General features: G+C 39.5%; 103 protein-coding genes, 1 pseudogene and 2 riboswitches (2 of these 106 running past the window's edge). Of the genes and pseudogenes, 84 read left to right on the plus strand and 20 right to left on the minus strand.

What is annotated here, in order from left to right; genetic code table 11:
- The 3 genes from SJY16_RS03245 to galU all read right to left on the minus strand — a co-directional run.
- Positions 1 to 289, minus strand: partial view of a histidine phosphatase family protein gene (locus SJY16_RS03245; RefSeq protein WP_377887645.1) — the 5' portion only. The gene continues 293 nt to the left of window position 1, outside the view; the window shows 289 of its 582 coding nt (coding positions 1-289); its start codon is at positions 287 to 289; its stop codon lies beyond the left edge, outside the window.
- A 1-nt stretch (position 290) separates the two neighbouring features.
- Positions 291 to 2219, minus strand: coding sequence for a LuxR C-terminal-related transcriptional regulator (locus SJY16_RS03250; protein ID WP_377887647.1), 1929 nt, complete (start codon positions 2217 to 2219; stop codon positions 291 to 293).
- Positions 2220 to 2367: 148 nt separating this feature from the next.
- Positions 2368 to 3258, minus strand: coding sequence for a UTP--glucose-1-phosphate uridylyltransferase GalU (gene galU / locus SJY16_RS03255; protein ID WP_377887648.1), 891 nt, complete (start codon positions 3256 to 3258; stop codon positions 2368 to 2370).
- 307 nt (positions 3259 to 3565) lie between these two features.
- On the opposite strand from galU, the gene galE reads away from it, so the two are divergent.
- Together galE and pcp are read left to right on the plus strand one after the other, a co-directional pair.
- Complete coding sequence (gene galE, locus SJY16_RS03260) at positions 3566 to 4573, plus strand: UDP-glucose 4-epimerase GalE (protein WP_377887649.1); 1008 nt, start codon at positions 3566 to 3568, stop codon at positions 4571 to 4573.
- A 338-nt stretch (positions 4574 to 4911) separates the two neighbouring features.
- Positions 4912 to 5526, plus strand: a complete 615-nt coding sequence (gene pcp / locus SJY16_RS03265; protein ID WP_377887650.1) for a pyroglutamyl-peptidase I — start codon at positions 4912 to 4914, stop codon at positions 5524 to 5526.
- A 49-nt stretch (positions 5527 to 5575) separates the two neighbouring features.
- On the opposite strand, the gene SJY16_RS03270 is transcribed toward pcp, so the two are convergent.
- Both SJY16_RS03270 and SJY16_RS03275 read right to left on the minus strand, forming a co-directional pair.
- Positions 5576 to 7414: a bifunctional diguanylate cyclase/phosphohydrolase gene (locus tag SJY16_RS03270; RefSeq protein WP_377887651.1), complete on the minus strand. Its 1839-nt coding sequence runs from the start codon at positions 7412 to 7414 to the stop codon at positions 5576 to 5578.
- Between the two features lie 182 nt (positions 7415 to 7596).
- A complete protein-coding gene (locus SJY16_RS03275; protein WP_377887652.1) occupies positions 7597 to 8184 on the minus strand; it encodes a DUF5317 domain-containing protein in 588 nt (195 codons plus the stop codon).
- A 250-nt stretch (positions 8185 to 8434) separates the two neighbouring features.
- Here SJY16_RS03275 and SJY16_RS03280 point away from each other — a divergent pair, with 250 nt between their 5' ends.
- The 4 genes from SJY16_RS03280 (at position 8435) to SJY16_RS03295 (ending at position 16099) form a co-directional block, all read left to right on the plus strand.
- Positions 8435 to 8779 carry an ROK family protein gene (locus SJY16_RS03280; protein WP_377887653.1) on the plus strand — a complete coding sequence of 115 codons (345 nt, stop codon included), beginning with the start codon at positions 8435 to 8437 and terminating at the stop codon, positions 8777 to 8779.
- Between the two features lie 165 nt (positions 8780 to 8944).
- Positions 8945 to 10675, plus strand: coding sequence for an ABC transporter ATP-binding protein (locus tag SJY16_RS03285; protein WP_377887654.1), 1731 nt, complete (start codon positions 8945 to 8947; stop codon positions 10673 to 10675).
- Complete coding sequence (locus tag SJY16_RS03290; protein ID WP_377887655.1) at positions 10656 to 12425, plus strand: ABC transporter ATP-binding protein; 1770 nt, start codon at positions 10656 to 10658, stop codon at positions 12423 to 12425. The genes SJY16_RS03285 and SJY16_RS03290 overlap by 20 nt, the downstream gene beginning before the upstream one ends.
- A gap of 302 nt (positions 12426 to 12727) precedes the next feature.
- Positions 12728 to 16099, plus strand: a complete 3372-nt coding sequence (locus SJY16_RS03295; RefSeq protein WP_377887656.1) for a hypothetical protein — start codon at positions 12728 to 12730, stop codon at positions 16097 to 16099.
- A 37-nt stretch (positions 16100 to 16136) separates the two neighbouring features.
- Here SJY16_RS03295 and SJY16_RS03300 read toward each other — a convergent pair whose 3' ends face one another.
- On the minus strand, positions 16137 to 16733 hold the full coding sequence (locus SJY16_RS03300; RefSeq protein WP_377887657.1) for a YdcF family protein: 597 nt from the start codon (positions 16731 to 16733) through the stop codon (positions 16137 to 16139).
- A gap of 256 nt (positions 16734 to 16989) precedes the next feature.
- On the opposite strand from SJY16_RS03300, the gene SJY16_RS03305 reads away from it, so the two are divergent.
- From SJY16_RS03305 to SJY16_RS03325, 5 genes are all read left to right on the plus strand, one after another.
- Positions 16990 to 18435, plus strand: coding sequence for a circularly permuted type 2 ATP-grasp protein (locus SJY16_RS03305; protein ID WP_377887658.1), 1446 nt, complete (start codon positions 16990 to 16992; stop codon positions 18433 to 18435).
- 20 nt (positions 18436 to 18455) lie between these two features.
- Positions 18456 to 19421 carry an alpha-E domain-containing protein gene (locus SJY16_RS03310; protein WP_377887659.1) on the plus strand — a complete coding sequence of 322 codons (966 nt, stop codon included), beginning with the start codon at positions 18456 to 18458 and terminating at the stop codon, positions 19419 to 19421.
- Positions 19418 to 20284 (plus strand): transglutaminase family protein, encoded by an 867-nt coding sequence (locus SJY16_RS03315; protein WP_377887660.1) that lies wholly within the window; start codon positions 19418 to 19420, stop codon positions 20282 to 20284. Before SJY16_RS03310 ends, SJY16_RS03315 begins: the two co-directional genes overlap by 4 nt.
- Positions 20285 to 20482: 198 nt before the next feature.
- Complete coding sequence (gene fdhF, locus SJY16_RS03320; protein ID WP_377887661.1) at positions 20483 to 23449, plus strand: formate dehydrogenase subunit alpha; 2967 nt, start codon at positions 20483 to 20485, stop codon at positions 23447 to 23449.
- Positions 23433 to 23912: a helical membrane plugin domain-containing protein gene (locus SJY16_RS03325; protein ID WP_377887662.1), complete on the plus strand. Its 480-nt coding sequence runs from the start codon at positions 23433 to 23435 to the stop codon at positions 23910 to 23912. Before fdhF ends, SJY16_RS03325 begins: the two co-directional genes overlap by 17 nt.
- 35 nt (positions 23913 to 23947) lie before the next feature.
- Here SJY16_RS03325 and SJY16_RS03330 read toward each other — a convergent pair whose 3' ends face one another.
- Complete coding sequence (locus tag SJY16_RS03330) at positions 23948 to 24445, minus strand: VanZ family protein (protein ID WP_377887663.1); 498 nt, start codon at positions 24443 to 24445, stop codon at positions 23948 to 23950.
- Between the two features lie 171 nt (positions 24446 to 24616).
- Between SJY16_RS03330 and SJY16_RS03335 the strand changes: the two genes are divergently transcribed.
- From SJY16_RS03335 to SJY16_RS03345, 3 genes are all read left to right on the plus strand, one after another.
- Positions 24617 to 25930, plus strand: a complete 1314-nt coding sequence (locus tag SJY16_RS03335; RefSeq protein ID WP_377887664.1) for a UDP-glucose dehydrogenase family protein — start codon at positions 24617 to 24619, stop codon at positions 25928 to 25930.
- 171 nt (positions 25931 to 26101) lie between these two features.
- On the plus strand, positions 26102 to 26239 hold the full coding sequence (locus SJY16_RS03340) for a hypothetical protein (protein ID WP_377887665.1): 138 nt from the start codon (positions 26102 to 26104) through the stop codon (positions 26237 to 26239).
- Between the two features lie 75 nt (positions 26240 to 26314).
- A complete protein-coding gene (locus tag SJY16_RS03345) occupies positions 26315 to 26728 on the plus strand; it encodes a hypothetical protein (RefSeq protein WP_377887666.1) in 414 nt (137 codons plus the stop codon).
- A gap of 106 nt (positions 26729 to 26834) precedes the next feature.
- Here SJY16_RS03345 and SJY16_RS03350 read toward each other — a convergent pair whose 3' ends face one another.
- Positions 26835 to 26972 (minus strand): hypothetical protein, encoded by a 138-nt coding sequence (locus SJY16_RS03350; RefSeq protein WP_377887667.1) that lies wholly within the window; start codon positions 26970 to 26972, stop codon positions 26835 to 26837.
- Between the two features lie 43 nt (positions 26973 to 27015).
- Positions 27016 to 27106, minus strand: a riboswitch (cyclic di-GMP riboswitch).
- 189 nt (positions 27107 to 27295) lie between these two features.
- Here SJY16_RS03350 and SJY16_RS03355 point away from each other — a divergent pair.
- The gene (locus SJY16_RS03355) at positions 27296 to 28234 is read left to right on the plus strand and encodes an arginase family protein (RefSeq protein ID WP_377887668.1); all 939 of its coding nucleotides are present in this window, start codon (positions 27296 to 27298) and stop codon (positions 28232 to 28234) included.
- Here SJY16_RS03355 and SJY16_RS03360 read toward each other — a convergent pair.
- Positions 28231 to 28389 (minus strand): hypothetical protein, encoded by a 159-nt coding sequence (locus SJY16_RS03360; RefSeq protein ID WP_377887669.1) that lies wholly within the window; start codon positions 28387 to 28389, stop codon positions 28231 to 28233. The two genes, SJY16_RS03355 and SJY16_RS03360, sit on opposite strands and share 4 nt — an antisense overlap.
- 353 nt (positions 28390 to 28742) lie before the next feature.
- Here SJY16_RS03360 and SJY16_RS03365 point away from each other — a divergent pair, with 353 nt between their 5' ends.
- The 5 genes from SJY16_RS03365 (at position 28743) to SJY16_RS03385 (ending at position 33848) form a co-directional block, all read left to right on the plus strand.
- On the plus strand, positions 28743 to 29195 hold the full coding sequence (locus SJY16_RS03365) for an SRPBCC family protein (RefSeq protein ID WP_377887670.1): 453 nt from the start codon (positions 28743 to 28745) through the stop codon (positions 29193 to 29195).
- 56 nt (positions 29196 to 29251) lie between these two features.
- Positions 29252 to 29746, plus strand: a complete 495-nt coding sequence (locus SJY16_RS03370; protein WP_377887671.1) for a VanZ family protein — start codon at positions 29252 to 29254, stop codon at positions 29744 to 29746.
- Positions 29747 to 29912: 166 nt separating this feature from the next.
- Positions 29913 to 32186, plus strand: a complete 2274-nt coding sequence (locus SJY16_RS03375) for a cell wall-binding repeat-containing protein (protein WP_377887672.1) — start codon at positions 29913 to 29915, stop codon at positions 32184 to 32186.
- Between the two features lie 168 nt (positions 32187 to 32354).
- Positions 32355 to 32642 (plus strand): hypothetical protein, encoded by a 288-nt coding sequence (locus SJY16_RS03380; protein ID WP_377887673.1) that lies wholly within the window; start codon positions 32355 to 32357, stop codon positions 32640 to 32642.
- Between the two features lie 213 nt (positions 32643 to 32855).
- Complete coding sequence (locus tag SJY16_RS03385; protein WP_377887674.1) at positions 32856 to 33848, plus strand: Gfo/Idh/MocA family protein; 993 nt, start codon at positions 32856 to 32858, stop codon at positions 33846 to 33848.
- 22 nt (positions 33849 to 33870) lie between these two features.
- Here SJY16_RS03385 and SJY16_RS03390 read toward each other — a convergent pair whose 3' ends face one another.
- From SJY16_RS03390 to SJY16_RS03400, 3 genes are all read right to left on the minus strand, one after another.
- Positions 33871 to 34656, minus strand: a complete 786-nt coding sequence (locus SJY16_RS03390; RefSeq protein ID WP_377887675.1) for an HAD-IIB family hydrolase — start codon at positions 34654 to 34656, stop codon at positions 33871 to 33873.
- Positions 34657 to 34758: 102 nt separating this feature from the next.
- A complete protein-coding gene (locus tag SJY16_RS03395; RefSeq protein ID WP_377887677.1) occupies positions 34759 to 34887 on the minus strand; it encodes a hypothetical protein in 129 nt (42 codons plus the stop codon).
- Between the two features lie 17 nt (positions 34888 to 34904).
- Positions 34905 to 36164 carry a tetratricopeptide repeat protein gene (locus SJY16_RS03400; protein WP_377887678.1) on the minus strand — a complete coding sequence of 420 codons (1260 nt, stop codon included), beginning with the start codon at positions 36162 to 36164 and terminating at the stop codon, positions 34905 to 34907.
- A gap of 203 nt (positions 36165 to 36367) precedes the next feature.
- Here SJY16_RS03400 and SJY16_RS03405 point away from each other — a divergent pair, with 203 nt between their 5' ends.
- The 16 genes from SJY16_RS03405 (at position 36368) to SJY16_RS03480 (ending at position 58031) form a co-directional block, all read left to right on the plus strand.
- The gene (locus tag SJY16_RS03405) at positions 36368 to 36583 is read left to right on the plus strand and encodes a hypothetical protein (protein ID WP_377887679.1); all 216 of its coding nucleotides are present in this window, start codon (positions 36368 to 36370) and stop codon (positions 36581 to 36583) included.
- Positions 36584 to 36660: 77 nt separating this feature from the next.
- On the plus strand, positions 36661 to 38718 hold the full coding sequence (locus SJY16_RS03410) for a cell wall-binding repeat-containing protein (RefSeq protein ID WP_377887680.1): 2058 nt from the start codon (positions 36661 to 36663) through the stop codon (positions 38716 to 38718).
- Between the two features lie 221 nt (positions 38719 to 38939).
- A complete protein-coding gene (locus SJY16_RS03415; RefSeq protein ID WP_377887681.1) occupies positions 38940 to 43088 on the plus strand; it encodes a cell wall-binding repeat-containing protein in 4149 nt (1382 codons plus the stop codon).
- 193 nt (positions 43089 to 43281) lie between these two features.
- A complete protein-coding gene (locus SJY16_RS03420; protein WP_377887682.1) occupies positions 43282 to 44052 on the plus strand; it encodes an SGNH/GDSL hydrolase family protein in 771 nt (256 codons plus the stop codon).
- A 250-nt stretch (positions 44053 to 44302) separates the two neighbouring features.
- Complete coding sequence (locus SJY16_RS03425; protein ID WP_377887683.1) at positions 44303 to 45319, plus strand: Gfo/Idh/MocA family protein; 1017 nt, start codon at positions 44303 to 44305, stop codon at positions 45317 to 45319.
- Between the two features lie 23 nt (positions 45320 to 45342).
- The gene (locus SJY16_RS03430; RefSeq protein ID WP_377887684.1) at positions 45343 to 46674 is read left to right on the plus strand and encodes a nucleotide sugar dehydrogenase; all 1332 of its coding nucleotides are present in this window, start codon (positions 45343 to 45345) and stop codon (positions 46672 to 46674) included.
- 82 nt (positions 46675 to 46756) lie between these two features.
- Positions 46757 to 47809, plus strand: coding sequence for a non-hydrolyzing UDP-N-acetylglucosamine 2-epimerase (wecB, locus tag SJY16_RS03435; RefSeq protein ID WP_377887685.1), 1053 nt, complete (start codon positions 46757 to 46759; stop codon positions 47807 to 47809).
- Between the two features lie 17 nt (positions 47810 to 47826).
- Positions 47827 to 49041, plus strand: a complete 1215-nt coding sequence (locus SJY16_RS03440) for a glycosyltransferase family 4 protein (RefSeq protein ID WP_377887686.1) — start codon at positions 47827 to 47829, stop codon at positions 49039 to 49041.
- 13 nt (positions 49042 to 49054) lie between these two features.
- A complete protein-coding gene (locus SJY16_RS03445; protein ID WP_377887687.1) occupies positions 49055 to 50224 on the plus strand; it encodes a glycosyltransferase in 1170 nt (389 codons plus the stop codon).
- Positions 50225 to 50228: 4 nt separating this feature from the next.
- Entirely contained in the window at positions 50229 to 51356 is a 1128-nt protein-coding gene (locus SJY16_RS03450; protein WP_377887688.1) for a glycosyltransferase family 4 protein, read from the plus strand.
- A gap of 28 nt (positions 51357 to 51384) precedes the next feature.
- Entirely contained in the window at positions 51385 to 52497 is a 1113-nt protein-coding gene (locus SJY16_RS03455) for a DegT/DnrJ/EryC1/StrS family aminotransferase (RefSeq protein ID WP_377887689.1), read from the plus strand.
- 24 nt (positions 52498 to 52521) lie between these two features.
- Entirely contained in the window at positions 52522 to 53232 is a 711-nt protein-coding gene (locus SJY16_RS03460) for an acyltransferase (RefSeq protein ID WP_377887690.1), read from the plus strand.
- A 296-nt stretch (positions 53233 to 53528) separates the two neighbouring features.
- Positions 53529 to 54512 carry an LCP family protein gene (locus SJY16_RS03465; protein ID WP_377887692.1) on the plus strand — a complete coding sequence of 328 codons (984 nt, stop codon included), beginning with the start codon at positions 53529 to 53531 and terminating at the stop codon, positions 54510 to 54512.
- A 61-nt stretch (positions 54513 to 54573) separates the two neighbouring features.
- On the plus strand, positions 54574 to 56058 hold the full coding sequence (locus SJY16_RS03470; RefSeq protein ID WP_377887693.1) for a flippase: 1485 nt from the start codon (positions 54574 to 54576) through the stop codon (positions 56056 to 56058).
- A complete protein-coding gene (locus SJY16_RS03475; protein WP_377887694.1) occupies positions 56058 to 57086 on the plus strand; it encodes a GNAT family N-acetyltransferase in 1029 nt (342 codons plus the stop codon). Before SJY16_RS03470 ends, SJY16_RS03475 begins: the two co-directional genes overlap by 1 nt.
- Positions 57087 to 57107: 21 nt before the next feature.
- Positions 57108 to 58031 carry a PIG-L deacetylase family protein gene (locus tag SJY16_RS03480; protein ID WP_377887695.1) on the plus strand — a complete coding sequence of 308 codons (924 nt, stop codon included), beginning with the start codon at positions 57108 to 57110 and terminating at the stop codon, positions 58029 to 58031.
- 29 nt (positions 58032 to 58060) lie between these two features.
- Here SJY16_RS03480 and SJY16_RS03485 read toward each other — a convergent pair whose 3' ends face one another.
- A complete protein-coding gene (locus SJY16_RS03485; RefSeq protein ID WP_377887696.1) occupies positions 58061 to 59143 on the minus strand; it encodes a glycosyltransferase family 4 protein in 1083 nt (360 codons plus the stop codon).
- A gap of 219 nt (positions 59144 to 59362) precedes the next feature.
- On the opposite strand from SJY16_RS03485, the gene SJY16_RS03490 reads away from it, so the two are divergent.
- Positions 59363 to 60832, plus strand: coding sequence for an O-antigen ligase family protein (locus tag SJY16_RS03490; RefSeq protein ID WP_377892037.1), 1470 nt, complete (start codon positions 59363 to 59365; stop codon positions 60830 to 60832).
- On the plus strand, positions 60833 to 61504 hold the full coding sequence (locus SJY16_RS03495; RefSeq protein WP_377887697.1) for a hypothetical protein: 672 nt from the start codon (positions 60833 to 60835) through the stop codon (positions 61502 to 61504). It begins immediately after the preceding gene.
- Positions 61505 to 61533: 29 nt separating this feature from the next.
- On the opposite strand, the gene SJY16_RS03500 is transcribed toward SJY16_RS03495, so the two are convergent.
- A complete protein-coding gene (locus SJY16_RS03500; RefSeq protein WP_377887698.1) occupies positions 61534 to 62601 on the minus strand; it encodes a glycosyltransferase family 4 protein in 1068 nt (355 codons plus the stop codon).
- Positions 62602 to 62791: 190 nt separating this feature from the next.
- The gene (locus tag SJY16_RS03505; RefSeq protein WP_377887699.1) at positions 62792 to 63430 is read right to left on the minus strand and encodes a YigZ family protein; all 639 of its coding nucleotides are present in this window, start codon (positions 63428 to 63430) and stop codon (positions 62792 to 62794) included.
- 261 nt (positions 63431 to 63691) lie between these two features.
- Between SJY16_RS03505 and SJY16_RS03510 the strand changes: the two genes are divergently transcribed.
- Together SJY16_RS03510 and SJY16_RS03515 are read left to right on the plus strand one after the other, a co-directional pair.
- Positions 63692 to 64843: a sensor histidine kinase gene (locus tag SJY16_RS03510; protein ID WP_377887700.1), complete on the plus strand. Its 1152-nt coding sequence runs from the start codon at positions 63692 to 63694 to the stop codon at positions 64841 to 64843.
- Between the two features lie 3 nt (positions 64844 to 64846).
- On the plus strand, positions 64847 to 65551 hold the full coding sequence (locus tag SJY16_RS03515; protein WP_270180112.1) for a response regulator: 705 nt from the start codon (positions 64847 to 64849) through the stop codon (positions 65549 to 65551).
- 192 nt (positions 65552 to 65743) lie between these two features.
- Here the strand turns inward: SJY16_RS03515 and SJY16_RS03520 are convergent, their stop codons facing one another.
- Both SJY16_RS03520 and SJY16_RS03525 read right to left on the minus strand, forming a co-directional pair.
- Positions 65744 to 67096 carry an IS1182 family transposase gene (locus SJY16_RS03520; protein WP_377887701.1) on the minus strand — a complete coding sequence of 451 codons (1353 nt, stop codon included), beginning with the start codon at positions 67094 to 67096 and terminating at the stop codon, positions 65744 to 65746.
- A gap of 139 nt (positions 67097 to 67235) precedes the next feature.
- On the minus strand, positions 67236 to 68162 hold the full coding sequence (locus tag SJY16_RS03525) for a C40 family peptidase (RefSeq protein WP_377887702.1): 927 nt from the start codon (positions 68160 to 68162) through the stop codon (positions 67236 to 67238).
- Positions 68163 to 68454: 292 nt separating this feature from the next.
- Between SJY16_RS03525 and SJY16_RS03530 the strand changes: the two genes are divergently transcribed.
- The 16 genes and pseudogenes from SJY16_RS03530 (at position 68455) to SJY16_RS03605 (ending at position 84561) form a co-directional block, all read left to right on the plus strand.
- Entirely contained in the window at positions 68455 to 69303 is an 849-nt protein-coding gene (locus tag SJY16_RS03530; protein WP_377887703.1) for a DegV family protein, read from the plus strand.
- Between the two features lie 28 nt (positions 69304 to 69331).
- A complete protein-coding gene (locus tag SJY16_RS03535; protein ID WP_377887704.1) occupies positions 69332 to 70828 on the plus strand; it encodes an ATP-dependent helicase ComFA in 1497 nt (498 codons plus the stop codon).
- Positions 70825 to 71016: pseudogene (locus SJY16_RS03540) on the plus strand (double zinc ribbon domain-containing protein); the annotation flags it as partial. The gene SJY16_RS03535 and the pseudogene SJY16_RS03540, both read left to right, overlap by 4 nt.
- Positions 71017 to 71037: 21 nt before the next feature.
- The gene (locus SJY16_RS03545) at positions 71038 to 71535 is read left to right on the plus strand and encodes a ComF family protein (protein WP_377892357.1); all 498 of its coding nucleotides are present in this window, start codon (positions 71038 to 71040) and stop codon (positions 71533 to 71535) included.
- A gap of 143 nt (positions 71536 to 71678) precedes the next feature.
- A complete protein-coding gene (cspD, locus tag SJY16_RS03550) occupies positions 71679 to 71879 on the plus strand; it encodes a cold-shock protein CspD (protein WP_136947176.1) in 201 nt (66 codons plus the stop codon).
- Between the two features lie 216 nt (positions 71880 to 72095).
- A complete protein-coding gene (hpf, locus tag SJY16_RS03555) occupies positions 72096 to 72656 on the plus strand; it encodes a ribosome hibernation-promoting factor, HPF/YfiA family (protein WP_377892040.1) in 561 nt (186 codons plus the stop codon).
- Positions 72657 to 72825: 169 nt separating this feature from the next.
- Positions 72826 to 75336 (plus strand): preprotein translocase subunit SecA, encoded by a 2511-nt coding sequence (gene secA, locus SJY16_RS03560; RefSeq protein ID WP_377887705.1) that lies wholly within the window; start codon positions 72826 to 72828, stop codon positions 75334 to 75336.
- Positions 75337 to 75407: 71 nt separating this feature from the next.
- Positions 75408 to 76518 (plus strand): peptide chain release factor 2 gene (prfB, locus tag SJY16_RS03565; protein WP_377887706.1). Its coding sequence is split into 2 segments (ribosomal slippage): positions 75408 to 75479 and positions 75481 to 76518, totalling 1110 coding nucleotides; the frame shifts between segments, so codons are not numbered across the junction.
- Positions 76519 to 76721: 203 nt separating this feature from the next.
- Positions 76722 to 77594, plus strand: a complete 873-nt coding sequence (locus tag SJY16_RS03570; protein ID WP_377887707.1) for a YitT family protein — start codon at positions 76722 to 76724, stop codon at positions 77592 to 77594.
- 53 nt (positions 77595 to 77647) lie between these two features.
- Entirely contained in the window at positions 77648 to 78016 is a 369-nt protein-coding gene (cccB, locus tag SJY16_RS03575; protein ID WP_377887708.1) for a cytochrome c551, read from the plus strand.
- A 306-nt stretch (positions 78017 to 78322) separates the two neighbouring features.
- Positions 78323 to 79009, plus strand: coding sequence for a cell division ATP-binding protein FtsE (ftsE, locus tag SJY16_RS03580; RefSeq protein ID WP_377887709.1), 687 nt, complete (start codon positions 78323 to 78325; stop codon positions 79007 to 79009).
- Positions 78999 to 79892, plus strand: a complete 894-nt coding sequence (ftsX, locus tag SJY16_RS03585) for a permease-like cell division protein FtsX (RefSeq protein ID WP_377887710.1) — start codon at positions 78999 to 79001, stop codon at positions 79890 to 79892. The genes ftsE and ftsX overlap by 11 nt, the downstream gene beginning before the upstream one ends.
- Before the next feature lie 52 nt (positions 79893 to 79944).
- Positions 79945 to 81255, plus strand: a complete 1311-nt coding sequence (locus tag SJY16_RS03590) for a murein hydrolase activator EnvC family protein (protein WP_377887711.1) — start codon at positions 79945 to 79947, stop codon at positions 81253 to 81255.
- 156 nt (positions 81256 to 81411) lie between these two features.
- Positions 81412 to 82854: a S41 family peptidase gene (locus tag SJY16_RS03595; protein ID WP_377892042.1), complete on the plus strand. Its 1443-nt coding sequence runs from the start codon at positions 81412 to 81414 to the stop codon at positions 82852 to 82854.
- Positions 82855 to 82952: 98 nt separating this feature from the next.
- A complete protein-coding gene (locus SJY16_RS03600; protein ID WP_377887712.1) occupies positions 82953 to 84155 on the plus strand; it encodes a PDZ domain-containing protein in 1203 nt (400 codons plus the stop codon).
- A gap of 175 nt (positions 84156 to 84330) precedes the next feature.
- Positions 84331 to 84561, plus strand: a complete 231-nt coding sequence (locus SJY16_RS03605) for a DUF2198 family protein (protein ID WP_377887713.1) — start codon at positions 84331 to 84333, stop codon at positions 84559 to 84561.
- Positions 84562 to 84564: 3 nt separating this feature from the next.
- Here SJY16_RS03605 and SJY16_RS03610 read toward each other — a convergent pair whose 3' ends face one another.
- Positions 84565 to 85431, minus strand: a complete 867-nt coding sequence (locus SJY16_RS03610) for a sulfite exporter TauE/SafE family protein (protein WP_377887714.1) — start codon at positions 85429 to 85431, stop codon at positions 84565 to 84567.
- 173 nt (positions 85432 to 85604) lie between these two features.
- Between SJY16_RS03610 and uvrB the strand changes: the two genes are divergently transcribed.
- From uvrB to SJY16_RS03735, 25 genes are all read left to right on the plus strand, one after another.
- Positions 85605 to 87584 carry an excinuclease ABC subunit UvrB gene (uvrB, locus tag SJY16_RS03615; protein ID WP_377887715.1) on the plus strand — a complete coding sequence of 660 codons (1980 nt, stop codon included), beginning with the start codon at positions 85605 to 85607 and terminating at the stop codon, positions 87582 to 87584.
- 7 nt (positions 87585 to 87591) lie between these two features.
- Positions 87592 to 90459: an excinuclease ABC subunit UvrA gene (gene uvrA, locus SJY16_RS03620; RefSeq protein WP_377887716.1), complete on the plus strand. Its 2868-nt coding sequence runs from the start codon at positions 87592 to 87594 to the stop codon at positions 90457 to 90459.
- Between the two features lie 111 nt (positions 90460 to 90570).
- Complete coding sequence (locus tag SJY16_RS03625; protein ID WP_377887717.1) at positions 90571 to 90864, plus strand: magnetosome magnetite crystal formation protein family; 294 nt, start codon at positions 90571 to 90573, stop codon at positions 90862 to 90864.
- Positions 90865 to 90914: 50 nt separating this feature from the next.
- Positions 90915 to 91967, plus strand: coding sequence for a DUF4097 family beta strand repeat-containing protein (locus SJY16_RS03630; protein WP_377887718.1), 1053 nt, complete (start codon positions 90915 to 90917; stop codon positions 91965 to 91967).
- A 30-nt stretch (positions 91968 to 91997) separates the two neighbouring features.
- A complete protein-coding gene (locus tag SJY16_RS03635; RefSeq protein ID WP_377887719.1) occupies positions 91998 to 92354 on the plus strand; it encodes a phage holin family protein in 357 nt (118 codons plus the stop codon).
- Between the two features lie 77 nt (positions 92355 to 92431).
- A complete protein-coding gene (locus SJY16_RS03640) occupies positions 92432 to 93001 on the plus strand; it encodes a glycerol-3-phosphate responsive antiterminator (RefSeq protein WP_377887720.1) in 570 nt (189 codons plus the stop codon).
- 207 nt (positions 93002 to 93208) lie between these two features.
- Complete coding sequence (locus SJY16_RS03645; RefSeq protein WP_377887721.1) at positions 93209 to 94036, plus strand: MIP/aquaporin family protein; 828 nt, start codon at positions 93209 to 93211, stop codon at positions 94034 to 94036.
- A 40-nt stretch (positions 94037 to 94076) separates the two neighbouring features.
- On the plus strand, positions 94077 to 95579 hold the full coding sequence (gene glpK, locus SJY16_RS03650) for a glycerol kinase GlpK (RefSeq protein WP_377887722.1): 1503 nt from the start codon (positions 94077 to 94079) through the stop codon (positions 95577 to 95579).
- A 252-nt stretch (positions 95580 to 95831) separates the two neighbouring features.
- Complete coding sequence (locus tag SJY16_RS03655) at positions 95832 to 97538, plus strand: glycerol-3-phosphate dehydrogenase/oxidase (RefSeq protein ID WP_377887723.1); 1707 nt, start codon at positions 95832 to 95834, stop codon at positions 97536 to 97538.
- Between the two features lie 141 nt (positions 97539 to 97679).
- Positions 97680 to 98618 carry an HPr(Ser) kinase/phosphatase gene (gene hprK / locus SJY16_RS03660; RefSeq protein ID WP_377887724.1) on the plus strand — a complete coding sequence of 313 codons (939 nt, stop codon included), beginning with the start codon at positions 97680 to 97682 and terminating at the stop codon, positions 98616 to 98618.
- 29 nt (positions 98619 to 98647) lie between these two features.
- Positions 98648 to 99460 carry a prolipoprotein diacylglyceryl transferase gene (gene lgt, locus SJY16_RS03665; RefSeq protein WP_377887725.1) on the plus strand — a complete coding sequence of 271 codons (813 nt, stop codon included), beginning with the start codon at positions 98648 to 98650 and terminating at the stop codon, positions 99458 to 99460.
- A 13-nt stretch (positions 99461 to 99473) separates the two neighbouring features.
- Complete coding sequence (locus tag SJY16_RS03670) at positions 99474 to 100421, plus strand: nucleoside recognition domain-containing protein (RefSeq protein WP_377887726.1); 948 nt, start codon at positions 99474 to 99476, stop codon at positions 100419 to 100421.
- Entirely contained in the window at positions 100411 to 101055 is a 645-nt protein-coding gene (gene ppaX / locus SJY16_RS03675; RefSeq protein ID WP_377887727.1) for a pyrophosphatase PpaX, read from the plus strand. Before SJY16_RS03670 ends, ppaX begins: the two co-directional genes overlap by 11 nt.
- Entirely contained in the window at positions 101052 to 101561 is a 510-nt protein-coding gene (locus SJY16_RS03680; protein WP_377887728.1) for an acyltransferase, read from the plus strand. The genes ppaX and SJY16_RS03680 overlap by 4 nt, the downstream gene beginning before the upstream one ends.
- 92 nt (positions 101562 to 101653) lie before the next feature.
- Positions 101654 to 101838, plus strand: a riboswitch (cobalamin riboswitch).
- Between the two features lie 167 nt (positions 101839 to 102005).
- Positions 102006 to 102980 carry an ABC transporter substrate-binding protein gene (locus SJY16_RS03685; RefSeq protein WP_377887729.1) on the plus strand — a complete coding sequence of 325 codons (975 nt, stop codon included), beginning with the start codon at positions 102006 to 102008 and terminating at the stop codon, positions 102978 to 102980.
- Positions 102964 to 104004, plus strand: a complete 1041-nt coding sequence (locus SJY16_RS03690; RefSeq protein WP_377892045.1) for a FecCD family ABC transporter permease — start codon at positions 102964 to 102966, stop codon at positions 104002 to 104004. Before SJY16_RS03685 ends, SJY16_RS03690 begins: the two co-directional genes overlap by 17 nt.
- A gap of 2 nt (positions 104005 to 104006) precedes the next feature.
- Complete coding sequence (locus SJY16_RS03695; RefSeq protein WP_377887730.1) at positions 104007 to 105476, plus strand: adenosylcobinamide amidohydrolase; 1470 nt, start codon at positions 104007 to 104009, stop codon at positions 105474 to 105476.
- Between the two features lie 212 nt (positions 105477 to 105688).
- Positions 105689 to 106255, plus strand: coding sequence for a bifunctional adenosylcobinamide kinase/adenosylcobinamide-phosphate guanylyltransferase (locus tag SJY16_RS03700; RefSeq protein WP_377887731.1), 567 nt, complete (start codon positions 105689 to 105691; stop codon positions 106253 to 106255).
- The gene (locus SJY16_RS03705; RefSeq protein ID WP_377887732.1) at positions 106252 to 107745 is read left to right on the plus strand and encodes a cobyric acid synthase; all 1494 of its coding nucleotides are present in this window, start codon (positions 106252 to 106254) and stop codon (positions 107743 to 107745) included. Before SJY16_RS03700 ends, SJY16_RS03705 begins: the two co-directional genes overlap by 4 nt.
- On the plus strand, positions 107742 to 108533 hold the full coding sequence (cobS, locus tag SJY16_RS03710; protein WP_377887733.1) for an adenosylcobinamide-GDP ribazoletransferase: 792 nt from the start codon (positions 107742 to 107744) through the stop codon (positions 108531 to 108533). Before SJY16_RS03705 ends, cobS begins: the two co-directional genes overlap by 4 nt.
- Entirely contained in the window at positions 108491 to 109099 is a 609-nt protein-coding gene (locus tag SJY16_RS03715) for a histidine phosphatase family protein (RefSeq protein WP_377887734.1), read from the plus strand. Before cobS ends, SJY16_RS03715 begins: the two co-directional genes overlap by 43 nt.
- Positions 109051 to 109476 carry a bifunctional adenosylcobinamide kinase/adenosylcobinamide-phosphate guanylyltransferase gene (locus SJY16_RS03720; protein ID WP_377887735.1) on the plus strand — a complete coding sequence of 142 codons (426 nt, stop codon included), beginning with the start codon at positions 109051 to 109053 and terminating at the stop codon, positions 109474 to 109476. The genes SJY16_RS03715 and SJY16_RS03720 overlap by 49 nt, the downstream gene beginning before the upstream one ends.
- 12 nt (positions 109477 to 109488) lie before the next feature.
- The gene (locus SJY16_RS03725; protein WP_377887736.1) at positions 109489 to 110079 is read left to right on the plus strand and encodes a cob(I)yrinic acid a,c-diamide adenosyltransferase; all 591 of its coding nucleotides are present in this window, start codon (positions 109489 to 109491) and stop codon (positions 110077 to 110079) included.
- A gap of 3 nt (positions 110080 to 110082) precedes the next feature.
- On the plus strand, positions 110083 to 110568 hold the full coding sequence (locus tag SJY16_RS03730) for an ECF transporter S component (RefSeq protein ID WP_377887737.1): 486 nt from the start codon (positions 110083 to 110085) through the stop codon (positions 110566 to 110568).
- On the plus strand, positions 110565 to 111275 hold the full coding sequence (locus SJY16_RS03735) for an ATP-binding protein (protein WP_377887738.1): 711 nt from the start codon (positions 110565 to 110567) through the stop codon (positions 111273 to 111275). The genes SJY16_RS03730 and SJY16_RS03735 overlap by 4 nt, the downstream gene beginning before the upstream one ends.
- A 100-nt stretch (positions 111276 to 111375) precedes the next feature.
- Here SJY16_RS03735 and map read toward each other — a convergent pair whose 3' ends face one another.
- Entirely contained in the window at positions 111376 to 112131 is a 756-nt protein-coding gene (gene map / locus SJY16_RS03740) for a type I methionyl aminopeptidase (protein ID WP_377887739.1), read from the minus strand.
- 91 nt (positions 112132 to 112222) lie between these two features.
- Positions 112223 to 113281, minus strand: coding sequence for a calcium/proton exchanger (gene cax, locus SJY16_RS03745; protein ID WP_377887740.1), 1059 nt, complete (start codon positions 113279 to 113281; stop codon positions 112223 to 112225).
- A gap of 228 nt (positions 113282 to 113509) precedes the next feature.
- On the opposite strand from cax, the gene SJY16_RS03750 reads away from it, so the two are divergent.
- The 3 genes in view from SJY16_RS03750 to hisD are tightly spaced (each overlapping or abutting the next) and all read left to right on the plus strand, a layout consistent with a single transcriptional unit that may run on beyond the window.
- Complete coding sequence (locus tag SJY16_RS03750) at positions 113510 to 114691, plus strand: ATP phosphoribosyltransferase regulatory subunit (RefSeq protein WP_377887741.1); 1182 nt, start codon at positions 113510 to 113512, stop codon at positions 114689 to 114691.
- Positions 114691 to 115332: an ATP phosphoribosyltransferase gene (gene hisG / locus SJY16_RS03755; protein WP_377887742.1), complete on the plus strand. Its 642-nt coding sequence runs from the start codon at positions 114691 to 114693 to the stop codon at positions 115330 to 115332. Before SJY16_RS03750 ends, hisG begins: the two co-directional genes overlap by 1 nt.
- A protein-coding gene (gene hisD, locus SJY16_RS03760; protein WP_377887743.1) for a histidinol dehydrogenase crosses the window boundary here: on the plus strand, positions 115319 to 115343 show its start. It continues 1247 nt past the right edge of the window; only the first 25 of its 1272 coding nucleotides appear in the window; the start codon lies at positions 115319 to 115321; its stop codon lies off the right edge, out of view. Before hisG ends, hisD begins: the two co-directional genes overlap by 14 nt.

Here is a 115343-nt window from a genome sequence, read left to right on the forward strand (position 1 = left end):
CTCTTTCGATTGCAGCGTCAAAATCGTCTACAGGTTTTTCGGCGAGTATGCGCTCTTTTAAGTCTTCGATCACGCTTACCTGTTGATCGATGTTTTTTGCTATTCCCTCAACTGTAGCGACAGCTCTACGATAGGGACTCGAAAGAACAACGTCCACGTGGTGATTTTTCATTAAGTCCGTCACATTTTTAGCATCATTTCTCCCTTTTTGCGAAAGTTCTCGTCCATATTCATCGGGAGTGTAGGTGGAATGTGCATGACGCACGAGATAAATCGTTGTGTGTTTCATTCTACGTAATCCTTCTTCCTAAAATCATTTTAGTTAATTCAGTTCGGTTTTTAACTTCGAGTTTGGCATACATTCGAGTTAAATGTTTTTTTACTGTGATTTCTGTTAATGATAGCTCCTTCGCGATAGCAGCATTTGGCTTTCCTTGGATAACGAGTTTAGCTACTTCTTTTTCGCGAGGAGTGAACTGGAAACGATCCAAAGGTGTTGTTGAGTTCAAGGATACACCGATTGCGTTTGCGAATGTATCCAAGTAATGTGGTAAGCGGTTATTTTTCAAGTCTAGCTCGTACGTTTTCGATCTTACATGAATGCCGTAGTCGTTATGAGACGCTTCAGGGATTTCTTTGAAGCGAAACTGTTCGAGAAGGTTCTGATAGTAGACTACCGGGGTTGAAGCAACGAGAATTCCTTCAGTTAATACGAGTGGAAGAAGATGATATAGCAAGGCGTACAGCTCTTCATTATTGTTTTTATCCATTATATTTAGGGAACGAATCACCCAGCCACAAGGGTGGGCAGCATTCCTAACTCGTTTCTCTTCCATAGATGATAGTCTGGAGAAGTAACTATGTGTGACAGGATTGCTTGTTAACAAATCGAGGGTTGAGGATTGAATAGGTATCATAACAACCATACCTCTTACCTTATCTGCCTCGTTCCTCAAAAGTTTGACGTAGCGAAGGCCGATTTTTTCGAGTGATTCACGTGATAAGTAAGAGGCTTCCTCTTCCGTGAAGTATTTCTCGTCTTTCATAAGAAAAGATTGAATATCAGTCCAGTCATCAGGGCGCGCTGATGATAGTGAATACATCGAGATGTTTTCATGATTGAATGGAGATGTATGCAACATGCGCTCTTTTAGAAGGTAGAAAAAATCATTGATGTCTTTGGTTTTTATAACATGGTCATGTTGCTCAATATATGTGCGGCAATACATGATCGCTTTTTTCCACAACTCATGATAGTATGTGGGTTTTCTCTTGATTAAGTCCATTTTCAGAGCATGATGGAATAGCGGGTGGAGTTTCCAACCTGTTCCTGTTTCTTCAACAAAAGAATAGGAAATAAGTTGCTCGAATTCTTTTCTTGATAGGGTGGTTGTAAGGATTGTCTCTATTTTTTCCTGGTGGATCTGGATCCCGAATGAAGCTGCTTCAATGTAGGGTAACATCCGGTCGTTTGTGACTTCTCTAAGCCATTCACGGACAATGTTCTGGTAGGTTGCTTGTAAGAGCGTTTCATCTAATTTTCCTTCTTTATTTAAGGAGTAGATAAGGTGAGCGATAGCATAAGGATTTCCTTTCGAGCATTGCCATATCTTCTGAAGGTGCGCTTCTGTTGAACTCTTGATCGTAGCTTTATATTGTTCAAATGTAAGCGCCTGAAGCTCAATCGTCTTAATGAACGGATGCCAAATAGAAGATTTCCAGTAGGTGTTCAATAGGTTTCTTCCACAAAAAATGACTATGATGGATGAAGGTAGAGAAGGTAGAAATGACTGTCTGAACCATTCATCTAGCTTCTCATAATGTTCGTAGGAGTCGATTGCGATCACAAAACGGATTCCCTTTTTCTCAAGATGTTGAATATGCATACAAATCGCTTCAAGAGGAGAAACAGAAGGAGAAGGTGGACCCATTTGCTCGAGTAATGCCTCCAAAAAAGAACTTGGGTCAGCTTTTGTGAATTGTGCATTCACAAGATAAAAGGGTACTCCTTTTTCTCTTGCTTTTAGACGATAGTGCATAAGTAATTCACTTTTACCTGTACCGGAATGCCCGTGGATCGATAGTATTCCGCTACTTTCTCCACTTAACAAGCTATGAAAAATATCTATTTCATTTTCCCTTGATATAGCGATAGGACTGAATGTAGAGTAAGTCTTCTCTTTTGGTATATTCGGTAGATCTTCCAGCATCGGTGTCATCACGCCCCGTTGAATAATTTTGCATACAAAAGTATAAATACTATACTTTCGTATAAGTCACCGATATTCCTGCAAACCAAGTTTAACTTGTTGCAAAAATTGTTGGGCAATCTAAAAAACAGCATCCCGGTTGGGGATGCTGTTTTGGTTATTTCTTCGTGGCTAGCTCCTGTTCAACTACTTGTTTCAAGTAATTCATCACATCTTCTTTGAGTTCAGGGCGATATAATGCGAAGTCGATGGTAGCTTTAATGAAACCAAATTTATCTCCAACATCGTATCGTTTGCCGTCAAATTCATGAGCGAAAACGGCCTGTTGTTCGTTCAATCGCTTGATCGCATCAGTTAACTGAATTTCCCCGCCTGCACCAGTTTCTTGCGTATCAAGAATAGAAAAGATCTCAGGCGTTAGAATATAGCGTCCTAGGATTGCATAATTAGAAGGAGCTTCTTCTAGAGATGGTTTTTCTACTAATGATTGAATTGGGATGATTCCGTTATCGATTTGTTCGCCCTTAGGTGCGATGACTCCGTATTTAGAGACATCCTCATCTGGAACCTGCTGAACGCCAACGATTGACGTTCGATATCTGTTGTAGCTTTCCATTAATTGTCCGATACATGGCTTTTCAGATCGAACGATGTCATCACCAAGAAGAACTGCGAAAGGTTCATTTCCAATAAACCGGCTTGCGCAATTAATCGCATGTCCGAGTCCTTTTGGTTCTTTTTGTCGTATGTAATGAATGTTAGCTAAGTTGGAAATTTCTTTTACTTCATTCAGCATCTTTGTTTTTTGTTTCTTCGTAAGCGTCTCTTCTAGTTCATAAGACTTATCAAAATGATCCTCGATCGCACGCTTCCCACGTCCACTTACAATAATAATGTCTTCAATGCCAGCCGCTACTGCTTCTTCCACAATATATTGAATCGTAGGCTTATCAACGATTGGTAACATTTCTTTAGGTTGTGCTTTAGTAGCTGGTAAAAATCTTGTCCCAAGACCAGCTGCAGGTATAATTGCTTTTCTCACTCTCATGTTGGAATTCCTCCCAAAATCTACATAAATTATGTTTCTAATTCCCTATAAATCCTTTTCCATATTAACATAAATTAGTGTTAATTTCCTGTTTTTTCTTGTTAAAGTCTCTAAATACTATGTAACAAAATTTCCAGTACAAACTAATTTCGACGCTATTCGTTGTGTTCCTTTCTGTTTCAGGTGAAAATAAAGACTGTTTATAGGGAAGGGATCGAAATTTGATTCTACAATTATTGTATTTTCCGGGAAATAACGGGTAGATTCGACACTTAAGAACAGGTACTATTAGGTTGGAGGGGATAAAATGGCAATATTAGTAACTGGCGGAGCAGGATACATAGGAAGTCATACTGTTATGTATTTGAAAGAGCAAGGGGAAGAAGTGGTTGTATTAGACAACTTGTCAAAGGGCCACGAAAGGGCGGTTGATGGTGTTCCTTTTTATCAAGCGGATTTAACGGATGGTAAAGTATTGGATCATATTTTTACAGATCGTGATATTGATTCAGTTATTCATTTTGCTGCGAGCTCACTTGTGGGGGAGAGCGTAACAAATCCACTAGAGTACTATCGGAATAATGTAACTGGGTCTCATGCTCTTGTTTCTAAACTTGTTGAGTATGAAGTGAAGTATATAGTTTTCTCTTCGACTGCAGCAACTTACGGAAACCCAGAGAGAACACCTATCGTAGAAAGCGATCCAACGATTCCAACGAACCCATATGGTGAAACAAAGCTCGCTATCGAAAAAATGCTTCGTTGGTGTGATGAAGCTTATGGCTTAAAGTCTACATCGCTTAGGTACTTTAATGCTGCAGGTGCTGATCCAGAAGGTCGAATCGGTGAAGATCATGATCCAGAGTCACATTTGATTCCGATTGTTCTCCAGGCTGCTCTTGGACAAAGAGAGAAAGTTTCTATATTTGGGAATGACTATCCTACAAAAGACGGCACATGCGTGCGAGACTATATTCATGTTTTAGATCTGGCTCAGGCGCATTATCTAGCATTGAAACGTATGAAAGAAAGTAATGAAAGTAATATCTTTAATCTTGGGAATGGAAAAGGTTTTACTGTGAAAGAAGTTATCGATACTTGCAGAATTGTGACAGAAAAAGAAATTGTAGTAGAGGATGCATCGCGTCGTGCTGGTGACCCGGCTGTTTTAATTGCATCTTCTCAGAAAGCTATAAAGGAACTCGGATGGAAACCAGTTTATCCTGAACTTCAACAAATTGTTGAACATGCTTGGAATTGGCATCAAAACCATCCACAGGGCTACAAAGCAGGAACGGTTTCTTTAGAAAGATAAGCAAATTAAACGTGGTAATTAAGTAACACATGAAGGTCATGTAGGGAATCCTGCATGACCTTCATGTGTTTCTATGCCTGGTTAGAAATTTCTTAATAGGGAAGAGGTAATAGTAGTATGCTCGAAACGGTGGTGTAATTGTTGGGGTATTTATTGCTTCTAATTCTTTCATTAGCAATATTGATCTTTCTTATCCGAGTTCCTATGACGGAACGTTTTCCTCCAGCTATTCGTAAGATGGGAATCGTGTTTCTTGTAAGCCTTTCACTAGTATTTCTAATTTTATTAATAGGGGGTCAGGTACGTTCCTGATCCTCCAGATGAGAGGAGCGAGTCAAATGGACAGGTTATTACTAACGGGATTTGAACCTTTTCTTGAGCACCGACATAATCCTACTGAATCAATTGTTAGAGAGATGGATGAGGAGTTTGTAGGAGGATATGAAGTCATTGGACGTGTGTTGCCGGTTGACTATAAGTATGCTTCTGAAAGATTGCTAACTTATGTGGAAGAATGCAAACCAAGTGCGATTATTATGCTAGGTCTAGCTGCCAATCGCACAAAAATCACTCCCGAACGCATCGCCATCAATGTGAATGATAGTATTGAAGATAACACTGGCAATGCTCCAGAAGACGAACCAATTGTAGAAGGTGGACCTGCTGCCTACTTTTCAACTCTTCCTATTAAAAGAATGACGGATGCGCTCTTGCAAAATGGTATTCCTGCCGAGATATCCAACACAGCAGGTACCTATTTATGTAACAACGTGATGTATAGCGTTCTACATGTTCTTGAACAGAATAACATTGATACGCCAGCGGGATTTGTTCACGTTCCACCAACATTTGAAATGACGTTGCATCATTCTGCTCATACAGGATTTCCATTCAATAGTATTCGAGATTCTATTCGAATTATGATCAACACGATCGCTGAAGCAAAAGTATAAGATGCATATATTCAAGAAAGGCAGAGCTAGAATTTAGCTCTGCCTTTCTTTATGGGCTCATAGGTACCGTTTTGTTATGATCAATTTTCTCCATATCTAATGTTGGAGACTCTTCAATAACCTCGATGAAAGCATTGACAAGCTGTGGGTCAAATTGCGAACCTGAACAACTCTTGAGTTCAGTGATCGCTTCTGTGAAAGATTTTGTTTCCTGATAAGGGCGTTCTGTCGTCATTGCATCGAATGAATCGATGACAGTGAGCATACGTACGAGTCTTGGAATTTCATATCCACTCATCCCATATGGATAACCATTCCCATCGAAGCGTTCATGGTGGAGTTCGACTAGCGGAAGAAGGTCGTGAAGTTCTCGGTCAGTTGATACGATTTCTCTTCCCCAAATCACGTGTTTTTGCACCATTTCCCACTCTTCTTTTGTAAGTTTTCCTTTTTTGTTAATAACATCTCTAGGGATTTCTAACTTTCCTATGTCATGTATAAGGGCTCCCATAATAAGCGTTTTACGGTCTGCTATATTAAGATTTAGTTTTTTACTAAATTGGATGGCATACTCATAAACTCTTCTACTATGACGGTACGTGTAGACATCTTTGTATAAGAAGATGCGGAGCTGCTGTTCAAGTAAGTCCATTTCTTTTTGATATTGAAATGTATCTACTGATAGATTTTCGGTATCAAAAAGAGAAACGTTATTTTTTCCTTTTGTTTTTGCAAAGTACATCGCTTGATCGGCTTTTTCAATCATTTCTGTTGAATTATAGATTTCAAGGTTGTATTCGATTACACCTGCCGAAAAAGAAAGACAGCCATGGGGCAGTACTTCGACCCCTTCGAAATACGTATCGTTAACTTGTTTTCTCAGCTGATTAATAAAACGATATGCTTCTAGCTGAGTTAGGCCTGGCATCAATACAGCAAATTCTTCCCCGCCATATCTTGCGACAGTAAAGCTCGACATCGCCATTCTTTTCATTTCAGCCCCGAAATGTTTGAGCAATCGATCACCTTGCAAGTGACCATGAAGATCATTGTACTTCTTAAAATCATCGAGATCTAATAATCCAAGCGAAAGAGGTTCCTCTGCTTTTTTTGCTTTATTAATTTCTTTTTCTAATAAGTTTTTGAAGTAACCATGGTTATACAATTCTGTTAAATGGTCAATATCAGCTTTCTCTGATACTTCCTGATAAAGCTGAAAGTACTGTCTAAACGAAACTGATAAAAGGATTGCGACAGATGAAAATAGGATGATACCAAGAAAAACTTGTTGTTTCATTAACAGAACAAGGATTAGTGATAGAACAAGAGTAATCAAATAACTTGATATCGTTTCTTTTAACATTCCTTTGATGAGCATCAATAAGCTTTCAGTTTGTGTTAAAAGAAAAAATAGTCCTATAAAGGCTACATTCAACAAAAAGTACACACTAAAGGACGCAAGGTAAGAAGAAATATTCAATACCGTTATGGAACTTAGTTTTCCCCCTGTTAATAGAAAAGCTTGATACGTACATACGATCATAATGACGTAGATTGAAAAATTGAATAGGTGTTTCCACCAAACGACTTGTTTTTGATACACAGCGTAGATTAGTGAAGTGAAAAGCAAGATCGTTAGCGTCATATCCAATCCGAAGACGAAAAGAATAGCTAGGTAAATAGCGGAATCCATGGATAAGGAATTTCCGCTCGGAGGTAATAAAATTGTGTAGTGGTTTAAAAGGAGAATTGCAGTAATAAACGTGAAGGCCAGACTCCATTTCAGTGGTGTCATGGAATAGCTTGAGATATACACTAATATCCCAGCAACAGTTACTGCGCTGAGGTACATGTTTACTAGGTTTTTGCTTTGAAATATGCCCTTCATGTTTCCACCACTCTCATTTAAATTTAGTTTGAGGGGAGAGGAGCATATTATGCTCCTCCTTCGTCAATTAAACTAATTTAAATCCAGAAGTTAATGCGATTAAGGCGGTAGAAATAATAGCAATATTAACAATGATACCAGTTAGCTTAATGCCTTCTTTTCTTTCCATGCTGTCACCTCCTTTAAGTAGACAGCTTCTTAGTCGCGGAAGATGAACCTTCTGGATGTTGATTCTTTACCATGACTCGCTGTATAAAGATAAAAATACCTATATTCATGACGATATCTCCTATGCTGATCACCTGATCTTTTGGATAGGGATCGGTAATTGGAATAACATCACCAAGAAATCCTAATACCGTTGACTCCGTAAGTACAGCATGCTTACCATACAAGCCGTCTTGGATAGCGTTTGCATAAGCCGGGTCTAAAATAGTAGCAGCTTCTAATGATACAGGCATTCGACCACCGTTCAAGGCCATAACGATAAAGTTAAGAAACACGCCCAGCAAGAGAATTGGAATACCTACGTTCATTTTTCGGTTTAACCATAGGAACATCATGCCGACAGCGTAGATCAGCATAAACACTAACCCGCTATATTCTCCAATCCATGCATAGGAAGATTGGTAGGTGAAAATACCTATTTCAATTAATAGTAAAAGTGGGAATATCCACCCAGCTCGAAACGATAAATAAGCAAAGCCTTTTAAGCTCCCTTTTCTTAGGAATCCAATAAGAATTGCTAGTATAATACCGTCAAATACCATGTCTGTCACCTAATTTGTTAGTTTAATAATAGTTTAGCAGAGCACCACTAGTAGTCAACGAATTTCCTATAAATTTTTCAAAATTTAGCAATTTAAGACGAATTATGTTGATTATTGCTACTATTAGAATTGTCTCATACTTGATTTTGTAATTCATGGTAGCATATAAAAATAGGAAATTGCAGGAGGGGATATTTTGGCAAAGTACGATATGGGTATCGATTTAGGTGGAACGAACTTACGTGTATGAGTGACTGATGAAAGTAGGCATCTACTAAAGGTAAGGCAAGTTCCAACAGAAGCTAACTCTGGCTATACATCAATTATCGGCAGAATCGTAGAATTGATAAAGGAATTGAATGAAACTTATAAAGTGGAGACGATGGTCATCGGATCTCCTGGACCGTTAAATCCCTTTGAAGGTGTCTTTCTTTCGTCTCCCAATCTGCCAAGCTGGAATGACGTTCATGTTACTGAGATTGTTGAGAGTGAAGTCGACATTCCAACGTTTCTCTTAAAAGATACGGATGCTCTCGGAGAAGCGATGTATGGTGCAGGAAAGGGGAAACATGATTATAAGATCAAGCGGTCCTAACCATGCGAATTTGAATCCACTGATGGTCCCAAAAAGTAATAAATAACACGATTTAAATCGGCTTTAAAGCCGATTTCTTTTTTTATTTGTCATATTTTTCGTAGTCCTAAATATTCTGAAAAATATGGTAAAGTGTATGTAATGTCGGAGCTTTCTGGAGGGGTCATGCGTAAAATTTTTTCGTTCATTTATCCTTATCGTAAGGCTGCAATCATTGCTGCAATCTTGATGCTTGTTGAGCTTGCAGTTGAACTATGGTTGCCAATCCTAATGGCGGATATTATTGATAACGGCATTATAGTGAGAAACAGTTCTGTTATTACTTCCGTTGGACTGTTCATGCTTGGATTAACTATTTTTTCTTTTGTTACATCAATCGTGAATACATACCTTGCTTCTTATGTCAGTCAACAGTTCGCGTTTGATTTAAGAGAAGCGTTGTTCGAAAAGGTTCAATCCTTCTCTTTTATTGATTTTAATCGATTTCCAACTTCTTCTTTGATTACGCGACTTACCAATGATGTGAATCAAGTTCAGCTTGTTATCTTTATGGGACTTAGAATCATGGTAAGAGCACCCCTTCTCGTTATTGGGGGCGTTGTGATGGCTCTTTTTGTAGATTGGCAGATTGCCCTTTTATTAACAGTAGCGATCCCACTCGTGATCGTCTTTCTTTATTTTGTTATGAAAAAAGGTATAGCATTGTTCGCTCTTGTGCAGGAAAAGCTTGATCGAGTGAACGGCGTTATGAGAGAGAATTTAGTAGGCATTCGATTGATTAAAGCACTAAGACGTAGCAAATATGAACAAGATCGGTTCAGGGTAGTAAATAACGACCTCTTTGAACGAAACGTTGCTTCTTTACGTTTGATTGAGCTTGCAACGCCTGTTTTGCTCATTATTATGAACGTAGCACTCGTATCCGTTATATGGTTTGGGGGAACAAGAATCATTGGAGGGGATACGAAAGTTGGCGATGTAGCAGCCATCATCACTTATGGAACACGGATTACAGTTGCGCTTTCGATGTTTTCTTTCATACTAATGATTCTCTCTCGTGCTAGAGCATCGGTTCACCGCATGGAAGAAGTGTTTGAAACTGAGACAGTTGGTCGAAAGTCGAGTCGGTCGTTGCCTCTTCCCCTACGTACCTTAGCGTTTGATGATATTAGTTTTTCATATACCGAAGCGAAGGTGTTGAAGAATATTTCCTTCTCGTTGGAATGCGGCCAATTTATTGGCATCTTAGGTTCCACAGGTACAGGGAAGACGTCGCTCATACAATTGATCCCTCGCCTCTATGAACCGGATTCTGGAGAAATAAAATGGAATGACGTCAATGTAAATGAGGTGCCGGTAGAAGAGCTAAGGAGAGCAATCGGTGTTGTTCCTCAAGAAGTGATGCTTTTCAGTGATACGATCGGTGAAAATATTCGCTGGGGGAAAGAGGACGCATCGATGGATGAAATTGTTGACGCCGCAAAAACGGCCCAGATTCATGAGTTCATTATGACGCTTCCCAATCAATATGAAACAGAGCTTGGACAAAAAGGTGTCAACCTATCTGGCGGTCAAAAGCAACGGCTTTCTATTGCTAGAGCCCTCATTCGAAAGCCTGAAATCTTAATACTTGATGATAGTACCAGTGCCCTTGACTTAAAAACAGAGGCGAAATTACAGCAAGCACTAAGGGATAGTGATTTTCAGGGCCTCATCTTACTGATTGCTCAGAAAATAAGTTCTGTGAAGGAAGCGGATCAAATCTTTGTCCTTGATGATGGAGAAGTGGTTGGAAAAGGGTCACACTTGACGTTATTGAGTGAAAATGAAGCTTACCAGGACATTTATTCATCACAGTACGGAGAGGGGGCTGACCATGCCGAGAAGACATCTTAATAAGAAAAGACCGGATGATATTAAAGAAACTGTGAAAAGAATTTGGAGTTATCTATCTGTGCAGAAGGGACTCCTAACCGTCGTATTCTTATTAGTCTTGATGAGCTCGATTTTTGGTTTGCTCGGCCCGTACTTAACGAGTGTGGCAATTGACGATTATTTAGTAAAAGGAGATCTAACCGGACTAATTCCATTACTTTTGATGCTGGTCGGCATCTATTTGTCACAGTCAATCGTTACATTTTTACAGAATTTCTGGATGATCGGTATCGCGCAAAAAACGGTCATGTCTATGAGAAAAGATCTCTTTCATCATTTTCAACGTCTTCCGATCCCTTACTTTGATAAAAAGACACACGGGGAGCTGATGAGTCGACTTACAAATGATATTGAGAATGTAAGCAAGACATTGAACAGCTCAGTGATTCAGATCATCTCGAGCATTCTGACTTTAATCGGAACAGTGGCGATCATGATTTGGTTAAGTCCTCTTTTGACATTGATTACGTTTACGATTATTCCAATTATGTATGCGGGGATGAAATGGATTACAAAACGAACAGGTTATTATTTTAAGGAACAGCAGCGTAATTTAGGGAAATTAAATGGCGTTATTGAAGAAACGATTTCCGGACAGCAAATTGTAAAGACATTTTCACAAGAAGAAAGAGTGATGAAGCAATTTGAAAAGGAAAGTGAGGAGCTTAGAAAATCAGGGTTTTGGGCTTTAACATATTCAGGGTTTATTCCAAAACTGATGAATGTGCTAAACAATTTAAGCTTTGTTCTAATCGCTGCAGCAGGAGGGTGGCTTGCTTTAAAAGGGCTAGTCACTATTGGGATCATCGTTGCTTTTATCCAGTATTCCAGGCAGTTCACTCGCCCTTTAAACGACTTAGCAAATCAATTTAATACAATTCTTTCCGCCGTTGCTGGCGCAGAACGAGTTTTTGTAGTCCTTGATGAAAAGCAAGAGCAGGAGGATCGGGCTGATGCTACAGCATTAACAAATGTAACAGGAAATGTATCGTTTCAAGAAGTCTCATTCGGCTATGAGAAAGATCAGGATACGTTGCAAGGTTTAAGCTTTACGGCGCAACCTGGTGAAACCGTTGCAATCGTCGGCCCTACTGGAGCTGGAAAAACAACAATCGTTAATTTACTCATGAGGTTTTATGAGATAGACGAAGGAACGATTAAAATAGATGGGAAAGATATTACCTCTTTAACGAGAGATAGCTTACGAGAGAATATGGGGTTTGTCTTACAAGATACTCTTTTATTTGAAGCAACCATTCTAGAGAACATTCGTTATGGTAGATTGGATGCAACTGACGACGAAGTCAGGAACGCAGCAGAGGTTGCTAATGCTCACTCGTTTATTAAGAGGCTACCCAATGGATACCAGACGGTCTTAAAGCAAGATGGAGGAGGAATTAGCCACGGACAAAGGCAGTTACTTTCAATCGCAAGAGCTGTGCTTGCTGATCCTACTATCTTGATATTAGATGAAGCAACAAGCAGTATCGATACAAGAACAGAAGTGCAGATTCAACGAGCGCTGTGGACATTGATGGAGGGGAGAACGAGCTTTGTGATCGCCCATCGGTTAAATACCATTCAGCGTGCTGATCAAATTCTTGTCTTAGATCAAGGGAAAATTATTGAAAAAGGAACGCATGACGAATTGATTGAGAAAGATGGATTTTATAAAGAAATGGTGATCTCTGGCATTAAAGAAAATGCATGATGTACAGATGAAAAATATCGTATCAAGGCTAGGCTCTCAAGAAGTTCTTGGGAGTCTTTTTGGCTCGTTGCTTTTGAAAGAATTCGTGTATAAAGAATCACACTTAACTGATTGGAGCATAGCAACAATATTTACGAAAAAACGAGAAAGTTGAATCTTATGTTGGTAAATGGAAAAGCGCTTCATAGGAGATCTAGAAGCTAGCTTGATTTCGTTTTTTTGAGTATTGCGAAATAAAAAAAGGTGTGAGTAAATAGAATTATTACATAGGAAAAATATGTTAAGTGATTTGGGGGGAGAAAATGAATGAAAAGGGGAAGCAAGCTACTTTTCGAGAAGAATTAACTAGACTTGAACAAAAGGATTTCATTTCTAAAAGCACTTACGAGGAAGTATCAGCTGCTTATTCACATCTTCTTGAATCAGAAGTTGAACAGCGAATGGGAATGACGAAAAATAATGAGAGAATTAGAGAAGAAAAGAAAGCAACGAAACCGAGAGGAAAGGTAAAAGAGAAAAAGGTAAGATCGGCTCAAGAACTTCGTGATCGAAACCTTACTTGGATTCTTATTGTTGGCGTCGTCCTTCTTCTATTAGGCGGTCTTGTACTAGCGACTAGTACCTGGGATGTTCTTACTTCTACACTGAAAACGGCTTTGATAGCAGGAGTATCATTCCTTTTCTTTGGAATTAGCTGGCTTGGTGGACATAAGCTTAGAATTGGAAAAACAGCGTTTGCCTTCTTAGTTCTAGGAAGCTTATTTCTGCCGATCGTCATTTTATCAGCTGGATATTTTCAGTTATTTGGACCATGGCTGTCAATGAGTGGAGGGGGTAAATACGTTCTAGGTTTACTTGGAACTATCGTATGTTTACCGTTGTACAGTTACCATGCATTAAAGCAAAACTCAAGATTATTCGTATGGTTTTCTTTCGTCGTGCTTACAATCGGAGCCTCATTTTTCATTCAGCTATTTAATCCGAGTATCGATGCTTTCTATTTTGGAATCGTTTTGTTTAATGGGCTATTAATCGTCACATATGTAAGATTGAGAAGAATAGCTGGAGACCACTTATTCATTAAAGAATTACCACTTTATGTGCAGGGGAATCTGGTGTTATCTACGCTATTGCTGCTTTTTTTCTACGATCACGCCGTTTTTTATAGTTTTAACGTTATCATAACTGCTTCTCTTTATTTAGCAATGGTGTATGTGGGGAAGCAAAAAGAGTATCATTTTGTATTTACACTTCTTTTCATTTATGGGATGTATCAGTTAATCGAGAATTCCATTCTCGGATCAATAGATGTATTCCTCTACTCGCTTCTCGGCTTTGTTTTTATAGGGCTTCAATTGCTAGAGAAATTTGAGAATCTATATATGAAACGAGCGTTTCAGTTTACGAGCGGAGTTATTTCTATATGTGCTTTTCTGTTTATTAGTTATAAAGGATTAATGCTACGGTTTGATGATCCATCCTGGCTACTTGTAGCAAGTTACCTTTTGATTAGTATCAACTATATTTATCTTGGAAATCTATCTAAAATGAAGCTCTTTGGTTTTCTAGCTCCTGTCTTTCTACTAGCGGCTGGTCTTTATCCATTGAACTTAGTTTATGACGATGTGAACGTAACAATCGTGATGCTTCACTTCTTCCTAACAGGGTTTGTTTTATACTTTTTGGGATTCTATTGGAACAAGTGGAGACATACAACGATTATCAGATCTGGATCAATGTTTTTATCTTTTGGTCCAATGGCTCTAGCTATTTTAATTGGAGTTATAGCCGAAAAATGGATTTTAGTTAGTGTTATGTTAGTAACCATCGGAATTGTCTTTTTGACAATTGCTTCTAAGGGTGAAAAGGAATGGATTAGAGGAGTTGCTAGTTTAGGGGTCCCTGTAACATGGGGAATAGCATGCCTTGTTTTATATCCATCTTTCGCTGAAGCTAGCTTTTATCAAGATGAGCTAGGTGCACCGTTCCATTTGGGAGCAACTGCTTTCCTACTCATTGGGATTTCATACTTTTGGAAGAAGTTGGACATTAGAGGCGCATTTTTTTGGACGGCTCAGGTTGCTTATACAATCGGCCTTCTGCTACTTCTTGTTTATCCAGTTAACGGATTATATACGAGAACTGGCCTTCTTGTAGGAGCAATACTCTTTTTGGTTTTGCTAATTAAACACACAACGGAGGAAACGCTTTGGTTCCTTGTTAGTTTATTCACCCTGGGAGCTTATCTGTCTGTTGCTGAAGCATTTCCAGTTCAGGGATTTTTCCAATGGATTCTTGGTAGTGTTGTTTTGATTGTGATAGGAGACCTCATTACTAGAAAAAGTGAAATTGTGCAAAAGTCATATTTTTATATGGCACATAGTTACCTGCCATTCGCTTTATTTTATACAGTAGGAGAATATCCGGATGTACCGATACTCTTTGTGACGACCCTACTTATCTACTTATATAGTATTATCACTCGAACAAAGGAATGGGAAGTTCGTACATTCCTTTATGCTGGCTTTTCTATTTTGCCCTTTCTATATGTTTCTCTCGTAGACTTTTATCACGTTGATCATGTCTACCTTTATACGGGTTTCGCATCAAGTGCTGTGATGGTCGTTCTTTGGTTTTTGTTGAATGCGAAATGGAAAGATCGGATCAAATGGTATGTGGTACCATTTTCGGTATTCGGATTAATGCCATTTGCGTTTCAGAACATGTTGACTGCTTTGTCCTTTAGCGTCGCGATCTGCTATGTAGGCGTTCTTCTATATATCATGCATAAGTCTAGGTGGCAGTTAGTTACTATCATACCTTTATTGTTTGTACTCTTATTTGTTCAACTTCTACCTTTTGAAACCATTGAAAAAACAGTTGTAATAAATGTATTAGTAGGAACGGTGCTGCTTTGTACAGGTCTTTTCGTTCATAACCAGCTATACGCTTTCCAATCAAAAGAGATGTTGAACAATCATATCGATTGGTATACATTTGCTGCATTGATAGTAGTCTTGCCCTTAAATCACTATTTTGTTGACGCATCACTGTGGGCTGAAGAAATGCCTGCTCTGTTTATCGTTATTTTATTAGCATTACAGATTAATAGGGTGCCAACTGGTACACCGAAGCGAATTGTAAAAAGCTTGACCGCTGTCAGCATGTTAATTCCTTACTATACGCTACTTCATCACTTGGAGATCAATCAGTATTTTGTAGCGGAGGTTTATGTTCTCCCGTGGATAGGTGTGACGATCTACCTGGCAAAAGGTACATGGAAGCATGAAGAACGAATTGTGAAATGGATTGAGTTAGGTGTAGTCGCGATCGTTGCTGCCATTCTCGTTACTGATGCCATCATGAGTAATACAATCTATGATGCTCTTATAGCAGGAGGATTGTCTCTGGCTTCTGTCTTGTGTGGTTTCTATTTCAGAATTAAGTCTTATTTCTTAATCGGAATAAGCGTGCTTATTTTAAACCTCTTTATCCAATCTCGTCCTTATTGGGGGAATATGCCATGGTGGGCTTACTTGTTGATCGCAGGATTTACTCTCATCGGTGTCGCAAGCTTTTACGAATGGCAGAAGCAAAGAAAGGATGACAAAGGGAGTACCTTGCTACAAGTGAAGAAAGAGCAATTATTAAACAAATGGAACGAATGGAAATGATGAAAGAGGGGTCAGGCACGTGCCTGACCCCCTCTTTTCACATTTCTTCATCTAGCAGTATTCCCAATTTTGCATACTTGTTGATTGACGTGACTTCTTTCAATACATAAGCTTTTTCATCTGGGTCAGTCCACCAATTTGTGCGCTGCCCAACTTTTCGATTATCGGCACAAAGCGTATACTCGATTCCATCAGGCATATATGTCTTAAGCGAGAGCAGACATCTTTTCATATGGAAGGGAGAGCTAACGATCAATAATCTTTTGATTGCATGTAGTCCAAATTTCTGCTGAAGAACCATCATGGAAGCTATGACGTTTTCGGTAGTGTTTTCAGCCTTAAGCTCCAACAAAATATCGTCAGCAGGAATTCCGCGCTCAATCAATTGATCTCTCATCCAGATAGCCTCAGGTATCTCTTCATTTCCCCATCTTGCCCCTGATCCTGAAACGAGAATGGTTGGTGCTCGTTTCGCACTGTACAATTCAGAAGCTTTCTCTACACGTAGTAAGCTTCTTGCTCCAAATACTAGAATACAATCACCATTCTTACCATCGTCATCTAAACCATCGAATAAAAGTGACGTAATTTGGTCTCTTGAAAGAAGTTCAGGCTTCATCTCTGATAAACGCACGTTCATCCACCCCACTGTTGTATCGCTAATCACAGTCTTCTTCTTTAAATAAAGAATCCCTTTTCTTAGCCTGTACTAGTCTATGTATGAAACGATTCAGAAGTGAATTATAGCTACCATTATTGTGGGTTTTGAAAAAACCATTTCTTTTCTACTATCCAATTAAAGGATATAGGGTATCCGATAACGAAATTTGTTAGAAAAGTAAGAATTATGGGTAAATTACTGATCATACATATAAGGAGGAAGAGGTATCGTGTTTAATTCATACAAACTTGGTGAATTTTTTGATGAAATGCTTCAAAAGGACCGCCTCCCTAGAGATTATTGCAGGCCTTTTCATGAAAGGTTGAACGAAGTTGATCCGAACGATTTACAGGAGAGGTATGAACTTGCTCAGAGTGATTTTCTAAGACAGGGAATTACCTTTACAGTTTATAGCGAAAATGAAGGTACGGAACGAACGATGCCCTTTGATTTTGTTCCGAAAATTATCCCTCCAGATGAGTGGGCTGAGCTTGAACGTGGGCTAATGCAGCGTTTTGATGCTCTCAATGCATTTCTCGATGACGTGTATCATGAGCAACAAATTTTAAAAGATGGCGTTATTCCACGAGACCTTATTGTGAATTGCCAACATTTCTTTGAGCAGGTTGCAGGAATCGATTTACCAAGACGGCAGCATATCTTTATGGCAGGAATAGATTTAATTCGCGATGATAAGGGTGAATATCGCGTTTTGGAAGATAATCTCCGAAATCCATCGGGATTATCTTATGTCTTCCAAAATCGCTACGTGATGCGGAAGGTATACCCTGAATTCTTTAACCAATATTCCGTTCAGTCCCTTGAACAACAGTTCTCTTACCTTCATTCGTCTATGGCATCTCTTGCACCTCAGAATAAAAGTAACCCTACTATTGTCCTGTTAACACCAGGTGTCTATAATTCAGCCTATTATGACCATAGCTATATTGCTCAAAGATCAGGCGTTGAGCTCGTGGAAGGACGAGACCTCGTTGTTCGTGATCGCGAAGTATTTATGAAAACAGCAAGAGGTCTGAAACAAGTAGATGTTATTTACAGAAGAATTGATGATGAATTCCTCGACCCACTAGAATTTAGAGAGGACTCTCTTCTTGGTGTGCCAGGTCTTGTTGATGCTTATCGAGCTGGAAATGTATCGATTATCAACGGTATTGGGAATGGTGTAGCTGATGATAAGGCGATTTATCATTTTGTGCCAGATATGATTCGATATTATCTTAACGAAGAACCCCTTGTGAAAAACGTGGAAACGTATTTGTTACGGTACGAAGATCAATTGGAATATGTTCTCGACCACCTGTCTGAGCTAGTTGTGAAGCACACGAATGCCTCTGGTGGTTACAATATGTTGATTGGACCTCATGCCTCTGAAGAAGAAATAGAAGCGTATAGAAAACAAATATTGAAAAATCCATCAGAATTCATCGCACAGCCAACGATTAAGTTATCAAGACTTCCGGCATTCAAGGGTGAACGCTTTGCAGCATGTCATGTGGATCTCAGAGTATTCATCTTTGGGGGAGAGAAGACGCATGTTTTCCCAGGCGGGTTAACTCGAGTTGCTCTAAAAGAAGGATCGCTAGTTGTGAACTCCTCACAGGGTGGGGGAGCGAAAGACACATGGGTGCTTGAGGAGTCTCCTGTTAACGTATAAAAAGGGAAGGAGTGATAACGATGTTAAGCAGAGTTGCTGATTCATTATACTGGTTGTCTCGTAACGTGGAACGAGCTGAAAACAATGCAAGATTGATAGCCGTTAAGTTAACGAGCCGTCTAGAAAATGCTAATCCGACAGAAGAAAATAATCAAAACTGGTATGAACTCATTGAAATTGGTGGTTATGAGGAGATTTTTGATGAAAATTATGATCGTTGTGATGATAGAAGCGTCGTAGATTTTTTAATGTTTTCTCTGAAAAACCCGAACTCTATCTTAAATGCGATCACAGTTGCAAGAGAAAATGCCAGGGCTGTTCGTGAGATTATTCCTAACGAATTATGGGAATGCATCAACTCGTTTTACTTAAAGCTTAAGAGTTATAGTAAATCCAGTTGGGCGATGGATGAAGTAAATGATTTCTGTGAAACAGTAAAAAAAGAATCGCTGTTTTTCCAGGGGATTGTGGAAGCAACGATGCCTCGAGGTGATGCGTACTTATTTATGGAGATGGGAAAACATTTAGAAAGGGCAGAGAAAACAGCTCGTATTCTTGATGTCTTCTATCATAAAGATCTAGATCAGTACCAAAACAAGGAAATTGTCGAGTATCATCACTGGTGGTCTGTCCTACAGTCTGTAAGTGGGCATGAAGCTTATATAAAAATGTACAGGCCACTAATCAAAGCGAAGGATGTAGCAGAGTTCTTCATTCTTAATATCGATTTCCCACGCTCTATGATTTATTGCATTCAAAAAGTACGAAATGCTTTTGTCGCTCTTGAAGAAGGCGAAGTGGAGCATTACTCAGAGGCACTTGCAAATGAACTCGAGTATTTAGCGAACGATTTGATTGATTTTACAATAGAAGAAGTCCTGTATCAGGATGCACAAGCATTTCTTCAAAGTTTTCAGCGTAGATGTAGTACGGTGGGCCATTATATTACGAGAACATACTATCTAGGGGAAGTAGCGATACCATGAAATTTGAAGTTACACAAACCAACAGCTATGAGTATGAGCGTCCAGTAAGGCAAAGCATCAATCAGTACAGGTTACGCCCGCTTCATGATGAGATGCAATCTCTTGAAGCGTATTCAGCGATTATTAACCCATCTAGTCCAACGTATGGTCATTTCGATTACTGGGGAAATTACGTTGAAACCTTCTATCTATGGGAAGAGCATCGAAATTTATCGATCGAAACGATCTCGAAAGTGGAGACGTGTCCAAGAGAAATTGATTTAGCTATGTCATTAACATACGAACAAAAGCAGGAGCTCACATCGCATGCTTTTAAACAAGCACATGCAGAGTATCTGATCGATCGAAATTATACAATCGTTTCAGAGAGTGTGATGAAGCAGGAAACAAATGAGCTATGGACGCAGTCTCGGGATGAATTGGATTTTGTGGTTCAATTGAATGAGCATATCTACAATACGATGACATATGTATCTGGCGCGACCAATGTTCTGACGACTGCTGAAGAAGTATTGCATCACAGAACTGGAGTTTGTCAGGATTTCACGCACTTAATGCTTGCACTGTGTCGCTATCGTGGGATACCAGCTCGGTATGTCAGTGGGTATATCTATATAGGAGAAAATTCAGCCTATCGAGGTGATGCAGCTACGCACGCTTGGCTTGAGGTGAAACTTCCTGGTTTAGAATGGATTGGTCTAGATCCTACAAACAATGTGATTGCTAGTGAACAGCATATACGAATCGCTGTAGGTCGTGATTACAGTGATATTTCTCCATTAAAAGGTGTATATATCGGTGGGACACATACGCTAGATGTTAGTGTTAGTGTGAAAAATTTAGAAGAGCGGGTAAGCGGATAGTTTCGCTGCCCGTTTTTTCTCGTAGGTTGAGTTTAGTCGATTTACTGAAGAAAAGAATAGAAGGATTTTTGTGTGCAATCAAGAATGGTGATAATGATGTAAAACTTATACAATAAGTTTCTAAAAAATAGTCTATCATTGCTACTGAAAGGGTATAGAGGAATAGGTTTCCAATGAACTAAACAGGGGTGAAGAATATTGTCCGAAACCATTCAGGTTACGATTAATGGCGAGAGTAAAGTTGTAGAAAAGAGTAAAAGTGTTTTAGAAGTATTACATAACAATGAACTAGATTTACCAAGCGTTTGCTATCATCCAAGTTTAGGTGCGATTGAAACGTGTGATACATGTATGGTGGAAGTGAACGGGGAAATTGTAAGAGGGTGCTCTACTAATCTCTCGAATGGAGATAATATAAACTCCACAGCTTCTCATGTAAAACAAGCGCAGGATATTGCGATGGATCGAATTCTTTATAATCACGAGCTCTATTGTACCGTTTGTGACTACAACAATGGTACATGTGAGATTCATAATACTGTAAAACAAATGAAGAAGGACCATCAAGCCGTACCTTTTGATGCAAAACCTGAACCAGTGGACGATTCAAATTCATTTTATAGATATGATCCAGATCAATGTATTTTGTGTGGGCGTTGTGTAGAGGCGTGTCAGGATGTTCAGGTAACTGAAACTTTGACGATTGATTGGGAGAGAGAGAGACCAAGAGTGATTTGGGACAACGATGTTCCAATCAATGAATCTTCTTGCGTTTCTTGTGGTCATTGTTCTACGGTGTGCCCTTGTAATGCGATGATGGAAAAAGGAATGGAAGGGGAAGCTGGTTTCTTAACAGGAATGCCTGATGGTACTCTTCGTCCGATGATCGAATTAACAAAGAACGTCGAGACAGGATATAACTCGATTCTTGCAATCTCTGATATGGAGTCAGCGATGCGAGAAAACAATATTAAGAAAAGTAAAACCGTTTGTACATACTGTGGTGTGGGCTGTAGTTTTGATGTGTGGACAAAAGGAAGAGATATCCTGAAAATTGAACCACAAGCTGAAGCTCCTGCAAATGGTATATCAACATGCGTCAAAGGGAAATTCGGATGGGATTATGTGAATAGCGATGAAAGGTTAACAAAACCTTTAATTCGAGATGGTGATTCATTCCGTGAGGCAGAATGGGATGAAGCATTGAAATTGATTGCAAGTAAGTTTAGTAGCATAAAAGAAATCCACGGCCCTGATGCCCTTTCATTTATCAGTTCTTCAAAATGTACAAACGAAGAATCATATTTGATGCAGAAGTTAGGTAGAAGCGTAATCGGTACGAATAACATTGATAATTGCTCACGTTACTGCCAAACGCCTGCGACGAAAGGGTTATTCCGAACTGTTGGCTACGGTGGCGACTCAGGTTCGATCACAGATATAGAGATGTCTGAGCTAGTGATCGTTATTGGTTCTAATACCTCAGAGTCACACCCGGTGCTTTCCACCCGTGTGAAGAGATCAAACAAACTACATGGACAAAAGCTTATCGTCTCTGATTTGAGAAAGCACGAAATGGCAGAGCGTTCTGATCTCTTCATTCGTCCGTCTTCTGGATCAGATCTTGTATGGCTTTCAGCAGTTACGAAATATATTATCGATCAAGGCTGGGCGGATGAAGCGTTTTTGAAAGATCGAGTAAATGGTCTTGATGAATACATTAAAAGTCTAGAGAGATACACGTTGCAATACGCTGAGAAAGTGACTGGAATTGCAGAAGAAGAACTAATCAAGATTGCCACGATGATTCATGAAGCGAACAGTACCGTTGCGCTTTGGGCAATGGGCGTTACACAGCATAGCGGTGGTTCTGATACAAGTACAGCTATTTCGAATCTACTACTTGTCACTGGGAATTATGGCAGACCAGGAACGGGTGCCTATCCGCTTAGGGGTCATAACAATGTTCAAGGAGCCAGTGATTTCGGAAGTATGCCGAATATGATGCCAGGGTATGAAGAAGTAACGGATGAAAATGTTCGAATGAAATACGAAAAAGCATGGGGAAGTCCTTTACCTGAAGAGATCGGGCTTAACAATCATGAAATGGTCAAAAGTATTCACGATGGCAACCTTAAGTGCATGTACTTAAAAGGAGAAGACATGGGGATTGTAGATTCTAATCTGAACTATGTCCACGATGCCTTCGAAAAACTGGATTTCTTTGTCGTACAAGATCTTTTCCTAACAAAAACTGCGGAATTTGCAGATGTGGTACTTCCAGCAAGCCCAAGTCTCGAGAAAGAAGGAACATTCACGAATACAGAACGACGAATTCAACGACTTTATCAGGCGCTAGATGAGCTTGGAGATTCTAAGCCAGACTGGAAAATTATAATGATGATCGCAAATGAACTCGGAGCTGAATGGAATTACTCACACCCGAGGGATATTATGGCTGAAGCTGTGCAGTTAGCTGATCTGTTTGCAGGTGTCTCATATGATCGTTTGGAAGGCTATGATAGCCAGCAATGGCCTGTTACAGCTGATGGAAAAGATTCACCACTCCTTTTCCAAGAAGACTTTCCTTTTCCAGATGGAAGAGCTCGCCTTTTCCCACTACAATGGACTGAACCAATCCAGTTTGATGATGAGTATGACCTTCATGTGAATAATGGACGTCTTCTAGAGCATTTCCATGAAGGAAATATGACTTACAAAAACGAAGGCATTAGAGCCAAAACTCCTGAATCGTTCATAGAAGTTTCTCCAGAGCTAGCAGATGAGCGAGGTTTAACTGACGGCACGTTAGTTAGGCTTTCTTCACCATATGGTGCGATAAAGCTGAAATGCCTTGTAACAGACAGAGTACAAGGAAAAGAAATTTACGTGCCGTTGAATGACTCCGGTGAAGGAGCGATCAACATGTTAACGAGTAGCTATGCAGATAAAGATACTGATACGCCTGTCTATAAGGAATTGAAAGCGAAAATGGAGATTCTGAAAGACAAAGGATCTTCTCCGCTTCCGAAAATAAATCATCGATTCGGTAACCCTCAGCCGCAAATAGGTGTACAGGTAGAACGAAAGTGGGCAAGAAAAGACTACCTCTTCCCTGGAGATATGGTAAAGAAGGAGGCGGACCGTTTTGGCAAAGGCCATTAAGTCGATTAAGAAAATAGAACTGACAGAAGAAGAGAAAAGAGCACAGGACTTAAAAGAAATCGAAGATGCGCTGATCGATAACAAAGAAGCTTTGCTTGAAACGCTAGATGTTGTAGGCCATATGAAAGAAAGAGGAGTCATTTCCCTTCTTAATGGGATGTTTGGCGAAGGTGATCGGGTGCTTAAAGTTCTCGTTGATCTCCTTAGTACTCCAGAAAATACGATGGCTATCAAAAATCTAATGCTATTGGTTGGAGCGCTTGGAAGAATTAACGTTAAAGAACTAGAACCTCTAATTGAACGCCTGAACAACGGGATTGAGAATGTTTCAGAAAATGAGGAGATCGAGCATAAAACAGGTTATCTTGATTTGATCAAAGCTTTGAAAGATCCTGAGATTAATCGGTCGCTTTCGATTCTACTACTCTTTTTAAAAGGGATGGGGAGCGAGAAAAATCAATAAAAGTAGCTAGAAAAGAAAAGAGCCGGAGAATCCTTTTAGGAGGATTTTTCGGCTCTTACTTTTTTGATGCTCCAAGTCACGATAAGAAAAGTAAAGGAAGCTATTACGATTCCGAGAGTATCCGGTATGAGAACATCGATTAGGTGGCCGGTTCGATTTGGAATCATGCTTTGATGAAATTCATCAAATAAAGCGTACAGAAAGGCCAGCACAATCCCACCAAGTAGTGACACTCTGGTAGAATACTTTCGTTTGAAGAACATCATCCAGAAAAAAGCAAGTAAGCCAAATGAAACAACGTGTGCACTTTTCCTTATGAAAAACTCAACATAGTTATATGGCTCTGATGGGGTAACATGAGCGCCATCATAACTAAACTCAATTTGAGGTAGGTCATCTTGACTGATTGTAATCCAGTCTCTAAAAAGAGGTTTAACATCTTGATTTTGGTAAGGTGTGTTAGAAGAGAAGTAAAGAATAGTCATCATTAGCAATGCTAATAGAAGCCAAAGCCACTTTTGTAAGAATATCATTGGTTTCACACTTTCTTGTTTGATCCGTTATTTACCATCATAACGAAAAACGTGCATAATAGGGAGGTGTTATTTCACTATTAATATTTTGTATAGATAAAACGAAATTGCTACATAATCTCAAAGATATTCTAATAATAGATACAAGTACATAGTAGAGGAGGACCCCATGTGAATATTGCAGTGATCGGTACTGGATATGTTGGTCTTGTTACTGGAGTGAGCCTTGCAGAAATCGGACATCACGTTATCTGTATTGATATGGATGACGAAAAAGTGATGGTGATGTCTAAAGGGGAATCGCCTATATATGAACCAAACCTAGAAGAACTTATGAAAAAGAATATAGATGAGAACCGCCTAATGTTTACAACGTCCCATCATTCTGGAATCAAAAATGCTGAAGTTATTTACATAGCGGTCGGTACTCCTCAACAGTCAGATGGTACAGCAGATCTTAGATTTATCGATAAAGCTGCCTTAGATATAGCTCATTCATTAACTAGCAATGCAATTATTGTCACGAAAAGTACTGTGCCGGTGGGGACAAATGATCGAATAAAGGAGATTATGCACGACCATTCTTCTTCTGAAATTGATGTTCATATCGTTTCCAATCCAGAATTCTTGAGGGAAGGGTCAGCGGTTTATGACACGTTTAACGGTGATCGTATCGTTATCGGAGCAGATCACCAAGAAGCGGGAGAAATTGTAGAGTCGATCAACCTTCCCTTCGGCATTCCTATTTACCGAACGGATATAAAGAGTGCAGAAATGATTAAATATGCTTCTAATGCCTTTTTAGCCACCAAAATCAGTTTCATCAATGAGATTTCAAACATATGTGAAAAAGTGGGGGCAAATATACAAGATGTCGCAGCCGGAATGGGGAAAGACCATCGGATTGGCAATGAATTTCTGAACGCTGGAATCGGTTACGGGGGCTCATGTTTCTCGAAAGATACAAATGCGCTTGTCCAGATTGCGGGAAACAATCGTCATGACTTTACGTTACTTAAGTCGGTCATTGAAGTAAATAATGCTCAACAAATGAAGCTTGTCGAAAAAGCAAAAGACGTGATGGGCCAGTTGAGAAATAAGAAAATAGCACTTCTCGGTCTAGCATTTAAACCGAACACCAACGATATGCGTGAGGCAGCTTCTATTCCTATCGCTCAGACTCTTATAAAAGAAGGTGCGGAGGTTTATGCATATGATCCGGTTGCAATCGCTCATGCTCGATCATTCTTGCCCGAAGAGGTTGTGTTTTGTGAAACGATAGAAGATACGATTTCTAATGCAGATGCAGCTTTTATTATAACGGAGTGGGAAGAAGTGAAATCACTTGATTTGGCTACTTACGAACGTTTAATGAATGTCCCTCTCGTTTTCGATGGAAGGAATTGCTATAGTCTTGAGAAAGCGTCTGAATACGAGCTCACCTATATTTCAATTGGAAGACCAATGGTAAGTCATTCATTATAACCAATTACAAACAAGTGAGTAGAAAGCAGGTGTAAACCTGCTTTTTTATATATTTTTGTAATATAATGTCATAAGGTTGCCCTTGAAATATTACCGTATTTTGGTAAAATTATTGTGAGTATATGGAATCGTTTAAATTGTTATAATGACATGGCGGAGTGAGGTGATAAGGTGGTAGAAAAAATATGTATCCACTGTGATAAACCTTCTTATAGTAGTAACCAGCATGGTGAGTGGATTTGTCCTTATTGTGGAGAGGATATGACAAATATTCCAGTTAATGAACAAGAACTTAACTCACAGACATAGCAAAAAAAACGCTTGTTTTTCTAGTCGCCTTCTCTCTAGAATAAAGTGAATTACACATGAAAAGGAACGTGACTAATGGAGGGGCTAATAAAATTAATCGTTGCCATAGTAAATGAGCTTCACGATCTTCTTATTGAAGTTGTCTACGGTTTAGGGTTTGTAGCGAGTGATAAAGATTTACATTTCTGGGTGATCGGAATACTAGGGATGATTGGATTTATCTTCGTTCAACTTGCTTTTAGGCTGCTTTCTAAATGGAGTATTACGTCTATCTCATTTATTTATACGTTTACAGTACTGTTAGTCGTCGTATTTGCAATTGAGATCCAACAGAAGATCACGGGTAGAGGAAACATGGAGTTCGAAGATGCCGTTATTGGGTTGAAAGGATTTGTTGTTTTGTTTGGCGTCTATCTTATTTTGCGAGGTGCGATGAAGGGCATTAAATACCTTTTTAAAACCTTACAAAAAGATTCTGTTCCAAAGTGAAATCGTGAAGCTGATGAAATCAGCTTCTTTTTTATGTGTTTATAGTTGTACTTAGTTATCACATACATAATATAAATAGAGCCCGTCAAAGGAAGGCTCAGTGGTGTTAATACGTTAATTGTGTTAGCAATGCAATCAAAGCACCAATACAAATAGCTGAGATTGGTATGAGGATATAAATAAGTTTTTCTTTCCGTTCTTTCTTATATTTAATTTCTTCCGGTGTCGACCAGGTTCCCTTCATATCTTTCTCCCCCTATGTTGCCATAAATCGACTGGAGAACGTGTTCGGCAGCTGGCTGACTTTCGGAATGCTAATACCGAGAAGTCCCTCTAGCTTTGCGTCACCACTTTTCAATGGTTTTGCCTTTCTCGTACGAATATATGACAGTTGCTGTGAAGACTTTTTAAAAAAATCTTGTCGAAATTTGACCTCATCAATAGTATAACCTAATCCAATAGACCTGTATATTGGGAAAATTGTTTTATTTAATCATTCATAAAACTCCTGCATCATAAAAAGTTTCCCAACCTTAAAACGCAATAATTAAAGGAGGGTCGTTCGTTATGGTTCGTTATCCTTATCCAATGCTTGAAAGACCTATGGTCTTCTCTGTAACTAAAAATAAGGTTAGAACCTCTCTTGTAAGTGAATGGGTACAAACTTTACCTTGTACGAGAGCGATTGATTGGGGAAAGATCGATGTTGCATTTCTTGGCATTCCTGTAGTTAGCTTGCACAACATGTTCACTTCCTCGTATAACCTTATATGTAACTATCGAAAAGCATGGCGGGATGTCAAGACGTACCATCTTGAGAAAGATATCTTTTTGGAAGACCTTCGCTTTGCTGATTTAGGTAATGTAAGACAGCCAAACGGAAATCAAGTGAGTAAGATTATAGAGAAAGTCATGTATGAAATGAGAAGTCATCATTCTCATATTCTACCGGTGTGTGTGGGAGTCGAGAAAAGTGTCGATGGATCATTACTTGAGGGGTTAAAGAGATCTGATTCGGAGAAAAAAATAGGTGTTTTACAATATAGTAATAACCTAGATAAAGAACTGATTAAATCTCTAGCATGTTCAGAGGGCATAGAGAGCATGCATGTTATTGGTATACATGGATTTACAAATTGCAAATCGACTATGGAAGAAGCTCTTCAGGCTGGTATGACATATACCCCTTTACCAGAGATGCGTAAAAAAGGGGTTATACGAACAACAAAAGAAGTCATTGAGGTGATGAGTAATCAAGTTGATATGATCTACGTCACAGTAAATATGAACGTCTTCGACGTGTTATCTCAGTCAATGGGCTCAATGATGTTTACCGAACTGATCGAATCAGTCTATCTTGCTGGACTTGCCTCAAAAACAGTATGTTTCACAATTGTTTATGATGAAGAGACATTGGAAATAGAAGAGGCGGTTAACCAAGGTGTGTACGTCATGCTGAATTTTTTATCTGGATTATGTGAGCGCAAAAGAAAGGATGACTATTAAAGCATATGTTCTGATATTTGACGTTCTACTAAATACTCAATGAAATCTCTTTCACTTTCGGAGAGATCGCGGTCAAGTTTTTCTTCAAATTCAAGTACTAATTCTTTGTATCTTCTTTCAGAAAGTGATGCAAGCATGATAAATGAATCCTTCATGACCCTTCCCCCTTTAATTAAATAAATAATGGCAAAAAGCCCCTTATAATATACTTTCGAAATGTGAAAATAGTTTTGTGGGTATGTTTGCTGAATATTATAAAAATTTAATTTTGTACATGAAAACGTCTCATGAGCTTAAACTAAAATCAACCAAAAGGAGGTAACGAGAAAAGAAAAGCGCAAGTAACAGCACCAAACTTAGAAGAGTAGAAAGGTATTCTTTTCATTTTCTAAATTATTCTCCATAATCTATTCGGCAGGGCTTTGAACAATGGCTGTATAGAAATGGATAGAATTAAAGAGAAGCTTACTTATTGGATCACTAGAGAAAAAATAATGGAGGATGCGCAATGCCTGTCATTTATCTGGAAACATTTATTGAAGCTCCAATTGAAACGTGTTTTGATCTTGCTAGAGATATCGATATTCATATGAAAAGTACAAAAGAAACAAACGAAAAAGCGATCGGTGGAGTTACAAGCGGGTTATTAGAGGTTGGAGATTTTGTAACTTGGGAGGCTACACATTTAGGAGTGAAGCAAACGTTGACTGCTCAAGTGACTGCGATGAATAGACCAGATTGGTTTATTGATGAAATGGTAGCAGGAGCTTTTCATTCATTTGTACATACTCATAGGTTTGAAGAAATGGACGGAGTAACCTTGATGATTGACCAATTTATTTATAAAGCTCCTTTTGGAATTGCCGGTACAATTGCGAATGTAATCTTTTTAAAGCGATATATGCATCGTTTTCTTCATAAGAGGGCTACTACATTAAAGGCTATCGCTGAAGAAAATTGAATAGCACTTGCTCCTCCCGGCAATACTCTTAACGTTTAATGGGGAGGACGATAACGATGAAAATATTGAGTAGTTTAGGCTTACTGTTGTTTTTAACTTACATAGGTCTTGGAATGACAATCATAACTGCTGCTGTCCTCCATTATCCTCTAGGGGAGCTACTCCCCAATTATAATAGGTATTTACCTGTGGTTATTCATTACGGACATATAGAGATAAGCATAGAGAGAAATGGAGAAGAAGGTGTGCTGTACTTTCTGATAAGGAAATTAGGACATTTCTTCATGTATAGTTTTGCATCATTCCTCTTAATGGCGCTCATACGTATGAGATCACGTATGTTCAAAGTCGTCGTGGTAGTAGCCAGTATCTATGCACTTGCTGTAATTGACGAAATGGTACAAGCCTTCATTCCGGAAAGAAGTTCACTGCTAATGGATGTCTTTGTTGATGGAGCTGGAGGGTTTTTTGGAGTTGCTTTATATCTTTTTCTATCATTCGTATTTAATAAAAACAACATCTTAACTATGAAAGGAAAAGTAGTGGGCTGAAGAAACTTTTATAGTAAAAAAGAACCTATAAGGATGCTTCTTATAGGTATTTTTGTGTTATTTATGTAAGATTTGTCATTTTTGCCATTCTAAATGTCGAAATTATGCTAAAGTGTTGTAAAAGGAAAAACTATTTTCCGACAAATTACTTAGGGGGAAAAGGGATTTGAAATTTTTCACTTCACTTTTAGTTGGTATTTTAGCACTGTCTTTGTCGGTCCAACATGTTCAGGCAGCAGAGGACCAAGTTTCTGTGAGACTAGTAAACTTTATCAAGAACAAAACAGAAGTTTCTTTTAACGTGAATGGTAGCTACCACGTAGATGGTAGTGATATCGACATTCAAAGTAAAGATGATCATCAGTTCAAAGTAAAAGCTGAATCTGGCGATGTCGTTCTTTACAAAGAAAACTCAAAGATTGGAAATTTCGGCGATAGCATGAAGTTGGTTCCTACCATTACAGGTGCGAAAGATAGTTACATAGAATTAGGGGATAAAAGCTATCTAGGTGCAATTGAGATGACGGTAGAAGGAAACTACATCCGACCAATTAACACATTGCCTATGGAGGACTATCTTAAGGGTGTCGTTCCAAGTGAGATGTTGCCTTATTGGGGAGATCATGGTGGTCAAGAAGCATTGAAAGCACAGGCGGTTGCAGCACGAACTTTTGCTAAGGTAGATATGATTAATCAAGAAAAAGATTCAGAAAAATACCCTTTTACTGATAGTACAATGAGTCAAGTATATAAAGGGATGGATTGGTATTCTACAACGAACCGTGCAGTTGATGAGACTACTGGAAAAGTTTTGAAATCCTCTAATGGCAATGGAAATTATATCGGAGCCTATTATTCTTCCACAAATGGAGGAAGAGTCTTATCTAATAAAAATGCATGGGGTAGTGACTTGGTTTCTTATCTTCAAGGAAAAGCAGATCCATATGATGAGAGAATTGACACTCCTTACGATAATTGGAAATATACATTAGGTAAAGAGCAGATCGATACATCTAAATTGGATTTAACAAAGCCAGAATCTTGGTGGAATAATATCTCTGAATTAGATACGGATGCTAAAGAAATCCAAAACATCAAAAATAGACTCGTTAGCAAATATGGCTTCGATTCTAAAGATGAGATTAAAATCACAAAAATAAAAGACATAGCATTTACTCTACCACCATTTGAATCTGATGATGTTTTAAAAGGAAGTCTATCATTTAGTTATTTCGTTAAAAAACCTAACGGATTTGTGATGGAGAATGGAGAAATAAAAGAACATAACGAGGAAATTAAGGATACCTCTTACAACATACGTTTTATGATTGGTACTTCTATTATGAGAGGGCCTTATGTTAAGAAGGTCGATGAAAAAGCCGATTCTTTCACGGTGCACGGTAGCGGATTTGGTCATGGCATCGGAATGAGTCAATACGGTGCATATCAGCAGTCGAAAGAAGGTCGTAGTTACGATCAAATTCTTGATTTCTACTACTCAGGTACAGGGCTAGTTCAAGAGGGCACTGTGGTATCAAGTAAAAGACTGTCTGGTTTGGATCGCTATGGGACGAGTGTTGCTGTTTCTCAATTCGGTTGGGCAAACCAATCAGATATTGCAGTTATCGGTCGTGGAGATGTAGCAATCGATGCACTTACAGGAAGTGTATTAGCGAAAAAATACAATGCACCTTTACTATTAACACCATCTACTAACATGGATGAACGTGTAGAAGAAGAGCTAAACCGTTTAAAGCCTCAAAAGGTTTATATTCTTGGCGGAACTGGTGCTGTTTCTTCAAGTATTGAAGAAGCTTTGAAGAAGAAATCTTATGTGCAGGATGTTGAACGAGTTAGCGGAAAAGATCGCTACGAAACAGCCGTTGAAGTTGCAGAGGAAGTAGGAAACTATAATCAAGCTATTCTAGCTTCTGGAAGTGATTCTTCACCTGATGCACTTTCAATTGCTTCATACGCAGCAGCTTCACAGATTCCAATCTTATTAACACCTGAGAATAAGTTAAGTGATTCAACTGAAAACTACCTTCATACAGTCAATGTGAAAAAAGCGACATTGATCGGAGGAAAGGGTGTTATTTCAAACGCGATTGAAGAAAATATGAATCAGAGTGGTCTAACTGTTAGCCGCGTATCTGGAAAAGATCGTTATGAAACAAGTGTTGAAATCGCTAAAACATATGATTTCGCAGCATCAAACGTGTTCTTTGCTAACGGTGATGTATTTATCGATGCGTTACCAGGTTCATCATTAGCTGCAGCAATGCAAGCTCCTGTTCTTCTAACACAGAATGAAAAATTACCAAAATCAGTAGAAGAATATTTAAGGAAGGATAGCCATTCAACAAATGTCTATCTTCTGGGTGGAAAAGGCGCTATCTCTAATCAATCAGTTGAAACGATACAAAAAAGCTTAAATTAATGTGCAACCCACTTTCCTAAAAGGAAGTGGGTTTTCACTAGAAAACAAAAGTGTAAAACTTTTATTTCTGTGTTATGCTTTTTAGAAGGTATTTGTTAACAATCTTGCTAATCTACAGTAATCAGGGAAACTAATACATTATAGTCTCACCTCTAAGGATGTGATTCAATGCACGATAAACAGGAAATAGAAATTCTATGTGATGCGTTAAGAACCTATTGGAGACAGCATCCTGAAAAAAAGCTAGGTCAGTTGTTATCAGATTTATATGATGAGCATAGCAAAGACAAGTCTTTTCATGATACTGGTGATGATGAGTGGTTGCATTGGATGCTCGAGAACAGCAAACACCAGCATCGTATCGAAAAGAAGTATCGGTATGAAGCTCAGATCAGCGATCTTGAGAAGCACATTCGTCCTGAATTAATCGAAGTGATCAGACGTTTTTCTAAATAAGAAGATAATCAAAGAGCCGCTCTCCAAATGGAGAGCGGCTCTTAATTTCCTTATAATCAAAAGGGGGGATTAAAGGGATTACTTAATGTTTCGGGATTACGGCAATCTAGATGGGGGTAGTCGAAAGGAAAATTTTACAGGCATATTGAATTGAGCGAATGATAACTTATGCTAAGCTAAACGTGTAATACATAGAGAAAAGGAGAGGATAGTATGACGATTAGATTTGGTATCATGGGTACTGCTAATATTGCTCGGAAAGCGTTGATTCCCGCAATGAGAAGATCGAAAAACGTTCAAGTAGTGAGCGTTGCTAGCGGAAGTGGTAAAGCAAAAGCATTTTCCGAAGAAATGGAAATCGGAAGCTATCATGATAGCTATGAAGCGATGCTTGAAGATGAGACGATCGACGCAGTTTATATTCCTCTTCCCAATACTCTTCATAAAAAGTGGACAATAGAAGCAGCAAGAAAAGGTAAGCATGTGTTATGTGAAAAGCCTGCGGCAATCACTGTTGAAGATGCTGAGGAAATGGTGCAAGTCTGTGAAGAAAATGGCGTTTGTTTTATGGAAGCATTTATGTACCAGTTTCATCCTCAGCACAATAAAGTAAGAGATGTTATCGCTTCTGGAGAAATTGGCGAAGTTAAGCATATGCGCTCGACGTTTTCTTTTTACCTCGGTGATCGACCTGAAAATATTAGGCTGAATAAAGAGCTTGGTGGAGGAAGTATATGGGATGTTGGCTGTTACTGTATACATTCATCTCGCCTTATTCTTGGAAGTGAGCCGATGAGAGTATTTGCTGAAGGGAATGTTCCTGCAAACCTTGGGGTGGATTTGTCTGCAAATGGTATCTTAACATTTCCAAATGGTGTTACCGCATCATTTGATTGTAGCTTTGAGCGCCAAATGAACAACGTCTATGAAGTATTTGGTACAAAAGGAAGCATTAAAGTTCCATTCGCTTATCGTCCTGATGCACCAAATGCTGAAGGGTTGATTGAAGTTATGGATAGCTCTGGAGAAATAAGACATGAAAGAATCGATGGGGACCAGTACACGTTGATGGTGGAGCACTTCGCAGATAGCGTAAAGAATTGTAAATCCCCTTCATATTCAGGTGAGTTGACCGTAAATAATTTGAAGGTTATTGAGGCATCATACGCTTCACTTGAAAAAAGAAGTCCAGTTGCAATCAGCTAAATGGAAAAGCACACATGGTCCATTATGACCTAGTGTGCTTTTCTAATAGTTCTTTCGTTCCGCTTGAAAATGATGCTGAACTTGATACGCTCTTGATCCTGTCCTCTTCAGGTGCAGATCCTTCACCGACCCAATGAAATGTGATGTCTTGTAATTTCTTCTCACGTGCTGTTACTGCCATGATCATGTCTCCACTGCTGTCTCCAAAAACGAACACTTCATTAATCTCTTCATCTGAGATTTCTTGGATTATCCACTCAGCACCAATTTTCTTCGAAAGATCTGGATGAATGACATCAACTCCGTAAGTAGATACGACGGTTTTGTTCCCGGATTCTTCAGAAATCGCTTCGATGTTAGAGGCATACTCTTTTAGCGCCTTCCTTGTATTTTGTAAGTGTTCTCGATCACCAGGTTCCCCGTGAACTGCTTCAACCGTCCCCATGGACTCTTTAGTGTGATCCCACTCGATAAGGTCATTAAATTCCGGTTGCTTGCTTACATCATACAACGATGCCTTCACATCATCAGCAACAACAAAATTATCGTCCAGTTTCCACGTCGAGATGTCTGTACCTCGTCCTTTGATTGCACCATGCTCTGCTACACAATAGAGTGAAGACCAGTCGAGTTCCTTATTGAAGAGTGGAAACAAATTTTCTGAAAGCCATTCCCGAGACCGGCCAGTAATGAATGAAAGGATATGACCGTCTTTTGCTACATCCTCGACTAGCTTAACTGCATCATGGTCTGGTCTTGCATTTTCATCGGTCAAAACCCCATCAACGTCGAACATATAAAATGCCATTTTTAGCACGCTCCTTGTCTCAAATATACTCTTTAGTATAGCTTCAATCCTAAAAGTAGAGCAAATAAATAACCTGACGCAATGAGCGTCAGGTTACGTGTGTTATGCGATTACTTCAGTTTTTGCTTCCGGTGTGTGGTCTTGAGAATCAGGTACTCTATCGTGATCACTCATTAGAACGATACCACCTACACTAGCGACTAACAGCATGTTAATGATAAACTTTTTCATAATAATTTTCTTCCCTTCTAATTCATAATTTTTTTTCTAGCATCATTGGCTAGTCTAAAGTAAAAGCTGGCGCTTTTATATTGACCACTATTAAAATAGTAATCTGCCAGCATTTCTCCATAATCTGATACGTGAATCCAATAGTTCTTTTCTTCAAAGTAACTAACAGCGTCCTTAAGCAATTCTTCGTGGTTGTTACTATCATCACCAAGCTTTAATCTTAGTAGCTGAAAATGATAGATGTACTCAAGGTATTCTGTTTTTGTTACTAACTTCATTCCTTCATCAATCCAATGACGTGCTAAGTCAAAATCATTTATCTTATAATACTCTGAAGCAATTAAAAACATCGTTTTAGAGGAATCTTCAATCTCATGCTCTTCGTTGTTCTGAAGTCCAGACTGATAGTACCGTAATGCTTTTTCAGAATCATTCTGAAAAGAAAATACATAGCCGAGATCATGATAAATAATACTTTTAAGCCTCTTATCATTAAATGATTCGGCATATTTTAACGCATTTTGGAAATGATGCTCAGCTTCTCCATAATTTAGTATAACGCGATTGTTTACACCGAGTAAAATCTCAGTGTCAGCAGCTCGCTTGAAGTTATACTCTTTATTAAAGAGGTCGAGACATCTAGTAGCCAGATTATTCGATAGTGTAATTTGGCTAATTCTGTTGTGAACAAGTGCTTGCTGATAGTAAAACTCAGCTAATTCAGCATTATTCGTCTTCATGGAAATAAGGAGCTTGTGAGCCTTAGTGTACTGTTCATTCGCTTCTTTAAATTTGCCATTTTGATAATAATATAGTCCAAGGAAATAGTAGTAGAAGTACTCAAGATTTTCAGACAGTCTTTCTTGAACATGATAGAGCCTCTCTAAAATATCGTTCGCCTTATCAGCTTCTTTGAAGAGGATGTGATACCTAAAGGTGAGAAGGAGGTATTTTGTTAACATGTCTGGATCTTCTACTCCATCAATCTCTTCTTCGATGCGCTTTTTAATTAATGTTACTTCATCAAAATTACGAAGGCGCATCTCCTTGTACCAGGTATCTAGATCTTCGTGCAGCCTATTGATCTTATCTTCATCGTCTACCTGTTCCAAAGAGACTCCCAATTCCTTACATAAATGCTCGACTAATTCCTCACTCGGCTGAGCTAGACCATGTTCAATCTTGCTTAGGTAAGGGATCGAACAGATTCCCGAGGCAAGCTGTTCTTGTGTGATTCCTTTCATTTGCCTGAAATACCGGATTTTTGCCCCAATCATGAGATGCTTCCTTTCTCCTAGAACTATTCTATTACAGTTTACTAAATATTTTAATAAATGAAAATAGATTTAAGGTTGGGAAATATAGAAAGAAAAACGGTGATAAATGTCTCATTTTGCAATCATGTTTCCCAATGTTTTATTGTGCAAAGATTTTGATAGTATGCTATATATAAACTATAACATAGAAAAGGAGGTTAAATATGGAAGACAGATTAAAGAACATGGAAACTCTTGTCGCAAGTTTGATTCAAATCATTGGCTCGTTAAGAAAAGAACAAAGTTTATTAGAAGCTAGATACTCTCAACTTCAATCCTCTTATGACGCTCTTCTTTGCGAAATTTCATCCTACAATCCTTCTATTGATTCGCCCCTCACTCCTCATCATTCAGAACAAACTCCATTATGTGACATTTAAACTATTTATCGTAAAACTCTTTCAATTCTATCTCAATTTCCTTATTCTAGTACTACTATACATTAGGGGGAAAAGAATTGAAGGCAGTTTGCAAATTAACCATTACGTTTTTCATTTTCAGTTTTTTTATCATATTTATTCCTCATGTAAATGCTGAAGAAACTGTGAAAATAATTGTGAAGTACAACGAATCAGACGAAGTGGTAAGAACTCAATCTAGCAATATAAGCAACTTTGATGTGATTGAAACAACTATGTCAGATAAGAACAGTGTTATTAAAGAGCTTGAAAACTCTCCTAATGTTGAATATGTAGAAGAAGATGCCCCTGTATATTTAATGAGTTCGGGTACTACGAATGATCCTGAATTCAAAAAGCAAGAAGGTTATTTATCTGAGTTATCAACAACCGATGGGTGGAATACATACGAACCGGCCGATGAGATAGTGGTAGCCGTTCTTGATACTGGTGTCGATCTCGACCATCCAGACTTAAAAGAAAATCTCGTTAAAGGCATTAACCTCCATTCTAAAGGCACTAGCCCTCAAGACACCGATGGCCATGGTACTCATGTTGCGGGGCTCATAGGTGCAGCTACCGATAATAATATAGGAATCGCTTCTATTTCTAGAGGTCTAAAGATAATGCCCATAAAGGTAATGAATGGAAACGTAGGGCAAATGTCTACGGTCGTTGAGGGGATTGAATACGCGATTAATCATGGTGTAGATATTATCAACTTAAGTCTTGGATCATATAACAATTTAAAGTCTATGAGTGATGTGATCGATAAAGCTTCGGAAAATGGAGTCTTAGTGGTGGCAGCTGCCGGCAATGATAATCTAAATAAAGTGATTTATCCTGCAGCGTATGAATCTACTATTGCAGTAGGATCTACTAAGACAGGTACTGATGAGAAAGGTGATTTCTCAAATTTCAGTAAGGATGTTGATATCAATACGCCCGGTACAGACATCTATAGTACATGGGTGGATGGTTACAATTATTCTACCGGTACAAGTATGTCTTCAGCTATCGTAAGTTCTGCAGCAGGAATGGTCATGCAACATGCGCGTTTCTTGGAGGCAGAACAGGTAGCTGATATTCTTATTTCAAGTGCGAATCCAATTGAAGATTTGAACGAACTCGGAGCCGGAAGACTTAATGTATTAGGAGCAGTTAATAGTATTAAAAAGAGAAACCGATTGTATGGTGAAAATTCTGTAGAAACAGCAATCGCTGTCTCACAGAAAGGATGGCCAGAGCTAATTGAAAAAGAAGTTGTTTTGGATGGCGATAAGATTAAAGGCAAGTTTGCTATTATGGCGAGTGGATTAACGTTCCCGGACAGTCTGGCAGCTTCACCATTGTCCACCTATCTTGATGCACCGATTCTTTTACAACAAAGGAATACTCTTTCTGATGCAAATACGGCAGAGTTAGAACGTCTCGGTGTCACACATGTTGTGATTGTTGGAGGAAATGGAGCAGTTTCAAATAGAATTGAAGAACAATTAGTAGAGAAAGAAATAAACACAATCCGATTATCAGGGAAAGATCGTTATGAAACCTCCGTTGCAATTAATGATGCAATCCCTTTTGCAACTAATAAAGCAATGATTGCATCTGGGGAGAATTTCCCAGATGCCCTCTCAATTGCTCCTTATGCAGGTAAGATGCACACACCGGTCTTATTTGTACAAAAAAACAAAGTTCCAACTGGAGTGGCTTCTTATTTGAGAGATAACAATATCGCTGAATCGTATATAATCGGTGGTGAAGGTGTTATTAAAGATAGTACGGTTCAATCTTTAGGTATTCCTTCTTCTAGGATCAGTGGCAAAGATCGGTATGAAACAAATTACCGGGTAATTAAAAGGTTTAGTGACTCTAATTTAGAACACATCTACATTGCGACTGGAACTAATTTTCCAGATGCTCTTGTAGGAGGGGCACTTGCTGCAAAAAAACACAGTCCGATAATGCTAACTCATCCAAACAAAATACTTCCGGGAGTAGCAGAAGAACTAACTTATTTAAAGAATAGAGGAGCACGACAATACAACATCTTAGGAGGTTATGGCGCGATTTCTGTTGAATTAGCATGGGGATTAGATCATAAGTTTCTTTACTAGCTTCGATTTATTTCGAGGCTTTTTTTATTGATAAAAAATTGTTTTATAGAAACTATTAAACAAATTGTTATATTATTTAAAATTCTTGTAATTTTATACAGTTTTTTGTTGACGGTTTGTAACCTAAGCAGTAAACTGAAAATACAGAAATTTTGTAAATTTTCGGCGAGGAGGGTCGGATGAAGAGGGATTTATAAATTAACTTAGGGGGAAATTTATACATGACATTCAAGAACAAAGTTCTTTCCGTCGTTGCAGGGGCATCCTTGATTGCCTCATCTTTTGCGAGCGTCGGATTCAATCCGGAAGTTGCTGATGCAGCATTACAAGAGACGAAGAAATTTAAGGCTCCTATTTCTCAAGAGATCTCTGCTCTGGCAATTAGTGGTCAGGAATCTCAAGAACTAATCGTTGTTACAAAAGGGAAGAAAGACATTAGTTCGCAGTTGAAAAAGTTGGGCGTTAAAGTAAAGGACAACCATAAGAACTATGTTTACTTAACAGAAATGCCAACTTCTAAAGTTATGGACGTTTATAATCTGGCAGAAGTAGCGTCACTTGGTAAAAACGGTACAGTGGAATTAGAAGAGAAGTTTGATGATACTGATATCAAACCCGTTAATGAACCATCAGGAGAAGTGGATGGTCCACAAACTGAGGAAACCCATGATGCGACAGGAGTAGACGAATTCCATAATAAATATGATGGCACTGGAGTTAGAGTAGGAATTATCGATTCTGGTCCAGACCCAGGTCACGAAGCATTTACTGCAACGTTAAAAGATGGCTATTACGGAAAGTCGAAGATCGTAGGGGTACGCGATTATACGATTGGAGATCAGACTTATGACCGTGGAGTTATTCTAGCTGAAGGTGACGTTGTATTTGATCAAACCTTCGATGAGGGCGATTCTTTCACTGCTGATGATCATACATATGGAACAGCAGGTATCGATGCTTCTGATGATGAATACCATTTTGGAATGCTAGCACCAGACTTCAACGCCGGTGACTTGAATGCTGATGGAGAAGTAACTGAGGATAATAATGCAGATGTAAAAGGTAACGATGCTGACGCATTCGGTGTATTGATGGTTGATGATAAAGTTTACATCGACAAAGATAATGATAAAGATTTCTCTGATGAAATTCCATACAAAAATAACCAGGCTGGTACATTCGATGTAAATCCAGATGATGAACTCGTTGGAGCAAACTTCCGTGTTAACTCCCTAGATGCTAAAAACCAGTTCGCAAACATTTTCTTCGATGTTAATGGACACGGAACGCACGTTTCTGGTATTACGGCAGCGAATGGTCCTGCACGATCAAATGAGACTGGGGCAGTAGCCAAAGATGGTGTAGCGCCAGGGGCTGAACTTGTTGGTCTTAAAGTATTTAAGGCTGAAGGTGGCGCTTCCAGCTACAGTATTATGAATGCAATGGTTGATGCTGCACTTCCTGAATCTCAAGGTGGTTTTGACGTAGATGTTGTGAATATGAGCCTTGGTTCATTACCTGACTTGAACGATGGTACGGATTCGGATGATCAGCTAGCTAACATTCTTTCTGAAGAGTTCGGTACGATCTTCTCAATGTCTGCTGGAAACTCTGGACCTGGAGCAGATACTGTTGGTTCCCCAGGAACAAGTACAGCATCTGTTTCAGTAGGTGCACATATTGATGAAACGATGTGGGCAACAGAATATGGTGCATATCCATATGGCAAAAATTCTGATGGATCTCCTAAAGAGGGGGAAGGACTTTGGTACTTCTCTTCTAACGGTCCACGTGAAGACGGTATGCAAAAGCCTGATATCGTAGCTCCTGGTGCTGCTTATGCTTCTTATCCGGCGCAAATGGGTAATTATGCAGTACTTCAAGGTACGAGTATGTCAGCACCTTACGTAGCTGGTGCTTTAGCACTATTAAAACAGGCATCACTGAAAGATCGTGTGCCATTTGATTACGAAACAGCTCGCGAAGCGTTAATTCAAACAGCTAAACCACTTGAGGGTTACACTCGTACGCAACAAGGTGCTGGTCTAATCGATGTGCCTGCGGCATTCGAGTATTTGAAGAAAAACTTCGTAGATGAGTTGAAAGAAGTTAATGTGAAAGTCTACCACGGTGAGAAAGTTTCCGGTGGTGCAGGCCTTTACGTAAGAAATCAAGAAGTTCCTGAAAAGGTTGACGTTTTAATCGAGAACCCAACTGATGAGAAGAAGACACTTTCTATCACTCCATCTGAGAGTTGGTTTACTCCTTCTAAAAAGTCAATCACGCTAGAAGCAGGAAAGAGTGAAGCAATCACAGTAACTTATGATAAATCTCAGCTTAAGGTTGGTAGAAATGAAGGAACGTTAGTTATTGATGATGCATCTACAAGCTATGTAGAAGCTAGATCTCACCAAACAATCATAATGGGTGAAGAGTTCACTTCAGATAATAAATACCGCTTTAGTGATGAGAACAAAGTACAAGCTTCTCAAACAAAGCACTATTACTTTGATGTGAAGCCTGGAATGGAAGAACTTCGCTTTGCTCTTGAAGCACTACAAGAAAATGACGAATATCAGGGACGCGTTCGTATGATCGTCTTTGATCCTAATGGTACAGAAGTAAGTGCATTCCAAGGTTATGCTGGATATGATGGCTTAAAAGTTGAAGAAAACGTCTTTGAAAGTCCTAAACCTGGTGTATGGGAAGTAGCTGTATACGGATCATTTGCACCTAAAGAAGGCAAAGAAATGAACAAGTTCAACTTTGAAGCATTTGTTCAAGGTGTAGTGAAATCTCCAGGTCAAATCGATCTTGGACAAACACCTGCTGGATTTGAAACAACGAAAGAAGTTATGTTTGAAAACTTCATGTCTACTTCTAAGAAAGTAAAAGTGGAAACAGGAGACTTCAGTAAGGCAGAAACAACGAAAGAAAATGTTGAAGTTCCATTACAAGGTTACTATACTCAAAGCCTTAACCTTGAAAACAATATCTCTTTAGAAGTGGTAACGTCTAATCCAAATAATCCGTTGGACGATGTTGATTTAGAGTTCTACAAGGTTACGGAAGATGGTCCTAAGATGGTGGCTAGCTCAGGATCGGCTTCATCAGATGAAGGTGTAAAACTTAATAACCTTGAAGATGGACAATATATTGTAGCAGTTTACGGTTACTCTACTGCTGAAGGTGGCGACACTGCAGTTGATTTAGCAATCACTGAACAAAAAGTAACAAGCCCAGGTGTCAAAGGTGAAGGCGAACTAAAAGCAACAGATAAAACATTTGATCTTGGAGTAGGGAAATCATTTAAAACAGATGTGAAGATCACAGCACCTGATAGCTCTGGTGATTACACAGCTGGTGTATTCTTAAAAGATGCGAAGACAGGTGATGTACTCTCAATCCTCCCGGTTACTGTAGATGGTGGAGTAGTTGATGTGATCAAAGGTAAAGACCGTGAAGGCACAGCTGTTGCTACTTCAAAAGAAATGTATCCAAATGGATTTGGAGAAAAGGATAGCAAAACAGTTGTCATCACAACTGGCTATGACTTCCCAGATGCGCTGTCTGTAGGACCTCTAGCATCTGCATATGGTGCTCCAATCCTACTTGCAGGACCTAATGGAAAGCTTTCTGATCAAGTGAAAGTTGAAATCTCTCGTCTAGGTGCAGAAAATGCAATCATCGTCGGCGGAACTGGTGTTGTTTCTGATGACGTAGTTGTTCAACTTGCTGAACTTGGAATGAGTGCGAAGAATGTGGATCGTCTATCTGGTAAGAGTCGTTTCGATACAAATCTCGAGATTGTAGAACATCTACAAAGTGAGCTCGAGTTTGCTGGTAATGGCGTCTTCCTTGCAACTGGCATGACTTATGCAGATGCTCTAAGTGCTGCAAGTGTTGCTGGTGAAAATGGAATGCCGATCGTACTAACTGATGGTAAGAAGTTAACGAAAGAAGCAAAAGAAATTCTTGCTGGTGAGACCGTATATGTTCTAGGAGGAACAGGTGCTATCTCGGATGATGTCTTCAAAGAAGTTGAAGAGATTGCTCTTGATACGGAACGCTTAAAAGGTAAGAACCGATATGGAACTCTTGCAGCAATTCAATCGATGTTTGCTGATGCTACTGATACTCTTTATGTAGCTAGTGGGCAAACATTCCCTGATGCTCTTGCTTCAGCTCCTTTGGTAACAATGAATAATGGAACAATGATCCTAGTACAGAAAGACGATGTACCAGGTGAAGTTGAGTCATTCTTAACGAAGTATCTCTACACGAACGACATAACGTCTGTAAAGGTACTAGGTGGAAATGGTGCTGTTAGTGAGATGACGAAAGATGAGCTTCAAAAGCTAGTAAAGTAATAAAGGTATAAAAACAAAGGTGCCACCGATTATTAATCGGTGGCACCTTTGTTTTCGACGCTTTTAAACAAAGGCAAACAATTTTCGATATTTTGTTTATTTTGTGGGGGTCTCTCTATATAATTGAAAATAGGTACTAGAAAATGTAATCAATTAAGGATAATATTTCTATTTAAAAGCGGGGGGATTCATTTTGAACAAAGTAATGAATATTGTACTATTACTAGCATGTATTGTTGTTATTATATTAGGAAAGAGTCATTGGGAAAGTAGAGCGACTGATTATAATGGAAGCGCAGGGGCTACTGAGCAAGTAGGTGCAGAAGAGGTCAATAATAAAGATAATAAGAGTCAGGCATCGGAAGAAGTTAGCGAGCTTGCCTCCAATCTTCCTAAGGAAATAAAAGAAGAGCTTCAAAAGGAAGAACTTCCTATAACTGTTGAAGCCGTAGGTTCTTCAGCTACGTCTGAAGATCGTGTTGGGTGGCCTGCGGTACTGCAAGAGAATCTGGATAATACCTATGGAGAAGGCGTATTTGAACTAACAGTTACTTCGTTTGGTGACAAAACGTCTGATGAAGTGGCGCAGGAAATCAATCCTGGTAACGTTGATGTGTTGTTATTAGAACCATTTTTGCTTAAGAATAATGGGATCTTAAGGATCGAAGATTCACTTGAGTTGACTACGAACATGATTAATAAATATAAAAAAGTAAATGAGGATGTCACCATTATGCTTCAGCCATCGAATCCTTTGTATGATGCAATACATTATCCTTTACAAGTAGAGGAACTCGAAAGGTTTGCTAATGAAAATGATTATGTTTACATTGATCATTGGGAAGCATGGCCAGCATTAGATGACGAGAAAATGAACGAGTACTTAACTGAAGAAAGCGAGCCTAACGAAATGGGGCATAATATTTGGGCGCAATATTTAACGTCTTATTTTACAGGTAATTAAGCGAAACAGTTTGATATAATAGGAAGAGTGGTATAAAAATATAGTGAATCAAAAAGACATCATATGACAGATGTCTTTTTGATTTTAGGCGATTTTTAGTCGTTTTAACAAAATAATTGATATTGAAAATAATTGCTATACAATTACTATAGAAGATTTAATTATATAGATGTCTTTACAAGTATGTTCATAAAATACAAAGTCCGGTAGAAAACTATATATAGGAAAATGAAAAGGAGATTTTACACATATGAATTTTGCAATTGTAGGCTGTGGTCACATAGCAAAGAAACATGCTGATGCAATTCAAGCAGCTGATGGTGCTACACTATTTGCTGTTTGTGATACTGTTTCTGAGAAAATGGAACCATTTGTAATAGATTATGGTGTTGAAGCTTTTGATGATTTTAGCAAATTATTGGCGAATGACAACGTCGATGTGATTAATATCTGTACTCCTAGTGGCTTTCATGGCGACCTAGCTGTACAAGCAGCTGCTGCAGGTAAGCACATCGTTGTGGAAAAGCCGATTGCTCTTACTCTTGAAGATTCTCAACGTATTATAGATGCATGTAAAGAAAATAATGTTAAGCTATCAGTAGTGCATCCAAACCGCTTTAGACCGGTGATGATGGAGATTAAGGAATTAATGAATCAAGGTAAAATCGGTAAATTAAGTCATGCGAATGCTACTGTAAGATGGAATCGCAATCAGGCTTATTATGACCAGGCACCTTGGAGAGGGACTAAATCCCTAGATGGTGGCGTTTTGATGAATCAAGCGATACATAATCTAGACTTGATTCTATGGCTTATGGGTGATGTTGAAGAAGTCTACAGCATGAGTGCAACAAGACTTAGAGATATTGAAGCAGAAGATGTTTCAACAGGCGTTATTCGATTTAAAAATGGTTCTCTAGGTATGATTGAAGCTGCCACTACTATTTATCCGAAGAATCTTGAAGAAACAATCAGTTTGTTCGGAGAAACTGGATCTGTGAAGATTGGTGGAACGACAGCGACTCTGTTTGAACATTTGACGATCGAAGACCTTAACGATGAAGAAAGCAACACGCTTATAGAGAAAGTAAAAGCTGATCCATTTGGTAAACCAGGGCATCAATGGATTATCGAGGATATGGTAAAAGCTATTGAGGAAGACCGCGAGCCTGTTGTTACAGGTGAAGATGGTAAGAAGGCGCTAGCACTAGTATTAGCGCTGTATGACTCAGCAGAAAAGAACACTCCAGTTAGAGTACTTGATTAATATAAAAGAAAGTAGGAATAATCATGGTTGATATTCAGTTGAACACGAATGCAAAGGAACTATTAGCAAAAATTGAAAACAAAACAGCTACGATCGGTGTTGTCGGATTAGGTTATGTTGGTCTACCGCTAGCAGTCGAAAAAGCAAAAGCTGGTTACAATGTTATTGGTTTTGATGTTCAAGAAAAGCGAGTTGGTCTCGTTAACGATGGTATTAATTATATTGGAGATGTTGTTGAAGAAGAGCTTGCTGAGTACGTTGAGAAAAAACAACTCGTTGCAACGACAGATTATTCAAGAATTTCTGATGTAGATGCAGTAGCGATCTGTGTGCCAACACCTCTTGATGTGTACAAGCAGCCGGATACGTCATATGTTGAGAGCTCCGCAAAAGAAATTGCGAAGTATCTACATGATGGCATGCTCGTCGTTCTAGAAAGTACAACTTACCCAGGTACAACTCAAGAGGTCTTAAAACCGATTCTTGAAGCAACTGGTAAAGTTTGTGGTGAAGACTTGTTCATCGCATATTCTCCAGAACGAGTTGACCCAGGTAATAAAATTTACAATACAAAGAATACACCAAAAGTTGTTGGTGGTATTACGCCATCATGTACAACTGTCGCGTCTGCAATGTACCGTAACGTGTTAGAGGGTGATGTTCATGAAGTGTCAAGCCCTTCTGTTGCTGAGATGGAGAAGATTTTGGAAAACACATTCCGAAACATCAACATCGCACTTGCAAACGAAATGGCTATTCTTTGTAATAAGATGAACATCGACGTTTGGGAAGTAATCGATGCTGCAGCAACAAAGCCTTACGGATTCATGCCGTTCTACCCTGGACCAGGGCTTGGTGGTCACTGTATTCCTATCGATCCCTTCTACCTTACTTGGAAAGCAAGAGAATTTGACTACCATACGCGTTTGATCGAAATTGCAGGTGAGATCAATACGAGTATGCCTGACTTTGTTATTGATCGTTGCATGCAGATCTTGAACAAAGATAAAAAAGCTCTGAACGGTGCGCGCGTAGTCGTACTTGGCGTTGCATATAAGAAGGATATTGAAGATGTACGTGAATCTCCAGTATTGCCTATTCTTGAACAATTAGAAGAAGCAGGAGCAGATTGGATCGTAGCAGATCCACATGTTGAATCATTTAAAGTTGCGGAAAAAGTGAATGAAACGGTTTCCCTAACTGAAGAACTGGTTGAGAATGCTGACTTAGTAGTGTTAGCAACTGACCATTCTGACTTTGATTATCAAATGATTGCAGAGAGAAGTCCAGTTATCTTTGATACACGTAATGCTTTCAAAAATGTAGAAAAACCAGCTAAATACTATAAACTTTAAACTACAAAATGGCTTGCATGCTCTTCGTGAGCGTGCTTGCCATTGTTTGTATGCATTCTAAAATTTGACTTGAGGTGATCACGTGAAATTTATTACTGTCCTTGGAGCTCGCCCTCAATTTATTAAAGCTGCTCCCGTTTCTAGAGAGTTAAGGAAGCGTCATGAAGAGCTTATCATCCATACTGGTCAACACTATGATAAGAATATGTCTGATATTTTCTTCGATGAACTTCACATACCAAAGCCAGATTACCACCTTGGTATCGGCTCATCTTCCCATGGAAAGCAAACTGGAGAAATGTTATCTCAAATCGAAGAGATACTATTGAATGAGGGTCCAGATTATGTGTTGGTCTACGGTGATACTAACTCAACGCTTGCAGGTTCACTAAGTGCAGCAAAGCTACATATTCCAGTTGTACATGTTGAAGCTGGACTACGTAGTTTTAATAAAAAGATGCCTGAAGAAATAAATCGTATTATGACTGATCATGTATCGGATTATTTATTCTGTCCTACGGATACTGCAGTTCAGAACTTAACGAACGAATCCATTACTGATCACGTCTATAATATTGGTGATGTTATGTATGATGCAGTCGAATACAATCGCAAGCTTGCGGAAGATAAATCTGATGTGTTGAATGTACATGGTTTAACTTCGAAAGAGTATTACTTGATTACAGTTCATCGTGCTGAAAATACTGATGTGAAAGAAAACATCGAAGAAATTCTCAATGCATTTAAGGAAATACCAGAACCAAAGGTATGGCCGATCCACCCCCGAACACGTCACGTCATCGAAAAACTTGGTTTAAATCTTGATGAGATTCCAAATCTCCATGTGATTGAACCAGTAGGCTATCTAGATATGCTTACTCTTGAGAGTCATGCTATCAAGGTTCTTACTGATTCAGGTGGGGTACAGAAAGAAGCTTACTTCATGAAAGTTCCTTGTGTAACGATGCGTGAGCAAACCGAGTGGGTAGAAACGCTTGAGAGTGATGCCAATATCCTTGTGGGTACCGATAAGGAAAAGATTTTGAATGCTGTTAAGAAGGATGTTTATCCAGAATATAAGACAATTTTTGGTGACGGAGATGCATCATCAAAAATCGTAGCAACTTTCGAGTAAAGTAGAGGAGTTCATTTATGAAAGTCATGTTATTGAGTCAGCATTTTCCACCAGAGGTAGGTGCACCACAAATAAGGTTGTATGAAGTGAGTAAAGAACTTCAGCGAAAAGGGCATCAAGTTGAAATCGTTACTGCTTTCCCGCACCATCCTCATGGCATTATTCCTGATGAGTATAAAGGGAAATTTTATCAAAAAGATTCGTATGATGGACTAACCGTACATCGTAGCTGGATCTATCCGAGTCCTAAGGGGAGCTTCTGGAGGCGTTTGACTTCCTATTTTTCTTTTACATTTAGTGCTTTTTATCCCATTATAAAAGCTAAGCCTACTGATGTGATTATTTGCAATTCTCCTCCATTGTTTTTGGGAATTACAGCTTATATTGCTTCGAAAATGAAAAGAGCAAAATTTGTGTTTAATATCGCTGATATCTGGCCAGAATCTGCTGTCGAGCTTGGCATTGTTAAAAATAAAAACTTTATTCGATTAGCGCAAAAATTAGAAGACTGGCTATATCGAAAGTCATGGAAACTTGCAGCAGCAACAGAAGGCATTGCACAATACTTAAAAGACAAAGGCATAAAGGAACAAAACGTTTTCTTACTTCCTAATGGAGTAAATATTAAAACGTTTAATCGTGAACCTAAAGACGAAGAGTGGATAAACAAGCTTCAATTTGAAGGGAAAACTGTTTATACGTTTGCCGGTCGAATAGGATATGCGCAAGGATTAGAGTCTGTTTTGAAGGCAATTTCACAAGTGAAAGATCGTGATGATTTGCGATTCCTATTTATTGGTGATGGTCCTGAGAAAGACAATCTAATCCAACTCAAAGAAGAGTTGCACCTTGATAATGTCGTTTTTCATGATTCCGTTCCCGTAAGTGAAATGCCAAAAGTGTTCTCCATTACTGATTACAGTATTGTATCACTTAAAGATCTTGAGCTCTTCAAAGGCGCACGCCCATCTAAGATTTTTCCAGCGCTTGCTTCTGGAGTACCAATTCTTTATTGTGGCGCAGGTGAAAGTGTGAACTTACTCGAGAATAATAAATGCGGAATCGTTGCAGAGCCTGAAAACTCAAAAGATATCTCTGAGAAGATTAGATATTGTGCTGATCTTACACCTGAACAATATGAAGAGCTATCAGTAAATGGTCGCAATTTCGTTGTGAATGAATATTCTTGGGAAAAAATCGTGGGAGATTTACTAGAAGAGCTCTCAGATTAAGGAGTTGTCTTTATTGACACATGTATTAGTTGTTCCTTCTGGTTATCCTGAAGAATTGATTCCATACCGCGGTATATTTTACAAAAGACAAGCAGAGTCACTACACCATGAGAATGATATCGAGGTTTCTGTGGCTTATCCAGAGATATGGAGTATTAAAACTCTTGGAAAGCAAACAGATAAATCAGGATTAACGGTGAGTGAAGAGAATGGTTTGTGTACCTATAGATTGAAGGGTTATAATTTTTTCGCAAACCTTCCTTACACAACAGAAGGTATCTTTTATAATCGATTAAAAAAATTATATAATAAGCTTGTTTCTGAGCAAGGGAAGCCAACTGTTATCCATGCTCATAGTTGTCTCTGGGGAGGATATGCTGCAGCAAAAATAAGTGAGGAAGAGAATATTCCTCTTGTGATTACAGAGCACTCCTCCGTATTTGGAAGAAATTTATTAAAGCCTTACCAAAAAAGACTTGTGAAGTATGCTTTAAACCAAGCTGATGAGATTATCGCAGTAGGTCCAAGACTGCGTAATGAACTAGCAGACTACACATCGAAGCCTATTCATTTAATTCCTAATGCAGTTGATCCTTCGTTTTTCCAAGTTCCAGACAAGTCGCCACAAGAGCCTTTCCGGTTTGTCTCGATTGCAAATTTAAATCGTAACAAAGGCATGGATGTTCTCATTAAAGCCTTTGAAGAAAAATTCAAAGGTTCTAATGTTGAACTGAAAATTGGTGGCGATGGTCCTATACGAGGTGAGCTTGAAAACCTTGTTCGAGAGAAAGGACTTACAGATCAAATACAATTCCTTGGCGCATTGGATAAAGAACAAGTGAAACATGCACTAGAAGAAGCCCATGTCTTTGTATTAGCAAGTAGATATGAGACCTTTGGTGTTGTATTAGTCGAAGCGATGGCTGCAGGGAAACCGCTTATAGCAACTCGATGTGGCGGCCCAGAAGCAATCGTATCAGATCGCACTGGATTACTTGTTCCAGTCGATGATAGCGATTTGTTAGGGACCGCGATGAGCAACTTGAGGGAGAGCTTTGGCGATTATCATAAAGAAGACATTAGATCGGAATGTAAAGAACGATTTAGTGAAACGTCAGTTAATCAACAAATACAACAGATTTATCGAAATGTAACTAAAAACATGGAAAAGATTGTGAAGTGATAAAATGAATATTTGTCACCTGACTTCCGTCCATCAGTCGATGGATACAAGAATTTTAATAAAAGAATGCCAATCGCTAGCAAAAGCAGGTCATTCTGTTACGTATATCGTCCCAAATGCAGAAACACGAATGGAGCATGGCGTTCAGATTTTAGGTGTTGAGGCGAAAGAGGAAAAGCCTCTCAATCGCATGAGAAAAACGACATCTGCCGTATTCCAAAAGGCAGTTGAAGTGGATGCTGATGTGTATCATTTTCATGATCCGGAACTTATGCCGATCGGTCTTAAGTTAAAAAAACGTGGGAAAACAGTAATCTATGACGTACATGAAGACTTGCCTCAGCAAATCATGTCCAAGCAGTGGATTCCTGGTAAGCTACGAAAAGGAATCTCGTTTGGTTCGGAAAAATTTGAACGCTTTGCATCAAAGCGTTTCGATGCAGTCGTCACAGCTACCCCTCATATAAATGAACGATTTAAAACGTACAATAAAAATAGCATCACTATTCATAACTATCCTTTGTTAAACGAATTGATGAAGGATGTAGAAGCTGAAGAAAAACCAGCTAAAGATTCAAATGCATTTTCAGTGGTTTATCTCGGAGGGATCTATTTACTTAGAGGAATTAAAGAGATGATTCGTTCCGTTGAGAAGGTCAATGAAACAACTTCAGCTAAATTTATCCTTGGAGGTTCGTTTGCGCCACCTGCTTTGCATGAAGATGTGAAAGAGATGAGTGGATGGAATCATGTTGATTTTCGAGGATACCTAGATCGAGCTGCTGTAAAAGATACGCTGTCTGAAGCGAACGCAGGACTTGTCCTTTTACACCCTGAACCCAGATTTATTGTCTCGCTTCCAATCAAGATGTTTGAATATATGTCTGCAGGCATTCCTGTTATTGCATCAAATTTTCCACTTTGGAAAGAAATCGTGGAGTCGAACAATTGCGGAATTTGTGTAGATCCATTAAATATAGATGACGTTTCTAAAGCAATGATCTGGTTGAAAGAGAACCCAGAGAAAGCAAAAGAAATGGGAGAAAACGGTCGTAAGGCAGTAGAGCAATACTATAATTGGGACAAAGAAAGCGAACGACTTATAGCGTTATACGAAGAATTAGTAAAATAATCATTTAAAAAGAGAGGTTGTTTATATAATGAAAGTACCTATGCTGGACTTAACAGAGCAGTTTCAGAACTTAAAAGGTGACATCATGCCTGCACTTGAAGAAGTCATGTCTAGTGCGCAATTTATCCTTGGTAAAAATGTTAAAAAGCTTGAAAGTGACATAGCTGAATACAGTAATGCATCTCACGGTGTTGGAGTAGCTAACGGAAGTGACGCATTGCATATTTCACTACTTGGGTGTGGAGTAGAGCAAGGGGATGAAGTTATTTGTCCAGCATTCACGTTCTTTGCAACTGCTGGAGCTATTGCTCGTATTGGCGCAAAACCGGTATTTGTCGATATCGATGAAAAAACGTATAACATTGATCCAAAGAAAGTAAAAGAAGCTGTAACAGAAAAAACAAAAGCGATTATTCCTGTACACTTATATGGACAAATGGCAGATATGGATGCATTAAAAGCAATTGCTGATGAGCACAACTTAGCGATTGTGGAAGATGCTGCACAGGCTATTGGTTCAGAATATAAAGGAAAAAAAGTGGGAGAGTTAGGAACAACGGCAACCTATAGTTTCTTTCCAACAAAAAACCTTGGCGCTTACGGGGATGCTGGAATGATCATCACAAGTGATGATGAAATCGCTGAAAAAATGCGTGTTATCCGCGTTCACGGAAGTAAACCGAAATACTATCACCATGTATTAGGATATAACAGCCGTTTGGATGAACTTCAGGCAGCGATTTTAAATGTGAAATTCGCGCACCTCAATGACTGGAGCAAACAAAGAAGAGAAAATGCTTCTGTATATACAGAATTACTACAAGAAAAGCTTGGTGACCATGTTGTAACACCTTATGTGGAGGAGCACAACTATCATATTTTCCACCAATATACGATCCGTGTGTCAAAAAGGGCCGAGCTTCAGAGCTTCTTGAAAGAACAGGGCGTAGCATCAATGGTTTATTACCCTAAAGCTTTACATCTTCAGCCAGTGTTTTCTGAACTAGGTTATAATGAAGGTGATCTTCCTGTTACAGAAAAAGCATGTGATGAAGTGATTTCGTTACCAATGTTCCCTGAACTCACTCGCGAACAACAGGAATATGTTGTTGAGAAAATTCAAGAATTCTACGGCGTATAAAAACAAGAAGCAAAGGGTGTTAAAATGAAACCTGTAAGAGTTGGCGAAAATGTAGTTATAGGCGAGAATGTTACTTTCGGAGAAAACGTTGTTGTCGGTCACAATGTCATTATTTATGATGGCGTTCAAATTGGAGATGGCGTAATGGTTCAGGATAATGCTGTTATCGGTAAACAGCCCGCTAGAGCCAAAAATTCAATTCTACCTGACGTAAAAAAGCTACCTCCTACCATTATTGGTGCGGGAACAACAATTGGAACATCTTCTATTATTTATGCGAATGCAGAGCTTGGAGAAGACGTATTTGTTGCTGATTTAGCTACCATTCGCGAGCGTGTTACGATTGGAGAAAAAACAATCGTAGGTCGTGGAGTAGCTGTAGAAAACGATTGTAAGGTCGGTCAAAAGTGTAAGCTTGAAACGAACTGTTATATTACTGCTTATTCAGAGCTAGGTGACTTTGTCTTTGTAGCTCCATATGTTGTCACTACAAATGATAACTACCTTGCGCGATCAACTGAGCGATATGATCACTTCAAAGGTGTCACCATTAAAGATGGAGGAAGGATAGGAGCAAATGCCACTATTCTACCTGGTAAAGTCATTCATGAAGATGGCACTGTTGCAGCTGCTAGCGTCGTTACAAAAGATGTAGAAGCAGAAACAATCGTTGTTGGCTCCCCTGCTAAGTCACTACGAAAAGTTCCTGAAAGCCAATTACTAAGAAATCAATAAAAGATCCCGAATAGTTGATGATAAGGCCTTTTCTCGGTATTAATTGAGGAAAGGCCATTCAATTGTTTGGATAAATACTTTATGCAATAATTAACAAAGCAAAAAAGTGATTGAACAAGCAATAAATTACTCATAAGTACGAATGATATAACTATATAGACGCAACAGTTTCCCGAATATGTGATAATTCTTGATATTTGTTGGATTTGTCATAATAAATGTTATTCTTATGGTTAGAGTTTAGTTATAATAATAGTAACTAACGAAGGCTAGGATAAGAAATGAGGCGCTAAGTTTTGAGTAATAATAAGTCTAGAATTAGGCGAAGGAAGAAACGCTCACTGCTAAGAAAAATATTTCTTTTGGTTTTAATTGTTGTAGTTGGTGTTGGAGGGTATGCAGCTTATCTGGCTTTTCAAGGTTGGCAGGCGTCCAAACAAACATACAACGAATTAGATAGAGGGAATCAGTCCGAATTAAGAAAAGATGCAATCAGCATAGGGGAGGACCCTTTTTCAATATTAATGATGGGTGTTGAGGATTATTCAACCGGAGGAGAAAACGGGAGAACAGATACACTTATCTTATTAACGATTGACCCTAAAGAAAAAACAGCTAAAATGGTAAGTATTCCTCGTGATACCAGGGTTGAGATCGTTGGTAGGGGAGAAAAAGATAAAATAAATCACGCGCATGCATTTGGCGGACCAGATATGACGATTGAAACAGTAGAGAAATTCTTAGATGTACCAGTTGATTACTATGTTAAAGCTAATTTCGAAGGATTCAAAAGCGTGATCGATGACCTTGATGGCGTAAAAGTAGAGGTACCTTTTGACTTCTGGGAATATAGCGATGAAGAACATGGGAAAAAGATTTATTTTGAAGAAGGATCGATGCAATTGGACGGTGAAGAAGCACTAGCTTATGTACGTATGAGACGATTCGATAGTGACTTCGGTAGAAGTGATCGTCAGAAACAGGTCATTCAAGCCGCAATCAGCAAAGTATTTACTGCAAAAGGTCTTTTTAAAGTTGACGAGATTGCCGGACACCTTGGAGAGAACATTTCAACAAATTTACGTGCTGGAGAGCTTTTCTCCCTTCAACGTCAATTTAAAGATATGCCGAGTGACGGAATTGAGACACTTAAATTTAATGGAGAAGACGCACGAATTAATGGCGTTTACTATTTCCAGCCATATGAAGAAAGCGTGAACGAGATTTCAGCCGCTCTTCAACAACATTTAAATCACACTTCAACTTCATCTGGGGATTAACATCTCCCCGGATGTTTTTTATGGACAGATCCTTGAAATTTATATGTAGGAGAGGCTTTAAATGAGCAATAAATCTTTTGGTTCAGATCTTTTTTATTACGCAATTACTTACATTGTTCCAATGATTGTAGGTTTTATGCTTGTTCCTATATTTACTGAACGATTTACTACAGAGGAGTTTGGACAATATAGTTTGATTAATTCCACAGTAGGGTTATTAGGTATCATCTCAGTGAATTGGATTAATGTTGCTTTTATCCGTTTTTACAGTACGAGTGAGAAAGAACAAACAGAAGACCAACTCATTTCAGTTTCATTTTTGATGGCCTTACTAACTGCAACGTTTTTATCTGTTCTGATCTATATAGGTGCTGAGCTGGGGATAACGGAAAAAATCATACCAGAAAAGTATGCTCTGATCAGTATTGTTCTTTTGTTTTCTGCAAACCTGCATTCATTTATGTTTTCTTATTTAAGAGCTAAAAGGAAAGCAAGGTTTGCAACTATACTAACATCCGTTACTGTTATTACACGCTTTTTACTATTTTTATATTTATTAGGTGTTATTCAATCACCAATCAATGCACTAATTTTATCTACAATTATTTCAGATATCATTTATATAGGTGTGGTAATTTTCAGAGAAAGAAATGGTTTGCGACTCATTAAAAGAAGTGATATCGATTTCGCATATATAAAACCATACGTAATGTACGGATTACCGTTCATTCTTATTCTAGGTGTTCACTGGTTATTAACGTTATCCGATCGCTATATGATTGAGTTTTTGAGAGATAGTCAAGAAGTTGGAATTTATTCCATCAACTACTCTTTTGCTCAACAAATCATGATGCCGCTCATTACAATTTTCATGACGACAGCTGAGCCGATATTGTTTCGATTAAGTGAGAATAATACAGAAACTGAGCTTAATGGAGTCCTGAACAAAATTTTCAAATACTTTCTTCTCGTATTGATTCCATGTGCTGTAGGTCTAGCAGCAGTTTCAGATAACCTGGCTAACCTATTTATAAAAAACGATTTTCAGGAAGGGTATATTATCATGCCCATCGTGACGTTTGGTTTCCTCTTTCTTGGAATAAGACAATATTTTAATAAAAGCCTTGAAATCATTAAGAGAAGTAAAGAAATCGCAAACATCTCAGTTGTTGCCGCACTCATTAATATTGGATTGAACTTTGTCCTTATTCCGTTATATGGGTATGTTGGAGCAGCCTACGCGACACTCGCTTCTTACGTAGTCTATTTCTTACTTAGTTATTATAAGACAGTGAACTTAACGACAATCAAAATCTCGTTTAGTAAAGCACACGTTCAAACGATTATTGCCGCTATCGCAATGGGAGCTTGTGTATTTGGAGTTGGTCGTCTTCCGTTTGGAAATGTTATTCTTGAAATCATCCTACAGATTCTATTAGGGATGATGGTGTACATGCTGATATTGTTGTCGTTTGGTACGGTTAAGAATGAAAAGGACTACATTATTGCAAAGCTAGGTAAAGTTAGAAAGAAGGTTTCAAAATAATGAATGAATCGATTATTTATCGTGAGTATGTATCTTCAGATTTCGATAGCTACAAGCAATTATACAAAGCAGTCTTTTCAAAAGAGATGAGTGCGGAGCATTTCAATTGGAAGTTTAAAAGTGAAGATATGAATGCGATTATTTTTTGTGCTGTAAATGAGAAAGGGGATCTCATTGGATCTAGGGTAGTCATGATCACAAAAATCACGGTGGGAGCAAAGACATATAAAGCTGCCCAATCTGTCGATTCAATGGTGCATCCAGACTTTCAAGGGCAAGGAATTTATAAACAGCTGAATTTACATGCTATTGAAGCCTTAAAGCAGAAAGACATCAGCATGATTATGACATTCCCTAACCATAATTCATTACCACCTCTAGAAAAGCTAGGGTGGAAGAAAATCGCACCTATTTCAGTTTATGCGAAAGTCCTTCGCTACGAGTCCTTAGCGGGTTCTAAGAAGTTTCTAAAGATTCCACTTCGTACAATCGATAAGCTGTTATCGATGAAAAGGAAGAAGTTCACGTACAAAATGGATACCGTCGATACATTTAATCAACACCAAAAGGAATTTATTAAGCATGCTTTAAAAAATAAAATTCATCAAAATAGAAGTGAAGCGTTCTTGGAATGGAAATACACTCAAAAGCCTGATGCAAACTATGTAAAAGTTGTTCTATCTAAAGAGGAAGCCATCCATGGAATTTGCGTCATTCGCATGGATAACCATCCTACAAAAACTTCAGGTGTCATAACGGAATTTATTGTAGCAGATGATCAAAAGAAGCAAGAGCTTTTAGAGAATCTTCTTTCATACTGTCGAAAGGAATTGGAAATTGATATTCTTAAATTGTGGGAAGTGGAAGACCTTGAACTTTCGGTTTCCCTTAAGAAAAGTCATTTTATTAAAAAGCCATCTTCTGTATGGTTTTCTATTAAGTATTTACAAGGGCTAGAGGAAAGCGAAGAATATATAAATGATGCTTCCCATTGGTACATAGCATGGGGAGATGCGGATACTGCATAATTAGGAATTGGGGTGAAAATAATGAGTTCAGTAAAACAAACGATCAGGCCGCTTGCTCAGTATTTATATGGGTTCAAGGTGAAGCGATCTCTTAATCAATGGATAAAAGAAAACGAAGCAGCGATTCGAGATCGTAATCGTCTCGTCGATTCTTTTTCAGGAGAGCGTGTCCTGATATTGGCTCCGCACGTTGATGATGAGATTATTGGTTGTGGCGGTGCGATTCTTCAGTATTTAAAAGAAGGAAAAGAAGTCCATATTGCATTCTTAACGGATGGAAGAAATAAAGGCTCAAAGAATAATAGTACGGAGGAAATTATTAAAGAAAGAAAGGGAGAAGCCATTGAAGTGGCTAAGGCGGTAGGGATACCTGTCGAGCATATCCATTTCCTTGACGCAGAGGATACTAACCTTGTCCAAGAAGATCTTACTGCTCCTCTTTATGAGTTGTTTTCCACAATCAAACCAGAGCGTGTCTTTCTTCCTGTGTTGATCGATACACACATCGATCACTATGCAGTGAGCATGAAGCTTTTTGAGTTGTATGAGAGGAATCCTGAAGTGTTTGAAGACACCACTTTAATGATTTATGAAGTTCAAAGTCCAATTTCGCCACTATACTCAAACTGCATACTAAACATTACGTCACACATGGATAAGAAACTGTCTCTTTTATCTTATTATAAATCTCAAAATACGACCTTTAAATTCCTCCCGATTATGAACGAATTTAATGGTTGCTTACTTGATGAAGGAAAGCATGCTGAGTTATATATCGAAGTTTCACCTGACGTATATATGGAGTTTGTAAGAAGTCACTTTCAGGATCTTTCTACATATAAAGGTTTGAAAAGTAATTTGGTTGTTCATATCGATTATTTAACAACATTAAAATCATATGAGTCCGTATTCAAAACTAAGCAGTTGCTAAATAAAATTAATTAAAAAGAGAGCACAGGTTTCTGTGCTCCTTGTTATTTTCTAATAGCTGTACTAAATGAAAATATTTTCTTTGTGGTATTAATCAGTGGTTTCTTTCGCTTGTCTCCAATCAATCCAACAATTTCTGCTGTTAATTGTATGGAGATTAGAATCAACCCTAAGATAATAAAAGAACCCCAGAGCGTTGCGTTAGAGAAGAGGACGGCTGAAATTCCGAAGAATCCTCCAAGACCATAGATTATTAAGACAGTTGTTCTATGGCTATACCCCATAGAAAGAAGACAGTGATGAAGATGGGATTTATCCGGATCTGATATTTTCTTCTTAGTAATGATGCGTCTAAGAATGGCGAAGAACGTATCAAATATAGGTACGGCGAGAATAATAACTGGGATAATAAAGCTGAAAAGCGTTACGCTTTTGAAGAACCCCATTAACGAAACGATCGAGATCGCGTACCCAAGGAATAGAGCCCCTGTATCGCCCATAAAAATCTTTGCTGGATGAAAATTAAATACTAGAAACCCTAACGTACTTCCAATCAATACAAGAGTTAACGAGATTACTAGAAGATTCCCGTTAAAAATCGCCATGATTAACATGGAAGAGAACGCTATTGTTGAAATTCCTCCAGCTAGACCATCTAAACCATCAATCAGATTAATCGCATTGGTAATTCCTACGATCCAAAGAACAGTGACGACGTATCCGAAAGGACCTAAGTCTAGTATTCCTTCAAAAGGTAGAGCGATAAAATCAATTTTGAGTCCGGACTGAACCACGATGCTGGCTGCTAAAAGCTGAGCTACCATCTTTATACCTGCAGATAATGTATATTTATCATCAAGAAAACCTATTACTAGAATAATAGCTGCTCCTACTAGAATGTGAGACATATAAGACGAATACGGAGACAGATAAAGAAAGCCAACACTACTTCCTATTACGATTGCTGCTCCACCAAGTCTCGGCATTACCGCCTTATGGACTTTTCTATGATCAGGCTGATCGACAGCTCCGATTTTGATAGCAAACATTTTCACGAATGGAGTAGCGAGGATGGATACAACGAATGATAATAAAAAGCCAATGATAAGCTGTGATATTGTAAACATTTCCCTTCACCTACTTAAGAGTATACAATCTTAAATAATCATAACAGAAACATCAGAAGATGCAACGAATTTACGAATACTTTTAAATGGAATTTTCGACAAAATGTTATTGAAAAGCATTAGGTTAAATGGAATAATTTATTATGGCAATAATGAGATAGGGAGGTTTCGCACAAAACGAATGACTGAAATTTTTGTAGGAGTTGAAATTTCGTGGTAATGATCACCAATCTGTTAAAGAATATCTATATACAAATACTAATTTCCTTTATTGCTGCTATATTGATTAGCATTACTATAGTACCTGTGCTTACAGGTTTGAATGATAAAGTTGCTTTGGGTGCCATTGTTATAAGTATCCCAGCCTTCCTTCTTACAGTGAAGATCTTAAAAATAGCGAGAGGGAAACTAAAGTTACATGAACTACTACTATATTTACTAATAGCAACTTCGTTTATAGGACCTGCTATAACCTTTAAGCTTGGTCCTATATCCATGTTTCCATTTAGAGCATTATATTTGGTAGTAGTTCCCATGTTTCTTCTTTACTTATATAAGAAAAAAGATATAATGGAATGGCGTCATATACCATATAAATCCATATTTCTATTCTTGATTTTCTGGATCATCCTGGCGTTAACCTCATTAATTTGGGCGAAATCCTTAACGTTAGGAATCAAGAATGTTTTCTATTTAAGTCTTGGTATATCACTTGTATTTATCATCACGTTCTTCTTCACTAAATTGAAGCATTATGTAACATTCTTCTATTTGTGGATCGGGATGTTAGTACTCTTGGTAATGTTAGGTTTCTGGAATCATCTCACTCAACAGCATTTGAGCGTTTCAAGAATCAACGATCTTGCAGAATATATGCAGAGCGTACCTACAGCTGTGTTTGGTAATGAGAATGATTACGCTAGCTATCTTGCCATAAGTATTTTCTTCGTAGTTAGTATGATTAAGTATCAAAGAAACTGGTTTATTAAGTTGATGGGACTGGCATTGGTGCTAGCTTCTATCTATATTATCTATGTAACCTCTTCACGAGCAAACTATATTTCAATATTACTTGGATTTGGTGTTTGGCTCCTCCTCTATGGCGGGAAGAAACTAAAAGCCGTCGCCTTTTCAGCGTTGATCGCTGGTGTCTTTTTGGTCGGCACGCTATTCTACACGAAAGTCATGACAGTGCTTATGAAGATCAAATCAGAAGTTTTCGTTACTAATGATGGGGGTTCCATCGATGTGCGAACGAACATCCTAAAGAATGTTTATGCTTATTTTGAAGGCTCTTATGGATTTGGAGTAGGTGCAGGAAATGCACAATATTATTTAAAAAACCATGCGATCTACCCAATCGACATCTTTTCCAATGTCCATAATTGGTGGGCTGAAATTATGGTGAATTACGGAGCGATCGTGATCGCTGGTTATCTCGCTATGTATGTAAGTGTGTTATACATCTTGTTTACAATTTCGAAGAAGAAGACTGATACCAAAATAAGTATGATAAGTGAAGCACTTACAACAAGCCTTGTCGTATTTTCTCTTGCAAGCATAAGTCCAAGTTCAATCTTAACCTTAAACTATCATTGGATGTTGTTTGCTTTTGCAATAGGATTTATTGTGTACGATTCAACTCAAAATACTTATCGTGGTACAACCATAACAGGAGGTAAACCTTAGATGAAAAGTTACCTAGACAGTATTTACAAACGGTTTAAAAAATTTATTTGGATCTTATTGTTAATCCCGATATTAACGGCAGGAATTTCCTATATTATAGAGGTGAATACACCAGTAAAGTACACAGCATATTCAGAGATCGCTCTCGGAAATTTTGAACACGTACGTTACACGGAAACGAGGACGGTCAAAGAATTTTTACCAACCACTGCATATTTAAAAAAACTTGATGAGAAATATGACTTTTCAATGCCAGCAACAGAACTTTCAAAACAGTTGACGGTTGGTGAAAAAACAGGAAAGATCTTGACGTTGACGTTAGTTGGAAATGATGAAGATATGGTTAAAAAATCTTTAAATGAAGTAACAGAAGCATTTATTAACGAAAGTGATGAAATTCAAGAAAAAAATAAAGCTTTGTTTGAGGAAAAGATTGAAAAGTTGGAGTCATTACCTGATGCTCCTGAATCAGCTATTGATAAGCAAGATTTTCTATTAGAATTAGTAACATATTTAGACGAGATGCGAGAGACGGATATTAATGAGGAGGTAACGATTAAGAACACGATAGGCGAACCGTTAAAGCGAGCGATTTTTGGTTTTCTTGTCGGCTTTATCATCAGCGTATTTATTCTGGTCTTGCCTGAATTCTTAAGAAGAGAAGAAAAGTAATAAAAAAAACAGCCGCTTTGGCTGTTTTTTTATTGAATTAAGGCTAAAATCTTTTTAATAGTGGATAATATTGGCGTTGGCTTTTCTTTCAGCCATCCAAGTATTTCTGATGTGAATTGCATGGCGAACAGGAATATACCGACGATAAACAATGTCCCCCAAACAACAGAAGATGTAAAAACAATAGCTGATAATCCAAAGAGGGAACTCATTAAATAGATGATTAACACTGTTCCTCGATGTCCAAAACCTAATGCAAGAAGGTTATGGTGTAAGTGAAATTTATCTGGTGCTGAGATTTGCTGTTTGTTCTTAATCCTTCTAATAATTGCAAAGAATGTATCAAAAATAGGTACAGCGAGAATGAGTACGGGTAAAACAAAACTGAAGATCGCAACACTTTTGAAGAAGCCGATTACCGAGAGTACTGCAATCATGTACCCTAGGAAGAGTGCTCCAGTGTCACCCATAAATATTTTTGCGGGATGGAAGTTAAAGATTAGAAATCCTAACGTACCCCCGATTAAAATTATGGCGATTCCAGCGACAAATAAATTATTATTTAATACTGCTACAGTAAAGATGGAAGTAAGGGCAATGGTCGATACTCCTGCAGCTAGTCCATCCAATCCATCAATTAAATTAATTGCATTCGTGACTCCGACGATCCAAAATACTGTCACTGCGTAGCTTGCAATGCCGAGTTCAATCTTACCAATAAACGGAAGAGCAACAAAATCAATCGTTAAGCCAGTACTAACTACAAGTAGTGCGGCAGCGATTTGGGCAATAAATTTAACTTTTGCACTGAGAGTATATTTATCATCTAGGATACCAACAATGATAATAATCAATGCTCCAAGAATAATTCTTAAAGGAGTATCCAAAAATTGTGATAAATAAAGGTATCCAGCAAAAAATCCAATTACAAATGCTAAACCGCCAAGTCTTGGCATTAATTTTTTGTGTACTTTTCGATTATTAGGCTGATCAACAACACCCATTTTTATAGCCAATTTCATCACTAACGGTGTAACTGCTACAGTTGTGAGTAAAGCTATAAAAAAAGCGATGCTAAGGTCAAGCCATGATGGCATGTTTTTCACCTACTTTACTATGCATTCACATAACATTTCCCTCTTTCGTGAAAATGAAAACTCTGTCATGCTCTTTCTTGATAACTTAGTTATATGCTTCGACAAAAAAACACATACTCCATAATGATATCAAAATACTGGGAAGATAGGGAATGAGTTTTATTAAATTATATTAAGATAATTTTGGGTTTTATGAAGGAACATCAACTTCAATATAAAGCTGGTTATGCACGCTGACGGTGCCTTTCCCACTTGTTAAATTCGTTATCCACTCTATGAAAGTTTCTTCTTCACCTCGCTCTACTATAACGATTACCTGTACATTGTCTAAATAATTTATTTCCTTCAGTATATAATTCGACGAACGAATTTCGTTTTCGACTTTCCCAAGCAAAGTATAGTCGATATTTGTCTGTATTTTTGTCATAAGCTTTCGTTCAACTATTCCTGTAGCATTTATTCCTTCAGAAACGGTTTGGCCGTATGCACGGATCAAGCCTCCTGCACCTAGTTTAATCCCCCCAAAGTATCGGGTAACTACGACGGTAGTATCTTTCAGCTGTTTCTTCTTTAGGACCTCTAACATTGGGACACCTGCCGTTCCGGAAGGCTCTCCATCGTCGTTTGCTTTTTGAATGTTGTCCTGTTCCCCAATTAAGTATGCTGAGCAATTATGGGTAGCGTTGTTATGGTTTTTTTTGATATGTTGGATGAACGCTTGGGCTTCTTCTTCAGTAGTTGTTCGTTTCACATGGGCGATGAAGCGAGATTTCTGAACAACCATTTCAGATTCTCCTTCACCTTTCACAGTTAAATAAGAGTTAAGCAAAATTATAACCTCCAGATTCCCTTACAATTTTTTGGTCGGAAGGGGATTTGTTCTTTATTATCGAATAGTATCTAAATAAAGAATACTAATATGACTTGGGAACACGCGATTTAGACATATTCATTATAAGTGTCCTAAATTAATCCATCAAATATTATTCCTGATGACATAAACAGACGGTCCGATACGAATTTTGTAAAAGAAGTACTTTTGGACTATCTTTTCTCGACGTCCGTCTCCTAAAGAAATGGAGGAGTAAGCTTGAGTTTTCAAAAGTTAGATCCAAACGCGCTAGATGCCATTCTAGATAGAACAATGGAAAGCATTAACACAAGCAAATCAAAGCTGTTCGAAATCGGAGAGCACTCTCATGAAGAGTATCAAGAGCTAAATGAGCAACTTCAACTTTTAAAAGAAGATTTACGCACTGTTCAGAAATTGAGAGAAAATAGGCTTCAAGAGGATCGAATCGCTCGAGCAGAGCTTGTGAAAATCAGTAAGAATTTTCATAACTATGGCGAACCTGTTATTAGAAAAGCCTATGAGCAGGCTTCGGAAGCACAAATTAAACTCTCTATAAGTCTAGAGAAAGAAACTAGGTTGAAAGATCAAATAGCTGGCATAGAAAATAGGATCTTATCGGTAAGGAAAACATCTGATAAAGCTGAGTCATTTATGAGTCAAATTTCTACAGTACTTAGCTTTTTAGGCGGAGAGCTAAGACAGTATGGTGAAGCGATAGAAGATGCTAAAAGAAAACAAGAGTATGGTCTACGTATTATTGAAGCTCAAGAAGAGGAAAGGAAGCGTCTCTCTAGGGAAATTCATGACGGTCCAGCCCAGGTACTTGCGAACGTATTGTTGAGGTCACAGTTAATCGAACGAATTTACGAAAAAAAAGGAAAAGATGAAGCGTTTAAAGAGATTAAAGATATGCGAAGTTTAATTGAAGACGCTTTAACAGAAGTAAGAAGGTTAATTTATGATCTCAGGCCGATGGCTCTCGATGATCTTGGTCTCATTCCAACCTTACTAAAATATTTAAATCGAGTTGATGAACGATCAAACGCTGATATTACTTTCGAATACTATGAAGGAATACAGCGAATGCACGTCCGATTAGAAGCTGCAATCTTCCGCCTGGTGCAAGAAGCCACCCAAAATGCAATCAAACATGCAGAAGCTAGCAAAATACATGTTGACCTGACACTAGATGGTGATAAGATTGTGGTAACGATTCAAGATAATGGAATAGGTTTCGATGTGAATGTGCGTAAAGATCAATCTTTCGGCTTGTTAGGTATGAAAGAACGAGTCGGCTTATTAAATGGTACGATTAAAGTTGATTCAACGCCAAAAAAGGGTACATATATTTTAATAAGAATCCCGATACATGAACAGGAGGGCGTGTAAGCGATGTATACAGCAAAAGCTTTAACAAAAATTGTTATAATAGATGATCATCGACTATTTCGTGAGGGTGTAAAACGGATTTTGGATATGGAAGATGATTTTGAAGTAATCGCCGAGGGCGATGATGGTGGAGACGCGCTTCGCCTTGTAGAGGACCATAAGCCTGATGTTGTTTTGATGGACATCAATATGCCTCATGTAAATGGTGTGGAAGCTACTAGGCAGTTAATTGAACAAGTTCCAGATACAAAAGTTATCATCCTTTCCATTCATGATGATGAAACATATGTTACTCATGCGGTAAAGACAGGAGCAGCTGGTTACCTTCTGAAAGAAATGGATGCGAACTCTCTTGTAGAAGCTGTAAAAGTTGTAGCTTCTGGAGGAGCGTATATTCATCCGAAAGTTACTCATAATTTAGTAGACGAATACAGAAGACTTGCAACTGAAGGTAAGAGAACGACTGCACAGATTGGCTTTAAAGAAGTTGAATATCGAAAACCACTTCATATCTTAACACGTAGAGAGTGTGAAGTTCTCCAGTTATTAACGGATGGTAAAAGCAATCGTTCGATTGGAGAAGAACTTTTCATTAGTGAAAAGACAGTTAAAAACCATGTATCAAACATTCTCCAAAAAATGAATGTAAACGACCGCACACAAGCGGTTGTAGAAGCGATAAAAAAAGGTTGGGTAAAGGTGCGCTGATGCGCATCTTTTTTTTGTACAATAATGCAAGTTTCCTAGTTTTATACAACAAAAAAAGAACTCCTATAAAAGGAGTTCTTTCAGCTTGTAGAGGAACCCCAGGTTCTTCTACAAGCTTTTTTTGTTGGTTTGTATTTTGAGGTCGTTTTTTTAAATTTTAATGTTAGTAATATGAAAAAAACTCTCCTTCACCTAGCTCACCCGGTCTAAGTGAAGGGCAATCTTCTTCATATTCTGACAGGCGGCAGTCAGTAACGCTTGTTCTCTTACTTTTTGTTTTCCACGCAAGCGACAATAACGCAGCCCATGCAGTTCTTTTGAATCTGCGAAGCTACGCTCAACCTTCTCTTTTCTCATGCGATAAATCCACTTTCCCTCATTGGAAAGTCGGTTCTGACGAACCTTTTCTTTTGCCCCTTCCCACACATGGCGTGTGATGGTTTTCTGGTGCTTCTGGTTCTCAGTGCAATGTGCCAGAAGAGGACAAGTCTTACATTTCGTGGGGTCCGACTTATAGTGACGATACCCTTCTCGGTCCGTCGTCGCGTACGCCAGTGCCTCACCCTGAGGACAAACATATCGATCGAGGTTTTCATCATATTTGTATTTCCATTTCGGAAGAAATCCTTTTTTACTTTGGTAGCGACGATGAGCGATAACGCCAAATACGTTTCGTTGTTCGAGTCCGTGACAAATAGGGGCTGTTAAGTATCCTGCATCTAGACCGACTGCTTCTACTTTAAAACCGAAGCGTTTTACCTGGCGGTCTAACCGTTGTAAATAAGGTTTGGAGTCGTGAATATTACCTGGAGTAATATGGACGTCGGTAATGATGTTGAATTTCATATCTGTGGTGCGATGATCTAAGTAAAAGAAACCTTCAGGTTTATGTTCTCGATATAAATAACCACTCTCAGGATCAGTATGACTGACTTTGATTTCCTTCGTCTTATTCACCTCCTTCTTTTCTTTCAGAGGCTTTTTTCCATGATCAGACCTGTCCTGTTCCACTGCTTCATTGAGTTCATCTATATAGTCGGCCGTTTCTACATGAACGTCTTTCCTGGAGAACTTTTTCTTATTCGCGCTCGCTTTTAGATGTGTGGAATCGGTGTAGAGAACTCGTCCTGACACCATTCGATGGTTCATAGCCTGGTGGACGACCTCATCAAAAACCTCTTGGAAAATATCTGTTTCATTAAAACGCATTCTGCGATTCCAGCTGATCGTAGAGTGATGGGGTACGGCGTCGGTTAAATTCAATCCGAGGAACCACCGGTACGCGACATTCGTTTGAATTTGACGCTCTAATTCGCGTTCAGAGCGAATGCCGTAAATATATCCAATAAACATCATCTTAAATAATACTAGGGGATCAAGGGATGGACGGCCGTTGTCTTCACAATAATAATGACGGACTTTTTCAGGGATAAAGGAGAAATCTATGTAGTGGTCGATCTTACGTAATAAGTGGTTATCAGGGACAAGTTCATCAATCGTTACCATTTCTAATTCATTCTGCCGATCTTTCTTAGATTGAAACATTACATCACCGCCTAAAAAGAATCTATCTCTAGCTTAACAAAAGGGTGAAATAAAAAAAGGCAAAAAAAATAGGTTGTCGAGACTTTCTCGACAACCTGAAAGAACTCCTATAAAAGGAGTTCTTTCATTAATATACAGTTTATACTTCTTTCGCACCAAGGTAACGAGGTGCCCAGTAAGAGTTATCCATGCTGCTGATTGTTACACCGTAAGAAGAAGAGGTATGAATGAACTTGCCGTTTCCTAGATAAATACCTGCGTGAGATGGACCTTCTTTATAAGTTTCAAAGAATACTAGGTCTCCAACTGAAGGTGAAGAAACACTGCTTGTTGCATTCCACATGCTTGCTACTGTACGAGGAAGTGAAACGCCTGCTTTGTTATATGCATATTGTAGGAAACCACTGCAATCAAATCCAGATGGAGTAGATCCACCCCAAACATAAGGTACGCCTATGTATTGTTTTGCAATTGATACTACAGAAGAGCTAGCTGTTTGTGTGCTCTCGTTTGATGAAGAACTAGATGTAGATGCACCTGAAAGAGCTCCAAATGTTTGTGGTCCAGCGATTCCATCGACAGATAAGCCGTTAGAACTTTGGAAATCCATAACCGCGTTTCTTGTGACAGGTCCGAAAACACCGTCAACTGAATAGTTATAGAAGCCTTTATTCTTTAACTGACTTTGAAGGTTAGAAACGTCTTGTCCACGATCACCATAACGAACTGTTCCTGAATAATTAGAAGAAGTAGATTGGCTAGTTGATTGAACAGTAGCTGCACCGTTTAGTGCATTTACAGTTTGTGGACCAACAACTCCGTCAACTGTAATTCCTGCACTGCGTTGAAAGCTACGTACACCAGATTCTGTGATAGATCCATAATATCCTGTTGCTGTATGGTAGTTAAAATAGCCTTTGCTATCTAGTAGGTTTTGAAGTTCAGTTACGTCAGAGTGCTTCATGCCATTGTAAAGTGTTTGATCACCAAGTGCAGCTTCGCTTACGTTTGGTGCTAATAAAAGAGACCCAGCAATCGTAGTAGTGATAACAACTTTCTTAAACATTATATAATTCCCCCTGAAGTAATATATTAAACATTTTTTTATTTTCTCTACGATTGCTAGTTTACAGGATAGAGATAACAGTGCGATGAACATAAGATTACAATGTTGTAACAGAATAGTAGTCTATTTTACTAAAAGATTCATTTTTCGACATTTAGATTAAAAAATATGACGTTTGTGGTTGACAAATTTTATGAAAACATTCTATAGATCTGTTGGCACACTACAAAAAGTATTCTATGATTAGCTTAGCTACATTCTAGTAAAAGTATCATTGAAGAGAGGCGTTATTATGAAAACTGTTGCTGTTGTTACGGATAGCACTGCTTACATACCAAGTGACATTCTGGATGAATATGATATTACAATGATTCCTCTCAGCGTTATATTTGGGAATGAATCATATCTTGAAGAGAAAGAAATAAAAGCAGAAGAATTTTTTGACCACATTCGTAATGATGAGGATTTGCCAAAAACTTCACAGCCTTCTATAGGAAGTTTTGTAGAAGCTTACGAGAAACTTTCGCAGAATCACGAAGAGGTTATCACTATTACCCTTTCAAGTGGAATCAGTGGAACATTTCAATCGGCTCACTCAGCAGGAGCTATGGTGGAAGATGTAGATGTGCATGTTTTTGACTCGGAAATCAGTTGCATGATGCAAGGGTTCTATGTTCTCGAAGCAGCTCGGATGGCTCAAGAGGGAGAACGTGGAGCTGTTATACTTGAAAGGCTTACAGCAATGAAGGAAAAAGGTATGCCTGCATACTTTGTGGTAGATGATTTAAGTCACCTTCATAGAGGAGGGCGCCTTAATGCTGCTCAACTTTTTGTTGGAAACCTGTTACAAGTGAAGCCCGTCCTTACTTTTGAAAATAAAAAGATCGTGCCATACGAAAAAATTAGAACAAAGAAGAAAGCATTAAATAAAATCCTTTCGTTGGTTGATGAAGACGCGAAGCACGGAGAGCATATTAAACTAACTGTCATCCACGCTAATAATATAGAAGAAGCTGAAAAGCTAAAGGGAAAAATTGAAGCGGACTACTCAAATATCGAAGTGATTCTTAGTTACTTTGGTCCAGTTATTGCGACTCATCTTGGAGAAGGATCCCTTGGGATTGGATGGTATCGTCCATGAGACCGCTAATAAGAGAGGAAGTAAATCTATGAGATTTGCTTCTTCTACTATTAATAATCGAAACTTTCTCATACCAGAGGGAATAGCGAAGGATGCGCTAGACTACTCTTACTATCCCATCAATCACTTCGATTCATTTGACCCACAACCAACGAAACTAGACTATCACCCTTCCAATGAACTTCTATCTCTCCTAAATGGGCGCCACCTCCTTATAGATGAAATTCCTTTTTCTCTAGACATACTTCATGACCACTACATGAACGGCTATCTTCAAATAGAAGCCGGAATTCAATTGATAGCTGAAAAGCCTACTTGCGTGAGGTGTGGCAGTAAAGATGCCTTCGGGTTCTATCCTTGTGCAAGATGCAAAAGTAACGCATGTCGATACTGTAGACAGTGCATCATGATGGGAAGAGTTAGCGCGTGTTCTCCCCTTTACCACTGTCCGATGACTACACGTCATTACCCGCCTACATCCTTACACTGGGATGGAAAACTTTCGCAAGGCCAACAAGAAGCTTCTGAACAAGTGAAAGTTTCCATACAGAAAAATAGTACACTACTCGTATGGGCAGTATGTGGTAGTGGAAAAACAGAAGTATTATTCAAAGGCCTTGAAGCGGCCATTGGTGAAAACAAAACCATTTGTATTGCGACACCAAGAACTGACGTAGTACTAGAACTTCTTCCTCGATTACGTAAGGTTTTCCCCAACATCGAACTTTCTGGACTTTATGCAGGAAGTACTGATCCTTTAACACCATTCATCATTTCTACGACACATCAATTAATCCGGTATAAAAACGCCTTTGATGTCATGATTATTGATGAAGTAGACGCTTTTCCATTTGAGTATGATCCTACCCTCCAATATGCCGTACAAAAATCCATGAAAGATAGTGGGGCATTAATTTATCTCACTGCTACTCCATCAAAGAAAATTCTTAAACAAGTGAGTGAACTATCGTTACCCCATGTGCGCATTCCTGCTCGATTCCATGGTTACGCGTTACCAATCCCAACATTCGTGTGGATTGGGAATTGGAGAAAAAGTATACAAAAAGGTAAAGTCCCGAAACTGCTCGTGCAGTGGATAAAGAAACAATTTACTCAAAACAAGCCAGTAATGTTGTTCATTCCTTCTATTAAACTGCTCGAACAGGTGCAATATTTATTCGAAACAGTTGGCTTCAGTTGTGAAGCGGTTCATTCAGAAGATCCTGAACGTGTTGAAAAAGTTAAAAAGTTTCGCGCAGCTGACTATCCACTCCTTCTTACTACGACAATTTTAGAAAGAGGAGTAACAATAGAGAACGTTTCGATAGGGGTTTTAGGAGCAGAAGCAGAGATTTTCACTGAAAGTGCACTCGTGCAAATTGCAGGAAGAGCAGGAAGGAGTGAAAAATATCCTGATGGGGAAATAGCTTTTTTTCATTTTGGGAAAACAAATGACATGCTGTTAGCTACACGACACATAACTAGAATGAATGTAGAAGCAGAGAGAAGAGGATGGCTTAAGTGAGAAACTGTTTATGGTGCGCACAAATAATGAATCATGTTTCGTGGGGGATGTTCTCTATTCTTGAAGAAGAGTGGAAGATTTGTGAAGAGTGCAAGTCGAAACTTGCCCCTATTTCCGGGGAAATTTGTCTAAAATGCGGACGACCTCTCTCGAAATTAAAAGATAACTATATAATAGAAAGAATTTGTTTAGACTGTCAAAAGTGGAGGATGAAGGAACAATGTCATGCTTTAGTTCATAATCGTTCCTTGTTTGAATATAACGATTTTATAAAACGTGTTCTTGTGATTTATAAATATAGAGGTGATGTGGAAGCTGGAAGGGCTTTTAATAATATGTTCACAAAAGAGATCAGGAAATCGTATCGGTTTATTGACGGGGTGGTTCCAATTCCTTTAAGTTATGAAAGGTTATACGAAAGAGGATTCAATCAATGTGAAATCTGGTTAGAAAAAGGCTCGCATACAATAAATAATTGTCTTGTGAGAACAAACCATGAAGAAAAACAAAGTAAGAAATCAAGAGCTGAACGCATAAATCGAACTGAGCAGATGTTTCAAGTTACAAATCAATCACTCATTTTAGGGAAAAAACTATTGGTTATCGATGATCTTTATACAACCGGAACGACTATTTATCACGCTGCTCATTCGTTAGTTAAAAATGGAGCAAGCAAAGTGTATTCGTTAACTCTTTGTAGAGGTTGAATTCGAGTGTCGAAAAGTTTTCAGGAAAGCGCCTTCATTCGTGTTAAATCAACAAAAACACCCCTTTGACAGGTAGAGAGAGCGGGCGTATAGTGAAAGTGTGGCTTATGCCATGAAGATTTTTGAAGGGAATGTTGAACAGCATGCAAGGAAAAGTAAAATGGTTTAACAATGAAAAAGGATTCGGTTTTATCGAGAGAGAAGATGGAGACGATGTTTTCGTTCACTTTTCAGCAATCAGCGGTGAAGGATTTAAGTCTCTAGAAGAAGGCCAGACTGTTGAGTTTGAAATTGTAGAAGGCGCTCGCGGTCCTCAGGCTGCTAATGTAGAAAAAGTATCTTAATAATTTTGCTAATGTAATGAGCCCTTTTCTTCTAAGGGCTTTTTATTTTTGGAATAATAAGTTCATGTATAAGGAATAAATGTAAATAAATGTCGAATAAAATGGTATATTGTTAATTTATCGTTAAAAAAACTTATTTTTTTGAAAGTTTATGAAGGTAAAGTGAATGGGTATAACGAATAGTATAGTTATAGATGGAAGGAGGAGTGCCACATGATGAATTTCAACATCCGTGGTGAAAACATTAAGGTTACACCTGCAATGAGAGATTATACTGAGAAGAAGGTAAGTAAACTTGAAAGGTATTTCGATACTCCACCTAACACTGATGTTCATGTAAATATGAAAGTTTACAACGATCAGCAGATGATTGAAGTAACAATTCCGATGCCGAACCTATTACTAAGAGCAGAAGAAGAACATCAGGATATGTATGCAGCAATTGATCTAGTAGTTGAAAAGCTTGAAAGACAAATCCGGAAGCATAAAACAAAAGTGAATCGCAAATTCCGTCAGGAAGGTAGCGTAAAATATATGTTCCGCGATGAACTAAATCCTACGATGACAAGTGTTGCTGAAGCAGATCTAGAAGAAGATGAACTTCAAGTTGTTAAAACAAAACGTTTCACATTTAAACCAATGGATGTAGAAGAAGCAATCCTACAGATGGATATGCTCGGACACAGCTTTTTCGTTTTCTCTAGCGCGGTTACTGGAAACACAAATGTTGTATACCGCAGAAAAGACGGAAAATATGGTTTGATTGAACAAGATTAACATAAATAAACAACGGGGCAGAGGGGGTAACCCTCTGTCCCTTTATGATGGGGAGACAGTTTTTAACTTTCTTGTGCCTCCGTCAAGGAATTGTTAAAATGAATACATAGAACTAAATGAATTAACTTAAACGATAGCACTCTACTGACAATAAAAGAGGAGCGTTTCTATGAAGGGTTTATTACGTAAAATTATTCCAAGCGGCAACGAGCGTCAACTTGGACGCCTACAAAAGATTGCTGATCAAGTCGAATCCTATTCGGATGCTATGAAGGGCTTGACCGATGAAGAGTTGCAAAGCAAGACAACTGAGTATAAAGAGCGTATTGAAAAAGGTGAAAAGCTGGATAAAATGCTACCAGAAGTTTTTGCTACAGTACGTGAAGCATCAGATCGTATACTTGGAATGAGACCATTCCCCGTACAGATTATGGGTGCAGCTGCTTTACATGAAGGTAATATTGCAGAGATGAAAACTGGTGAAGGTAAAACGCTTAGTGCAACAATGCCAGTTTATTTAAATGCGCTAACAAGTAAAGGCGTACATGTCATTACAGTTAACGAATACTTGGCTAGACGTGATGCTGAGGAAATGGGTAAACTTTATAATTTTCTTGGTTTAACTGTAGGTCTTAATATTAGTGGTTTGTCTAAAGATGAGAAAGCTGAAGCTTATGCAGCTGACATCACATATGGAACAAATAATGAATTTGGGTTCGATTATCTAAGAGATAATATGGTGCTTTATAAAGAAGAGAAAGTTCAAAAGCCTCTTCATTATTCCATCATTGATGAAGTTGACTCGGTCTTGATCGATGAAGCTAGAACACCATTGATTATTTCCGGGAATGCAGAAAAGTCTGCTACTCTTTATATCAAAGCAAATCAGTTTGTACGCATATTAAATGAAGAAACTGATTATACAGTTGATATTAAAACCAAAAATGTTCAACTAACTGAAGAAGGAATGTCAAAAGCTGAAAAATTCTTCTCAATTGAGAACTTGTTTGATTACAAACATGTTCAGCTCAACCACCATATTAATCAGGCGATGAAAGCTAACTTCATCATGCAGCGTGATACAGATTACGTTGTGCAGGATGAAGAAGTTGTGATCGTCGATTCCTTCACAGGGCGGTTAATGGCAGGACGCCGCTATAGTGATGGTCTCCACCAGGCTATCGAAGCAAAAGAGGGACTAGTGATTCAGAGAGAGAGTATGACGCTAGCAACGATCACATTCCAGAACTATTTCAGAATGTATGAAAAGCTTTCCGGTATGACTGGTACAGCGAAGACTGAGGAAGAGGAATTTAGAAATATCTACAACATGAACGTCATTGCAATTCCCACGAATAAGCCGATTGCTCGTGTAGATTACCCTGACCTCGTGTATAAGTCAATGAACGGAAAGTTTCAGGCTCTTTCAAAAGAAATTGAAGAAAGACACCACAAGGGACAGCCGGTGCTAGTTGGTACAGTAGCTGTTGAAACATCTGAATTAATTGCGCAAGTACTTAAGAAGCGTGGAATCCCGCACAATATTCTAAACGCTAAAAATCATGCTCGAGAAGCTGAGATTATCGAATCAGCTGGTCAACCAGGAGCGGTTACGATTGCAACAAACATGGCGGGGCGAGGTACTGACATTAAGCTTGGTGAAGGTGTAAGAGAAGCAGGCGGTCTCTTTATTCTCGGTACTGAACGTCATGAAAGTAGACGTATCGATAACCAGCTTCGAGGGCGTTCTGGTCGTCAGGGAGACCCTGGTGAATCAAGGTTTTATATCTCAATGGAAGACGAACTGATGCGTCGTTTTGGTTCAGATAATATGATGAACATGATGAATAGGCTTGGTATGGAAGAAGATCAGCCTATTGAATCTAAGCTCGTATCGAAAGCTGTTGAGTCTGCTCAAAAACGAGTAGAAGGTAATAACTACGATGCTCGTAAACAGCTCTTACAATATGATGATGTTATGAGACAACAGCGCGAAATCATATACGCACAGCGAGATGAAGTGTTGGAATCTGATAACTTGAGAAATATTGTAGAAAAGATGCTCCATTCAGTTATTACTCGCATTGTCGATGCTCATACAGGTGATGAAGATATTCAGGAAGAATGGGACCATCAGGCTATCCTCGATCATGCTAAAGGCATCTTCTTAGAGGAAGGTCAAGTAACGGTTAAAGATATTAAGGGTCTAGACAAAGAAGAAATCATAGAGCTATTAATTGAAAAAATGAAAGTGAACTATGATGAGAAAGAAGCAGAATTCGAACCTGAACGGATGCGCGAGTTTGAAAAAGTAATACTTCTAAGAAGTGTCGACCGTAAATGGATGGACCATATCGATGCAATGGATCAGCTCCGTCAGGGGATACATCTTAGAGCATACGGTCAAAATGATCCTCTGCGAGAATACCAGTTTGAAGGATATGAAATGTTCGAAGAAATGGTCGCAGAAATTGAAGAAGAAGTCGCTACTTATATCATGAAAGCACAGATTGAAAGTAATCTTAAGCGTGAGAAAGTAGCTGAAGGTCAAGCGGTGAACCCAAAAGAAGAAGGGTCATCAAAGCCTAAACCAGCTAAGAAGAAACAGGATATAGGTAGGAACGACCCATGTCCTTGTGGAAGTGGCAAGAAATATAAACAGTGTCACGGCAAAGTATAATAATGCCGGGCAGGTGTTCTTCTTGAACACCTGCTCGTTCTGTTTAAAATAATTTATTTGAGGTGTACGATATGGAAATGCATGAAATTCGCAGTGAATTGAACACGATCGAAACAAGATTAAATGATTTTAGGGGGTCTCTTTGACTTAGAAAACAAAAGAGCCCGTATTAATGAACTTGAGTTAGAAATGACTGTTCCTAGTTTCTGGGATAATCAAAATGAGGCTCAGAAGGTCATCAACGAATCTAATGGATTAAAAGATATGGTTCATGAATTTGATTCTCTTGAGGAAAGTTATGAGAATCTTGAGGTTTCTTATGAATTAGTTAAGGAAGAGAACGACCAGGAATTATTTGAGGATCTTGAAGTTGAAATTAAAGACTTGAAGAAATCATTGAATAACTTTGAACTGACGTTACTACTAAGTGAAGAGCACGATAAAAACAATGCGATTCTTGAGCTTCACCCAGGTGCCGGTGGAACGGAATCACAAGATTGGGCGTCGATGCTTCTTCGTATGTATACCCGATATGGTGAGAAGAAAGGCTTTAAAGTAGAAACACTTGATTATTTGCCAGGTGATGAGGCTGGAGTAAAGAGTGTAACGTTGAATTTCAAAGGTCATAATGCTTACGGCTATCTTAAAGCTGAAAAAGGTGTCCATCGCCTTGTTCGAATTTCACCATTTGATTCGAGTGGTCGTCGTCACACGTCGTTCGTTTCTTGTGAAATCATGCCAGAGTTTAATGATGAGATTGAAATCGACATTAGAACTGAAGATTTGAAAATTGACACGTACAGAGCTAGTGGTGCAGGTGGACAGCATGTAAATACAACCGATTCAGCGGTTCGGATCACCCATCTTCCTACAAACGTAGTCGTGAGTTGTCAGTCTGAAAGATCTCAGATTAAAAACCGTGATCAAGCTATGAAGATGTTGAAAGCGAAGCTCTATCAACGAAAATTAGAAGAGCAAGAAGCGGAACTTGATGAAATTCGAGGCGAACAAAAAGAAATTGGATGGGGAAGTCAAATTCGTTCTTACGTATTCCATCCTTATAGCATGGTGAAAGATCACCGCACAAATGTTGAGGTTGGTAACTCGCAAGGCGTTATGGATGGAGACCTTGATCCGTTTATTGATGCCTATCTTCGCTCGCGCCTAAATAATAAAGAATAACTTGTTAGATGAAATCCTCTGCTCAGGCAGAGGATTATTTTTTTCGTTAAGGGCATGCTACAACCTCAATGACACTTCAACTTGATAACGCGCTGCTATGGTGCGGTTTACACCCTAATAGTACGGTGATATACTACTGAAGGATTTTGCTGAAAAGTAGCAAAATATGTATGAAATTTATTGTATAAGTGAGTGGACTAACCATGATAGCAACAGTAGCGAAATTTACAGCAAGAAACGATTCGTTTACACGGCAAATTCTTGAATACATTAGCGTGTTGATAGGCTCCGCAATCGTAGCGATCGCTTTTAACTTATTCTTACTTCCGAACAGTATCGCCTCCGGTGGAGTGAGTGGGATTAGTACGATAACAAAAGGGGTGTTCGATTGGAAACCCGCTTACGTACAGTGGGCTTTTAATATCCCTTTGTTTATTAGTGGATTAGTTTTTCTTGGAAAAAAATACGGACCAAAAACGCTTGCTGGAACATTGTTCCTACCTTTTGTTGTAAAGCTAACGGAAAATGTTGAAGCTGCGACAACGGATCCATTACTAGGTGCATTATTTGGTGGTCTTGGAGTAGGTCTTGGACTAGGTATTGTGTTCCGAGGCAAAGCCTCAACTGGAGGAACTGATCTTGCTGCACAAATAGTGAACAAGTTCTCAGGCTTATCTCTTGGAACATGTGTATTTATAATTGATGGGTTAATCGTCATAGCATCCGCTTTTGTGTTTAGTCTTGAATCAGCATTGTACGCGCTAATTGCGATGTATCTAACTGGTAAAACAATCGATGTGGTCCAACTTGGATTCGGTTATTCAAAAATGGCGCTTATCATATCTGAGAAAGAAGAAGAGCTTAGGGATGGTATTTTCACCGTTATAGACCGTGGTGTCACAAGGATTTCTGGTCAAGGTGGATATACGAACGATAAACGTCCGATACTTATGGTCGTGGTTACTCAGAATGAAGTGACGAAACTAAAACAACTAGTGAAAAGTGTAGACCCCTCAGCTTTTGTTATCGTCTCCAATGCAACAGAAGTGCTTGGTGAAGGTTTTAAAAAGGAGTAAGCAGGTTATAGTAAAAGTAGCAATTCTTATCTTGATAACAGGAGTGAGTGACTTTGAAAAGGTGGCTAACAGTATTGTTAGGGCTCTTGCTAGCAATTGGACTAACAGCTTGTGGAGGCAATAGTTCTAATGAAGGCGCGATGAATGAGGGTTCAAGTGACGAATCGACTGAAGAAGGCACAGATCAAGCAACAGATTATGATGAGGCTGCAGCTAAAGACACTTATAATCAGCAATGTATGCAATGTCACGGTGAAAACTTAAAAGGTGAGGTAGGACCTAACCTCACTAAAGTAGGAGAGCGTCTTTCTAAAGATCAGATTCTGAACATTGTTAAAAACGGGAAAGGCCAAATGCCAGCGAACCTTGTCGAAGGAAAAGAAGCAGAGAATCTCGCAACTTGGTTAGCAAGTATGAAATAAAGGTAAAGCACATGCGTATGCGTGTGCTTTTTCTTTGTTTTTGTACGAAAAAGCATCAAACTACTGGCCTTTTGAAAAGCCTTCACAGCAGGATTTGTACAGCATTATTAAACAACTGTTGCAAAACATGTCAGATCAGGTTCCTTTTGAAACAGAAATGTAATAAAAATTTGTCTTAAAATATCGAATTTGTTTGTTATAATATCTTCAGATGTAAGAGAAAAGAATAACGTATAAAGCTAAAATAAAAACACCAAGATCCTAATATTTTGCATCATGAATTTAGCAAGTAGGAAGTGGTAAAACGTGATCGAAATGAACGATGTATGGAAAACATACAAAAACGGAATAAAAGCCATTAATGGAATAGACATAAAAATCAACAAAGGTGAGTTTGTCTACATAGTCGGTCCAAGTGGAGCCGGTAAATCAACTTTTATGAGAATGATGTATCGGGAAGAAAAACCGACGAGTGGAAAGATTATCATTAATGGTAAAGACGTAGGCAAGATGAAGAATAAAAATGTTCCAAGACTACGCCGTGATATTGGGGTTGTCTTCCAGGATTTTAAGCTTCTTCCGAAATTAACTGTATATGAAAACGTCGCTTTTGCTCTTGAAGTCATCGAAGAAAACAAAACAGTCATTCGTAAGCGGGTGATGGATGTTTTAGGTCTAGTAAACTTGAAAAATAAAGCAAGATTTTTACCAGACGAGCTTTCCGGTGGTGAACAACAGAGGGTTTCAATAGCAAGAGCGATCGTTAATAACCCTGTGATTCTTCTAACAGATGAACCAACTGGTAATCTGGATCCAGAGACGGCATATGGGATTATGAATTTACTTGATGAAATCAACAATCGCGGTACAACTGTATTAATGGCAACTCATAATAAGGATATCGTAAACTCCTTGAGGAAGCGTGTTATTGCAATTGAAGACGGTTTGATCTCCCGTGATGAAGCAAGAGGTGAGTACGGGTATGAAGATTAAGACGTTCGGAAGACATAACAAAGAAGCTTTTAAAAACATCGGTAGAAATGGTTGGATGAGTTTTGCATCAATTTCAGCTGTTACTGTAACACTTCTTCTAGTAGGTGTGTTTTTAACTTTAGTGTTAAACTTAAATGCATTTGGTGATCAGCTAGAAGAAGATGTTGAAATTAGAACTTTCATTGATCTTACAGCTGAGAAAGCACAACAGGATGAGTTAAAAGCAAAAATCGAAAACATCTCGGAAGTTAAATCAGTTGCTTATCAGTCTAAAGAAGAAGGATTAGATAAACTGATTGATAATCTTGGCGACCAAGGTGAAGTTTTTGAATCTCTTAAAGACGAGAATCCGCTAAGTGATGAGTTCGTAGTGAAAACGAAAGATCCACAAGACATCAATGATGTTGCTGATCAAATAAAGAAATTAGAGCATGTAGAGAATGTCGAATTTGGTAAAGACACCGTCAATAGGTTGTTTAATGTCTTAGAAATTTCTCGAAATGTTGGACTTGGACTCGTAATAGGACTTCTATTTACTGCAATGTTCCTTATTTCAAACACTATTAAACTAACAATTGTTGCCAGGAGAACTGAAATTGAGATTATGAAATTAGTAGGTGCCACAAACTGGTTTATTCGCTGGCCTTTCCTTATCGAAGGGGTATTGATCGGTATATTTGGAGCCTTGATTCCAATCGGCGTATTGACTTACGGCTACTATTTCTTAACAGACCTAATCAGCACAAGATTCCCAACGTTCTTTATTGACTTGTTACCAGTAACACCGTTTGTTTACCAACTTGCGGCCCTACTAGTTGTGTTAGGAATGATCATAGGGGTCTGGGGCAGTCTCACGTCAATGAGAAAGTTTTTGAAAGTCTAACAGACAAATACGAAAATAAATAGTTTGATCTATTTTGGGGGAGGAAGAAAGATTGAAGTTTAAAGTAATGGCCACTGCATTAACGTTAACTTTAGGGTTGAGCACACTATCGACGACAGTCTCACCAGCACCAATACAAGCAAATTCACTTGATGAGAAACTAGATGATGTAAAAGATAAGCAATCAAAGAATTCACAGGAGCTTAAAGAAAAGGAATCCAAGCTTGCTGAAGTAAAGAAAGAACAAGAAGAAGTTCAAGCTGAAATCGGCCGCATCGATAAAGCGGTAGCTGAAACTGACAACAAGATTGCAACAAAAGAGAAAGAAATCAAAGATACAACTGCAGAAGTTGATCAGCTTAAAGAAGAAATCAAAGTTTTACAAGACCGTATTGCTGAACGCGATAAGCTATTAAAAGAACGTGTTCGCTCTATGCAGCAAAACAATGGCGGTTCTGTTGATTATATGGAAGTTCTTCTTGGCGCTTCTAGCTTTGGTGACTTTGTAGAACGTGTCCTAGCACTAAACACAATTGCAGAACAAGATAAGAAGATTCTTGAAGAGCACAAAGCAGACAAACTAGCAGTTGAAGAGAAGAAAGCTGAAGTTGAAAAGAAACTTGCTTCACTTGAAGAAAAGAAAGCAGAACTTGAATCACTTAAGAATGAACTTAGCGCCCAAAAAGCTGAAAAAGATAAATTGATGGCTTCTCTTGAACAAGAAGAAGGCGAAATTCATAATCATATGATGGACTTAAATGAAACTGCGGAACTACTAAAAGCACAAGAAAGCGCAGTTCAACAAGAAATTAAGCGTGCTGAAGAAGCAGCAAGAAAAGCAGCTGCAGCACGTGAAGCAGCTGCTAAGAAAAAAGCGGCAGCTAAAAAAGCAGCTAGCAACAATAGCTCTAGCAGTTCAAACGAATCTACTGCATCAAGCGAACCTGCTCCGGCTGTATCAACAAGTAGCTCAAGCATGAGATGGCCAACGGCTGGTCGAGTAACATCTGGAATTGGTAACCGTTGGGGTTCATTCCACGCAGGAATTGATATCGCACAGGGTGGCAAAAACCCAGTATACGCAGCAGCTTCAGGTACAGTATTACGTTCGTATTATTCAAACAGCTACGGCAACGTAGTTTTCCTTACTCATAGCATTAATGGACAAATGTTCACAACAGTTTATGCACACATGAGAGATCGTGGTGTTTCTACTGGTCAGTCAGTAAGCGCAGGTACATACCTGGGTACTATGGGTAACACAGGAGCTTCAAAAGGGCAGCATCTACACTTTGAAGTTCACAAGGGGTCTTGGAACGGAAGTAAGTCGAATGCAGTTAATCCTTTAAACTACCTCCCTTAAAAAGATTCTGGCTTTATATGTTTCATGACTGCTACTTATATAGTTGGAAACATAATGAAAACAAGCCGGTCATATAGTACAATAAGATGAAAAGGCATCGCATCGCTAAGGTGTGATGCCTTTTCTTTCAAACAAAAAGAGGTGAGTGGATTGAATATAAAAGGGAAGGTTGTCGGACTACTCGTCGTTATTGCCCTGCTTGTAGGCTCAGGAGGTACATATGCCGCGATGGCGCTCTTTCAGGATGATTCGAATGGTGGGAGTGAGCGTTCGGTTTTAAACAATTCTGAGAGCGACATTGATTCTGAGGAACTCACGAAGATTAATAAAGCTTATGAACTCATAACAGATCGCTATGTTAGTAATGTTGATCAGAAGAACTTACTTGATGGTGCGATAAAAGGAATGTTAGATACGCTTGAAGACCCGTATTCCGTTTATATGGATCCTGAAACGGCTGAACAGTTCAGTCAATCTTTAGGTTCATCGTTTGAAGGAATAGGCGCAGAGGTAAATATGCAGGATGGCAGAGTAACGATTGTCTCCCCATACAAAGATTCTCCCGCAGAGAACGCTGGCCTACGTCCCAATGATAAAATTATGACCATAGATGGGAAAAGTACAGAAGGTCTTGATCTTTACGACGCTGTACTAAAGATTCGAGGGGAAAAAGGTACCGTGGTGAAATTGGGGATACAACGCCCTGGTGTCTCTGAAACATTAGAAGTCGACGTGACTCGTGATGAAATCCCTATTGAAACCGTTTATTCTGATACGATCAAAAAGAACGGTAAAACAATTGGTGTATTGCAAATTACATCATTCTCTGAGGATACTGCCGAAAGTTTCTCGAAAGAATTGAAGAAGTTAGAAGATCAGGGGATCGATGGCCTGGTTCTTGATGTAAGAAACAACCCTGGTGGTTTGTTAAATAGCGTATCTGATATTGCTCAGGAAGTAATACCAGGTGAAAAGCCTTTTGTACAGATTGAGGATCGAAAGGGCGAGAAACAACGTTCAGTTTCTTCTCTTAAAGAAAAGAAAGATTATCCGATTGTCGGTCTAATCGATAGAGGTAGTGCATCTGCTGCTGAAATACTGGCAGGAGCCTTGAAAGAAGCTGGAGGATATGAACTAGTTGGTGAAAAATCGTTTGGTAAAGGAACCGTTCAAACGACTGTTGACCTAGGCGATGGCAGTAACATTAAGCTAACGATGTATAAGTGGTTAACTCCTGACGGAAACTGGATCCATAAAGAAGGAATTAAGCCTACTGTTAAGGCGGAGCAACCTTCCTATTTCTATGTAAATCCACTAAATACCGAAAAAACGCTACAGTATGACCAGAATAGTAAACAGGTTGAGTCTGCTCAAGTTATGCTGAAAGGCTTAGGGTTTGAGCCAGGTCGAACAGATGGTTACTTTAGTGACAAAACGGCAACAGCCGTTAAAGCATTTCAACGTACAAATGACTTATCAGTTTCGGGTAAAATTAATGAAAAAACAGCTCAAAAACTACAAGAAAAAATCGTGGAATCAATTCGAAACCCCGAAAACGATATTCAGTTAGAAACGGCTGTGGAACTACTAGCTAAGTAAATTAAGAAGAGGAATCGAGCTAGTTTTGTCGAAGCTATTCCGCAGGATATCCTGCGGAATTTTCTTTTGACGGGAATAGAAAGATGGAGGAGTAAATCATGACGGAAACGATAGGTCTTTCCATATTAAAAGGTATAGGTTCTTTTTTAATAAACCCACTTACTTATATTAGCTTGGTGGCAGCTTTTATTATTGGGTTATCACGTGTCAAACGGGATCGACGTGACTTCCATACTCGGGTTCATGACGTTCTTGACGATGTGAAGTTTGCGATTGTCCCAGGTATTGTCGCGGGTTTTTCTATCCTAATTTTAAATTTATTATTAGGAATAGTGGTTCCGATGGGGATCGTTGTAGCTATTAGCATCAGTGCGATTATTATACTTGTAACGGGACAAATGCGTTTCTTATCTCCGGCATTTGTATTTATTCTTCCTGTTTTAGCCGCTCTCTTTTATGAACCTATCGATCTAGGAAGTGAATGGTTGAATTCGTGGCAAAGTGGATTTGGTTCTGTATCCCTTATTGCTTTAGCTCTCATGGCTGGACTTTTGCTTATTGTCGAAGGTGTTCTTATAAATCAGAATGCTAGAAAACAAACGTCTCCGCGGTTAGTACGGAGTAAGCGTGGTAAACTTGTTGGAGCTCATGAAGTCCAAAGGCTTTGGCTATTGCCGCTCTTTCTCTTTATACCCTCAGGTACGATCGAAGCGAATGCGTGGTGGCCATTATTAGAATTTGGAGAACAAACGTATTCGTTTTTAATTCTTCCACTGCCAATCGGATTTCGAAAATTAATCCATCATACCTTGCCAGTACCTGAGATAAAAAGAAATGGCGTTCATGTGGGTACTGTTGGCGTTTTCGCTACGTTGCTTGCTACTGTGAGCTACTTTATTAATGCCGAATGGCTCGCTCTTTCTGTGTTTCCTTTAATCGTTATCGCAAGATCAGCTATATTACTTCTTCATAGAGGTATGAATAAACCTGCTTATTTTAATGAACGTAACGAGGGGCTCGTTATCCTTGGTATTCTGCCGGAATCACCTGCAGATCAAATGAATTTACAGGTTGGGGAAGTGATTTCTAAAGTGAACGGATTGTCCTTAGGGAATGGAACAGATTTTTATACTGCCCTTCAGCAGAATGCGGCATTCTGTAAACTTCAGGTTCTCGATTTCAATGGCGAAATCAGATTTGAACAAAGGGCGCTCTATAATGACCAACACCACGAATTGGGATTATTATTTGTGAAAGAACAGCGCCTCGATGATTCAATCGATTATGCGAAAGAAAGTTAAGTTATTAAAGAAATGAAGCATAAGGTTGTTGAGAGATCTCTCAACAGCCTTTTTGGTTGATTACCTTATAATTGTAGGAGCAACTTTTATAAGAATTCGAGCACTTCATAGCATTCTCTCATGCATTTGTTGTAAGATGGGGGGAGAGTTACGTTTTAGAGAGGGGAACCAACGCATGCAGGAGATATTAGCAGCTATACTCATTCCAGCGATTGTTGCCGTCGTGTTTACACGCGTTACATATAATAAATATGTTAGTCTCGGTTTAGCACTGCTTTTCATGTGGGCAATTTTTGGAGGATTAGAACACCCGATTCATTTAATACTTATCACGATACTTTCCGCTTTAATTGGATTTTATTTTTCTTCCAAGATTCAAAAACAAAATAAGAAAAAGATAAAATAGCGTCTATTCCGAAGAGAATAGACGCTTCTTTTTTGTTCTATACTGATAGCTAAAGAAAATGATGAGTGGGGTGATATAGACTGCAAGGATACTTAATCCTGCTATCGGTAAATGGAAGAGTTCCAAAATGACACTTACTAAGGTGAATAGATATAGCGTCCCTAGTAGTTTTTGTATAACATGATTTGAAACAAATTCAGTGATTCCTGCTCCTATGCGTGAGCCTATTATTGCACCTATTACTAATACACACGCTAGTGTGAACGGAATACTTACACTTCCTATGTATGAAAGGAACCCTGTAGATACAATAATGAAGATGCTTGCAAGAGAAGTCCCTACTGCTAAGCGTGGTGGAAGTTGAAGCACACGAATTAGAAGAGGCACCATGACAAACCCACCCCCTACGCCAAGAACAGATGAAATAAATCCGCCAGTTAGTCCGATTAAAATTGTTCGAACAAGGGAAATGGAATACATCTGAGACGATTTATGGTTATTTTTCTTTTCCGTTAGCATTGAAAGTGCGAAATAACTGAGTAACCCTACATATAAGAGTGAGATAACAATGTCATCATATCCAATCGATTCTAAATAGAAGACGAGCGGTTTTGCTACCTGGGTGCTTAGCATCCCACTTATCGATAAGACGATGACTGGTTTCCAAAGGATATGCTTTTGTTGATAGTGTTTAACAGCACCTGAAATAGAAGTACTCATGCTATATAGTAAGCTGATCGTGATAGCCATTGACGGTTCATAACCTAGTAGGAGAAGTATAGGTGTTAATAAGAATCCCCCGCCAACTCCGAAGAAACCTGATATTGCACCGATTGCTAGTCCAAGAGGTAATGCTAAGAGAACAAACAAGGTCATTACTCCTTTTCCTGATAAGGGTATTTGCTCATTCAGCATACCTTAGTTTTGGTTTTATCGGAAGCATCGCCCTAAAAAAGGGGAATACCAGTTCGTTTTATTTGAAGAAATAGCCATCTTTTATGATATAATAAATTTTATGAAGAATAGGAACGGAGGCGACTAAGGTGGAAAGACAGTTTGAATTGGTCTCTAAATATGAGCCTCGAGGTGATCAGCCTGAAGCTATTAAAAAGCTTGTTGAAGGTGTCAATAATAATGATCGGTATCAAACCTTGCTTGGAGCAACAGGTACAGGAAAAACATTCACAATGTCCAATGTGATCAAAGAGGTAAATAAGCCGACGCTTATTATTGCTCATAACAAAACGCTGGCAGGGCAGTTATACAGTGAATTTAAAGAGTACTTTCCTAATAATGCTGTTGAGTACTTTGTGAGCTACTATGATTACTATCAGCCTGAAGCTTATATTCCTCAATCGGATACCTTTATTGAAAAAGACGCTAGTATCAATGATGAAATTGATAAGTTGCGACATTCCGCAACATCGAGTTTATTCGAACGAAACGATGTCATCATTGTTGCCAGTGTTTCGTGTATATATGGTCTAGGTAATCCAGAGGAATACAGAAGCCTCGTCGTTTCCCTAAGGTCTGGAATGGAAAAAGACAGGGATGGTCTTCTACGTGATCTTGTTGATATTCAATATGCTCGTAACGATATTAACTTTACACGTGGTACCTTCCGAGTGCGTGGAGATGTTGTTGAGATCTTTCCGGCATCAAGGGACGAAAACTGTATTCGAGTTGAATTCTTTGGTGATGAAATCGATCGTATTACAGAAGTGAATGCCTTAACTGGCGAAATACTCGGTCAACGTGACCATATTGCTATCTTTCCTGCTTCCCACTTCGTAACGCGTGAAGAAAAAATGAAGATAGCGATTAAACGAATTGAAGCTGAATTAGAAGAGCAATTGAAAAAGATGAATGACGATGGGAAACTTCTCGAAGCACAACGACTGGAGCAAAGAACAAAGTATGACATCGAGATGATGGCAGAGATGGGCTTCTGCTCTGGAATTGAAAATTATTCAAGACATCTAACTCTACGTGAAGCTGGTGCTACTCCTTATACGTTGATGGATTACTTCCCAGAAGATTTCCTAATCATGGTCGATGAGTCTCACGTTACCCTGCCACAGGTAAGGGGTATGTATAACGGGGATCAAGCGAGAAAAGGAGTTCTTGTCGATCATGGATTTCGACTTCCTTCAGCGAAAGACAATCGACCGTTAAGGTTTGAAGAGTTCGAAGAGAAAGCGCATCAGTTCGTCTATGTGTCTGCTACACCTGGACCATATGAAGAAGAGCATTCCACAAAGGTAGTAGAACAAATTATTCGTCCTACTGGATTGCTCGACCCTACGATTGAAATAAGACCAATTGAAGGTCAAATCGATGATCTACTTGATGAAATTAATAAGCGAGCTGCAAAGAATGAAAGGGTGCTAGTTACTACTCTTACGAAGAAGATGTCTGAGGACCTAACCGATTATTTAGTGGAAATGGGTGTTAAGGTTCGTTATCTTCACTCAGAAATTAAAACGCTAGAGCGAATTGAAATTATCCGTGATTTACGTCTCGGTGTCTTCGATGTCTTAATCGGGATTAATTTGTTGAGAGAAGGGCTAGATATCCCAGAAGTATCTCTCGTATCGATTCTCGATGCAGATAAGGAAGGGTTCTTGAGGTCTGAACGATCACTGATTCAGACGATTGGACGTGCTGCACGTAATTCGAGTGGTCATGTCATCATGTATGCAGATAAAATAACGAAATCAATGGATATTGCTATGAATGAAACTAAGAGACGTCGTGAAACACAGCAAGAATATAACGAGAAATATGGCATCACTCCTACAACGATTAAGAAAGAAGTACGTGACTTGATTCAAGCAACTGTTGCAGCTGAGGAAGGCGAAGAATACACCGCCGCTCCAAAACCAGGTAAGATGAACAAGAAGGAACGTACGAAGATGATTGAAAATGTTGAGAAAGAAATGAAGGAAGCTGCACGTGATCTTAACTTTGAACGTGCTGCTGAGCTTCGTGATTTACTATTAGAGCTTAAAGCGGAAGGATGACGAATAAATGGCAAATGAAGAAATCGTCGTCAAAGGGGCAAGAGCCCATAATTTAAAAAATGTTGATGTGTCGATCCCTAGAGATAAGCTAGTTGTTTTAACTGGCTTATCAGGTTCGGGAAAGTCATCATTAGCTTTTGATACGATTTATGCAGAAGGGCAAAGGCGATACGTTGAATCACTCTCTGCGTATGCAAGACAATTTCTTGGGCAGATGGATAAACCTGATGTCGATGCAATTGAAGGGTTATCACCTGCAATTTCGATCGATCAGAAAACCACTAGTCGAAACCCTCGTTCAACTGTAGGGACAGTAACAGAAATCTACGATTATTTGCGCCTATTGTTTGCTAGGATCGGACGTCCAGTGTGCCCTCGTCACGGAGTGGAGATTACTTCTCAGACAATTGAACAAATGGTCGATAGGATTTTAGAATATGAAGAACGCACGAAGCTGCAAATCCTTGCTCCTGTTGTTTCTGGTCGAAAGGGAGAACATGTGAAAATCCTAGAGGATATTAAGAAGCAGGGATACGTGAGAGTACGTGTAGACGGCGAAATGATGGAAGTGGCAGATGATATTTCTTTAGAGAAAAATAAGAAACATTCTATCGAAGTCGTAATTGACCGTATCGTGGTGAAGGATGGTGTGCAATCAAGACTGGCAGATTCACTTGAAACGGCATTGCAACTTGGAGGAGGACAAGTCATTGTAGATGTGATAGGAGAAGGAGAACTTCTCTTCAATCAACACCATTCTTGTCCATACTGTGGATTTTCAATCGGGGAACTAGAGCCGAGAATGTTCTCATTTAATAGTCCATTCGGTGCTTGTCCATCTTGTGACGGGATTGGTTTAAAGCTTGAAGTTGACCTCGATCTCGTTATTCCAGACTGGAGCTTAACACTAAATGAACATGCACTTGCTCCTTGGGAGCCGGTTAGTTCAGGTTACTATCCGCAACTTCTTAAGAGCGTCTGTAACCATTATGGTATCGATATGGATACTCCGGTTGAAAAGCTTCCAAGGCATTTACTTGATAAAGTTCTATACGGCAGTGGAGATGAAAAAGTTTATTTCAGATATGAGAATGATTTTGGACAAGTAAGAGAAAACAATATTCATTTCGAAGGCGTAGTTCCTAACGTTGAACGACGCTATCGTGAAACGAGCTCTGATTATATTCGCGAGCAAATGGAAGCATATATGACCCAAAAGCCATGTCCCACTTGTAAAGGATATCGATTAAAAAAAGAAGCTCGTTCCGTTTTAATCAATGGAAAACACATCGGACAAGCAACAGAGTTTGCTATTAAAGATGCTTCTGGCTTCTTTGATGAGCTTGATCTTACAGAGAAGGAAGCTACCATCGGTAAAATGATTTTGCGAGAGATACAGGATCGCCTCGGATTTCTCGTAAATGTCGGCTTGGATTATTTAACTCTTAACCGCTCTGCAGGTACTTTATCTGGCGGAGAAGCTCAAAGGATAAGGCTCGCAACTCAGGTAGGTTCAAGGTTGATGGGGGTTCTCTATATCCTTGATGAGCCTTCGATCGGTTTGCATCAAAGGGATAATGATCGCCTGATAGCTACCTTACAAAACATGAGAGACTTAGGAAACACGTTAATCGTTGTAGAGCATGATGAAGACACGATGCTCGCGGCTGATCATATTATCGACATTGGTCCTGGCGCAGGAGCGCACGGTGGATATATCACCTCCCAAGGGACTCCAGCTGAGATCATGGATGATGAAGAATCGCTCACAGGAGAATATCTCTCGGGTAAAAAGTTTATTCCAGTTCCTTCTGAACGAAGAAAGACTGATGGTCGATATATTGAAATCGTTGGAGCGAAAGAAAATAACTTGAAAAACACGAATGCGAAAATCCCGATCGGTTTATTTACATGCGTAACGGGTGTATCAGGATCAGGAAAAAGTACACTCATCAATGATATTCTCTATAAGTCCCTTGCTCAGAAGCTTCATAAAGCAAAAGACAAACCGGGCGAACATAGGAAAATCAAGGGATTAGAGTATGTCGATAAAGTAATCGATATCGATCAATCTCCAATCGGTCGAACGCCAAGGTCAAACCCAGCAACATATACGGGTGTATTTGATGATATCCGTGATGTTTTCGCACAAACAAATGAAGCAAAAGTCCGCGGATATAAGAAAGGGCGCTTTAGCTTTAATGTGAAGGGCGGCCGTTGTGAGGCTTGCCGTGGAGATGGAATCATAAAAATCGAGATGCACTTCCTTCCTGACGTGTATGTTCCTTGTGAAGTATGCGAGGGTAAACGATACAATCGAGAAACACTTGAAATAGAGTACAAAGGGAAGAATATCGCTGATATCTTAGGGATGACTGTGGAAGAAGGGCTTGATTTCTTTAAGAACATTCCTAAAATCAACCGAAAGTTACAAACGCTTTATGATGTTGGTCTGAGTTATATTAAGTTGGGACAGCCGGCTACAACAGTGTCTGGAGGAGAAGCACAGCGTGTGAAGCTGGCGTCACAGTTATATAAACGATCAACTGGGAAAACACTCTATATTCTTGATGAGCCTACAACAGGCCTTCATGTGGATGATATCGCGCGCCTACTTCAAGTATTGCAAAGACTTGTAGAGAACGGTGATTCTGTTTTAATCATCGAGCATAACTTGGACGTGATCAAGACTGCAGACTATCTGGTCGATCTTGGACCAGAAGGTGGAGATGGTGGTGGCGAAATCATCTCAACGGGAACTCCTGAAAAAATCGTGAAAGAAGAACGTTCTTATACAGGACGCTATCTTGCGCCAATTCTTAAGCGTGACAAAGAGCGGATGAAGAAAAAGCTAGAGCAAACGCAATCTGTATAGAGGAAAAAAGGCAGCCGACTAGGCTGTCTTTTTCAATGAATTTAACTTTATGAAACCTTCTACCTGTTTATTCGTATAAATAGGTAGAAGGTTTTGAAAGGAGAAACATGTATGTCTGTGGAAAAAGTAATGTCGTCACTCTGTTATTTTAGTGTGTTTTTCGCCCCGTTCCTATTTCCAATCATCGTCTTTTTCGTAATGAGGGATGAGGAAGTTACGTATCATGCGAAGCGGGCAGTGTTTTCTCACTTATTACCGTTCGCTAGTGTGATTATCGCTTTTATAGCAATCTTTGGATTGGATATTGGAATCGTTGTTTTCCTTAGCTTCATCGTTTTTGGGTTGCTTAATGTCATTGTGTTTATCTGGAATATCGTGAAAGGGATTCAAGTTCTCCGCTGGTAATTAGGTATAAGTGTTTGACCACTTCAATAAATGATAAGGAGATGTTTTGAATGAACGAAGAACGCAAAATGATTTTGACCATGATCGAAGAAGGAAAAATCACTGCAGATGAAGGTGCGAAATTATTAAGCGCGCTTGGTAATGAGAATACGCAAAAAGAAGAAAAAACTACTGAGCCGCAACCAGAACGATCACAACCGGGGTACAGAGTCGGTCAGTTTGTAGAATCGTTGATACAGAAAGTAAAGGACATGGATCTTGACTTTAATTTTGGTTCCTCAGAAGAAGCTGAACACGTGTTTGAACAACAAGAAGTTTCTTTAGACACGATTGATATACACGTAAGAAATGGAGAAGTTGCTTTCCAAACGTGGGAGCAGAATGATGTGAAAATCGATTGTAAAGCGAATGTTTACCGTGTATCCAATTCGGATGATGCAAAAGAGAAGTTACTAAGAGATACGTATTTCTCAATTGATGAAGGAAAGATGACATTTAAGTCTGAAAGAGCAGATGTGAAGTTAAACATCGTAGTTTATGTACCAGCTAAAGAGTATGAAAGAGTATGGATTACTACCTTTAATGGTGATGTTACTGGAGAAACGATTCATTCTGCGAAAGCGAAACTGAAGACGGCTAATGGTAAGGTGGGAATCAAGTCATCTGAGGTGAGAGATTTAGAGGCTGAAGCAGGGAACGGGGCAATTTCCGTAGAAAATACAAGCGGTGATGTTTGCGAACTTGAAACAGCAAATGGTCCAATTACACTTGATGGTACGTATAAAGAGGTTGAAGCGCAATCCCTTAATGGGGCGATTCGTTATACTCTAAAAGAAACAGTAAGTGGAAGTATTCAGTTGAAAACCGTAAATGGTACGATTCAAGTAAATGTTCCAAGAGGAATGAACCTAACTGGCGACTTGAAATCTACGATCGGAACGATTACAGCTGATTTGGATAACATGAGCGTAGTGAGAGAAAAGCAAGAAATCTCACACAGAATGAAGAAGTTCAAAACGGAAGTAGATTCAGAATTCAATTATAGAATTGATGCTACATCAACCGCCGGATCGGTTACAGTAGCATATTCTCCTACCGAATAACGTTTACACTTGTGATGGAGGCGATAGCCCTTGCGTCAATGGTTGATCAGTTTAATCGTGAACAGTATCGTTTTGATGATGGTGGCTGGGTATTTTGAAGATTTCTATTTAGAGGGATTCGGAGCAGCAATGATAGCGAGTGTTTTACTGTCATTTATAAACGTGGTTATCAAGCCTATATTAATCGTACTAACACTACCGGTTACGATTATAACGCTTGGATTGTTTTTAATCGTCATTAACGCCGTCACGCTGTTGATTACAGCTGCGTTTATGGGTAGCTCTTTCGTCATCGATGGCTTTAGCATGGCCATCCTTGCTTCAGTGATCATTGGCTTATTAAATTTAGTGATCGATAAGCTTGTGCTCGATCCAATAAAAAAGTAATGAAACACACGCCTTGGCGTGTGTTCTTCGTTTAGAACAATATATCTGGTAAGATAGTATGAAAAGGAGGCTTCCTTATGCTATTCCAAAACCAGATGATTTTGCCAGCAGTGAGGAAAATGCGGGACTTTGAAACATTATTGAATAGTTCTTATACATATATCGTCCTTCTGGATTCTCATATTGGTCAACTCAAAGCCATTGTGAAGGAAGGCAAGCGAGCCGGTAAGGAAATTCTCTTACACGCGGATCTTGTCCAAGGTTTGAAAAATGATGAACACGGTGCTGAGTTTCTGTGTCAAGAGGTGAAGCCAGCTGGGTTGATCTCAACAAGATCTAACGTTTTATCGGTAGCCAAAAGGCGCGGGATTATAGCTGTCCAGAGGCTTTTTATGCTTGATTCCATGGCTCTTGAAAAAAACTTAAGTATTATTAAGCATACACAGCCGGATTGTGTTGAAATTCTACCTGGGATTATCCCCCAGGTATTTGAAGAGTTGCATGAAGAAATAGATGTGCCAATTCTAGCGGGGGGATTTATCCGTTCCATTGATGATGTGGAATTGGCTTTGAAAGGTGGAGCTACTGCAGTAACAACATCTAAAAGTGAGCTATGGAAGCATTATGAATCCAAAAAAAGGATTTGACATCGCTTACATAAGTTTGTTTTAATGAACAGTAAGTTAATATAACGTGCCGGAGACGAGGAGAACCACGCGAAAATTCCTATCATTGTATAGGAAAATTTGTTGTGGTTTTTTTTGTTACTTTTGAAATGGCGCAAACAGGGTATAGTTGATAGTAGTAACAAATTTCAACATACCATAATTTGATGGAAATGGTAGGTGTCAAAGATGACTCCATTTGTTGGGGAAATATTAGGTACTATGATTTTGATAATCTTTGGTGGGGGCGTTGTAGCTAACGTTAACCTCAAAGATTCTAAGGCTCAAGGTGGCGGTTGGATTGTAGTCGCTCTTGGGTGGGGACTAGGTGTAACGATGGCTGTTTATGCAGCTGGACAGGTTAGTGGAGCACATATTAACCCTGCAGTAACGTTAGGGTTAGCAGCGGTTGGAGATTTTCCATGGAGTCAGGTACCTGGCTACATAACTGCACAAATGATTGGAGCGTTTCTTGGAGCGTGTATCGTTTATTTTCATTTTCTTCCGCACTTTCGTAAGGAAGAAGATAAAGCGCTTAAATTGGCGGTCTTCTCAACAGATCCAGCAATACCGCATACATTCAGTAATTTCCTAAGTGAATTTATTGGAACCGCAATGCTGCTCATTGGTCTACTTGCAATTGGTTCAAACGATTTTACGGAAGGTTTAAATCCATTTATTGTTGGGTTTTTGATTGTTGCCATTGGCCTTTCTCTTGGAGGAACAACTGGCTATGCAATTAATCCAGCTAGAGATTTAGGTCCTCGTATCGCTCATTTCTTTTTGCCTATTCCGGGAAAAGGGGACTCCAATTGGAGATATTCTTGGATTCCAGTTTTGGGTCCAATTTTCGGAGGTGTCTACGGAGCTATCTTTTATAAAGCTGTAACAGAATCAAACTACAGCATGGAATTCTGGTTTTCGACTCTCTTTGTCACAGTCTTCTTATTTGGACTTTATCATGCTGGTGAAAAAGTGGAAGATAGTATACAATCAGGTGCCAAGGTAAGGAATTAACATTTACAGAAGCCTATAATAGTTAAGGGAGGAATAGACGATGGCTGAAAAAGAAAAGTATATTTTATCACTGGATCAAGGAACAACTAGCTCACGCGCTATCCTATTTAATAAGAAAGGTGAAATCGTTAACGTAGCTCAAAAGGAATTCAAGCAGTACTTTCCTGAGTCTGGTTGGGTAGAGCATGACGCTCAAGAAATTTGGAGCTCTATCCTGTCCGTAATGGCCCAGGTACTTTCTTCTACTTCAGATATCGATGCTAAGGATATTGCGGCAATAGGGATAACAAATCAGCGTGAAACGACTGTAGTATGGGATAAGAACACTGGCAAGCCTATCTATCACGCGGTTGTTTGGCAATCACGCCAAACTGCGGGCATTGTTAATGAGTTGAAAGAACAGGGACACAGCGAGATGGTCAGAGATAAAACTGGGCTTTTGATCGACGCATATTTCTCAGGCACAAAAGTGAAGTGGATTCTTGATAATGTCGATGGTGCTCGCGAGAAAGCAGAAAATGGAGATCTGCTGTTTGGAACGATCGATACATGGCTTATCTGGAAATTATCAGGTGGAAGCGCTCATGTAACTGACTATACAAACGCATCCAGAACGTTAATGTACAACATCCATGACTTGAAATGGGACGATGAACTTCTTGAGATGCTAAATGTTCCAAAATCTATGCTACCTGAAGTGCGTCCTTCTTCTGAGGTATATGCAGAAACGGTAGATTATCATTTCTTTGGTCAAAATGTACCGATTGCAGGGGTTGCAGGAGATCAACAGGCAGCATTGTTTGGTCAGGCTTGTTTTGAGAAAGGAATGGCTAAGAATACGTACGGCACAGGTTGCTTTATGTTGATGAACACAGGTGAAAAAGCTGTGAAATCTGATAATGGCCTATTAACCACAATTGCATGGGGGATTGATGGTAAAGTTCAATATGCCCTTGAAGGAAGTATCTTTGTAGCTGGTTCTGCTATTCAATGGCTCAGAGATGGCCTGCGTATGTTTAATTCAGCACCTGAAAGTGAGAAGTATGCTAAACGTGTCGAATCCTCCGAAGGGGTTTACATGGTGCCAGCCTTTGTAGGACTCGGAACACCTTATTGGGATAGTGAAGTTAAAGGAGCGGTATTCGGTTTAACACGTGGGACAAGCAAAGAACATTTTATCCGTGCAACTCTCGAGTCACTTGCTTACCAAACAAAAGACGTTCTTGATGCTATGACAGCTGATTCAGGGATCGACCTTAAAACACTCCGTGTCGATGGCGGGGTTGTGAAAAATGATTTCTTGATGCAATTCCAAAGCGATATGATTGGCGTTCAGGTAGAGCGTCCAACTGTCAATGAAACAACAGCATTAGGTGCAGCCTATTTAGCTGGTCTCGCGACTGGATATTGGGAAAGCCGTGAAGAAATTGAAAAGCAGTGGATGGTTGATCGTTCCTTCGAACCTGAAATGGAAGAAGATCAAAAAGAAGAATTGTATAATGGCTGGAAGAAAGCTGTAAACGCGACGATGGCATTTAAATAAAACTTCAGATTAGCAACTCTTACGCGAGTATGCTACACTGTAACTAAGTTAATATAAAAGCGGTCGGAGAAAAGGAGAAGACCACAACGCTCAAGCAGAGTAGGACTATGGCTTGAGGAGTTGTGGTCTTTTTGTTATTTTAGCGGGTTAAAAGGTTAAATCGTTAAAATATTTTCGGCTACATGCAGTTTATAAGTTTTACCATGCTTTATTCTTTTAGGAGGAGGGTATGGTAATAAGAGCCTATTTAAAATGAATGAACAAGATATATTAAAAGGAGTGATCGTTTTGGTTAAACCATTCTCAGGTTTGCAAAGAAATGTTATTTTAGATCAAATGGTATCGGAAGAGCTAGATCTTCTAGTTATCGGTGGCGGTATTACAGGTTCAGGTATTTTACTTGATGCTGCATCAAGAGGAATGAACGCTGCCGTTATTGAGATGCAAGATTATGCTGCTGGTACATCGAGTCGTTCAACGAAACTTGTCCACGGAGGTCTTCGTTACTTAAAGAACCTTGAAGTGGGTCTTGTTGCTGAAGTTGGTAAAGAACGAGCGATCGTATATGAAAATGCTCCACACGTTACTATTCCAGAGTGGATGTTGCTTCCAATCTTCAAAGGTGGAACATTTGGTAAGTTCTCTACTAGTGCAGGTCTCGCGTTGTATGACCGCCTTGCTGGTGTTAAGAGAAAAGAGAGAAGAAGTATGCTTTCTAAGAACGAAACGATGTCAAAAGAGCCATTGCTTCGAAAGAACGATTTAAAAGGCGGAGGCTATTACGTTGAATACCGAACAGATGATGCTCGTCTGACACTTGAAGTGATGAAAGAAGCTGTTCATCGCGGAGGGAAAGCAGTTAACTATGTGAAAGCTGAGCAACTATTGTATGAAGATGGTAAGGTCGTTGGCGTACGTGCAATGGATGTTATTACAGGTGAGACACGTGAAATCCGAGCGAAGAAAATTGTAAACGCAGCTGGTCCTTGGGTAGATGAAATTAGAGAACTTGACCAGTCTAAGAAGGGGAAGCATCTCTTTATGACTAAAGGTGTCCACCTTGTGTTTGATGAAAGTAAGTTCCCACTTCAGCAAGCTGTCTATTTCGATACACCGTTTGAAGATGGTCGTATGATGTTCGCTATTCCAAGAGCAGGAAAAACATATATCGGTACAACTGATACAGAATATAAGAAAAATCCTGTTCATCCACAAATGACTGTGGAAGATCGAGACTATATCATCGATGCAGCTAATTATATGTTCCCAGGAATTAAGTTAGACAAAGATGATGTAGAATCCAGCTGGTCTGGAGTACGTCCACTTATTCATGAAGAAGGAAAAGATCCGTCGGAAATATCACGTAAAGATGAAATCTTCCATTCCAATTCCGGGTTAATTACAATTGCGGGAGGTAAGTTAACCGGATATCGTAAAATGGCTGAAAAGGTTGTTGACTTTGTAGCTGATGAATTTAAAGATGAGAAATATAAAAAGTTTCCTAGCTCTACCACAAAGAATATGGTTCTCTCAGGAGGGGACGTTGGTGGAAGCAAAGGATTCAAAGAATATGCTACAGAGCAAGTTCGCCGCGGAACAACACTTGGATTGTCAGTAGAGGAAGCTGACAGACTCGTTCAGAGATACGGTTCTAATATCGAGCGGATTTACCAAATCATTGAAACGATCGGAACAGAGGCCAATTTCCATGGACTAAGCCTAGAGGTATTTGCAACACTTATCTACGGCATTGAAGAAGAGATGGTTGCAACGCCGCTCGATTACTTTAATCGTCGAACTAGTGCATTATACTTCGATATCGACTGGGTAAAGACATGGAAAGAGCCAGTTATTGAATATATGGCAAAACGTCTAAACTGGTCGAATGAAATGAAGGAAGCTCACGTGCAAGATCTTGAACAGCAACTTCATGATGCAGTTGTACCATTTGATGCATAATAAGAACAAAGCCGATGCGAAAGCATCGGTTTTTCTTTTGGAGAATTTTGTTGTGCATCATTCTGTTCTTTCAAATGTGAAATGGTACAATAGAAAATAGCGAAAAATGTAATCATTAGGTTCGATCTAGGAGGTTTTTGAATGGTAAAAGTTCGTATGAAAGATGTCATGGAGAAATTCAGCCTTGAACTTGTAAGTGGTGGTGAGGGCATCCATCGTCCAATCATCACGAGTGATATTTCACGTCCAGGTCTTGAAATGGCTGGTTTTTTTACATATTATCCTGCTGAAAGGTTGCAGTTATTAGGGAAGACGGAACTGTCTTTCTTCAATGGATTGCCTGAAGAGCAAAAACAGGTACGTATGGATAAACTGTGTACAGATGAAACACCAGGGATTGTTATTTCAAGAGATATGATTGTCCCTGCAGAACTGATTCGATCTTCCAAAGAAAAGGACGTTCCAATTCTACGTACGAGTATGACGACTACTCGATTGAGTAGTAGGCTGACGAACTATCTTGAAAGCCAACTTGCTCCTAATACTGCTATTCATGGCGTACTTGTTGATATTTATGGTGTAGGCGTTCTTATCACAGGTTCAAGCGGTGTTGGTAAAAGTGAGACCGCTCTTGAGCTCGTTAAGCGTGGACACAGGCTAGTGGCCGATGACTCAGTAGAAATTCGACAAGAGGCTGAAAATACGCTAGTTGGTAGTGCTCCTGAATTGATTCAACACCTTCTTGAAATAAGAGGGTTAGGTATCATTAATGTAATGACATTGTTTGGAGCGGGTGCGATCCGAAATTACAAAAAGATCTCATTAGTTATCAACCTTGAGCTCTGGGACTCTAATAAGGTATACGACCGCCTTGGTCTTGAAGAAGAATACATGAAAATTATTGACTCCAACGTCCCACGCCTTGTGGTACCAGTGCGTCCTGGACGAAACTTAGCCATTATCATAGAGGTAGCTGCTATGAACTTCCGTCTGAAAAACATGGGGATGCATGCTGCAAAACAATTCTCTGAGCGTTTAACAAAGGAAATTGAAGATGGAGATGAGCACGATAGCATTTAATAGGGATAACATAGAAAGGGGAAAATGACATGCTAGCAACGATAGAACCTTTAAATCGGATTGCTCTTCAACTTGGACCGATTTCAATCTATTGGTACGGCATTATTATTGCGCTTGGTGCATATCTTGGGCTTGTGCTTGCGGTTAGGGAAACACAGCGTCAGGGACTACCGAAAGAAACATTTGTCGATTTAATCCTTTGGGCTGTGCCTATTGCGATTATTTCGGCAAGGATATATTATGTCATCTTTCAATGGGGATATTATAAGGATAACCCTGGGGATATATTCGCGATCTGGGAAGGCGGAATCGCCATTCATGGAGCTTTGATCGGTTCCGTGATTACTGCTGTTGTTTTCACTAGAAAGCGGGGTTTATCATTCTGGAAAATAACAGATATTGCAGCGCCTAGCATTATACTTGGTCAAGCCATTGGGAGATGGGGAAACTTTATGAACCAGGAAGCTCACGGCGGAGAGGTCACGAGAGGATTTCTTGAGAACTTAATGCTTCCTGAGTTCATCGTGAACCAGATGTTCATTGATGGCACATATTACCATCCAACTTTCCTATATGAGTCACTATGGAATTTAGCTGGATTTGTTATTCTTATACTTTTACAAAGAACGAACGTTAAACGAGGAGAAGTTTTCCTCTCTTATGTGATCTGGTATTCAATCGGGCGTTTCTTTATCGAAGCATTACGAACGGATAGTCTAATGCTAACTGAATCTCTCAGAATGGCACAGGTGATTTCAGTAGTTCTAGTCATTGGAGCCATTATCACGATCGCTTATCGAAGAATGAAGAAAAATCCGAAACCGTATAACGAAAAATTATAGGAGGACGTTGGGAATGGGAACACTACAACGTGGGTTGAAAACGGGTCTCCACACAACGTGGGAGCTTGGCAAAATTATTTTCCCAATTACTCTTCTTGTAACGATTCTTAGGTATACACCTGTACTTGGGTGGCTAATCAGTTTGGTCGAACCAGGTATGAAATGGATCGGTTTATCAGGTGAAGCAGCCATTCCACTCGTAATTGGAAACTTCTTGAACCTCTATGCAGGAATTGGCGCAATTCTTACGCTTGATCTATCGGTTAAAGAGGTGTTTATCCTTGCAGTCATGCTTTCTTTCTCACACAATTTATTAATTGAATCAAGTGTTGCGGCAAAGGTCGGGGTCAAACTATGGGTTATTTTGTGTGTGCGGATTGGTTTAGCTTTATTATCAGGATTCATCATTAACCTCATTTGGCAAGGTGGAGAAAAACAAGCTGTATATGGATTCATTCCGCAAACCAACGAAGAAGTTAACGGATGGAGCGCTATCTTACTTGAAGGTCTTGAAAAAGCTTCTATCGGTATTCTACAGCTTGCGCTTATCGTTATTCCATTGATGATCTTTATTCAAGTGATGAAGGATCGATCTTGGCTTACTGTCTTTTCTAGATGGATGGCACCTCTCACAAGAAGTCTCGGGATGAGGGAGAATACTTCGACGACGCTCGCTGCAGGTCTTGTGTTTGGTCTTGCTTACGGTGCGGGTGTGATGATTCAGGCGGCAAAAGAAGATGGTGTTAAGAAAAAGGACCTTTATTTGGCGTTTATTTTTCTTGTCGCGTGTCATGCTGTTATTGAGGATACTCTGATTTTTATTCCACTTGGCATCCCGGTGATCTGGCTCTTATTAGTGAGACTGATTACAGCCGTTCTATTAACGTTGATGATTTCGATCATTTGGAAAAGAAAGGATACACGTGTCTCACACAGAAAGGAACCTTTTTATGAACATTGATACAATACTATTCGATTTAGATGGTACGTTAATTAATACGAACAACTTAATCATGGCATCATTCAAGCATACTTTCGAGCATTACTATCCAGGTATGTATACAGACAAAGAACTTGTCGGGTTTATAGGCGAACCGCTTTATCATACGTTTGAAAAGCATGATAAAGAAAGAGCTGAAGAAATGGTAAAGTTTTATCGCGAGCATAATATCAAAAACCATGATCTTCTTGTAACAGAATTCGACGGGGTATTTGAAACCATCAAAACATTATCTGAAAAAGGGTATAAGATGGCGATCGTAACTTCAAAAATGAGAAACACAGTCGAGATGGGATTAAAGCTGACAAAGCTCGATCAGTTTTTCCCTGTTGTAATCACAGTAGACGAAGTAGAAAATCCAAAGCCTCATCCTGAACAGCTAAATACAGCAATGGAAAAGTTAGGCTCTAAACCAGAAGAGTCATTAATGGTTGGAGATAGCCAATATGATATATTAGCTGGCCAAAATGCAGGCGTGAAAACTGTCGGTGTTTCTTGGACAATTAAAGGGCGAGAGTTTTTATCTTCTTATAAACCAGACTATATGCTTGATCATATGTCAGAGATTCTTCCGATTGCTGGAGTAAACAAGTGAGAAATACTGAGCGTTACCCTGTCAAAGGAAGCAACGCCCTGTGGCAAATCTATAAAACAGTTCCATTCTGGAAAGTAGTGAAAAACTTCGCCGTTATTCAACTGGCAAGATATACGCCATTTATTCCAATGAAGAATTGGCTTTATAAAACATTTCTAGGAATGAAGATTGGAAGCGAAACGGCTTTTGCGTTGATGGTTATGGTGGATATCATGTTTCCAGAGCGTATTAAGGTGGGGAAGAATTCTATCATAGGCTACAATACAACGATTCTTGCGCACGAATACTTAATTGACGAATATCGTCTCGGAGATGTAGTGATTGGGAACAAAGTCATGATCGGTGCAAATAGTACGTTGTTACCTGGAATCACTATTGGTGATGGTGCGATTGTGTCTGCAGGCACACTCGTTCATAAAAGTGTTCCGGAAGGCGCTTTTGTTGGTGGAAATCCAATGAAAATCATTTATTCGAAGGAAGAAAGAGAAGCGCAGGAATTATCATAGCGATTACATTGGTAGTAATGGGGGGCGTGAAATAGGAAGATGGATAGGCTCTTCCAACCCCCACCACAATCGTGTATAATGGAATCTGCAATTACATATGTACTGATTCGGGTGTCTTCACCATGAAGACTTAAAAGGGAAGCTGGTGTAAATCCAGCGCGGTCCCGCCACTGTAAATGGTTGTACGCTGTGAAATCCACTGTTCGTCATCACGAATGGGAAGGAGCAGCGCGCGTTAACCATAAGCCAGGAGACCTGCCTGAGTTAAAAGCACGAACAACCTACGAGGATAGGGATGTGCGAAGGAATTAAGGTGTAGGTTTATGTAATCATACCCCAAGATTCATTCGGTCATCTCCATGCTCGTGCGTGGGGATTTTTTTATTGAGAGGCGTTTACCCCCTTTCAACTCATCATCGTCTAAAAACAGGAGGAGAACTACACATGAAAAACCTTTATTCATTACTCGTCTTACTACTACTCGTTACAGGTATCATCGCTGGGTGTGCTTCAGATAATACGAAAGACAATACGAACAGCTCAAGCTCTGAAAATCAGAATGCAAAAGATAGCGCTTTCCCTGTAACAATCATAGATGCTCTTGATAAGGATGTAACGATTGAGGAAGATCCTGAGAAAATCGTATCTCTCATACCAAGTAACACTGAAGTTCTTTTTGCGCTTGGAGCTGGTGATGAAGTAGTGGGAGTCTCCGACTTCGCTAACTATCCAGAAGAAGCAGCAGATATTGAGAAAATTGGCGGGATGGAATTTAACGTCGAAAAAATCATTTCCTTAAAGCCTGACCTTGTTCTTGCACACGGGTCAAGCGCACATAACTCAGAAGCTGGTCTTCAACAACTTCGCGATGCAGGAATTGCAGTTCTTGTTGTAAATGATGCTAAAAGTTTCGATGAAGTGTATAAATCGATGGAAATGATCGGAAAAGCTACAGGGGAAACGGAATCAGCAGAAACAATCATTACAGACATGAAAAAGAAATTAGAAGAAGTGAAGACAAAAGCTGAAACAGTCAGTAAAGATGAGCAGAGGAGCGTCTTTGTAGAAGTTTCTCCTGCGCCTGAAATTTACTCTCCAGGGAAAAACACCTTCATGGATGACATGCTATCGCTCATTAATGCTAAGAATGTAACGCATGATCAGGAAGGCTGGAACCAAGTTGATCAAGAAGTGATTATTAAAGAAAACCCTGATGTCATCATTACTACGTACGGTTACTATACGGAAAAACCTGTTGAAAAAGTGTTGAGCCGAGACGGATGGAAAGATGTAACGGCAGTGACTGAAGAAAGAGTTGTTGACGTTCATTCTGACCTGGTCACACGTTCGGGACCTCGACTAGTGGAAGGAATTGAGGAACTTGCTAAAGCGGTTTACCCGGATGTTTTTGCTGAATAATCGGGTCATCCCTTACCTCATCGCGATAGGGTTGCTGATTGGTGCCATGCTACTTGGGATTTCGATTGGAACCGTCTCAGTCCCAATTCCAACTATCTTACATTTAATCTGGACAGAAGTGATACACCTACCTTCACGAGGTGAAACAGATCCGATGTTCACTACCATTGTGATGGACATCCGCTTGCCACGTGTTATTCTTTCAGGTCTTGTAGGTGCATCACTTGCAGTTGCTGGAGCGGCTTTTCAAGGACTCCTCCGCAATCCCTTGGCAGATCCTTATGTTCTTGGTGTGTCATCTGGTGCATCGGTTGGAGCTGTTCTTGTGCTCTTTTTCAACTTGTCCTTACCGATTGTAGGCATGTTTACGTTGCCAGTCATGAGTATCACTGCTTCAATCATCACGATCTTTCTCGTGTTGTTCTTTGCAAGACAAATTGAACGCTCAATGCGTGTTGAAACAATTATTTTGACGGGAATTGTTTTTAGTTCGTTCTTGGGCTCCCTGCTATCCCTTATGATTGCTCTAACAGGAGAAGAACTACGTCAGATCATCGGTTGGCTCCTCGGAAGTGTTTCAATGCGTGGGTGGGAATATATCGCCATTATCTTACCGTTTTTCGTTATTGGAACTGCGATTTTACTATTTAGTAGCAAGGAACTGAATGCTATGTCCTTTGGAGAAGAACGTGCTCAACATATTGGAGTGAACGTAGCGAGGAGAAAGCTTTGGATTCTATTAGGTGGCTCTATCTTAACAGGAGGTGCCGTAGCTGTTTCTGGGACGATTGGGTTTGTTGGACTCGTGATTCCTCACCTTACTAGGTTATTATGGGGACCAGATCATAGACACCTTTTACCGCTTTCGATTTTGCTAGGGGCAGCGTTTCTGATTGTCACAGACCTCATTTCAAGAATAATCATCTCGCCTACTGAACTACCGATCGGTGTCATTACTTCCTTGATTGGTGCACCAGTGTTTGCAATTATTTTAATTAGAAGGCGTAAAGAAAGAAGAGGGTAAGTATGTTAAGCGTGAATCACGTAACAGGTGGATATCCTGGTCATGAAGTGCTCCATGATCTTTCATTCGACGTGCAAAAAGGAGAACTTCTTGGAATCGTTGGACCGAACGGAAGTGGCAAAACGACGATTTTCAAAGTGATAAGCGGTATTTTAAAAGCGCGATCAGGTGAGGTATTGATAAAGGATAAGCCTATCACAAGATACTCGGCTAAGCAGTTGGCAAAAGTGCTCGCTGTTCTTCCTCAGCATGCTGAACAAGCTTTTCCATATACAGTGAAAGAAACTGTTTCACTTGGACGTTATGCACATCATACAGGCTGGTTCCAAATGTGGAGTGAACGTGATGAAGCTGTTGTCCAAAGGACGATGGAACAAACTGGAATCAAAGCATTTCAAGACACCTATGTGAACGAACTTTCAGGTGGGGAACGGCAGCGTGTTTTCCTTGCTCAGGCCCTTGCTCAAGAGCCAGAAATCTTGTTGCTTGATGAACCGACGAATCACCTTGATCTTTCATATCAGAAAGAACTGCTCGATTTACTGAAGAAATGGACGCGTGAGCAAGGTCTTACGGTTATCTCTATTTTTCATGACTTGAATCTTGCGGGCCTTTATTGCGATCGACTTCTTCTGCTAGAAGACGGGAAGATCAATATGCATAATAAACCAAACGAAGTGCTGGACGAAGGGCGCATTCAATCCGTGTATCGAACTAATATTGAAAAGCATCCGCATCCGACCGTGCCAAAACCTCAAATGCTTCTTTTACCAGAAAAGCAGGCAGAAGATCTAGATGATCTCTTTATTGATGATCGGTTCCTGAAGTGCAACGACGATATGATTACGCTTGAAGCTCCTTTCCCACTCCGCACGATGTCATCAGGGGTGGTTGGTTCTGGGACAGGATGGTATAAAACATTTGTTAATCGTCACGTCTCTAAAAGGTACAATTGCACGAACCATAGCGAAGAGATGAGTGTCTTTCTAAAAAAGCATGATATAGATCCTATGGAAACTGTTGGGATGATGACTGCTGTTCGCCTTGAAGATGTTTCGTACCGATTGATTGAGAAGGATGACGTTTCGGTATTTATCGTCGTAACAGCCGGAGTAGGGAATGCGGTAGATGCTTCGAGAAGTGATGAACATGTCTATGAACCCCTCCCAGGGACGATCAATACGTGGGTCTTTGTCAATGGATCGCTTACTGATGAGGCGTTCATACAAAGTATCATGACTGCAACCGAAGCGAAAGTAAAAGTCCTGCACGATCATGATGTGAAAGACTCAATAACGGGATCGTACGCTACCGGAACAGCAACAGATAGTATTTTAATCGCCGCGACCCAAAGAGGGAAACATCTTCCCTACGCAGGGACAATCACAACGCTAGGAAAGCTCATTAGTCAGGGCATTTATACGTGTACATCAGAAGCAGTGAAGAAATATCGAGAAAGGGTATCGCTATGATCGTAAACCGCTTAATTGCAATAAGCATGGCTTTTTACTAGTTGTCATAATAGGAGATCCTTTTAATGGCCTCGATGGTGGGCAATGGGAACGATACATAGATAGAAAGAATGTCTCGATTAGATGACCCGTGAATTGAATGTGTACAAATAGCTCAGGTTGACTATTCTTACTCCAAGTGAAAACCAGCAAATGATGGAGGTGCTAACGCGATGGCGAACATAATCTTTATCAGCGGAGGCGTTAGAAGTGGAAAGAGTAGCTATGCAGAAAAGCGGGCCATCAGAATGGCGGAGTGTGAACACAAGAACCTTTATTACATCGCTTGTGGAGAGCCAGTAGATGAAGAAATGAAGGCAAGAATTGCTCAGCATAAATATGATCGAACGACATCTATGTTTCTGTGGGAAACGATTGAAAGCCCAGTAAACGTAGGCAGTGTTGCACCGAGAATAGACTCAGGAGGAATTGTTCTTCTCGATTGCTTAACGACATTACTATCGAACGAGCTTTTTAAAGGTGGGGACTGGTCCGATGCTGATTTTCAGAAACGGATGACCAAGAAAATCACAAGCGATTTGAACGCAATAGCTGAAAACTGTGATGCTCTCATCATCGTCAGTAATGAATTGAGCTTTGAGCCCTTCGATTCGGATCTTGTGAAAGCATACGTAAGACTTCTAGGGTATCTTCATCAATGGGTCGTTGAACGAGCAGACGAGGCATGTCTCGTAGAAGCAAGCATCCCTATTTTAATGAAAGGTGAGGTGGTAGGATGAACGGCATTATGGTCCAGGGAACTGCATCTGATGTTGGAAAAAGCCTGATCGTAACTGGTTTATGCCGTCTTCTCGCAAATGAAGGGTACGCCGTTGCACCTTTTAAATCTCAAAACATGTCTAACAATTCTTATGTAACGATCGATGGCAAAGAAATAGGGCGAGCGCAAGGCGTGCAAGCAGAAGCCGCAAGAACTGAAGCAAGTGTATGGATGAATCCGATTCTGCTAAAACCAAGGTCCGATCAACATGCAGAAGTCATTCGATTTGGAACATCGTACAGTACCTTTTCAGGGAAAGGTTATCGTGATTCTTTCTATCAAATGGGGCTCCACAGCATTGAGTTGGCTCTCAATAATCTCCAAAAAGATTATGACGTAATCGTGATAGAAGGTGCAGGGAGCCCAGTTGAGGTGAATTTAAAAGAACGGGAACTTGTGAATATGAAAGTTGCTGAAATGGCTGATGTTTCTGTACTACTCGTCGCAGATATTGATCGAGGAGGGGTTTTTGCAAGTATTATCGGTACACTTGAGCTCCTGGATCCTTCAGAAAAGAAGCGTGTTAAAGGCATTATCATCAATAAATTCAGAGGTGATCCTGAGCTTTTCAAAGACGGTATCACGTGGTTAGAAGAACGTACAGGGATTCCGATCGTTGGGGTGCTCCCTTATGTTGACCATCGCATTGAAGGTGAAGATTCACTCTCGATAAACGATCGTTTTGCTAGTAAAAAAGGATCGATCGATATCGCAGTGGTTCAGCTTCCATATGTATCAAATTATAGTGATTTTGAACCGTTTCAACATGAGGACGTTGCTATTCGATGGATTCAGCATCCAATTGACATAGGTGAAGCAGATGCGGTTATCCTTCCTGGAACGAGAAGTACGATGAGTGATTTAAACTGGCTTAAAGCGCGGGGATTCGATGCATCTATCAATGATTTTGTCACTCGTGGAGGTAGTATCGTTGGGGTGTGTGGCGGCTTTCAAATGCTAACTAATTCTATCATCGATGAGTTCGGATCAGATACTGGTAAATCTGATTTTTCTGCAGAAGGTCTTGGAATTATTCCTGCCTCAACTACATTTCATGAAGCGAAAACTACGATACGGGTGAGCGGTAAGCTTCATCCATCTACTAATCTTGCATTCATGATTAGTGGATACGAAATTCATCTAGGGGAGACGTCGTTTTCAAAACCAGATGACAAACCTTTTCTTCAATTAGACGATGGTCGTTCTGAAGGCTATTACGGAGAGGGAGGTAAAGTCATCGGAACGTATATACACCACCTTTTTCATAATGACGACTGGCGTACAGATTGGCTCAATTGCCTTCGTATTCAAAAAGGTCTACCTATACAGAATAGAGTGAATCGCTCTCAACTGAAGGAGATCACGTTTGAAACTCTCGCTAATGAACTGAAGCCACATCTTAACTGGAATCTCATTAAAGAGATCTTGTTTGAGCGTGATTACAAATGAATTGGTTGTACGGGATTCTCATCAACCTTCAGTTTTTTACCATCATTCCTGTTCATCGTAAACTTTCCATGGATACTGTTCAGCTAAAACGCTCGGTTCAAACTTTTCCACTGATCGGAATCTTACAAGGTGTTCTGACTTCGACTCTTCTTTACATCCTGATCGAATGGTCACCTTTTTCTACATTAGCCACCGCCTTTATGCTATGGCTGTTCATGATGGTTTTTTCGGGTGGCATCCATCTCGATGGGTGGATGGATGCGAGTGATGCGTTCTTTTCATATAGAGATTTGGAAAAACGACTTCAAATCATGAGTGATCCACGAACTGGGGCGTTCGGTGTATTATCTGTCATCGTCTTACTATCTGGGAAATTTCTTTTCATTTATGAAATTGTTCAGAATGTTGAGGTTGCAACTTATGTCATAATCGCAACGATTCCATTCTTAAGTAAAAGTGTGATGGGGTTTTTCCTCACCACCATCAAGCCTTCAAAAGATGAAGGACTCGCTGCTTTTTTTCAAAGTGCTATTCATAGGTCATGCATATGGCTTTACCCTATCTACATCGTGCTAATTGTTATGGCATCTGTACTTATTTCAATGGAAAGCATACTTTCTGTTTTGATCTTGATTGTAGTGACGGCGTTTGTAGTGTGGTACATCAAGAGAAAAATAGTGCGCTGGTTTGATGGCATAACTGGAGATGTTCTTGGGGCTAGTGTTGAAGGAACGGAGGTGCTGCTTTGGATGACAGTGTGGTTATTACATTATTTCGTCATGGGATAACAGATGAAAATCGTCGAGGGGCTTATATTGGTTGGACGAATACACAGCTTAGTGAGCAAGCAACGTTTACAAGTGTGGACGAGGGAAACGTTGATTTAGTATTCACGAGCGATTTAGACCGCTCCAAACAATCAGCCAAACACCTTTTTCCGATGAAAAAGGCTATTGAAATGTCGGCATTTAGAGAGCTGTATTTTGGGAGTTGGGAATGCAAAACGTACGATGATCTTAAACACGATGAGCATTATCGTACATGGATTACGGAACCGTTTACCCTCTCACCTCCTGGAGGAGAGAGTTTTCAAACGTTTTCGGAACGAATTGATGGAGGGTTCGATAAGATTTTAAAACGAATGGGCTCTAATCGAAGCATAGCGCTCGTTACTCATGGCGGGGTGATTCGTTACTTGTTAACCAAGTACGCACCAACACAGCGTTCGTTCTGGGACTGGAAGGTCTCTCATGGAACAGGTGTGGAACTTGAATGGAATGTTGAGGAGCTGAGGAGGGGTGAGCGATGCATTTCGTTACAGGAGGTGCGTACAACGGAAAATCAAAATGGGTGAGGAGAATTTGGGATTCACCTATCGATTGGCGGTCGGCATATGAAGGGGATAGCTGGAACGAGCCAACATTCAATGAACATGTGATTGTTCTAGAAGGGCTAGAAGAATGGATGATCGCGTTTGTTGCCAAGAAAAAGGATTTCAAAGAAATACGAGAATCTTGGCGCGCCTATTTAGAATCCTTGCTAGCTTGGGAAAGCGAAGATTGTGATCGAAGGATCATTATCATCGGAACTGATATCACAAAAGGAATCGTACCGTTGGAAAAAGAAAACCGTACTTGGAGAGATGCTGTTGGCTGGGCTTATCAAGATCTCGCTGCTTTAGCCGAACGAGTAGATGTGATCTGGTATGGACTAAATCAACGGTTAAAATGAGGAGGAATCGATATGAAGATTTATACACGCACTGGAGATGAAGGAAAAACGAGTATCATCGGTGGAAGAGTCGATAAAGACGATGTGAGAGTAGAAGCTTATGGAACAGTTGATGAGGTCAATGGATTCGTTGGACAAGCGATTGTTGAACTTAGTGAACGACACTCACATCATTTTATCGACTTAATAGAAGATCTTGAGAAGATTCAGCATGAGCTCTTTGACTGTGGCGGAGACTTAGCGAACATTTCATCCAAGCATGATATGAAGTTAGAGAAGGCTTCCATTACATACCTTGAAGGTCGAATCGATGAATTTATCGAAGAAGCGCCAGCGCTAGAGAGATTCATTTTGCCAGGTGGTAGTAAACCATCATCTACGATCCATATTGCGCGTACAATCACACGTAGAGCGGAGCGCCACGTTGTTACGTTAATGAAAGAGTCTGAAGAGCTTACCACCGTACCAATGAAATATTTGAATCGCTTATCTGATTACTTCTTTGCACTTGCACGAGTCATCAACTTTCGCTTGGATGTAAAGGACGTGGAATATGCAAGGAGTGCGAAAGTATTTCGCGGCGGAAAGCGTAAAGGAGAGTAGCGGATGAACGGAAAGCAGGCGAGCATTCTTGCCGTGTTTATTGCCCTTTCTGTTGTTGGCGCATTGATTAAGATTCCGGCAATCGTCGGAAGTGTCGCGATCGATGTGTTCCCAGCACTAATTGCAGCTGCATTACTTGGAAGTAGAAGCGGGGCAATCATCGCTAGCTTCGGTCATCTTTTATCAGCTTTAATCGTTGGTATGCCACTTGGTCCCTTTCATTTGTTGATCGCAGTGGAAATGGCTGGGCTTGTTTGGATTTTTGGAAGCTTTTATCGGTTGAATCGTAAAAAGTTGGCGATCATGACGTTTATAATTGGAAATGCATTCATCGCACCGTTGCCTTTCTTATTCTTACTCGGTAACGGGTTTTATGTTGCACTTGTTCCTGCGCTCGTTGTAGGCTCTCTCCTTAATATTGGTCTAGCGATTGTCCTATTACCGCGTCTAAGCCTTATTTTCGAGAAAAAAGGCGTTGTGGGTTTATGAGAGACGGTTCGATAATCCCTTTTGTCGATCACTTTCTAGTGATAACAAGTGATAATAGTGGTGGCATCGGAAACAAGGAACAAGATGTGGTTCACGTTGCTTATGAAACCGTATCTTACTATGCGTTTAGAGTAGCCATTATGGAATGTCTATCCCTAGGGGCAACTCCCGTATCTGTCATCGTCAATAACTTTTGTGGAGATAGGGAGTGGACAGACTTAGTTCGAGGCGTAGAACGAGGCATGCGTGAGTTAGGTCATGCAGATATGACGATTACTGGGAGCTCCGAGACGAACATCCCATTAGTTCAGTCAGCGGTAGGAATCGTTGTGATCGGTAAGAAGAGAACGCGTATGTTACCAACGATACAGGTAAGCGATGAGTTGAGGTTTGCCGTCATCGGTAAACCCCTTGTCGGGGAAGAGGTTATCACGCTTCAGAAGGATGTCGCACCATTACCATGTTTTCAATGGATGTATGAGCAAGAAAAGGTAGCGGGAGTAATACCGGTTGGATCAAAAGGAATTCTGTATGAGGTGAACCAGCTCTTGTCCTCAGAAATCCAAGCAGATCGCGTTCAAGTAGAACTAGATGTTCATAAATCAGCGGGGCCATCAACTTGTTTTATAGTAGCTTATGAGAAAGAGATTCATGAAAAGGTTCGATCAAAAGCTGGAGCCTATTTTTATCCTATGATTGTGAAATGATTTTTCATAAATAAGAGGGACGCACCTTAAAACAAGGTAGTGCCGGTTCGGCGCTCTGGCTTGTTTGAGGGTGCGTCCCTTTTAGTAGTTATTCAGTTCGTTATTCATCGTCCTGACTTGTGAGGATCACTGGACCTTCAGACGTAATCGCGATGGTATGCTCATATTGAGCAGAAAGGGAGCCGTCCATTGTACGAGCAGTCCAACCATCGTCATCGATTTTGCTGTACGGAACGCCTGTGTTAAGCATTGGCTCTATCGTGATGACCATGCCTTCCTTCAAACGAATGCCCGTTCCAGTCTGACCAAAATGTGGAATCATCGGTTCTTCGTGAAGCGTTGGTCCGATTCCGTGTCCAGTAAAGTCACGTACGACCGCGAAGCCTTCTCTTTCAGCATACTGTTGGATAGCGTGACCGATATCACCGATGCGATTTCCGACCACTGCCTTTTCTATCCCGACATAGAGAGACTTCTTTGTTGTATCGAGAAGCTGTTGCTTTTCCTCAGAAACGTTTCCTACAGCATACGACCATGCTGAGTCTGCTAGTGCACCGTTTAAATTAACGACCATATCGATCGTAACGATGTCGCCTTCTTCAAGCTTCCGATTGTTAGGAAATCCATGACAGATCACATCATTAACGGATGCACATGTAGCATATGGATAATCTTGATAGCCTTTTTGTTCCGGTGTCGCACCGTTCTCCTCAAGAAAGTCTTCTACGAATGAATCAAGCTGTAAAGTTGTAATTCCTGGCTTGATCAACGCTCGAAGCTCTTTGTGGCAGGCCGCAAGAAGTTCACCGGCTTCTCTCATGAGCTGAATTTCTCGGTTTGTTTTTCGTTGTATCATGTTTTCGCCTACTTTCTGCGGTTTACTTATTACGATATGTGTTTCCCTAAGTTACTGTAACAAAAATCCCCGTTTATTGCAGGCTTTTCGCCTAAAGTAGGTAAAATCCTATGCCCATGATAAGATAGGCAGCAAGCAGTGTGGCACCTTCGAACCAGTTCGTTTCGCCGTCATTACTTATGACGACCGTAAGTAGAACAGCAGATACCATACTGACAAGTTCTGGTAAGGTGAAGACAAGTGGCATCTGGACAGGGAAGAAAAGAGATAACAATACCAGGAGTGGTGCCACAAACATCGCGATTTGAAGAGTAGAACCTACCGCGATTTCTACAGCGACATCCATCTTGTTTTTATAAGCCATGATGATTGCTGATGCGTGTTCTGCCGCATTTCCTACAATCGCTACGATGATGACTCCGATAAATAATTCACTCCAACCAAAAGTTTCGCCGACAGTTTCAAATGTATGAACGAGACTTTCGGATACATATGCAACAGCTGCCGTAGAAATGGCTAGAATTGTAAGTGCTTTCTTTTGAGACCACTCTGGTTCTTCCTCATGATGGGTATTATTCTCACCGTTCTCATGCTGATATACCCCTCTGTGTGTGACGAGCTTGAAAAGTAATGCTGCAATATATAAAACGATTAAAATGATAGAAATTCCTGTACTTAATGAAATAGCCTGGGTTTCTGACATGTTCATGGAGAACACTTCTGGTATAACAAATGCAACGATGATACCAAACATCAGTAGCCCAGAATTGTGTCTTGCATCATGAACATTGAACGTTTGCCTTTTGAATTTCAGGCCACCGACAAAGAAGGATAGACCAGCGACCAACAAAAGGTTACCGAGAACGGAACCTGTAAGGGAAGCGAGCACGATTTCTATGTATCCTTCGCGAAGTGCAAATATTGAAATGATTAACTCAACAGCGTTTCCGAAAGTGGCATTCAAGAGCCCGCCGATCCTCGGTCCTGAAATGACTGCTAAGCTTTCTGTTGCTCTTCCCATAAAGGCTGCTAAGGCTACAATCGTTATACAATAAATCGTAAACATTAACACTTGGGACCAGTGAAGCAAACTACCCACTACGGAAAGCGGGACACCAGCCATGACAATAATAAAGAATAGTTTGTTCATTGAAAGCCACATCCTCTCTTTTTTAGAGTATCCAACTTCTATTATAGATTTCATTTATTGGAAAGAAAAGATTGGTATAAGTTAATACATGTAAAATTCAGATTAGAGAAAATCGTTATAGGGAATTATTTTCATATATGTTGACGTTAAGTAGTCAGAGATGTAAACTACAACTAACTTCATCTTGTTAGTATGTTAGCGAACTAAAGTAAAAGCGGGGTGCAATTGATGACAGTACCATTTGTTTTTGAAAAACCACTCGGGATGCGAGATACGCTACCGGTATTATATGACCTTAAAGCAACCATCCGTCAGAGAATTCAAGGCGTTACGGAAACATGGGGGTATCGTTTTATGAATACTCCGACGTTAGAGTATTATGAAACTGTTGGAGATGCCTCGGCCATTCTCGATCAACAATTGTTCAAGTTACTGGATCAGCGTGGTCAAACTCTTGTGTTGCGTCCTGATATGACAGCGCCAATCGCGAGGGTTGCAGCATCTAGTTTAAAGCATGAGCCGTTTCCACTTAGACTTGCGTATGATTCCAATGTCTTCCGAGCTCAGGAAGATGAAGGTGGAAAGCCGGCTGAGTTCGAACAAATCGGTGTGGAACTGATCGGTGACGGTACAACAAGTGCCGATGCTGAAGTTATTGCTTTGATGGCAGAAGTTCTAAACAAAGCAGGATTAGAGGAATATCAGATTGCGATCGGTCACGTAGGTTTTATTCAGGAACTCTTTCTGTCGATCGTAGGGAATGAGGATCGTGCAGCGACGTTAAGGCGCTTTTTATATGAAAAGAACTATGTGGGTTATCGCCAACATGTGAGAGAAATGGCGCTTTCGAGTATCGATCAAAAGCGACTGATGGCACTCCTTACATTAAGAGGGGATGGATCGAAGCTATCTGAGGCGATCGAGCTCCTTCCGACTGACAAAGGAGAAAAGGTTCTTAGTGACCTTCGAACACTCTTAGAATCGTTAGACTCATACGGTGTGGCTCATCGAGTGAAATTTGATTTCACGCTCGTTAGCCATATGAGTTACTATACGGGCGTTGTTTTTGAAGGGTATGCAAATAATCTTGGTGTGCCTCTAAGCAACGGAGGACGTTACGATGAGTTATTATCTCGTTTTAATCGACCAGCTCAAGCCACTGGGTTTGGAATAAGACTTGATCACCTTGCTGAAGCACTGAATCCGCAGCGAGAAGAGTTGCTTCCGGCTGCGATTATTTTTAGTCCTGAAAGAAAAAAAGAAGCGATTCAACAAGCAACGGAAAGACGTTCGAATGGTGAAAGGGTCGTTATGCAAGAATTAAGCGGCGTAAAAGACCTTGATGCATACTCTGAAGGATTTGAAGATGTCGTTTATTTGATCGGTAAGAACGGAAGGGGGACGAAGTAATGCTAACGATGGCGATGCCAAAAGGGCGTATCTTCGAAGAAGCGGTTGGCTTACTTCGTCGCGCCGGTTACAAGTTACCTCCTGAATTTGATGATTCTAGAAAGCTAATCCTTGAAATAGAAGAAGAAAATATGCGTTTTATACTGGCTAAACCGATGGATGTTCCAACATATGTTGAACATGGTGTTGCGGATGTAGGGATTGCTGGCAAAGACGTTATGCTTGAAGAAGAGAGAAATGTATACGAAGTATTAGATTTGAAAATCAGCGATTGTTACCTCGCTGTTGCGGGGATTACAGACAAGCCTGTAACGGGAGTAGCACCAAAGATCGCTACAAAGTATCCGAATGTCGCATCTAATTATTTTAGAGAGCAGGGAGAGCAAGTAGAAATCATAAAGCTAAACGGATCGATTGAACTTGCTCCTCTTATCGGATTAGCGGATCGAATTGTGGATATTGTATCGACAGGACGGACGTTAAGAGAGAACGGCCTTATGGAAACCGCATTTATTGAGCCAATTACTTCCCGCTTCATCGTAAATCCGGTTAGTTATCGGACGAAGGATCGCGTGATCGATGATATGGTAGAGCGTTTGTCGGCTGTTGTTGAAGGAGTAGATGATTATGAAAATCGTTAATATGAATCAAG

The sequence above is a fragment of the Alkalihalobacillus sp. R86527 genome (assembly GCF_042466185.1).
GTDB lineage: Bacteria > Bacillota > Bacilli > Bacillales > Guptibacillaceae > Guptibacillus.

Bases quoted from the DNA above. Each gene is read 5' to 3' on its own strand.
- glpK (WP_377887722.1), top strand. From the start codon at position 94,077: ATGGCTGAAAAAGAAAAGTATATTTTATCACTGGATCAAGGAACAACT.
- SJY16_RS03570 (WP_377887707.1), top strand. From the start codon at position 76,722: ATGATAGCAACAGTAGCGAAATTTACAGCAAGAAACGATTCGTTTACA.
- SJY16_RS03695 (WP_377887730.1), top strand. From the start codon at position 104,007: ATGTTAAGCGTGAATCACGTAACAGGTGGATATCCTGGTCATGAAGTG.
- SJY16_RS03720 (WP_377887735.1), top strand. From the start codon at position 109,051: ATGCATTTCGTTACAGGAGGTGCGTACAACGGAAAATCAAAATGGGTG.
- SJY16_RS03690 (WP_377892045.1), top strand. From the start codon at position 102,964: ATGTTTTTGCTGAATAATCGGGTCATCCCTTACCTCATCGCGATAGGG.
- SJY16_RS03700 (WP_377887731.1), top strand. From the start codon at position 105,689: ATGGCGAACATAATCTTTATCAGCGGAGGCGTTAGAAGTGGAAAGAGT.
- SJY16_RS03425 (WP_377887683.1), top strand. From the start codon at position 44,303: ATGAATTTTGCAATTGTAGGCTGTGGTCACATAGCAAAGAAACATGCT.
- galU (WP_377887648.1), bottom strand. From the start codon at position 3,258: ATGAGAGTGAGAAAAGCAATTATACCTGCAGCTGGTCTTGGGACAAGA.
- SJY16_RS03415 (WP_377887681.1), top strand. From the start codon at position 38,940: ATGACATTCAAGAACAAAGTTCTTTCCGTCGTTGCAGGGGCATCCTTG.
- SJY16_RS03735 (WP_377887738.1), top strand. From the start codon at position 110,565: ATGAGAGACGGTTCGATAATCCCTTTTGTCGATCACTTTCTAGTGATA.
- SJY16_RS03725 (WP_377887736.1), top strand. From the start codon at position 109,489: ATGAAGATTTATACACGCACTGGAGATGAAGGAAAAACGAGTATCATC.
- SJY16_RS03520 (WP_377887701.1), bottom strand. From the start codon at position 67,096: ATGTTTCAATCTAAGAAAGATCGGCAGAATGAATTAGAAATGGTAACG.
- SJY16_RS03670 (WP_377887726.1), top strand. From the start codon at position 99,474: ATGGGAACACTACAACGTGGGTTGAAAACGGGTCTCCACACAACGTGG.
- SJY16_RS03350 (WP_377887667.1), bottom strand. From the start codon at position 26,972: ATGAAGGGAACCTGGTCGACACCGGAAGAAATTAAATATAAGAAAGAA.
- SJY16_RS03545 (WP_377892357.1), top strand. From the start codon at position 71,038: ATGAAGGAACAATGTCATGCTTTAGTTCATAATCGTTCCTTGTTTGAA.
- secA (WP_377887705.1), top strand. From the start codon at position 72,826: ATGAAGGGTTTATTACGTAAAATTATTCCAAGCGGCAACGAGCGTCAA.
- SJY16_RS03365 (WP_377887670.1), top strand. From the start codon at position 28,743: ATGCCTGTCATTTATCTGGAAACATTTATTGAAGCTCCAATTGAAACG.
- cspD (WP_136947176.1), top strand. From the start codon at position 71,679: ATGCAAGGAAAAGTAAAATGGTTTAACAATGAAAAAGGATTCGGTTTT.
- SJY16_RS03355 (WP_377887668.1), top strand. From the start codon at position 27,296: ATGGTTCGTTATCCTTATCCAATGCTTGAAAGACCTATGGTCTTCTCT.
- cax (WP_377887740.1), bottom strand. From the start codon at position 113,281: ATGAACAAACTATTCTTTATTATTGTCATGGCTGGTGTCCCGCTTTCC.
- uvrA (WP_377887716.1), top strand. From the start codon at position 87,592: ATGGCAAATGAAGAAATCGTCGTCAAAGGGGCAAGAGCCCATAATTTA.
- SJY16_RS03315 (WP_377887660.1), top strand. From the start codon at position 19,418: ATGAAATTTGAAGTTACACAAACCAACAGCTATGAGTATGAGCGTCCA.
- SJY16_RS03485 (WP_377887696.1), bottom strand. From the start codon at position 59,143: ATGTTTACAATATCACAGCTTATCATTGGCTTTTTATTATCATTCGTT.
- SJY16_RS03430 (WP_377887684.1), top strand. From the start codon at position 45,343: ATGGTTGATATTCAGTTGAACACGAATGCAAAGGAACTATTAGCAAAA.
- ppaX (WP_377887727.1), top strand. From the start codon at position 100,411: ATGAACATTGATACAATACTATTCGATTTAGATGGTACGTTAATTAAT.
- SJY16_RS03455 (WP_377887689.1), top strand. From the start codon at position 51,385: ATGAAAGTACCTATGCTGGACTTAACAGAGCAGTTTCAGAACTTAAAA.
- SJY16_RS03640 (WP_377887720.1), top strand. From the start codon at position 92,432: ATGCTATTCCAAAACCAGATGATTTTGCCAGCAGTGAGGAAAATGCGG.
- SJY16_RS03450 (WP_377887688.1), top strand. From the start codon at position 50,229: ATGAATATTTGTCACCTGACTTCCGTCCATCAGTCGATGGATACAAGA.
- SJY16_RS03625 (WP_377887717.1), top strand. From the start codon at position 90,571: ATGTCTGTGGAAAAAGTAATGTCGTCACTCTGTTATTTTAGTGTGTTT.
- SJY16_RS03535 (WP_377887704.1), top strand. From the start codon at position 69,332: ATGAGATTTGCTTCTTCTACTATTAATAATCGAAACTTTCTCATACCA.
- SJY16_RS03385 (WP_377887674.1), top strand. From the start codon at position 32,856: ATGACGATTAGATTTGGTATCATGGGTACTGCTAATATTGCTCGGAAA.
- galE (WP_377887649.1), top strand. From the start codon at position 3,566: ATGGCAATATTAGTAACTGGCGGAGCAGGATACATAGGAAGTCATACT.
- SJY16_RS03495 (WP_377887697.1), top strand. From the start codon at position 60,833: ATGAAAAGTTACCTAGACAGTATTTACAAACGGTTTAAAAAATTTATT.
- pcp (WP_377887650.1), top strand. From the start codon at position 4,912: ATGGACAGGTTATTACTAACGGGATTTGAACCTTTTCTTGAGCACCGA.
- SJY16_RS03490 (WP_377892037.1), top strand. From the start codon at position 59,363: ATGATCACCAATCTGTTAAAGAATATCTATATACAAATACTAATTTCC.
- SJY16_RS03475 (WP_377887694.1), top strand. From the start codon at position 56,058: ATGAATGAATCGATTATTTATCGTGAGTATGTATCTTCAGATTTCGAT.
- SJY16_RS03370 (WP_377887671.1), top strand. From the start codon at position 29,252: ATGAAAATATTGAGTAGTTTAGGCTTACTGTTGTTTTTAACTTACATA.
- SJY16_RS03470 (WP_377887693.1), top strand. From the start codon at position 54,574: ATGAGCAATAAATCTTTTGGTTCAGATCTTTTTTATTACGCAATTACT.
- SJY16_RS03390 (WP_377887675.1), bottom strand. From the start codon at position 34,656: ATGGCATTTTATATGTTCGACGTTGATGGGGTTTTGACCGATGAAAAT.
- SJY16_RS03645 (WP_377887721.1), top strand. From the start codon at position 93,209: ATGACTCCATTTGTTGGGGAAATATTAGGTACTATGATTTTGATAATC.
- SJY16_RS03400 (WP_377887678.1), bottom strand. From the start codon at position 36,164: ATGATTGGGGCAAAAATCCGGTATTTCAGGCAAATGAAAGGAATCACA.
- SJY16_RS03285 (WP_377887654.1), top strand. From the start codon at position 8,945: ATGCGTAAAATTTTTTCGTTCATTTATCCTTATCGTAAGGCTGCAATC.
- hprK (WP_377887724.1), top strand. From the start codon at position 97,680: ATGGTAAAAGTTCGTATGAAAGATGTCATGGAGAAATTCAGCCTTGAA.
- SJY16_RS03290 (WP_377887655.1), top strand. From the start codon at position 10,656: ATGCCGAGAAGACATCTTAATAAGAAAAGACCGGATGATATTAAAGAA.
- ftsX (WP_377887710.1), top strand. From the start codon at position 78,999: ATGAAGATTAAGACGTTCGGAAGACATAACAAAGAAGCTTTTAAAAAC.
- SJY16_RS03250 (WP_377887647.1), bottom strand. From the start codon at position 2,219: ATGACACCGATGCTGGAAGATCTACCGAATATACCAAAAGAGAAGACT.
- SJY16_RS03405 (WP_377887679.1), top strand. From the start codon at position 36,368: ATGGAAGACAGATTAAAGAACATGGAAACTCTTGTCGCAAGTTTGATT.
- SJY16_RS03730 (WP_377887737.1), top strand. From the start codon at position 110,083: ATGAACGGAAAGCAGGCGAGCATTCTTGCCGTGTTTATTGCCCTTTCT.
- SJY16_RS03500 (WP_377887698.1), bottom strand. From the start codon at position 62,601: ATGCCATCATGGCTTGACCTTAGCATCGCTTTTTTTATAGCTTTACTC.
- SJY16_RS03525 (WP_377887702.1), bottom strand. From the start codon at position 68,162: ATGTTTAAGAAAGTTGTTATCACTACTACGATTGCTGGGTCTCTTTTA.
- SJY16_RS03460 (WP_377887690.1), top strand. From the start codon at position 52,522: ATGAAACCTGTAAGAGTTGGCGAAAATGTAGTTATAGGCGAGAATGTT.
- SJY16_RS03440 (WP_377887686.1), top strand. From the start codon at position 47,827: ATGAAAGTCATGTTATTGAGTCAGCATTTTCCACCAGAGGTAGGTGCA.
- SJY16_RS03515 (WP_270180112.1), top strand. From the start codon at position 64,847: ATGTATACAGCAAAAGCTTTAACAAAAATTGTTATAATAGATGATCAT.
- SJY16_RS03330 (WP_377887663.1), bottom strand. From the start codon at position 24,445: ATGATATTCTTACAAAAGTGGCTTTGGCTTCTATTAGCATTGCTAATG.
- cobS (WP_377887733.1), top strand. From the start codon at position 107,742: ATGAATTGGTTGTACGGGATTCTCATCAACCTTCAGTTTTTTACCATC.
- SJY16_RS03480 (WP_377887695.1), top strand. From the start codon at position 57,108: ATGAGTTCAGTAAAACAAACGATCAGGCCGCTTGCTCAGTATTTATAT.
- SJY16_RS03275 (WP_377887652.1), bottom strand. From the start codon at position 8,184: ATGGTATTTGACGGTATTATACTAGCAATTCTTATTGGATTCCTAAGA.
- hpf (WP_377892040.1), top strand. From the start codon at position 72,096: ATGAATTTCAACATCCGTGGTGAAAACATTAAGGTTACACCTGCAATG.
- lgt (WP_377887725.1), top strand. From the start codon at position 98,648: ATGCTAGCAACGATAGAACCTTTAAATCGGATTGCTCTTCAACTTGGA.
- SJY16_RS03270 (WP_377887651.1), bottom strand. From the start codon at position 7,414: ATGAAGGGCATATTTCAAAGCAAAAACCTAGTAAACATGTACCTCAGC.
- SJY16_RS03395 (WP_377887677.1), bottom strand. From the start codon at position 34,887: ATGAAAAAGTTTATCATTAACATGCTGTTAGTCGCTAGTGTAGGTGGT.
- SJY16_RS03360 (WP_377887669.1), bottom strand. From the start codon at position 28,389: ATGAAGGATTCATTTATCATGCTTGCATCACTTTCTGAAAGAAGATAC.
- SJY16_RS03605 (WP_377887713.1), top strand. From the start codon at position 84,331: ATGCAGGAGATATTAGCAGCTATACTCATTCCAGCGATTGTTGCCGTC.
- SJY16_RS03600 (WP_377887712.1), top strand. From the start codon at position 82,953: ATGACGGAAACGATAGGTCTTTCCATATTAAAAGGTATAGGTTCTTTT.
- SJY16_RS03705 (WP_377887732.1), top strand. From the start codon at position 106,252: ATGAACGGCATTATGGTCCAGGGAACTGCATCTGATGTTGGAAAAAGC.
- SJY16_RS03530 (WP_377887703.1), top strand. From the start codon at position 68,455: ATGAAAACTGTTGCTGTTGTTACGGATAGCACTGCTTACATACCAAGT.
- SJY16_RS03655 (WP_377887723.1), top strand. From the start codon at position 95,832: ATGAATGAACAAGATATATTAAAAGGAGTGATCGTTTTGGTTAAACCA.
- hisG (WP_377887742.1), top strand. From the start codon at position 114,691: ATGCTAACGATGGCGATGCCAAAAGGGCGTATCTTCGAAGAAGCGGTT.
- SJY16_RS03310 (WP_377887659.1), top strand. From the start codon at position 18,456: ATGTTAAGCAGAGTTGCTGATTCATTATACTGGTTGTCTCGTAACGTG.
- SJY16_RS03685 (WP_377887729.1), top strand. From the start codon at position 102,006: ATGAAAAACCTTTATTCATTACTCGTCTTACTACTACTCGTTACAGGT.
- SJY16_RS03295 (WP_377887656.1), top strand. From the start codon at position 12,728: ATGAATGAAAAGGGGAAGCAAGCTACTTTTCGAGAAGAATTAACTAGA.
- map (WP_377887739.1), bottom strand. From the start codon at position 112,131: ATGATACAACGAAAAACAAACCGAGAAATTCAGCTCATGAGAGAAGCC.
- SJY16_RS03630 (WP_377887718.1), top strand. From the start codon at position 90,915: ATGAACGAAGAACGCAAAATGATTTTGACCATGATCGAAGAAGGAAAA.
- SJY16_RS03750 (WP_377887741.1), top strand. From the start codon at position 113,510: ATGACAGTACCATTTGTTTTTGAAAAACCACTCGGGATGCGAGATACG.
- SJY16_RS03380 (WP_377887673.1), top strand. From the start codon at position 32,355: ATGCACGATAAACAGGAAATAGAAATTCTATGTGATGCGTTAAGAACC.
- SJY16_RS03345 (WP_377887666.1), top strand. From the start codon at position 26,315: ATGGAGGGGCTAATAAAATTAATCGTTGCCATAGTAAATGAGCTTCAC.